The organism is Paenibacillus selenitireducens (assembly GCF_002021565.1).
GTDB lineage: Bacteria > Bacillota > Bacilli > Paenibacillales > Paenibacillaceae > Paenibacillus_K > Paenibacillus_K selenitireducens.
The window spans coordinates 115,343-225,655 of record NZ_MSZX01000012.1; the positions used below are offsets into that span (position 1 = coordinate 115,343).

Annotated in this window: 88 protein-coding genes, 3 pseudogenes, 2 riboswitches and 2 other annotated features (1 of these 95 running past the window's edge); of the genes and pseudogenes, 19 read left to right on the forward strand and 72 right to left on the reverse strand. The window is 45.2% G+C overall.

The annotated features are described in order from the left end of the window. From BVG16_RS25350 to BVG16_RS25390, 9 genes are all read right to left on the reverse strand, one after another. A protein-coding gene (locus BVG16_RS25350) for a radical SAM/SPASM domain-containing protein (RefSeq protein ID WP_078501992.1) crosses the window boundary here: on the reverse strand, positions 1-1,146 show its 5' portion. The gene continues 171 nt to the left of window position 1, outside the view; 1,146 of the gene's 1,317 nt are visible here — the first part of the coding sequence; the start codon lies at positions 1,144-1,146; the stop codon falls past the left edge of the window. A gap of 518 nt (positions 1,147-1,664) precedes the next feature. Then, entirely contained in the window at positions 1,665-1,904 is a 240-nt protein-coding gene (locus tag BVG16_RS33480) for a hypothetical protein (protein WP_233147168.1), read from the reverse strand. Between the two features lie 317 nt (positions 1,905-2,221). Then, complete coding sequence (groL, locus tag BVG16_RS25360) at positions 2,222-3,850, reverse strand: chaperonin GroEL (RefSeq protein ID WP_078501993.1); 1,629 nt, start codon at positions 3,848-3,850, stop codon at positions 2,222-2,224. 51 nt (positions 3,851-3,901) lie between these two features. Continuing rightward, on the reverse strand, positions 3,902-4,183 hold the full coding sequence (groES, locus tag BVG16_RS25365; RefSeq protein WP_078501994.1) for a co-chaperone GroES: 282 nt from the start codon (positions 4,181-4,183) through the stop codon (positions 3,902-3,904). 245 nt (positions 4,184-4,428) lie between these two features. After that, positions 4,429-5,214: a twin-arginine translocase subunit TatC gene (gene tatC, locus BVG16_RS25370; protein WP_078501995.1), complete on the reverse strand. Its 786-nt coding sequence runs from the start codon at positions 5,212-5,214 to the stop codon at positions 4,429-4,431. A 19-nt stretch (positions 5,215-5,233) separates the two neighbouring features. Continuing rightward, positions 5,234-5,497, reverse strand: coding sequence for a twin-arginine translocase TatA/TatE family subunit (locus tag BVG16_RS25375; protein WP_078501996.1), 264 nt, complete (start codon positions 5,495-5,497; stop codon positions 5,234-5,236). A 48-nt stretch (positions 5,498-5,545) separates the two neighbouring features. Further along, a complete protein-coding gene (locus BVG16_RS25380; protein ID WP_078501997.1) occupies positions 5,546-6,577 on the reverse strand; it encodes a molybdopterin-binding protein in 1,032 nt (343 codons plus the stop codon). Further along, on the reverse strand, positions 6,570-7,064 hold the full coding sequence (locus BVG16_RS25385; protein WP_078501998.1) for a MogA/MoaB family molybdenum cofactor biosynthesis protein: 495 nt from the start codon (positions 7,062-7,064) through the stop codon (positions 6,570-6,572). Before BVG16_RS25385 ends, BVG16_RS25380 begins: the two co-directional genes overlap by 8 nt. Positions 7,065-7,172: 108 nt before the next feature. Further along, the gene (locus BVG16_RS25390; protein ID WP_078501999.1) at positions 7,173-7,796 is read right to left on the reverse strand and encodes a 5-formyltetrahydrofolate cyclo-ligase; all 624 of its coding nucleotides are present in this window, start codon (positions 7,794-7,796) and stop codon (positions 7,173-7,175) included. Between the two features lie 145 nt (positions 7,797-7,941). Between BVG16_RS25390 and BVG16_RS25395 the strand changes: the two genes are divergently transcribed. Next, a complete protein-coding gene (locus tag BVG16_RS25395; protein ID WP_078502000.1) occupies positions 7,942-9,879 on the forward strand; it encodes an ABC-F family ATP-binding cassette domain-containing protein in 1,938 nt (645 codons plus the stop codon). Between the two features lie 623 nt (positions 9,880-10,502). Here BVG16_RS25395 and BVG16_RS25405 read toward each other — a convergent pair. After that, entirely contained in the window at positions 10,503-12,101 is a 1,599-nt protein-coding gene (locus BVG16_RS25405) for a 2-isopropylmalate synthase (protein ID WP_078502002.1), read from the reverse strand. A 59-nt stretch (positions 12,102-12,160) separates the two neighbouring features. Beyond that, positions 12,161-12,443: a binding site (T-box leader), on the reverse strand. Positions 12,444-12,495: 52 nt separating this feature from the next. Beyond that, positions 12,496-12,773, reverse strand: a binding site (T-box leader). Between the two features lie 150 nt (positions 12,774-12,923). Between BVG16_RS25405 and BVG16_RS25415 the strand changes: the two genes are divergently transcribed. Further along, positions 12,924-13,409: a CcdC family protein gene (locus tag BVG16_RS25415; protein ID WP_198957535.1), complete on the forward strand. Its 486-nt coding sequence runs from the start codon at positions 12,924-12,926 to the stop codon at positions 13,407-13,409. A 53-nt stretch (positions 13,410-13,462) separates the two neighbouring features. On the opposite strand, the gene BVG16_RS25420 is transcribed toward BVG16_RS25415, so the two are convergent. The 10 genes from BVG16_RS25420 to cls all read right to left on the reverse strand — a co-directional run bounded on the left by BVG16_RS25420 (position 13,463) and on the right by cls (position 21,882). Further along, entirely contained in the window at positions 13,463-14,068 is a 606-nt protein-coding gene (locus BVG16_RS25420) for a response regulator transcription factor (RefSeq protein ID WP_078502004.1), read from the reverse strand. Further along, complete coding sequence (locus BVG16_RS25425; protein WP_078502005.1) at positions 14,065-15,243, reverse strand: sensor histidine kinase; 1,179 nt, start codon at positions 15,241-15,243, stop codon at positions 14,065-14,067. The genes BVG16_RS25420 and BVG16_RS25425 overlap by 4 nt, the downstream gene beginning before the upstream one ends. Continuing rightward, on the reverse strand, positions 15,244-15,987 hold the full coding sequence (locus BVG16_RS25430; RefSeq protein ID WP_078502006.1) for an ABC transporter permease: 744 nt from the start codon (positions 15,985-15,987) through the stop codon (positions 15,244-15,246). Between the two features lie 13 nt (positions 15,988-16,000). After that, positions 16,001-16,918 (reverse strand): ABC transporter ATP-binding protein, encoded by a 918-nt coding sequence (locus BVG16_RS25435; protein ID WP_078502007.1) that lies wholly within the window; start codon positions 16,916-16,918, stop codon positions 16,001-16,003. A gap of 203 nt (positions 16,919-17,121) precedes the next feature. Further along, the gene (gene tsaD / locus BVG16_RS25440) at positions 17,122-18,165 is read right to left on the reverse strand and encodes a tRNA (adenosine(37)-N6)-threonylcarbamoyltransferase complex transferase subunit TsaD (RefSeq protein WP_078502008.1); all 1,044 of its coding nucleotides are present in this window, start codon (positions 18,163-18,165) and stop codon (positions 17,122-17,124) included. Then, positions 18,158-18,679: a ribosomal protein S18-alanine N-acetyltransferase gene (rimI, locus tag BVG16_RS25445; protein WP_078502009.1), complete on the reverse strand. Its 522-nt coding sequence runs from the start codon at positions 18,677-18,679 to the stop codon at positions 18,158-18,160. Before rimI ends, tsaD begins: the two co-directional genes overlap by 8 nt. A gap of 16 nt (positions 18,680-18,695) precedes the next feature. Next, entirely contained in the window at positions 18,696-19,520 is an 825-nt protein-coding gene (gene tsaB, locus BVG16_RS25450) for a tRNA (adenosine(37)-N6)-threonylcarbamoyltransferase complex dimerization subunit type 1 TsaB (protein ID WP_078502010.1), read from the reverse strand. 6 nt (positions 19,521-19,526) lie between these two features. Continuing rightward, on the reverse strand, positions 19,527-19,991 hold the full coding sequence (tsaE, locus tag BVG16_RS25455; RefSeq protein WP_078502011.1) for a tRNA (adenosine(37)-N6)-threonylcarbamoyltransferase complex ATPase subunit type 1 TsaE: 465 nt from the start codon (positions 19,989-19,991) through the stop codon (positions 19,527-19,529). A 173-nt stretch (positions 19,992-20,164) separates the two neighbouring features. Further along, positions 20,165-20,356 carry an H-type small acid-soluble spore protein gene (locus BVG16_RS25460; protein ID WP_078502012.1) on the reverse strand — a complete coding sequence of 64 codons (192 nt, stop codon included), beginning with the start codon at positions 20,354-20,356 and terminating at the stop codon, positions 20,165-20,167. 95 nt (positions 20,357-20,451) lie between these two features. Next, entirely contained in the window at positions 20,452-21,882 is a 1,431-nt protein-coding gene (cls, locus tag BVG16_RS25465) for a cardiolipin synthase (RefSeq protein ID WP_078502013.1), read from the reverse strand. Between the two features lie 195 nt (positions 21,883-22,077). Here cls and BVG16_RS25470 point away from each other — a divergent pair, with 195 nt between their 5' ends. Together BVG16_RS25470 and BVG16_RS25475 are read left to right on the forward strand one after the other, a co-directional pair. Further along, positions 22,078-23,058: a M23 family metallopeptidase gene (locus BVG16_RS25470; protein WP_233147169.1), complete on the forward strand. Its 981-nt coding sequence runs from the start codon at positions 22,078-22,080 to the stop codon at positions 23,056-23,058. Between the two features lie 3 nt (positions 23,059-23,061). Beyond that, positions 23,062-23,472, forward strand: coding sequence for a bactofilin family protein (locus BVG16_RS25475; protein WP_078502015.1), 411 nt, complete (start codon positions 23,062-23,064; stop codon positions 23,470-23,472). An 890-nt stretch (positions 23,473-24,362) separates the two neighbouring features. On the opposite strand, the gene rfbD is transcribed toward BVG16_RS25475, so the two are convergent. From rfbD to BVG16_RS34085, 22 genes are all read right to left on the reverse strand, one after another. After that, complete coding sequence (rfbD, locus tag BVG16_RS25480; protein WP_158081790.1) at positions 24,363-25,226, reverse strand: dTDP-4-dehydrorhamnose reductase; 864 nt, start codon at positions 25,224-25,226, stop codon at positions 24,363-24,365. Between the two features lie 4 nt (positions 25,227-25,230). Then, complete coding sequence (rfbC, locus tag BVG16_RS25485) at positions 25,231-25,788, reverse strand: dTDP-4-dehydrorhamnose 3,5-epimerase (protein WP_078502017.1); 558 nt, start codon at positions 25,786-25,788, stop codon at positions 25,231-25,233. A 24-nt stretch (positions 25,789-25,812) separates the two neighbouring features. Then, the gene (tdh, locus tag BVG16_RS25490; RefSeq protein ID WP_078502018.1) at positions 25,813-26,913 is read right to left on the reverse strand and encodes an L-threonine 3-dehydrogenase; all 1,101 of its coding nucleotides are present in this window, start codon (positions 26,911-26,913) and stop codon (positions 25,813-25,815) included. Between the two features lie 26 nt (positions 26,914-26,939). After that, entirely contained in the window at positions 26,940-28,148 is a 1,209-nt protein-coding gene (gene cps2T, locus BVG16_RS25495) for a beta 1-4 rhamnosyltransferase Cps2T (protein WP_078502019.1), read from the reverse strand. Positions 28,149-28,164: 16 nt separating this feature from the next. Further along, positions 28,165-29,268 (reverse strand): right-handed parallel beta-helix repeat-containing protein, encoded by a 1,104-nt coding sequence (locus tag BVG16_RS25500; RefSeq protein WP_078502020.1) that lies wholly within the window; start codon positions 29,266-29,268, stop codon positions 28,165-28,167. A 100-nt stretch (positions 29,269-29,368) separates the two neighbouring features. Continuing rightward, positions 29,369-30,796 carry a glycosyltransferase gene (locus BVG16_RS25505; protein ID WP_078502021.1) on the reverse strand — a complete coding sequence of 476 codons (1,428 nt, stop codon included), beginning with the start codon at positions 30,794-30,796 and terminating at the stop codon, positions 29,369-29,371. Next, positions 30,793-32,142 carry an O-antigen ligase family protein gene (locus tag BVG16_RS25510; protein WP_078502022.1) on the reverse strand — a complete coding sequence of 450 codons (1,350 nt, stop codon included), beginning with the start codon at positions 32,140-32,142 and terminating at the stop codon, positions 30,793-30,795. The genes BVG16_RS25505 and BVG16_RS25510 overlap by 4 nt, the downstream gene beginning before the upstream one ends. Before the next feature lie 4 nt (positions 32,143-32,146). Beyond that, positions 32,147-33,394: a glycosyltransferase family protein gene (locus BVG16_RS25515; RefSeq protein WP_078502023.1), complete on the reverse strand. Its 1,248-nt coding sequence runs from the start codon at positions 33,392-33,394 to the stop codon at positions 32,147-32,149. A 12-nt stretch (positions 33,395-33,406) separates the two neighbouring features. Further along, positions 33,407-34,606 carry a polysaccharide deacetylase family protein gene (locus BVG16_RS25520; protein WP_078502024.1) on the reverse strand — a complete coding sequence of 400 codons (1,200 nt, stop codon included), beginning with the start codon at positions 34,604-34,606 and terminating at the stop codon, positions 33,407-33,409. A gap of 66 nt (positions 34,607-34,672) precedes the next feature. After that, positions 34,673-35,788 carry a GNAT family N-acetyltransferase gene (locus BVG16_RS25525; RefSeq protein WP_078502025.1) on the reverse strand — a complete coding sequence of 372 codons (1,116 nt, stop codon included), beginning with the start codon at positions 35,786-35,788 and terminating at the stop codon, positions 34,673-34,675. Positions 35,789-35,833: 45 nt separating this feature from the next. Beyond that, positions 35,834-36,970 (reverse strand): GNAT family N-acetyltransferase, encoded by a 1,137-nt coding sequence (locus BVG16_RS25530; RefSeq protein WP_078502026.1) that lies wholly within the window; start codon positions 36,968-36,970, stop codon positions 35,834-35,836. Further along, positions 36,967-38,451 carry a lipopolysaccharide biosynthesis protein gene (locus BVG16_RS25535; protein WP_158081791.1) on the reverse strand — a complete coding sequence of 495 codons (1,485 nt, stop codon included), beginning with the start codon at positions 38,449-38,451 and terminating at the stop codon, positions 36,967-36,969. The genes BVG16_RS25530 and BVG16_RS25535 overlap by 4 nt, the downstream gene beginning before the upstream one ends. Further along, a complete protein-coding gene (locus BVG16_RS25540) occupies positions 38,444-39,559 on the reverse strand; it encodes a glycosyltransferase (protein WP_078502028.1) in 1,116 nt (371 codons plus the stop codon). Before BVG16_RS25540 ends, BVG16_RS25535 begins: the two co-directional genes overlap by 8 nt. Beyond that, on the reverse strand, positions 39,556-40,908 hold the full coding sequence (locus BVG16_RS25545) for a hypothetical protein (RefSeq protein ID WP_078502029.1): 1,353 nt from the start codon (positions 40,906-40,908) through the stop codon (positions 39,556-39,558). Before BVG16_RS25545 ends, BVG16_RS25540 begins: the two co-directional genes overlap by 4 nt. A gap of 17 nt (positions 40,909-40,925) precedes the next feature. Beyond that, positions 40,926-42,908, reverse strand: a complete 1,983-nt coding sequence (locus BVG16_RS25550; RefSeq protein WP_233147170.1) for an alginate lyase family protein — start codon at positions 42,906-42,908, stop codon at positions 40,926-40,928. A gap of 14 nt (positions 42,909-42,922) precedes the next feature. Continuing rightward, entirely contained in the window at positions 42,923-44,191 is a 1,269-nt protein-coding gene (gene wecC / locus BVG16_RS25555) for a UDP-N-acetyl-D-mannosamine dehydrogenase (protein WP_078502031.1), read from the reverse strand. 25 nt (positions 44,192-44,216) lie between these two features. Then, positions 44,217-44,855: a sugar transferase gene (locus BVG16_RS25560; RefSeq protein ID WP_233147176.1), complete on the reverse strand. Its 639-nt coding sequence runs from the start codon at positions 44,853-44,855 to the stop codon at positions 44,217-44,219. Between the two features lie 48 nt (positions 44,856-44,903). After that, complete coding sequence (gene galU, locus BVG16_RS25565; RefSeq protein ID WP_078502032.1) at positions 44,904-45,800, reverse strand: UTP--glucose-1-phosphate uridylyltransferase GalU; 897 nt, start codon at positions 45,798-45,800, stop codon at positions 44,904-44,906. Between the two features lie 237 nt (positions 45,801-46,037). Continuing rightward, the gene (locus tag BVG16_RS25570) at positions 46,038-46,727 is read right to left on the reverse strand and encodes a CpsD/CapB family tyrosine-protein kinase (RefSeq protein WP_078502033.1); all 690 of its coding nucleotides are present in this window, start codon (positions 46,725-46,727) and stop codon (positions 46,038-46,040) included. Next, the gene (locus tag BVG16_RS25575; RefSeq protein ID WP_078502034.1) at positions 46,708-47,460 is read right to left on the reverse strand and encodes a YveK family protein; all 753 of its coding nucleotides are present in this window, start codon (positions 47,458-47,460) and stop codon (positions 46,708-46,710) included. Before BVG16_RS25575 ends, BVG16_RS25570 begins: the two co-directional genes overlap by 20 nt. 23 nt (positions 47,461-47,483) lie before the next feature. Then, complete coding sequence (locus tag BVG16_RS25580) at positions 47,484-48,242, reverse strand: tyrosine-protein phosphatase (RefSeq protein WP_144027490.1); 759 nt, start codon at positions 48,240-48,242, stop codon at positions 47,484-47,486. A gap of 78 nt (positions 48,243-48,320) precedes the next feature. Further along, positions 48,321-48,755, reverse strand: a complete 435-nt coding sequence (locus BVG16_RS34085; RefSeq protein WP_078502035.1) for a PilZ domain-containing protein — start codon at positions 48,753-48,755, stop codon at positions 48,321-48,323. Between the two features lie 208 nt (positions 48,756-48,963). Here BVG16_RS34085 and BVG16_RS25590 point away from each other — a divergent pair, with 208 nt between their 5' ends. Next, positions 48,964-49,335 (forward strand): helix-turn-helix domain-containing protein, encoded by a 372-nt coding sequence (locus BVG16_RS25590; RefSeq protein WP_078502036.1) that lies wholly within the window; start codon positions 48,964-48,966, stop codon positions 49,333-49,335. 65 nt (positions 49,336-49,400) lie between these two features. Here the strand turns inward: BVG16_RS25590 and BVG16_RS32950 are convergent, their stop codons facing one another. From BVG16_RS32950 to BVG16_RS25605, 4 genes are all read right to left on the reverse strand, one after another. Further along, complete coding sequence (locus tag BVG16_RS32950; RefSeq protein WP_158081792.1) at positions 49,401-49,559, reverse strand: hypothetical protein; 159 nt, start codon at positions 49,557-49,559, stop codon at positions 49,401-49,403. Positions 49,560-50,012: 453 nt separating this feature from the next. Beyond that, complete coding sequence (gltB, locus tag BVG16_RS25595; protein WP_078502037.1) at positions 50,013-54,614, reverse strand: glutamate synthase large subunit; 4,602 nt, start codon at positions 54,612-54,614, stop codon at positions 50,013-50,015. 252 nt (positions 54,615-54,866) lie between these two features. Next, entirely contained in the window at positions 54,867-56,864 is a 1,998-nt protein-coding gene (locus tag BVG16_RS25600) for a YhgE/Pip domain-containing protein (protein ID WP_078502038.1), read from the reverse strand. A 206-nt stretch (positions 56,865-57,070) separates the two neighbouring features. Next, positions 57,071-57,649, reverse strand: coding sequence for a TetR/AcrR family transcriptional regulator (locus BVG16_RS25605; protein WP_078502039.1), 579 nt, complete (start codon positions 57,647-57,649; stop codon positions 57,071-57,073). Between the two features lie 273 nt (positions 57,650-57,922). On the opposite strand from BVG16_RS25605, the gene BVG16_RS25610 reads away from it, so the two are divergent. After that, a complete protein-coding gene (locus tag BVG16_RS25610; RefSeq protein ID WP_078502040.1) occupies positions 57,923-59,047 on the forward strand; it encodes an MGDG synthase family glycosyltransferase in 1,125 nt (374 codons plus the stop codon). Between the two features lie 176 nt (positions 59,048-59,223). On the opposite strand, the gene BVG16_RS25615 is transcribed toward BVG16_RS25610, so the two are convergent. The 9 genes from BVG16_RS25615 to BVG16_RS25655 all read right to left on the reverse strand — a co-directional run bounded on the left by BVG16_RS25615 (position 59,224) and on the right by BVG16_RS25655 (position 71,409). Further along, the gene (locus BVG16_RS25615) at positions 59,224-59,973 is read right to left on the reverse strand and encodes a PIG-L deacetylase family protein (RefSeq protein ID WP_078502041.1); all 750 of its coding nucleotides are present in this window, start codon (positions 59,971-59,973) and stop codon (positions 59,224-59,226) included. Between the two features lie 39 nt (positions 59,974-60,012). Next, complete coding sequence (locus BVG16_RS25620; RefSeq protein WP_078502042.1) at positions 60,013-60,993, reverse strand: N-acetylglucosamine kinase; 981 nt, start codon at positions 60,991-60,993, stop codon at positions 60,013-60,015. Next, a complete protein-coding gene (gene argH, locus BVG16_RS25625; protein ID WP_078502043.1) occupies positions 60,993-62,501 on the reverse strand; it encodes an argininosuccinate lyase in 1,509 nt (502 codons plus the stop codon). The genes BVG16_RS25620 and argH overlap by 1 nt, the downstream gene beginning before the upstream one ends. 4 nt (positions 62,502-62,505) lie before the next feature. Beyond that, the gene (locus tag BVG16_RS25630; protein WP_078502044.1) at positions 62,506-63,270 is read right to left on the reverse strand and encodes a creatininase family protein; all 765 of its coding nucleotides are present in this window, start codon (positions 63,268-63,270) and stop codon (positions 62,506-62,508) included. A gap of 121 nt (positions 63,271-63,391) precedes the next feature. Further along, positions 63,392-65,932, reverse strand: coding sequence for an NEW3 domain-containing protein (locus BVG16_RS25635; protein ID WP_078502081.1), 2,541 nt, complete (start codon positions 65,930-65,932; stop codon positions 63,392-63,394). A 118-nt stretch (positions 65,933-66,050) separates the two neighbouring features. Then, on the reverse strand, positions 66,051-67,766 hold the full coding sequence (locus BVG16_RS25640; protein WP_144027492.1) for an ABC transporter permease: 1,716 nt from the start codon (positions 67,764-67,766) through the stop codon (positions 66,051-66,053). Between the two features lie 14 nt (positions 67,767-67,780). Further along, positions 67,781-68,860 carry an ABC transporter ATP-binding protein gene (locus BVG16_RS25645; protein WP_078502046.1) on the reverse strand — a complete coding sequence of 360 codons (1,080 nt, stop codon included), beginning with the start codon at positions 68,858-68,860 and terminating at the stop codon, positions 67,781-67,783. A gap of 57 nt (positions 68,861-68,917) precedes the next feature. After that, complete coding sequence (locus BVG16_RS25650; RefSeq protein ID WP_078502047.1) at positions 68,918-70,003, reverse strand: extracellular solute-binding protein; 1,086 nt, start codon at positions 70,001-70,003, stop codon at positions 68,918-68,920. Positions 70,004-70,230: 227 nt separating this feature from the next. Beyond that, complete coding sequence (locus tag BVG16_RS25655) at positions 70,231-71,409, reverse strand: ROK family transcriptional regulator (RefSeq protein ID WP_078502048.1); 1,179 nt, start codon at positions 71,407-71,409, stop codon at positions 70,231-70,233. Positions 71,410-72,034: 625 nt separating this feature from the next. On the opposite strand from BVG16_RS25655, the gene BVG16_RS25665 reads away from it, so the two are divergent. Then, positions 72,035-72,220, forward strand: a complete 186-nt coding sequence (locus BVG16_RS25665) for a hypothetical protein (protein ID WP_078502082.1) — start codon at positions 72,035-72,037, stop codon at positions 72,218-72,220. Between the two features lie 113 nt (positions 72,221-72,333). On the opposite strand, the gene BVG16_RS25670 is transcribed toward BVG16_RS25665, so the two are convergent. The 6 genes and pseudogenes from BVG16_RS25670 to BVG16_RS25695 form a co-directional block, all read right to left on the reverse strand. After that, a complete protein-coding gene (locus tag BVG16_RS25670; RefSeq protein ID WP_078502050.1) occupies positions 72,334-73,026 on the reverse strand; it encodes an ABC transporter permease in 693 nt (230 codons plus the stop codon). 27 nt (positions 73,027-73,053) lie between these two features. Beyond that, positions 73,054-73,968: a glycine betaine ABC transporter substrate-binding protein gene (locus tag BVG16_RS25675; protein WP_408635382.1), complete on the reverse strand. Its 915-nt coding sequence runs from the start codon at positions 73,966-73,968 to the stop codon at positions 73,054-73,056. Positions 73,969-73,990: 22 nt separating this feature from the next. Continuing rightward, positions 73,991-74,650 carry an ABC transporter permease gene (locus BVG16_RS25680; RefSeq protein WP_078502051.1) on the reverse strand — a complete coding sequence of 220 codons (660 nt, stop codon included), beginning with the start codon at positions 74,648-74,650 and terminating at the stop codon, positions 73,991-73,993. Positions 74,651-74,652: 2 nt separating this feature from the next. Further along, positions 74,653-75,831, reverse strand: coding sequence for a betaine/proline/choline family ABC transporter ATP-binding protein (locus BVG16_RS25685; protein ID WP_078502052.1), 1,179 nt, complete (start codon positions 75,829-75,831; stop codon positions 74,653-74,655). Positions 75,832-76,078: 247 nt separating this feature from the next. Next, positions 76,079-76,214, reverse strand: a riboswitch (cyclic di-AMP (ydaO/yuaA leader). A gap of 240 nt (positions 76,215-76,454) precedes the next feature. Continuing rightward, positions 76,455-76,751 (reverse strand): helix-turn-helix domain-containing protein, encoded by a 297-nt coding sequence (locus tag BVG16_RS25690; protein ID WP_078502053.1) that lies wholly within the window; start codon positions 76,749-76,751, stop codon positions 76,455-76,457. Next, positions 76,741-76,866 (reverse strand): annotated as a pseudogene (locus BVG16_RS25695) (YvrJ family protein); the annotation flags it as partial. The pseudogene BVG16_RS25695 and the gene BVG16_RS25690, both read right to left, overlap by 11 nt. A 264-nt stretch (positions 76,867-77,130) precedes the next feature. Here BVG16_RS25695 and BVG16_RS25700 point away from each other — a divergent pair. Next, positions 77,131-78,027: a copper amine oxidase N-terminal domain-containing protein gene (locus BVG16_RS25700; protein ID WP_158081793.1), complete on the forward strand. Its 897-nt coding sequence runs from the start codon at positions 77,131-77,133 to the stop codon at positions 78,025-78,027. 150 nt (positions 78,028-78,177) lie between these two features. After that, positions 78,178-78,880: pseudogene (locus BVG16_RS34215) on the forward strand (ISAzo13-like element transposase-related protein); the annotation flags it as partial. A gap of 693 nt (positions 78,881-79,573) precedes the next feature. Here BVG16_RS34215 and BVG16_RS25710 read toward each other — a convergent pair. The 3 genes and pseudogenes from BVG16_RS25710 to BVG16_RS25720 all read right to left on the reverse strand — a co-directional run bounded on the left by BVG16_RS25710 (position 79,574) and on the right by BVG16_RS25720 (position 82,527). Next, positions 79,574-80,728 carry a copper amine oxidase N-terminal domain-containing protein gene (locus BVG16_RS25710; RefSeq protein ID WP_078502057.1) on the reverse strand — a complete coding sequence of 385 codons (1,155 nt, stop codon included), beginning with the start codon at positions 80,726-80,728 and terminating at the stop codon, positions 79,574-79,576. 168 nt (positions 80,729-80,896) lie between these two features. Further along, positions 80,897-81,144 (reverse strand): annotated as a pseudogene (locus tag BVG16_RS25715) (suppressor of fused domain protein); the annotation flags it as partial. Positions 81,145-81,294: 150 nt separating this feature from the next. Continuing rightward, positions 81,295-82,527: a hypothetical protein gene (locus BVG16_RS25720; protein ID WP_078502058.1), complete on the reverse strand. Its 1,233-nt coding sequence runs from the start codon at positions 82,525-82,527 to the stop codon at positions 81,295-81,297. A 313-nt stretch (positions 82,528-82,840) separates the two neighbouring features. On the opposite strand from BVG16_RS25720, the gene BVG16_RS25725 reads away from it, so the two are divergent. After that, on the forward strand, positions 82,841-85,099 hold the full coding sequence (locus BVG16_RS25725) for an outer membrane protein assembly factor BamB family protein (RefSeq protein WP_408635383.1): 2,259 nt from the start codon (positions 82,841-82,843) through the stop codon (positions 85,097-85,099). 109 nt (positions 85,100-85,208) lie between these two features. Here BVG16_RS25725 and BVG16_RS25730 read toward each other — a convergent pair whose 3' ends face one another. The 4 genes from BVG16_RS25730 to BVG16_RS25745 all read right to left on the reverse strand — a co-directional run bounded on the left by BVG16_RS25730 (position 85,209) and on the right by BVG16_RS25745 (position 90,277). Then, positions 85,209-86,246, reverse strand: a complete 1,038-nt coding sequence (locus BVG16_RS25730; protein WP_078502059.1) for an S-layer homology domain-containing protein — start codon at positions 86,244-86,246, stop codon at positions 85,209-85,211. 205 nt (positions 86,247-86,451) lie between these two features. Further along, complete coding sequence (locus BVG16_RS25735) at positions 86,452-88,068, reverse strand: ABC-F family ATP-binding cassette domain-containing protein (protein ID WP_078502060.1); 1,617 nt, start codon at positions 88,066-88,068, stop codon at positions 86,452-86,454. 52 nt (positions 88,069-88,120) lie between these two features. Further along, positions 88,121-89,074 (reverse strand): MBL fold metallo-hydrolase, encoded by a 954-nt coding sequence (locus tag BVG16_RS25740; RefSeq protein ID WP_078502061.1) that lies wholly within the window; start codon positions 89,072-89,074, stop codon positions 88,121-88,123. Positions 89,075-89,146: 72 nt separating this feature from the next. Further along, the gene (locus BVG16_RS25745) at positions 89,147-90,277 is read right to left on the reverse strand and encodes an amidase domain-containing protein (RefSeq protein WP_078502062.1); all 1,131 of its coding nucleotides are present in this window, start codon (positions 90,275-90,277) and stop codon (positions 89,147-89,149) included. A gap of 117 nt (positions 90,278-90,394) precedes the next feature. On the opposite strand from BVG16_RS25745, the gene BVG16_RS25750 reads away from it, so the two are divergent. After that, positions 90,395-91,540: a conserved virulence factor C family protein gene (locus BVG16_RS25750; protein WP_078502063.1), complete on the forward strand. Its 1,146-nt coding sequence runs from the start codon at positions 90,395-90,397 to the stop codon at positions 91,538-91,540. Positions 91,541-92,759: 1,219 nt separating this feature from the next. Here BVG16_RS25750 and BVG16_RS25755 read toward each other — a convergent pair. Continuing rightward, entirely contained in the window at positions 92,760-94,688 is a 1,929-nt protein-coding gene (locus BVG16_RS25755; protein WP_408635384.1) for an ABC transporter ATP-binding protein, read from the reverse strand. 174 nt (positions 94,689-94,862) lie between these two features. After that, positions 94,863-95,054: riboswitch (Lysine riboswitch) on the forward strand. 97 nt (positions 95,055-95,151) lie between these two features. Here BVG16_RS25755 and BVG16_RS25760 point away from each other — a divergent pair. Together BVG16_RS25760 and BVG16_RS25765 are read left to right on the forward strand one after the other, a co-directional pair. Further along, positions 95,152-96,612, forward strand: a complete 1,461-nt coding sequence (locus tag BVG16_RS25760; RefSeq protein WP_078502064.1) for an amino acid permease — start codon at positions 95,152-95,154, stop codon at positions 96,610-96,612. Positions 96,613-96,762: 150 nt separating this feature from the next. Further along, positions 96,763-99,438, forward strand: a complete 2,676-nt coding sequence (locus tag BVG16_RS25765) for a calcium-translocating P-type ATPase, SERCA-type (RefSeq protein WP_078502065.1) — start codon at positions 96,763-96,765, stop codon at positions 99,436-99,438. Between the two features lie 130 nt (positions 99,439-99,568). Here the strand turns inward: BVG16_RS25765 and BVG16_RS25770 are convergent, their stop codons facing one another. Both BVG16_RS25770 and BVG16_RS25775 read right to left on the reverse strand, forming a co-directional pair. After that, a complete protein-coding gene (locus BVG16_RS25770) occupies positions 99,569-100,336 on the reverse strand; it encodes an isocitrate lyase/PEP mutase family protein (protein ID WP_078502066.1) in 768 nt (255 codons plus the stop codon). Positions 100,337-100,376: 40 nt separating this feature from the next. Next, positions 100,377-101,615, reverse strand: coding sequence for an MDR family MFS transporter (locus tag BVG16_RS25775; protein ID WP_078502067.1), 1,239 nt, complete (start codon positions 101,613-101,615; stop codon positions 100,377-100,379). Positions 101,616-101,755: 140 nt separating this feature from the next. Here BVG16_RS25775 and BVG16_RS25780 point away from each other — a divergent pair, with 140 nt between their 5' ends. The 3 genes from BVG16_RS25780 (at position 101,756) to BVG16_RS25790 (ending at position 105,696) form a co-directional block, all read left to right on the forward strand. Beyond that, complete coding sequence (locus BVG16_RS25780; RefSeq protein WP_078502068.1) at positions 101,756-103,612, forward strand: ABC transporter substrate-binding protein; 1,857 nt, start codon at positions 101,756-101,758, stop codon at positions 103,610-103,612. A 227-nt stretch (positions 103,613-103,839) separates the two neighbouring features. Beyond that, entirely contained in the window at positions 103,840-104,922 is a 1,083-nt protein-coding gene (locus tag BVG16_RS25785) for a DUF418 domain-containing protein (protein ID WP_078502069.1), read from the forward strand. Between the two features lie 207 nt (positions 104,923-105,129). Continuing rightward, positions 105,130-105,696 (forward strand): DUF4062 domain-containing protein, encoded by a 567-nt coding sequence (locus BVG16_RS25790; RefSeq protein WP_078502070.1) that lies wholly within the window; start codon positions 105,130-105,132, stop codon positions 105,694-105,696. Between the two features lie 317 nt (positions 105,697-106,013). On the opposite strand, the gene BVG16_RS25795 is transcribed toward BVG16_RS25790, so the two are convergent. After that, positions 106,014-106,463 (reverse strand): VOC family protein, encoded by a 450-nt coding sequence (locus BVG16_RS25795; protein ID WP_078502071.1) that lies wholly within the window; start codon positions 106,461-106,463, stop codon positions 106,014-106,016. 108 nt (positions 106,464-106,571) lie between these two features. Here BVG16_RS25795 and BVG16_RS25800 point away from each other — a divergent pair, with 108 nt between their 5' ends. The 3 genes from BVG16_RS25800 (at position 106,572) to BVG16_RS25810 (ending at position 110,191) form a co-directional block, all read left to right on the forward strand. Then, the gene (locus tag BVG16_RS25800; RefSeq protein ID WP_078502072.1) at positions 106,572-107,519 is read left to right on the forward strand and encodes a helix-turn-helix transcriptional regulator; all 948 of its coding nucleotides are present in this window, start codon (positions 106,572-106,574) and stop codon (positions 107,517-107,519) included. A gap of 222 nt (positions 107,520-107,741) precedes the next feature. Further along, the gene (cdaS, locus tag BVG16_RS25805) at positions 107,742-108,362 is read left to right on the forward strand and encodes a sporulation-specific diadenylate cyclase CdaS (protein ID WP_078502086.1); all 621 of its coding nucleotides are present in this window, start codon (positions 107,742-107,744) and stop codon (positions 108,360-108,362) included. 620 nt (positions 108,363-108,982) lie between these two features. Beyond that, a complete protein-coding gene (locus tag BVG16_RS25810; protein ID WP_078501439.1) occupies positions 108,983-110,191 on the forward strand; it encodes an IS110 family RNA-guided transposase in 1,209 nt (402 codons plus the stop codon). Positions 110,192-110,313 lie beyond the last annotated feature (122 nt).

Below are 110,313 nucleotides of genomic sequence, written 5' to 3' on the forward strand. Positions count from 1 at the left end.
CAAACATTTATCTGGAAAATCCCATTCAACCCATTTAACATATCTTTCTTTATTAATTATTCCATCAACTAAGGTTCCTACCTTCAAATTTGCTTTACCCACTTCATTCCAACATTTATAAAGATCTCCCTCTGAATCAATAACGAATGTATTATTCGTTACTGCAGTACAAACACTTCCTCCTAAATTAGTAGGATATAATTTACCCATGTTAAATCCTAAACTATCAGCATAATCTATTAATTCAGACTCCCATTTTGCAAATTGTTCAGTCAGCATACACGATTCAGACACAGACTGGCATGCTCCTTCATGAGCAGTAACCGGCGAAAAATAAATACTAACTTTATTATTCAATCCATTTGCCATTAATATTGGGAATATTCCGTACACATCTTTGACATTATTCTGTGATACATTAACTCTGATTCCGACATTAATTATGTCACAAATTTGCTTTATATTTTCTAAGATTTTATCAAAAGATCCATTCCCATTCCTTAATATTCTTGTTAAATTATGAGTTTCAGGACCGCCATCCAATGTTATTTGAACAAAACTTACCTTATTGTTATTCACTAGTGTTTCTGCAACATTTCTTGTTAGTAGGTATCCATTACTAACCATTGAAGCACTATAATCAATATTTCTTTCATCACACACTTTATTTATTTTTGTTGAAACTCTATCAATCATATCTTTTTGCAAAAGAGGCTCTCCACCATACCAAGTAATTGATAGGTGTTTCCTTCCTTCCAGATTATTTATAATAAAATTTAGTAGATCCTCTTCTTTTTTTTCATCAAAATAAGAATCAACATGTTCTTCATAGCAGTAAGGACATCTAAAATTGCATTGCAACGTTGTAGCGATAGTTAGTCCTAAATATTCATTTGAATATTTAGATTGGTTAGTCATATATTTATAGATTTTATATTCATCTGTTTTTTGATCAACGATAAACCCAGCTTCTTTTAACTTTTGAATATGTAATTCAGGAACCTGATGGCTTTTTGTTTCACGAATACTCTCCAAACTTCTTTGATAATCTTCATCTAAAATAACAAAACAACCTGTGTGGCTATTATATAGAAAGTTTTTTCCCTCCTGTTCAAAGCATAAATTAAATTTTGATACTTTATACATTCAAAATCCTCCCTAAATTATTATATTTTCAAACATTCTCTTACTTAAAAGTGAATGCAAAAATAATAAATAATATCAAAAAAAGAAATATATATTTATAAATACAAACAAATACAATTAACTACACAAAATTGATTATTTCCCATATATAATCAATTATTTGGAATTAACTGTATTTTTACTTTTTTCGTCATTAAAATCAGTGACAAATATCACACTTACGGAATTAATTGTTAGATTCTAGTAAATAAAGAATTGGGATAGTCGAAGGTAGTGGATGTGAACAATAGTTTTGATATGAAAAAAGAAAGATCGAAACTTGATATAATAGACGGATTAAACATTATGTCATTAAAACATCCAGTAGGAAGTCATTTTTTAAATATACCGTCTAAACTTAGTAGCATCGATCCAGCCCTTGGAGGAAGCCCTTAACGCATCGAATATATTCTTGTTCTGATTTATTGCATCACTAGAGAATTATTACCAATGAATTTCATGCTGAAGGAATAAGCAAACTAACTCTTCTCTCTACGTTTAATTCTGCGATAGAAATTTAACATCTGATTGATTTGCTCATCACTAAATACTTCAACCTTCACATCATCTTTCAATAACCTAACTTTCTTAGCTGGACTACTCTTTATTACCTCACACTCCACCATGTAGTTAAAGAAGGCTCTCATCCTCATTAGCTTTGTTTTTACGCTACCTGCTTTATTCTCTTTGTCCTGGCAATGAATCAAATAACTTTTCACATGCCTTTGTGTTATATTCTCTACATTGACTACTCCCTGCCAACACAGTAATTGATAAACTCACCGAGTAATGTTTGGTAATTTCTAATGTTCACCTTAGTCGTATTCTTAAACTTTCGGTCATCTAGAAAATCCTTAAATGCAAACTTTAACAACACAAAAAACCACTCCCTAATAAAATTATTAAGAAGTGGTCATTGCTTGATTTATTATTTATAACTGTGACTGCTTCTTAAATCAGGGTCAGAATAACCTCAATTTAAGGAGCAATTTGGTCAGACGTTTTAGAACAGAAAGGCTGGGAAGCCTTGTCAGTCCTACATCATGCCGCCCATTCCACCCATGCCGCCCATATCAGGCATAGCTGGTTTGTTCGGTTCTGGTTTGTCAGCGATAACCGCTTCTGTAGTCAAGAACATAGCTGCTACAGATGCTGCGTTTTGCAATGCATAACGTGTTACTTTCGCTGGGTCAACGATACCTGTCTCGATCATGTTTACCCATTCGCCAGTAGCTGCGTTATAACCGATGCCTACCGCTTCTTTTTTCAAACGCTCAACGATAACAGATCCTTCTTGACCTGCATTCGCTGCGATTGTGCGAACTGGCTCTTCCAATGCGCGCAAGATGATGTTCACGCCTGTTTTCTCATCGCCACTTGCTGCTACAGCTGCAACTGCGTTGTACACACTTACAAGCGCTGTACCACCACCTGCAACGATACCTTCTTCAACCGCTGCACGAGTCGCGTTCAATGCGTCTTCGATGCGCAATTTGCGTTCTTTCAATTCTGTTTCGGTTGCTGCACCAACTTTGATAACAGCTACGCCGCCAGCCAATTTAGCTAGACGCTCTTGCAATTTTTCTTTATCGAATTCGGAAGTTGTTTCATCCAATTGTGTACGGATTTGGTTCACACGAGCTTCGATATCTGATTTTTCACCATTACCATCAACGATGATTGTGTTGTCTTTGGTTACACGGATTTGACGTGCAGTACCCAATTGTTGGATCGTAGTAGTTTTCAAATCAAGACCCAATTCTTCTGTAATCACTTGACCGCCAGTCAATGCAGCGATATCCTGAAGCATTGCTTTACGACGGTCGCCAAAGCCAGGAGCTTTAACCGATACGCAAGTAAATGTTCCACGAAGCTTGTTCATGATCAATGTAGCTTGTGCTTCACCTTCAACATCTTCAGCGATGATTAGAAGTTGTTTGCCGGCTTGAACGACTTTCTCAAGTACTGGCAAGATTTCTTGGATGTTGGAGATTTTTTTGTCTGTGATCAAAATGTAGGCATTCTCAAGCACAGCTTCCATTTTGTCTGTATCTGTAATCATGTACGGGGAAGTGTATCCACGGTCAAATTGCATACCTTCAACCACTTCAAGCTCTGTTAAGAAGCCTTTGGATTCTTCAACCGTGATAACGCCGTCTTTGCCTACTTTTTCCATAGCTTCAGCGATCAATTCGCCCACTTCATCGTCCGCTGCAGAGATTGCCGCAACTTGTGCAATGGATTGTTTGCCTTCGATTGGTTTTGCAATTTTTTGCAATTCTTCAACCGCAGCACGAACCGCTTTGTCGATCCCTTTACGGATAACCATTGGGTTTGCACCCGCTGTTACGTTTTTCAAGCCTTCGCGAATCATCGCTTGTGCAAGAACCGTAGCTGTTGTTGTACCGTCACCGGCAACATCGTTTGTTTTGGTAGCTACTTCTTTAACCAATTGTGCACCCATGTTCTCGAATGCATCTTCTAATTCGATTTCTTTGGCAATCGTAACACCATCATTGGTGATCAATGGGCTGCCGAATTTTTTCTCAAGGACAACGTTGCGACCTTTGGGTCCTAATGTTACTTTTACTGCGTTTGCTAATGTATCTACACCACGAAGCATCGCACGGCGTGCTTCTTCGCTAAATTTAATTTCCTTTGCCATCGTAAAAAAACCTCCCTAATTTGTTGTTCATGATAACGCTGGTTGGTTCAATTAGCCGATAATCGCGTGGATATCGCTTTCTTTCATAATCAAATATTCTTTACCTTCAAACTTCACTTCTGTGCCAGCATATTTCGAGAAAATAATGCGGTCTCCTTCTTTCACTTCAAGAGGAACACGAACGCCGTCTTTCAATGCGCCGATGCCTACAGCAACTACTTTACCCTCTTGCGGTTTGTCCTTAGCGGAGTCTGGCAGTACGATTCCGAATGCCGTTGTTTCTTCTTTCTCGATTGCTTCAACTAATACGCGTTCACCTAAAGGTCTGATCATGAAAAATAGCCTCCTTTAAAATATGTTGTTATGCATTGTACGCTATGTGTAATGTATTAGCACTCGACATAGGATAGTGCTAATAACAAGTTTTATGATACCTATTTTACGGAAATATTTCAAGTCCTTTTAGCCAAATTTACACCAAATTTTCTCGAAATCCATCTTTATACACACCCTAGACATTCTATCCATCGAAATGCAAATTATGCCAGTTTACCAAAAAACGCCTAACGTGTCCAACGTTAAGCGTCTTGATTCTGTAGGTCTTCTTGTTCAAACTCCTCTTCCCATGCTTGTTCTCGTGCAAGCTGTTTCCTGTAGACGATCGAGGACATCCATACGCTGAACTCATATAATAAAATGAGCGGGATAGCCACGAGCGAATCGGATATCAGATCCGGCGGTGTAATGACCACACCAATGAAGATCAGAGCAAAATAAGCGACCCTGCGCATTTTGCGAAGTCTCTTCGGATTGACAATACGGATCTTCGTCAAGAACATAATCACGATCGGCAGCTCAAACAATAAGGATATCGGAATAATGATATTGAACAAAAACGAGAAATATTGCGTAACACCGTAGGTTTCTACAAGGCCCATATGCTTCGACATATCCGTCGTAAAGTTAAAGGCGAGCGGAAACACCACATAATAAGAAAAAGCGACTCCCGCTAAAAAAAGCAGAAGCACAAAAGGAATGTATTGCACCGTTCCTTTACGTTCAATTTCACGAAGGCCCGGACGAACAAATAACCAGACCTGATAGAACGTAAAAGGCAATCCGACGATCAGTCCGATTACAAAAGCAAATTTCATATATATGCCGATGGCGTCCCACATGGAGAAAGCATGAAAACTCATGTCTTTTACAGGGGCAATCGTAATCAAATAATTATAAATCGGATCCGTCACGATGAATCCAAGAATCATCCCAAGGACTAATACGATCAGGATATAGAAGATCCGTTTTCTTAGCTCACCGATATGTTCCCATACCGTCATATCATCTACTTGCTGCCCTGTCATACAACCACCACGCTAAACATTAGTCAGGTAAACGTTTGTTATTCACTTGCTGCGGATCTGCAGACGTTGACGCTGGAGCACTATCCACACTCCGAACTTCACGCTTCGCTGGCTTACGGTCCTCTTCATCATCCGTATCCGAGATAATGTCACGCGCACCTTCTTTGAACTCACGCAATGTCCGGCCTACAGCGCGACCTAATTGCGGAAGCTTGTTCGGTCCGAACAACAACAACGCTACAATAATAAGCAAAATAAAGCCTGTAACTCCGATGCCTCCCACTTGACACACTCCCCTTGTTCACTTCTTCAAGCTACTGTCCCTATTCCATTAACAACCGATTAACCCACCGTATCCCATGTCAATGATATCCTGTTCTTCAATTACATCTCCCGCCAAAATGCGCGGCAGCAGGACATCAAATGATGTGAACGGATCATGCATGACACAGCCCGGCAAGCCTAAAATCGGGATGCCCTCTAAATAGCCCATTAAGAGCATGGAGCCTGGCAACATAGGCGTTCCGTAGCGTATAATCTCTGCGCCTGCTTGCCGTATGGCTCCAGGAGTTCGATCATCCGGATCCACGGACATCCCACCTGTTAGCAGTATCATATCACACATTTGTTGCCTCAAATAGGAAATTTCCGTGACAATTTTCACCAAATCATCCGTCACAAAACGTTGTTCGACAATTTCCGATCCGAAGGCTTCCACCTTCGCACGAACAACGGGGCCGAACTTATCTTGAATCCTCCCGTGAAAGACCTCGCTCCCTGTCGTAATGAGACCTACACGGTGTTTGATGAAAGGACGCACTTGAATAACGGCTTGATCTGCCTGCGATTTCGGATTACGAAGCGCAGCACTCAGACGCTCGACTTCTTCCATTTTGGATTGCTTCGTAATTAAAGGAATGACACGTGTTGCCGCAAGCGATTGGCCGGGTTGTACGACGGTGTTCGTCTTGATTGTGGCTAATGCGATATCTCCCAGCCCATTGATGGCATCTACCGTCGGTTTATGTATTTGAGCTAACCCATGAATCTGGGATTTAATCGACACTTTTCCTTCATAAGGATCCGTGAGCACCGTGTTGTCACCTTGAAGCGCCCGTGCCATACGTAATGCCGCATCGTCCTCATGGATCTCATCCTCAGCCAGTTCAATGGCATAGATATGTGCCTTCCCGATATCTAATAGCTTCGGAATGTCTTCGTGCGTGATTCGGTGACCTTTACGAAACAGCCGGCCTTTGAACTGCCCCGGGATGATCTGCGTCAAATCATGCGCTAGCACCATCCCGATCGCCTCTTCGACAGGAACTTCACGTAAGGTTGAGGTCAGCCCGTGCTTAGTCATTGTGATCCTTGAAGCGCCCCGTAATAATATTGAGTGCATGCGGCAATTGATCCATCACAGCATCTAAATTCTCATGGACACCCTTTGGGCTGCCTGGTAAATTCATAATCAACGTTTTCCCGCGAATACCGCATACGCCGCGTGATAGCATGGCACGTCTCGTCTTCAGCATGGATGCCGCTCGCATCGCTTCTGCCATGCCAGGAACCTCGCGATCAATGATCTTCAAAGTCGCTTCCGGCGTCACGTCCCGTTCCGCAAGCCCAGTCCCGCCTGTCGTAATAATAAGATGAGTTTGGAAATAGTCCACCATTTCAATGAGCGCCGCCATAATCTCGTCCTTCTCATCCGGGACAATGCGGTACTCTACAATTTCGCCACCTAATTCTTCTTCGATGAGCTCTCGAATGACTTGCGCGCTCGTATCCTCGCGTTCACCTCTGGAGCCTTTATCACTTGCGGTTAGGATTCCTACTCTCCAGATCATGCCGTACCCCTCCCTCACATGGTTATTAAGCTATATATCTTACACTTGTCTTCCCAGTTGCCCTTACAGTTGCTTCTATAATAAGTGCATCTTCCTGGTGACTTAGGTTCATTTATGATCTATATAAAATGTCTGTTCTTCTGTAATGATATAGTCAACACGAAAATCATGGTCTTCCATGGGCACCGTATCTAATAATTGGAACTCAAACGCTAGTGCGACACGTCGGGGTTGGCGCTCTCCATTCTCTGAAGCCTGTTGTGCCATCCGCTCCATGAATCGATCATAGTACCCGCCGCCATAGCCCATTCTCCCCCCACCTTCATCAAATGCAAGTCCAGGAACAAGAATCCAATCCAAATTACACCATGATTCTACCGGAAAAAGCGGTAAAGTTAACTTAGGCTCACGTATTCCCCAGGTTCCGATCTCCAGATCAGCCTCGCTTCGAATGCGATAAAGCTCCAGTTGTTGTGTACTCTTGTCTACACGAGGTGCGTAGACTTCATATTTTCGATCCCAGCAGAAATGTATCAGTGGCATCAAATCGATTTCCGTTCGAAACGGGAGATAAATGAACACTTTACAGGGTCCATGATGATCCTGATTGCTATGGCTGAATAGCTGAGCCGTCGTGCGACATATTCGTTCCGATTTGGCTTTGTGTTCGCTTGGAAGTAGTGTCTTGCGAAGATGCTCCATACGTTTGCGAATGTCATGTTTTGTTCCCATCTTACAAATCACACCCTTAGTTTACCATTCTTCATTTACTTTCGCTAGTTTTCAGCGTTTTCCTTCCATTTCGTCGCACTTTCCCCAAATTTCATGTACAATATGAAGTATTGAAAACGTGAACATGTGTTGGAGGTATATCGAAATGCTGCTTCAAGCTTCAGGAATATCTAAAAATTATGGTGTAACTAATATTCTTTCTAATATTAACCTATTGGTCAATGAACGGGAACGCATCGGTCTAGTCGGTGTGAACGGCGCGGGTAAATCAACCCTTCTCAAAATTATTGCTGGTGAAATCCGGGCAGATCAAGGTCAAATTTTCAAAGCAAAAGAAACGCGCATCGGATATCTTGCCCAGAACAGCGGACTGCAATCGGAACGTTCCATCTGGGACGAGATGCTGCATGTCTTCGCTCATTTAATAGAGACGGAGAAGGAGCTTCGTTCCTTAGAAGAACAAATTGCCGATCCGGCACTCATGGCCGATGAGAAAAAATACGCGGATACGTTAAACCGTTACTCCACGCGTTCGGATTGGTTCCGTGAACAAGGCGGCTATGAGATGGAGACACGCATCCGTTCCATTTTGCATGGCATGGGGTTTGGAAGCTTCTCTTTTGACACCCCCATTCGCACACTAAGCGGCGGACAGAAAACACGCCTTGCCCTTGCTCGTATTCTGCTCCAAGCGCCAGATGTCCTCATGTTGGATGAGCCGACGAACTATCTGGATATTGAGACGTTAACCTGGCTAGAAGATTATTTACGCGGTTATTCCGGCGCCATCGTGGTGGTATCTCATGACCGTTACTTCTTGGATGCCCTGGTCACGACCATTGTCGAAATTGAGCGTCATCAATCGAAGCGATTCACAGGCAACTATAGCAAATACATCGAGCTCAAAGCAGCCGACTATGAAATTCAGAGTAAACATTATGAACGTCAACAGAATGAAATTGCGAAGATGGAAGATTTCATTCAGAAAAACATTGTTCGTGCGACCACGACCAAACGGGCACAGAGCCGACGCAAAGCCCTAGAGAAAATAGAACGACTCGATAAGCCGTTAGGCGATTTGAAGAAGGCATCCTTCACCTTCGAGGTGGAACAGACGACAGGAAAAGAAGTCCTTCAGGTGAATGACCTTTCCATGTCGTACCCGAATAAAGGCAGCTTATTCCAGCATGTCTCGCTTGATATGCGCCGGGGTGAGACGGTCGCACTGATCGGTCCGAACGGGATTGGCAAGTCCACCTTATTGAAAGCTCTGGTGGGTCAATTAGAACCTACGAACGGATCCATCTTCTGGGGAACGAATGTGAAGATCGGGTATTACGATCAGGAGCAGACAGGATTAAACCCGAATAACACGGTACTCGAGGAGCTCTGGTCGAACTATTCACACCTAGAAGAGGCTCGCATCCGTACGGTGCTCGGAAATTTCCTGTTCAGTGGCGAAGACGTATTGAAAAAAGTCATGGCGCTAAGCGGCGGGGAGAAAGCGCGAGTCTCTTTGGCGAAGCTCATGTTGAAGAAAGCCAACGTGCTCATCCTGGATGAGCCTACGAACCATTTGGACCTCTTTAGTAAAGAAGTCCTCGAATCGGCCTTAATGGACTATGACGGCACATTGCTATTCATCTCACATGACCGATACTTCCTTAATAAAATGGCAGAGCGTATCGTCGAACTGTCGCCCACAGGAACGCAACATTTCCTAGGAAATTACGATGACTATGTCGAAAAGAAACAAGAACTTGCCGAGATGCAAGCAGAAGCTTTATTAATCGCAAGCAAAGATAGTGCTGCCAATACTGCGACAGATAAGACAACAAGTGCATCATCCTTCGAAGATAATAAGCAAGCAAAACGCGAAGAACGCAGCAGACAACGTCGTCAAGAACAGCTTGAGGCGGAAATCGCGCAGCTCGAAGAGGAAATCACGGAACTTGAGCACCAATTAACGCTTCCTGAAGTTTATCAAGATTATGTGGTTGTACAGGAAACACAAGCGAAAATTGACGAGAAAAAAGCCCGTTTAACCCTAACTTATGAGCATTGGGAAGAGACCATGGCTTAGAAATCGAGTTGTGCACAGCATTATCCACAGAAAAAGTGAATAACTTTATCCACCTTGCGGCCTAATTGGCCGCATTTTTTATTGATTTATCGGGTTTAAAAGGCCTATTTCCAGAATTATTCACTTTTTTGTCCACATTATCCACAATATCAACATGAAAAAGGTGAAAAAGCTATCCCCCATTTGCAAAAATCTCGCACCACTGGGCGCCGTCGTATTGAATCACTTATTCACAGTTTTGATCTAATATGTGGATAACTTTGTCCACAAGGTCATAGGAGTAACTACTAATTCTAACTTTAACCCCTGTCTGTACATGAGAAAACCTCTATCGAGGCCTTTCAAAGATGAGCGACCGCGATTGGGTATAGGTCTTATCGCTAATAAGAAAGTCGTTTTCGAACGCCGAAAGCTAATACTTTCTTATGTAAGTCAAAAAAAGTCGAATCCTACGATTCGACTTTTCCCACTTTCAGCTCTTGAACCCATTCTCAATTCCAAGGAATTCTTCATAATACTCGCATGCCAAGATGCATTGAATGACGATGACGAACCTGTGACTCGAGTTCTAGACCGTTGTCGTTGGTATTTCACCTATTGAAGGTCATGATCATCATTGTACCCTACTCTTCACGAGCTGCGGCTGTCTCCTCCTCTTGATCCATACCAGGATGCATTTCATAAACCGCTTGATTGCAAGCTGAAATATAAGCTTGTGCGGAGGCTAACAGAATATCCTGATGCATGGAAGTACCTCGGTAGCTTTCCTCATTATGAATGATGGTCACGATCGCTTCACCATGAGCCCCTTCACCTGAGGAGAGCGAATGGATTTCCAAATCATCGAATTGTGCCGCAACAGGGATCGCTTGCTGGATACAATGGATGACCGCATCCAACGGCCCTGTGCCAATGCCGGAATAGGACTGCTCTGTGCCTTGATGTTCATCGCGAATCGTAACAGATGCCATATGCGCCCGTTGCGTTCCTGCTACCACCTGCAGATCAACTAACGTATATGCCTCAAGCGGCTGACCTTGACGGACGGACTGACCCACGATGCGAAGCAATTGATCATCCGTGACAATTTTCTGTGCATCTGCCACTTCTTTAAAGGCGTGGTATACCGTCTCCAGCTCTTGATCTTGCAGCGTGATACCAAATTGGGCAATCCGGTGCTTCAGTGCGTGGCGACCAGAATGTTTGCCTAGAATAATCATGCTGCGCGGGATCCCCAATTGCTCCGGATTCATGATTTCGTACGTGCTGCGATTCTTCAGCAATCCGTCTTGGTGGATTCCTGATTCATGCTGGAATGCATTACGTCCGACGACAGGCTTGTTATAGGCAATCGGGAAATGCATCGCACGACTTACCATTTTGGATGTCTCATAGATATGTGCGGGTTGAATATTTGTACTTGCAGACAATGCCGATTTACGCGTCTCGATCGCCATGACCAATTCCTCCAAGGAACAGTTCCCCGTCCGTTCGCCAACACCATTCACCGTCACTTCAATCTGCGACGCGCCTGCTTGAATGGCAGCCAAACTATTCGCCACAGCCAAGCCAAGGTCGTTATGGCAATGTGCGCTGTACTCCACCGTATCTCCGCCTCTAGCACCTTCACGAACCCGACGGAACATGTTGCCGTATTCCTCTGGAAGAGCGTATCCTACCGTATCCGGCAAGTTAATAATGGATGCCCCTTCGCCAATGGCTGTCTCCACCATCTCAATCAAGAAATCCATATCGCTTCGTGTGGCATCCATACACGTGAATTCGATACGATCCACAAATTGCTTCGCGTACGCGACGACCTCACGAGTCATCTGAATGACTTCTGCACGTGTCTTGCGTAGTTGATATTGTAAGTGAATATCTGAAGAGGACAAGAAGACATGGATACGTCGACGCGCCGCATCCTGCGTAGCACGAATGGCTGCATCAATGTCACCAAAGACTGCACGAGCAAAACCACAAATCTCAACTTCTTGGAACTGCTGTGAAATTTGCTTCACGGCTGTAAATTCACCAGGGCTCGAAATCGGAAAGCCAGGTTCAATCACGTCTACGCCTAGTTTCACCAATTGATTGGCAAGCACCATTTTCTGTTCCAGCGTTAATGTCGCACCAGGTGCTTGCTCGCCATCTCTTAGCGTCGTATCAAAAATGTGGATTCCCCGAAAAGCATTTGTATTGTTATTTGGGATGTGGATCATTATCATCATTCTCCTTATATTTTGAAATTGTGGATACAAAAAAAGCCTGCCATCTCTAATCAAGAGACGACAGGCCTAAACCGTCGCGGTACCACTCTCGTTGGCAAGGCGTCAACCCTACCCACTCCATGCTGTTGCCGCCAAAATAACGACTTCCAGCACATCCGTTCACGAGGATGAATCGTAACCGTGTAATGAATGCTGTTCTATAGCTTGTAGATACAGCTTCTTCCACCGTTCCGCTCCCGGACGAGTTCAGGCTCACGTTCGACTGCGTTGCACCCCCCCGCAGCTCTCTGATTTCCCGTGACAATCCTTACTACTTCCATTCATTGCGTTTATATTATTCAACTCACTTGCTTATGTCGGCATACAAAAAGCCTGCCATCTCTATATAAGAGACGACAGGCTGTAAAGTCCATCGCGGTACCACTCTTGTTGACGCCACTCGTAAATCTGACGTCCACCTCATGCCAACAAAATGATGTCCGGACAATCATTTCGCCGCCACCCGATCACGGAGGTTATCCGTAATGATGTACTGCCTAAGCCGCAGCCCAAGTTCCACCATTCCGCTTCCAGGCGAGCTTCCGTTATCCCTTCGACTGCGTTGCACCGACCCGCAGCTCTCTGAACCCAGCTTAACGTACTACTCCTGTTCATTGCGTTTACAAATATTAGTTGATAATTGATTGTTATTATATTCCCCTGATTTTGGAATGTCAATACATCTTTTTTGGAATTGGAGGTTTCTCATCATCCGTTGTGATATAATACACATTGCAACGAAAAAAACTACTTATCTACGATGAGGTGATTTCCTTGGCTGGTTCATGGTTATCTATGCATGGCCTTTCCATTTTCGCATCTATATTCGGCGGCTCAGCGGTCATCTTTCTCCGTCTGCGCGCCGCGAACAAACCAACTTCAATGAAAAAAATAATAATGCCGCCTGTTGGAATGGTCTCCGGGTTCCTGATGTTCGTCGTCCCTATATTCCGGGTTCCATGGAGTTGGGCACTATTATCGTTCCTAGTCGGGGCTGTTCTGTTCTCTTATCCCTTAATCAAAACATCACGATTCGAACATAAAGATAATCAAGTCTATCTGAAACGCTCGAATATGTTTATCGTTGTCATTGTCGGCCTTCTCGTGCTGCGTGTCATCCTTCATGACGTGCTCGAGCAATATATTACGGTTCCGCAAAGTGCCGGCCTGTTCTTCATCCTTGCCTTCGGCATGTTGCTGCCGTGGCGTCTAGCCATGCTCATGCAGTATCGCAAACTACAATCATCGCATTCGGAATGACTTTATCATACTGTATTATCTGAAGAAACCCTCGCCATCCGCGAGGGTTTCTCTTAATCCAGCCAACCTTTTTTACGTGCAATCTCTATCGCTTCGATTCGCGTATTTGCTCCAAGCTTACTGATCGCTTCCGACATATAATTACGTACGGTTCCATAGGACAGGAATAGCTGAGCACCGATTTCTTGAAGAGTTAATCCCTGAGAAGCTAGCTTCATAACATCGCGCTCTCTAGGGGACAATGGACAGGGATTCTCCCATACCGCGAGGGACAATTCCGCGTTGATCACACGTTTGCCATCATGAACCCGACGAATCGCATCCGATAATTCATCACTGTCTGTATCTTTGAGCATATAGCCATATACCCCAGCCTGCATCGCTCGCTGAAAATAGCCGGGGCGCGCAAACGTCGTCAGGATAATCACACGACAAGCTCCCCCGGAATGCTGAATCGCTTCGGCAACATCTAACCCTGTTTTTAACGGCATCTCAATGTCCAACACTGCGATATCGGGCTGAAATTGCTGAATTAATGATAACGCTTCTTCCCCATTTTCGGCCTCACCAACAACTTCAATATCATCTTCCAACGATAGCAAGGTTGCCAATGCTCCCCGTAATAATCGTTGATCTTCTCCCAGAATAATTCGAATCATCCCATGGCACCTACTTTCTCATTGCGTATTACTCGAGGAATATGTACAGATACTTCCGTCCCTTTGCCTGACGATGATGAAAGCGACATACGACCGTCTACCAGGACAAGACGCTGCCGTAATCCAGCCATACCATTGCTGCTGTTATAGGCTTGATCCGGGTCTAATCCAATGCCGTCATCACTTACGGTTACACGGACTTCCCCTTCTTGAATCTCCAAAAGGACCATACAGCTTATTGCCCGGCTATGCCGTACCACGTTCGTTATCATCTCGCGAAAGCACATCGCTAGCACCGTCTCCTGAAGCGGTGTTAACGGGAGCGGATTCTTCGCTAAAGCGTCTCCATCCAATCCATTGGAAGGCGAGCGATCCGAAACCGATTGGTATTCAAACTTAAGCTTAATTCCAGCAGTCGAGCATAAGGAAACGGCATGCTTATATTCGTCAGCAAAGTAGGCAACTTTCATCTCTGTAACTAGTTCACGCATTTGTTTCAGGGCGGCACGCGCCGTTTCGCGTATTTCACGAGCCTCTTGTATGGCTCTTTCAGGATTGCGTTCGACCAATTTCTCCACGACCTGCCCCTTTAATGCAATTAAAGATAACGTATGTCCCAAGGTATCATGTAGCTCACGTGCTATGCGCTGGCGTTCTTCCTGTTGCGCCGTTCGTTCTGCGGTTACTCCTCGCAGCCGCTCAGTCATCTGCTGAAATTGTATCGAAGCCCGAATGATATACGGCAGAACACAGACGCCGAATACAGGCGTCAGCAATCCGAACCATAATTGGGGACCCGCTTCACCTATATAAGGAACAACGATAGCCCCCATGCCTATGATGAACGCAATGGTCGTCGAGAGTAATATCGTCAACTTTTGTTTACTGAGCGGATGAGCGATCATAAACCCTGCAAAAGAATACATCGGGTGGAACACAGCCGCTAAAATCAAGAGTATACCCACCTGTGTCAATAGGATTTGTGGAGCCCATTTGGCATGATAGTAGAATTGGCGAAACAATATAACGAATAAGCCAAGCAGAACAAAACCAATCCACTGTGTTCGAGATGGCTCGTGAAGTAAAAAATACACTGGAATAAGTAGATTCGTGATCAAAAAATAGGGGGCGACTCCCTCTGATCTTGGAAACAGCCGCCATTTCTCTAGATTCAATTACACCGCTTCCCGTCGATTAAAAATATACACTGATAGTACCATACATCCGAGACCACAGCCTATCAATATCATGAAATCCATGCTAGCGGGCGTATTTCCAGCAACCATATTCCATGCGCCATTCGCGTATCGGTGTGAAGGAAGCCATTCTCCTATAGATTGCATCCATTGCGGCAGCGTGCTAAGCGGCATCCACAGCCCACCCATGATCGCAAGCCCCATTTGCAAGATATTCCCGATCGCAATGGCCGTATTGGCATTCTTAAGTGTTCCTAACAAAGCTCCTAGAGCCAGAAAAGGCAGGCTGCCCATCCATAACCACAATCCACAAGAAATCCACTGGCCCCCCGAAAGTTGTATATCATGTACAAGACCAGCGGATAGAAAAATAACAGAGATCACGATCAGTTGAATAACCATTTGTGCTACAAGCTTGCTTCCAAGCCAGACGGCTGGAGTTAGCGGAGTTAATCGCAGCAAACGTACCCATCCGTCTTGATGTTCGAAGGATAGACGTATACCGAATTGACTCACTGCGGTACCGATCAAACTGAATGCAGTCATGGACATCAGCGAGAATACGCCCCATGTCGTGGATTGAATGGACTTATCCGCTCCGTTTAAGCTCGTAAATAAGAAGTAGAATCCCAGCGGCATCGCGATTGAGAATAATAAGAAGAACGGGCTGCGTATGATTCGAAGGCTTTCCGCCTTGGTTTGGGCAATGAACATCTGTAACATGATGAGATTCCTCCTAGGATAGACTATTTTTCGTCAGGGTAGATCGGTTCGTGTCCGTAAGACTACGAAAGGCATCTTCTAAGCTGGCTGACTGTACATCAATATCTGTAACTCCCCAATTGGACTGCATGAGGGTGAATAGCAATTGATCGGTCTCATGTGCGTGGAGACGAATTCGATCTCCATAACATTCTGCCTTCTCGACACCGGGCAGCTGGAGCCATTCATGTTCTTTCGGGGCATTCGCAGATCGAAAAGAAACCGTTCGAAGCGCTGCCTGTGCTTTTAACCTTTCAGGCGCCCCTTCTGCGACGACACATCCATTCGCAATTACCGCGATGTGATCCGCGACCGCATCTGCTTCCTCCAAGTAATGCGTGGTTAAGAGCACCGTACGACCATCGCTTGCGAGCGCTCGAATCGTCTCCCAGAAGCGTCCGCGCGCCTCGACATCCATCCCTACCGTAGGCTCATCAAGCACGATAAGCTCCGGATTCCCTGCCAAGCTCTGCGCGAAAGCCAATCTGCGGCGCTGTCCTCCTGACAACGCCGAAGCTCTACGCTTCGCATCGGCATGAAGGCCTGATATATCGAACAATCGCTCAAGCGACATCGGATTCCGATAATAACTGCGGAACAGTTGAAGCACTTCTCTGACCGTGAGCCCATCCGCTGCCCGCACATCTTGCATAAGCGCTCCGACACGTTGACGTAATTCTTTCGTACCAGAAGGTAATCCTAATACCCGAACTTCACCTGACGTCGGTCTCATCATCCCGAGCATCATGGATATCGTCGTGGTCTTGCCAGCGCCATTCGGTCCGAGTAATGCGGATATTCGACCTTGTTCGAATTGGAGGTTTATTTGATCAACGGCGCGGAAATCGCCGAATTGCTTCACGAGATTTATACATTCAATGGCTTTTGTCATCTTTTATCATCCTTCGCTATCGTGATCTTCGTTACTTGATGTCCTTATTGTAGCGAAGAAGCCGTATCCACAATTAGTGTAGGTTGTCATGAAGTGCATATGACATTTGTCAGAAAGAGTCACAGGGCACAAAAAAAGAAGGACCCTGAGGCCCTTCTCTTCTTCAAACAACATATATCATTTTGAACTTGGTATGATTCAGATTAGCTTTGAACAGACCATGCCTCTAGAGACAATGTTGGTTCCCCTTTAATCTCTTGCGTCGTAATTTCGCCGCGCTTCCACTTCAAATAGGCAGCCGCCCCAATCATTGCTGCATTGTCGCTGCACAGGGAGAATGGCGGGATCAAGAGCGGCAATCCTTCCTTATCACAACGCGCGGTTAGCGCTTCTCGCAATCCCCGATTGGCAGCCACCCCGCCACATAGAACCAATTGCTTCACACCGTACTCTTTTGCCGCACGGATGGATTTCTCGGTTAATACATCAATGACAGATTCCTGGAAACCCCGCGCCACTTTCGAGAAGTCCAGATTCTCATTCCGCATTTTTGTCTGATTAATGACATTCAATACTGCGGACTTCAATCCACTGAAGCTAAAGTCATACGATCCAGGTTCTAGCCAAGCACGAGGCAATTCCACCGCGCCTTCCGCTTCCTGCGCAAGGCGATCCACGTGAGGTCCTCCGGGATACGGAAATTGGAGCGCACGTGCTACTTTATCATAAGCTTCACCAACAGCGTCATCGCGTGTTCGCCCAATCACTTGGAAGACACCTTCCCGCTCCATCAGCACGAGCTCCGTATGCCCACCCGACACAACCAGCGCCAGACACGGATATTCCATCTCATGCACGAGCTGATTCGCGTAGATATGTCCCGCAATATGATGCGTTCCGATCAATGGCAAGTCCAATGCTAAGGCTAAGGATTTCGCCGCTACGACGCCGACCAGGAGTGCACCGACCAAGCCGGGCCCCATGGTTACCGCGATGGCGGATAGATCTGTTAGCGCAATGCCTGATTCCTCCACCGCTTCTTCAATCGTCACCGTAATGGTCTCCACATGCTTGCGCGAGGCCACTTCCGGAACAACTCCACCGAACCGTTTATGCGTCTCAATCTGACTTGCGACAATATTTGATAAGATCTCTTTGCCGTTTTTGATGACAGCAACGGAGGTTTCATCGCAACTCGTTTCTATCGCAAGAATATAACTCGGGTTATCATTACGCTCGTTACTCATGGTTGTCACCCGCTTCCTCCATTCCAATCGCTCCCCATTCCGCAGGGATGTCTGCCCACATAATCATCGCATCTTCATTGTTATCCGAATAATAACGCGGACGTATCCCGGCGGATGTAAACCCAAATTTCTTATATAAATTCTGCGCAACCGTATTGGATACGCGGACTTCCAGCGTCATTTTACGCATGCCCACATAACTTGCAGTTCGCATCATTTCGGATAGCAATCTTGCCCCAAGTTTCTGTCCCCGATAGTCCTGATGAACCGCAATATTCGTCACATGGGCTTCATCCATAATCGTCCACATGCCGCCATAACCGATAATCTTCCCGTCCAATTCCATCGCCATATAGCGGGCAAAATGATTCCGTTTCAATTCATTGCGGAACGCTTCGGCGGTCCATGGTAGCGTAAAAGCTTGTTTCTCTAACTCCACGATGGTCGGAATATCTTCCAGACGCATCAATCGAAAACAGAGACCGTTATCCGTCCGTTTTTCCTGCTCTTCCATGATTCGAATCCTCCTTTTACTGCTTCTTAAGCAGGTTCGCTTCCGCTTCTGCCAGCTGCGTATAATTCGGTTCCAGGCGGTGCGCATCATCTGACTCCCCTTGTAACAATCGCTTGCCTCCAGTAAGTCCCAACCAACGCGCTTCCATGGTATTCGGCACAATGCTTACGGGACAGCCGATACTCGATTGTAATCGTTCAGCCTCTGTTCGATGCAGTTCCACGTCACCGACAACCCAAATATGGGACGGAATACCTTCCGTGACGGTTCGTTCTATTAATTGGTCTACCCAATCCTTCATCAGACGAACCCGATCCTCCTGAACCCCTTGCCATCCAATCTTCTCACCATTCAATTGTCCTTGCCATAGCGACGTATAGACTTGTCCGCGACGCGCATCCATCATAGGGATCACCCAATGTACATCAGCTTGTCCTTCAACCCATTCACCCAAAGGAAGCATGACCTCACGCGGTGAATCCTGGAGCATCTCCGTTCCTTGCTGCCACCCGGCTAACGCCAAACCTTCCAGACTGGATACGCCGACAATAGGCTTTTTAGAGACCCATGCGAGTGTTTTCCCCACCGTAACACCAATGCGGACACCTGTGTAAGAACCAGGTCCGCGACCTACGATAATCCCATCTATATCTTGTACTTGCAGAGCCAGCGCATCCAGCGCTTCTTTAATCGTCGGCGTCAAATATAAAGAGTGATTCCGTTCTGCCGAAGAGCAAATTTCCTTCAATACCTTCGTTCCCTCTACCACTGCGACAGTCAGCATATGGGTAGAAGTATCTATGGCCAAGTACCGTTTCTGCGACATCTGTTGTTCCGTCATGATTGACTATACTCCATTCTCGTTCAGTTTCTCGCACCATGATGCATAGGGCACCCCTTGCGCTTTACAATGAAACAGGCGTTCTGTCTCTCCAGCATATTCAATGTAAATATGAAGATGCGCGGGCGGGAGAAGCTCTGTAATCAGGCTAGACCACTCGACAACCGTTAAGCCTTCGCCGTAAAAATATTCATCAAGCCCCAGCTCGTCCGCTTCTTCCATCGAAATCCGATATACATCCATATGGTAAAAAGGAAGCTTCGCTCCTTCATACTCTTTAATAATCGTAAACGTCGGGCTGTTTACCACATCCTTCACCCCGATCGCTCGTGCGAGCGCTTGTGAAAAGCGCGTCTTCCCAGCTCCTAAATCGCCGTCCAATGCAATAACAGCGCCCGGTTCTATCCAGTAGGCCAGCCGTTTGGCCAGTTGCTCCGTATCCGCTTCAGACGCAGATCGAAATGTAAACATGTGCGACAACACCTTCAACTCCAATTCTAGGGGGGTTCATGTCCTTTATTATATCATCCTTGCCTCTGCCTGCAATATTGCATACCCTGCACAAAAAAAGCCCGATCCCTGGCAGCACGTCTTACGCACTGAGGGCTCGGGCTTCTCAAATTCACATCCGATTTCATCACTTTCTACTGGAACTTCTGCTCCTGCAGCCGATCAACAGATACCGTCATTGTATCCGTTGGACTTGTACCTACTTGCACGGTAGCCATTTTATTCGCGATATCTACATTTTCGATCCATACAGAATTGCCATCATCCAGATGTACTGGAATCGTGTCTTTACTCTCATAGATTTGCTGTGCGCGTTGCACATCCATTCGTTATTCCTCCTCAAGTTGCGGTTACGCGTGCGATGATCTTTTACAATATACCCGATCCCTTGATGTACCATTCACCAAAAATTGCAATTCATCTATAACAGCGGAGAGAGCATACGAGCCAGCATCTCCTTGATCTTTTGCATTCTGGAACGCTGCTCGAATTCTTTGAGTATAATCTCCTTGCTGTCCTTCAAATCTTGCTCGAAATCCACATATAACCGCTCGATCGTACTTCGTTCGAATAATACGGCATTCAGTTCGAAATTACTAAATAAACTCCGCATATCCATATTCGCCGTACCTACGGATGCCAGCATATGATCCACAATTACGATCTTGGCATGCATAAACCCCTTCTGATATTGATAAAATCGTACACCCGCTTGCATCAGCTCCTCGACATAGGATAATGAAGCGAGGTTCACCAGCTTCGAATCGTTCACCCCTGGAATAATGACGCGCACATCTACTTTACTGACCGCTGCCGTTTTCAGTGCCGTAAAAATGCTCAGGTCCGGAATAAAATAGGGGGTCTGAATATAGATACGCTGCTTCCCTACAGAGATCGCTCCGAAGAACATCTCCTGAATCGCATCCCATCGGGAATCGGGACCGCTCGCGATCATCTGCACTTGTTCTGAACCCTGGCAATGATGACTTGGATAGAGTTCAGGATCGTCTAGTTCTCTATTCGATACGACAAACCAGTCGTTAATGAATGTATTCTGTAGAAAATACACGGCATCGCCTTTCAGCTGAATCTGCGTATCCCGCCAAAATCCGAGCTTCTTATCGTTGCCTAAATATTCATCGCCAATATTAATGCCGCCGACAAATCCTACTTTTCCATCGACCACTAAAATTTTACGGTGGTTCCGAAAGTTCACTTTGCGATGATACAAAGCAAATAATGGCGGTAAAAAGCTAAAAAACTCAATTCCGCTATCCCGTAACGGCTTAACGAATCTCGCATTCAACCCGTAACTCCCGAGCCCATCGACAATAATACGCACCTTCACGCCCTCACGCGCTTTCTTCAATAGCAGCTGCTGAAATCGGGTTCCAATGCGATCTCCTCGAAAAATATAAAATTCCAAATGAATATGATGCTCCGCCTTCTCCATCGCCTTGAACATGGCCTCATAGGTGGCTTCTCCGTTCGTTAAGACCTCCGTATCATTGCAGCCGCTGATCGGACTTTCCGACAAATGGGACAACAATCGGAACAATCGGCTTTCTCTGCGAAGTTCAAAGTTATTGCTCTGAAATGGACGTGTAATGATAGACGAGTTCTGCCAGATCGCCTTTTTCCTTTTGCGAAACAAATGGGTGCCTTTCTTACGAACTTTCCGCCGATTTTTATAATCTTGAGCGACGAAATAATAGACCGCGAACCCGATGACGGGAAAGCAAAACAAGATAAGCAGCCATGCCACAGCCTTCGATGGATGCCGATATTCTACAATGAGAATGGTCGCAATTTGGAAAATAAATATGATTAATGCAAGCGCCAACCATGCCATAGCTTCTCTCCCCCCTAACGAACACTGTATCTCTTAGTTTTCACATGAATATCAATTACCTATACCCTTACACCAAACTTCATAATCGCCATACGTCGATTTTTTTAGCATGTTTCCATGGACAACGGAATACAATCGCATCTATAGTAGTCTATTCTAAGAACGGTTATGCCTTCCACGTGGAAAGGAGAACCTATGAAAAAAAGATGGTTAACAAAAAAATGGTCCCTTCTTGTCATTCGAGATGCCACGCAAGGGGTCAAACAGGTCGATGTGCCCATGATGTTGCTTGTATCTGTCCCTTTGCTCACCGCGGTATCCGTCTCAAGCTATATCGTAGGGCTAAAAATGAACGCGGCTTCTCAGATTGAAGGTTTACAGCATACGATCCATGCTAATGCAACCGCATCGAAGCTGGAAGTTCAGGCGAGTGAACAGACCATTGATGAGCTGCAGAATGAAATCATTCGTCTCTCCTCTGATGCCCAATCGATGAAAGCGCGCATGGAACATATCAATACCATGGAGAGCACCCTTCAATCCCTCATCCAGAAGTATGCCAAAACCGATCAACCCAAAGAGACGATCGTCACCTCACTCCCCTGGGATGCGATGGAGGATATCGGAGGCGATTACTTCCCGGTGGACCAAGATGAGATTATGCGTCTTGCACAAGAGACAACCCAGGAGTATGACCAGATGGAAGCCATCCTGGATGTCATGAGACAGAATGTATCCAACACCGTGCAGCACGTAAAGGATGTGTTCCAGAATACGCCCACGGGATGGCCTACTTCATCCAGACGTCTGACCTCCAGCTTCGGCTATCGTCGTGATCCCATGACGAGGCGTGCTGCTTTTCATGCCGGAGTTGACATCGCAGGATCCGTAGGAGACCCGGTATTTGCTGCTGCAGATGGGAAAGTGATCACGACAGGATCCGATGGTTCGCGTGGAAAGTACATTGTCATTGAGCATTCGAAGGGGTACCAAACCTGGTACATGCATCTGCACCGCATTGATGTCCGCGAGGACGAGCGAATTGTGAAGGGCGAACGAATAGGTCGACTTGGAAATACGGGGCGCAGTACGGGTCCGCACCTTCATTTTCAAATTGTGAAAGAAGACCAACCGATTGATCCATTGCCTTTTATTATGCCAACGGAGGAGGAATGACTTATGCTGGGACGCAACAAAAAGCTTCGTCAAATCGATACGTTGATCGGTCAAGGGACGACCATTGAGGGTCAGATTAAATGTCAAAGCTCTTTACGTATTGACGGGAAATTTCAAGGCGAAATTGAAGCCACTGGGAATGTTGTGATTGGCGAGCACGGCATTGCAGAATCGAACATTCATGCAAGAGAAGTCATTATAGCAGGCAAGGTGCTTGGCGATGTGACGACCAAGGGGCATCTGATGATTATGAGCAGCGGGCAGCTGCACGGGAATTACACAGGGCCCTCCATTATCATTCATGAGGGTGCGGTCTTCAATGGCGAGAGCAGAATCGAAAAGATAGAACCTCTGTCCATGATGCAAGAGTCTGAATCCTCCACATCCCATAAGAATAACAAGCAGGCAGGTTAGCTGCTCCTCTAAAAACGCTGAATCCTTCTTCGGACACCATCCACCAACCACAGCAGCAATGGAATCAATAATCCGATTACGAGCATATAGAGTGACAAAATTATTCTGAGCCAGCTCATAACTGGGGTAGGGCAGTGCAGATACATAGTTCAGACCTAGCACGAGCATGCAGGCTAAGGTCACCAATAACAACAGGATGCTCCCTATGAGATTGCCCACCCATAGAGCTGGGAAAGACCTCTCTGGACGTTCGATTTCAGCGGGACAGATTATTAACAAAAATAGATTGGGTAATCCGGTAAACCCGACAAATAGAAGCATGGACCTGAACAATGAAATGCCGTTCTTTAAATAACAGGATGCTAAACATCGAACGACAAAAAAAACCGCCCCTCATTAGAGGAGCGGTCTGTTCTTTGTAATTAGTCATGATGAATCGACTGGAAACGAACTTTACAGCGGCTGCCAAAACCAAAAATGCGCCTCATCGATATTCATGGATGCGGGACTTTACTTCGCGGAAGAAGGTTCTGGCATAGCAATGGCCATGAACTGTTCTTGCATGGGGGACAGAGAATAGCATGATTCACAGCAACCGAGTGGCACCCCAACGCGGTAATATCCTGTAGTAAAAACAATGCGTCTCAGATGTGTTGGCTGTGTCGTATTGCATGCCAAACAATAGATGAATTCCGTATGGATTGCTCTCAATTTACTCAACCTCCATTGAAGCCGAATTGAACCTAGCACGATGTATGTAAATGTAATAATGTTACAATATGTATCATCATCTACGTTACACCATTTCTCGTAAATTGTCAATTTTAACTATACATATGTATATGTGCTTAATCTTTAAAAATGACAAATTTCCTCGATAAAGCTCGCTTCTACGAATCTTTCACCCATGACGTAAGAGCTTCGCGCCAATCGCGGAGGGGAGCTAATCCAATTCGCTTCAATGCTGTCGACGCAAGAACAAGGTGTGACGGCTGTCTAGCATACCTCGACGGCTCCGCTCGAAAATCATCCTTGCTATGTTCCATGTATACAGGTCTAGCGATCTGAGATTCGATCGCTTGCATAAAATCAGTTTTCGACCCATATCCGCTATTCGTCATATGATAGAGTCCGTAATGGGTTGTCTCCATCAGCATCATCATGTAAGAGACTAGATCCGGGATATAGGTGGGACATGCTATCGTATCATATTGAAGATTCCATAAAGATGACGGCGAAGCGGATGAATATCGGTCGATCTCGATCTCCACGGCATCGGCTCCGAACAACCATGCTGTGCGAATAATGAAATGCTCCTCATGAATGGCTTGAATAAACCGTTCACCGGCTAATTTAGAGGCTCCATAGACATTCACCGGCAAAGCGTAATCCATCTCCTTATAGGGTTGTTCTGATGTCCCCTGAAAGACCTGATCCGTACTGAGATGAACAAGCTTCGCGCCAATGGTCTTTGCAGCAAGCGCCATATGACGAGCTCCATAAGCATTCACACGATAGGCTTCCTCTGGCTCCACTTCCGCCCTATCCACATCCGTGAAAGCCGCTGTATGAATGATGATGTGCGGCTGATGGGCGAGACAAGCCTCTATCACTTGAGACTCGTCTTTGATATCCACGTCTTTCTTATGGCATGCAATGACATGGTAATCCAGCGACGACAGCATCTCACAGCATACCTTGCCTAGGTGGCCGTCAGCGCCTGTAATCAGTACTTTTGGAGACTGAGTTGCCATGCCTTCATCCCTCCGCATCAAGAGATAATTGCGCCTTAGCTAGCACGGGATGCTTCTGATCTTTATCAGACAAATGCGGATGTTCTGTTGGCCATGGAATCGACAATGCCGGATCATTCCACAAGATCCCGCGATCATGGGCAGACGCATAGAATTGATCCACTTTATAGCTGACTTCGGTATTCGGAACAATCGTACAGAATCCATGGGCAAATCCTTGCGGTACCAAGAGCTGACGCTTATTCTCGGCGCTTAAGATGACGCCGTACCATTGACCAAATGTGCTCGATTCCGGTCGAATATCCACGGCCACATCGTAAATCGCTCCGACCAATACGCGCACCAGCTTCGTCTGCGCTTTTGGAGCAAGCTGGTAATGGAGCCCGCGAAGCGTCCCCGCCTGTTCGGACAAGGAATGATTATCTTGTACGAAGTTCATGTGAATGCCTGCCGCAGCGAATTTCTCGGCATGATAACTTTCCATAAAGAATCCTCTGGCATCACCGAATACGTCTGGTTCAACCAATACGACGCCGTCTAAAGGTGTTGAAATTACACGCACATGTACACATCCTTTTTCCGAAATCTATGAAATCACCTGAAATGAATGCTCTCTATTGTTATATGCGGACGCGGTATGATTTGATAACTCATGCAAGAAAACGACTTTCCCGCATAATCCTTGGCGCATCAAGTCAAAGGCTTCCTCATAACGGTCCAACGTAAAGGTATGCGTTATTAACCCTTCCAGGTTCAACACGTTTCGCGCCAGAAGCCCCTTCATTTGATACCATGTTTCATACATCTTGCGCCCGGTAATCCCTTCGACACGAATCCCTTTAAAAATAATCTGCCCCATATCTAATGCAACATCTGCTGTTGGTATGCCCAGTAAAGATACGCGTGCAGCATGTGCAGCCCCTTCGAACCCTTCACGCATCGCCTCAGGATGTCCCGACATTTCTAATACGACTTCTGCGCCTTCCCCATTTGTATGCTCAAGAATGGCTTGAGAGAGCTTCTTCTTCGTGCTATCGATCAGTACGTCGGCCCCCATCTGATGCGCCATATCCAAACGGTAAGGATTAATATCGGCAGCGATAATTCGGCCCGCACCGCAAGCTTTCGCAACAGCAATGGACATGAGCCCAATTAAACCCGCTCCGATGATCACTACAGATTTACCCACAATGTCGCCTGACAATACCGTCTGTACCGCATTGCCTAACGGATCTTGCAAACATGCTAACGAAAAGGGCATATCCGGATCGTTAAGGATGATATTGCTCGCCTTCACAACGGCATATTCTGCAAAGCATCCCGGTGCTGTAATCCCAAAGCTGCGCGTGTTCAAGCAGACATGTGCATTCCCTGTGCGACAGGGTTTGCAATGCCCGCATACCATATGGCCTTCGGCAGACACATGATCGCCAAGGCGTACATTTGCCACCCGACTGCCGATCTCCTCGACAATCCCCGCAAACTCATGTCCGAACACGTTCCCCGTAACCACCGACTTTTCCGCCCATGCATCCCAGTTATAAATATGTACGTCCGTTCCGCAGATGGAACTCGCTTTGACGCGTACCAATACTTCATCTGGACCAATTGTCGGTACAGGTACTTCCTTAAGCACTGCACCTGGTCCTCTATTTTCTTTGACTAAGCCGATCATGGTTTTTTCCATGGGTTTCTCCACCTTTGGTTGTAAATTCACGAATTCACATGAACTAGCGTGATATCATTTTCAACTGAAATAGCTTTCTCGGTTATAAATAATTCCTCATATTGATGAACTATGGTGTCCCATGAGAAATGCAGGTTAATCCGTTCCTTCGCGGCATTCCCATAGGATTCGACCTCTTCAATGGTAAGTTGATCCGCTGCATCCAATAGCGAAGATAAAGAACCCTCTACTCTTGTAAAATAGATGGCACTCTCCTCCGCAACCTCACGATTAAAGATCACATCATACAGTAGATTGAGCTTCGTAGAAGCCAACGCTTCCAACAGAGATGGATTGGTACCTCCCACCTCATGTCCATGCAAATATCCGTAAGCCTGCTCTCTGATTTTTTTAAGGAGTTGTTGATTGTATACCGTTCCAACAAATTGAATCCTGGGGTCTTGATCGAACCTCGTCTTCTCGAGAAGTTCTTGATAGAATGCATTTTTCTCAATACCTGTAATAATAATGAGTTGCTTCCTCGTCGTGGATTTCATAAATTCTTTGATAATGAGCTCATAATTATTTTCCGGAACAAAACGCCCGATCATTAAGTAATATTGATGACTTTGAATTTCAAACTGACTTTTCCAGTTTACAAAAATGTCCTGATGATCTTCAAGACTCGATTTCTTCAAATCAGCTCCATAGGCAATATAGGTCGTCTTTGGCGTATATTTCGCATAATCATGCTGAATATATTGTTCTATCCCTTTGGAATCGCAGACTAGTAAGTCCGCATGTTTGACCATAAGACGCTCTGATAATTTCCAATACCTCTTAATAAGTGCATTCCATTTACCTCTTTTCCATTCATGACCGTCCGGATTTACAAATACTTGAACACCCATTTTAGCTAATATTCTTTTGTAGAAATAAAAAAAAGGCCCAATTCGACAGGCCAGAATGTAGACAATGCTATGTTCTATTCGATTCTTTCGGATATACGCAATACAAGACCGTAAACTTAGTACATCATATAAAACAGCTCTTGCACTACCCATCTGAGGTACTTTCACTTGAAAACATCTCGCTTCATGATGCCTAAACTCACCCGTCTGATCTGAAAGACATGAGACATGATATTGTATATCTTCCGTTGATCTACGTTGCGTCAATTGATCTACAAAAGTCTCAAAACCGCCGTACTTCGCCGGAATTCCCTTCGAACCAATGATAAACACATGTCTCGTCATATTCATATCCCTCAACTTAAGCTTTGAAATTAGTGAACTGATTGTTAGCTTGTGTCACCATAATACTTGTTGTTGCGGTGTCCACCTGTACCGCCTGACTCTTTCCATATTGAGCGCGACCAACGTTCCCTTGAATATTTATATAAGAGCTGTCTTTTATTTGAATTGCGCATATACCAGGGAAAAATATATTATTATTCGAAATATTCCCAATGAAATAGGGGCTCTTCTCCAAATAAACACCAACGGATTGGATATCTTCGCCTGACTTCCATGTCAGATTATTTCCGTTAATGACGCCTGAGATGATATTAGAAAGGTAAACCCCATATTTCAGTGCCCAAGCAACATTATTATTCGTAACAATCAAATTGCTGCCATTCTTACAAATCACGGCACTATCCTGCGCTTCAAACAAATGATTTCCCTCGATAATGACCCAGTTAAAATTGTTAATATAAATATTAGATTGCTCGACGCCGGTATGCCCAAAGAAAAAGGTATTTCCCTTACAAATCAGTCCGTCCAATCCTTCGGCATAAATATGATACATATTACCAAACGCACCTGCATATCCCGCTCTAGACTCATACATGTTATTCGAGAAATGGACATCCCCCACAACAAAAGATCCGCCATCCGTGGGTTGAATGTAGTCCACATAAAGCCCATAATTACAATCTATGAGTTGGTTGTTGGAAATGATAAATCGAGAGCAATGTTGTGTTTTGTCTACTTTTTCGAAGTATACAGCTTTCAAACAATTGATGAATCGAACATTCGTGATTTTAACACCTACATACCACTTGCAGTTAATCCCATTCCGCGTTTTATCGCCTTGAATGGTTATATTCTCAATTCTTACATTACTGGTGCCGCCATTGTACCGATCGGTTGTAGTTACCTGCCCATAAAGATTAATACTCCCCTTTATCGTGCCTGTTCCTGTTACGGTAATGTTTGATGAGCTGATCGTAAAATTCGCTTTATATACTCCATCAGGAAATAAAATGCTGCCGCCCGTATTCTTTATACTATTTATTGCTTGTTGTATCGCATTCGAATCATCCGTCACGCCATTGCCTTTAGCTCCGAAATCTTTTACATTAATATCTGGCATCTTTATCACTCCCCTTCAACTATCATCTCCGTTTCTCTAGTAATATATTGATCAAATCTTTTATTGGATACGGATAGTTTACCGGGACCTTATAACTAAATTAATGCATGACCCCTAGAGTTAAGTGATCCTTGTAAAGCTTTGAATTCTTCATAGAACAATAAAAATCGGTCATGACCTTCGCATGTTGATCCATCGTGAAATGAATGTCCATCGTACAAATGTTACGGTTTAATTGGCTTAAGTATTCTCGATCCTCCATAACTATTAACAGTTTATCGATAAGGTCATGGGAATTAGGCTGAAATAACATGCCATTCTGTCCATCTTGAATTAAATCTGTAAATCCGACATAGTCAGATACTAAGCTTGGAACCCCGTGCGCTAACGCCTCTAATCCAATAAAGCCAAACGTTTCTTTCCATAAGCTAGGTATGATTAATAAATCCGTTTCATTGAATATTTCTTCTAGTTGCTCATAACCATATCTCCCTTTGTAAGAATATCGGCTCTGATCTTCTTTGGTTTGCTCTACATAACCTCCGCCATATACCTTTAAATGCCAAAGGTGATTCGTTGTTTGCGATATATGATCCAAACATTCTTTCAATAAAAAAAAACCTTTATACGTATCAACCGGTCCTAGGTAGGTTAATCGTAAAGGCATATCTTTTGTATGAAACTCCCTTATTTTCCTTTGATCCACGATATCTCGATGCGATATAGAAATGACTTCTCCTTTCACATCCAAATACTGCGAATATATCATTTTTGATACCGTACTATTAAAATGAAAATAGTCAACACATCTCATCATATCTATATAATAAGAACGCAACATGCCGTATTCTCGTGCCAATTTAGGGTTAACAGGTACAATCGTTGTCTTAGGCACAACCTTTTTCTTCATTTCTTTGTCTGTTATTGTCTTTTTCATACGCGCACGTAACGCCTTAATTAGGTTACTATTCTTCCATTTACGATAGTATTTCGTTTGCATCAGAAACAGGGTCATCGAACGGTAGCTTTGACGATTACAATCGATACATTTAGCACCATCTCCATAATCATTGCAAAATCCACCTTCGCTATCGAGCAAACTCACTTTCGGACATATTCCAAAATAGTCATGCGTCGTAAAAACAATAGGAATTTGCATGCTTTTCGCAGCTTCCAAAAAAGAACGATGAATCCCCATAAATGTGTGGAGATGAACGCGATCTGGATTAATTTCTTGAAGAAATGTAACATAATGATCCATGTGGGATGTCTTCATAAACTTCTTAGGCTTTCGAATTCCCCCCATCAGGGACACTGGAAGAGGATTCACAATCTCATATACCTGGATGCCCTGCTCCACTCTATCTTTACGAATATAGCTTCTAGACCCAGGCTGGTGATGTCCAGGATACAGCAAAACAACTTCATTCATTTGTTCAATCTGCGTTAGCATGAGATCCATACAATATTTAGTCAGACCGCCAGTACGATAAGGGGGCAAGCCCAGTGAAACATGTAAGATTTTCATTTCAGTTCAACATTCCTACCTCTCGTGGATAACATATCTGTATAGCCGTGCGTTCTTTTAAGAAAAACAAGCCCGTAAATTAATATAAAAAAGGTATAGATACAAATGCTGTAATACTGATTAGGATTAAAATTAACAACAATAAGATTACCTATCGCCAAAGAAATCGGCAACCATCGCTCTTCCTTGTATATCTTTAAACACCAAACAAATAAAGAAATATAAATAACGATAAAAAACAGGATACTAATCAAACCTTGTTCCACCATAATATTCATAAATTGCGAGTGAAGAGCAATATCATTCACGCCAAAATTAGACTGCATAAAGGGAATATATTGCCCAGCACCAATTCCAAACCAGATATGCTCTTTAAATAACTCGAATGCTGTATTAAATTGGGTAAAACGATGCGATTCCGTATCCCCTCGACTCACCACTAATACTTGATAAATGTCATGATAGAACAGACGGTAGGCAATCAATACTGCAAATACACTGCAAATCCCTACCAGAATTCTTTTTATCCAGTGATTATAATCCTGTATCTTTGAGAAAAGAATATATACTAGCAGCTGAGCAATAATAGACATATATCCAATTCTGGTGAACGTTAAGATCACAAATATCACATTGGATAATAGAATGAACAATGAAACATAACTTCTTCTCTTCAAATGATAATACAGTAATACAGAAAACAGAATCGCTCCCAGATTACCCGCACCGTTACTAGCACCTACAAAGCCGAATACCCGTTTGGTTATCGTAACGCCTTCATAGTAATCTATAGTATCCTGGGCGCTGAATGGTAGAAACGACTTATTAAAAATATATTGCATAACACCTAATAATGAATTGGCTAATGCATAGACTGAGATAATCATAAAAAAGGTTGTCGCATTAAAATTCATGAATGACAAACAATAGAACATAACTGCTAACAATGCCACATTTATAAATACATTCAGATGATAGGTGTATAAACTTGTATCATAGATATTTAACACATACCCTTGCAAGAATAAAATTAAAATGATTCCTGCCAACAACAATAATAATAAAAGGAGTTTATTTTTAAACGCTTGATCAACCGATATGACAGCCATTTTATTTTTTAACATCAAATGTGTAATTAAAGAAAAATTTATTATAAACAAGACAACAACGGGTAGGTCTACATAAATGTTTTGATAACCAATGTTAAATCGAATACCGCTAATAATACTTAGAATAAGAAAACCTAATATAGCGTAATGTACATAGTTTCCCTTAAATCCATTCACAATAAAAAGAAATCCCGCTAATAATACAGGGACGCATAGAATCAATATAATTAAGTACATAAAGTCATGCCCTCTTAGACATTATTTTCTGATCAATGATTTGCATAATTTGTAGCGCCTGAAATTCTCTAGAATATTGCAATCGATCTGAAAAATCATATTCGTGCGCCATGATTCGGTGTAATCCATTAGCGATATCTATAGCATCATGCCTGCAGCATTCGCCGTATTTCTGATGAATAAGCGTGTATAATTCTGGATCTTCGGTTACAGCTAATATAGGTTTACAAGCCCCAATATATTCGAAAGTTTTACCTGGAATGGCATATTCGCTTCCTTTCTTATGGGTGAGAATAACTGCGATATCTGTCTCTTTCAGATAAGAAGCCGCCACCGTATGAGCAACACTTCCAATGACACGAATGTTCACTCCAGCATCTCTGATATCCACACTTTTCAGTTCATCCTGCGCTTGTTGGTCTAACACGCCTACGATATTAAATGTAATGCAAACCCCGGTATGCTGATAAAATAGTAAAAGACCTTCAATGAAGGCACCTATACTTCTTCCTTTATAGATCGAACCGATATGACTCACAATCATATGTTTTTTCTTTGTATCCATGCTTTGATATGTACAATTCCGAAATATTTGTTCATCATACCCGTTCTTAATCAAATGGATATTCCGGTTCGTATTTTGTTGTTCATAATGCTGATAGATTCCTCGCGTGACTGCCACGATCTCATCTGCTAATCTGGAAATCATGTGCTCAGCCCTTCTGAACGCAAACTTCGGATTTCCTTCACCAATGTTGTGGTTAATAATATCTCGAATTTCAATGATTTTGGGGATATGTGGTGCAATACGATGTATGTAATCCATGACAAATAAACCGTAAATGTCCGGTACGGTAACAAAAACAGCATGTATATCCTCCGTTCTTAATAACCGATTCATTTGTGTAAATAAGTCTGGATTCAATCGCTTAAACGTAAAGCCGCTGTATTTGTAATTTCTCCATATCGATATTACCCATTTCGTGCGGAGAATCTGCTCGAACCACCCTCTTCTTGAATCTAAACCCAATTTCGTCCCCGCCTGAATAGACTGTGTAAATCGGCTGTCTGGCGTTTTATATTTATAATTTTCCGTCGCATATTGACTAGGTGCTGAACCGTATTTTATATCATTGAATGTATAGACCGTATAATTCTCTGCAATGTACTTCATAAGCCCTGAATATCGAATGGATGCTGCTACCGGTTGACCTTCAATATAGTCTGTCACAACAATTATTTTCGGCTTCATCAGATTTCTCCTTTAGATTACGATCGTGTACTCGCCCTTCATCACGGGCAGGCTCGCCACCCCATCCGTAACATCAATGATAGAATGGTTCGGGAGAATTATCTTGAAGGGGTTCAATTCACTAAAACTTAAAGTGATGTTGTGATTACTATATTTCAGATCATCATTAAACTTGAATGTATCTTCACTCTTTTGAGTTATGCTTAAATAGTCCCTCACATTTACATAGTCAGCGAGCTCGGATCCTGTACAATACCATACGTTTTTTCCTCTTAAATATTCAAATATACCTAGCAAACTATCTGTATCGTCAAAAATATTCGGGCTTTGCCTTTTTCCATCATCTCGTGAAGGGGCAATATGCTCTTGTATACTAATAACAAGCTTATGTTCCAATAAAAAATCAATTTCACGTAGCTTCCAACGTACTAAAGATTTTTTCAAAAAGCGCTTCATCGTTTTTGCAACTGGATAATTATTTTGGCTTGCACCTCTTAACAACCCACCATCTAATGTAGACGGAATATCAATGACCGCACTTTCACCAAATCGCTTAATATCATAATTCATGAGTGGGTCTTCATCCGGACCTGCAATGGTCTTATCACCACCTCGTCCATGGCCACGGTTCCAATATCTACACCACCACGAAAAGCCAGCAAGGTCAATGCTATCATCAGAGTATTCATTCCCCTTATAACCACAATATTTGCCGCCTCGGGGTTTTTGACCAATAGCATCGTAATAGATATCCACCCCTTTGCCCATCTGGGAAAGAGCCTCATCAACGCTTTGAAATGTCTCCCATTCTTGAATAAAGTCTGCAGCATGAGGACCTACTATGCCGTGTGTCGTGCCATGATAAGCAAGTTCATAGTTTGGATGATCATGAATTTGTTTAAAAAACCGCTTACTTTCTTTATCCGCATTGATGCACTTGGATACAGTCCTAATTAACGCATTTTTGATCATGCCTGCCCGCATGCCCACAGGTACAAAGAAAGTCACTTTAAGATGAGGGAAATGTTGCAGAATTCTTTCTGTTAAATAACGAAATGAAGAGTTATCTCGATCCTTGAAATACCCCCAATCTTCCCCTAAATCTAAAACACCATTTCGATTTGTATCCACCCACGTATTAGCTAGATCATCGATCATAAACATAACGGGCGAATCGGCATTTCCATACCACTTACAGGGCTTTATAATCATTTATTTTTCCCCTTACCATCTGAAGCAGTCTTCTCAAGATGGCTATTTTGACTATTTAGACTTGCTCTATTTTGCTAACGATTGATTACGAAGCAATTTCATGACGAGCTTATATCTACTCATTTTTTGATACCATTTGGCATTCTTTTTCGTACTGTTCCACATCAATAATGAATATAGAGCCCTGCATTGACTGGTCCATCTAAATTTCCAGGAATAACTTCCTGCACCTAAATCGAGCTCATCCACATGCTCCCACGATTTTATATGACGAATCGATTCCTGCATGAGCACATCAAACACGCCGTACTTCGCATAGTTCGGATCGTAACCCGTATTCCATCCATAAAGTTTATTTTTATACCGATAGCAAATTTGATAAGCGATTATTTCCTTAGCCTGCGTCTCTAGGAACAAAATCAAGACACAGTTGTTGTTTCGAAATAACTGCTTAAAAAATATCTCATTTTGATGATCATCAAAGATGCTCCGCCGGTCTATTCTCCCCTTTACCTGCTGCAAATACTGCTTTTCTTTTTTATGGACCAATGCTATTCGATCATAAAGGTCATCATCCTGAGCGCAATTCACTGCATGGAATTGATAACCGATTTCCTTCTGGAGTTTCTCTAGCTTTTTTATCGATTTTGAATTGAGGTGGGATGTATCACTGGAGTCGCCCGTAGGAATCATTCGCAAGTTGATTTTGGGGCAAGCGGTTAAATATTGTACACCCGGATTGTATTTATCATGTCTTAACAAAAAATGGAGCAATGGGATGTCCGTTGGAAGATGCGTCAACTCTAATTTATCCCACGACTGCTCATACTCTTCAATAACACCGAATATCTCTTTAATAATAGCTAACGCTGTATATTTCGTTGTATCCGTAAGAAAGTTGAAATAATCACCTTTCCCTAAAAAGCAGAGCGTATCACATGTGAGAAACATTCTATCGACTTTGCGAATCATTAGCGGTGCAATCCCCACCAGCCGTTGATCGCGATAGCAGCAAATAATAAATAACTCCCTGCTGGGCTCATTACCGTAGGAGAGCCACCAAGCAAAATTATATTGAAACGTACTATAATATGCGATATCCGGATCTTGTTCTTCTAGTCGCTCCCAGTCTGCCTGAATACTTCGAAATCCCTCTGTATCTTTTACGATGGTTGTACTCATCGGCAAGTTAAACCCCTTTAATAGAAATATAAAGACGTGGTTTTATCAAAAAGTTGGCACTATAAACTCTTCTATAACTAATAAACCAGAGTGACCGAGAGTATATAGTCCTGCCACAAGACGAAATAGCCTTGACTTAAACTTAGACATGTTCCACATTTTTAACGAATAATTGATTTTAAATTGATCTGTCCACTTAAACTTCCAGGCATAGCTGCCTGCCCCACAGTCAATTTTTTTCCCAATGGAATGTTGGTACAAATATTGAGCTGTCTCGATGAATAGTATATTTGACAATCCATGAAAAGCTGCATATTGAGGAGCATATCCTGAATTCCAATCATACAAAATACCATTATGCACATAACTGATGCTATAAATAATGATATCCCCTTCAGCATCCTCCATCAGGAACGTAACGACCTGCTCATTATCTTTGAACAGTTTCTTTAGAAAATCCTCATTCAATTTGTTCTCGAATAGGCTTCGCCTCTCCGTCCTACCTTTATGCTGTTGCATATAATCCTTTTGTGCACGATGTACCTTAGACACACGTTCATAGATTTCATCCGTTTCCGTTCCAACGATCACCTTAAATCGGTAATTTACAGACTTTGTGAATTTATCCCTCGACTTTTTAGCTTTTGTGTATTCCTTCGAGCGAATAAACGCATCGAATGAGTGATATTTTTCGAGATCAATCGTTGGACAGGATGTCAGATATTTAACATGTTCATTATACTGATCCTGCCTCCACAAATAATGCAATAGCCGCGTATTCTGCTCCAAATGAGTAAGCTCTATTTTATCCCAGCTGTTTTTATTCCGTTGTATTTCACCAAACATCTCTGCTAGAATATCTGCCGCGGCTTGGTCTCCTTGGTAATCAATGAGAAAGTTGAAGTAATCCCCTTTTCCCAAAAAACATAATGTATGACATGAAAATACAAGTTTGTCTGCACGTCTAATCATCAAAGGAGCAATGCCTGTGATTTTGCCCTCGTGATAGCAACAAATAATAAACAAGGTAAGCTGCCCATGCTGGCGGTACGTTTCCCACCAAGTGTAATTGTATTGAAAAGTACTATAAAAAGTCGCATCTTGATCCAATTGCTCCAATCTCTCCCAATCGGCTTGAATGCTTCGAAATTCTTCTGAATCTTTGATAATCCTTGTATTCATGATTCCGAATTAACTCCTTTTGCTACAAGTTTAGTCGTGCGTCTTTTCAAGACTTGATTCCATACGCTTTGCAGTTCCTCTCTCGTAATAAAATTAAATAAAAGACTAAGGAATACAAAGCCTACACATAATACGGCATTTAACAGCACTTCAATCATGATGGAGTGAATCCACTGCATACAAACGAGATAAATCCCGTACAATGGTAAGATTACAGTCAAATACTTGTACGGATTCAAAAGCCCTAGACCTAACGGATAATATTTCGAGCCGAAATGATAAAACCCATAATTCGTAATCGCATATGCAATCACCGTAGAAATCGCTGAACCGTAGATTCCTAACGACGGTATCAGTATCAAATTACAAATCACATTAATAATTGCTGAACATAGAGTAATGCTAGAATTCAGCTTCATTTTATTGGCTATATGTAAACCCAAGGAGTAAAAAGCAACTGCCCCTGATAAGAAATAAGATAATGAAATAATTGGAACCAAATACATTGCGTCACGATATTCATCCGTTGCAACTAAACTAACAGCAATATTCGCAAAAATGGACAAGCTCAAAACGCCAAACCACCCTGCAAAATTATATAACTTGAACATCTTATTAATTCGGGCTACGCCGTCTGCCTCCTTATACACCTTGAATTTAAATGGCGTAAATACCGAAACGAACGGATTAATGAATACAGGATTAATTAACATGCCTATCTTGTATCCAATGGAATAGATTGCTACAGAGGATAAATTCATGAAGCCATTGATTAAGTACCTGTCACTTAGTGCTAATACCCACGCAGATATATCTCCGAGAATAAGCCCCGTTCCAAAACTAAGCATTTTTTTGAGTTTATTCATTTTCAGGGTAAACCGAAAATTTGTAATATCTGTAAGGAAAAGCACAACAAATACCGTTAAATTACCAAACAACTGCGCCTGTAATATTCCAATGATGCCCATGTCTAATTTCAGAAAAAAGATAACAACGAATAGCGTTGTAGAAACGATAGAGGAAACCTGCACTGCACTCGATTTCATTGCTTTGAACTGCATCGAATAAAAACTCGAATACGTTAAGTTTAAGCACATCAGAACTGAACTCATCACTACATACGGAAGATATAAATACGAGTTCGGAGCTGAATCGAATAGGTATGGAAATAATATTGGATTCAGTAGCCACACCAGTGCAATGCATCCCCCTCCCCATAGCATGGAGAACGATAAGGATGTATTCTTTAATTCATGACGGTCATCAAATTCATTAAAAAATCGAATCATCCCCGAATACACGCCTAACGTGATACCCAGTGCGAGCAACTGCTGAATGCCCATAATTAGATCAAATTGCCCAAACTGTTCCTGTGATAAATTCCGTGTATACAGTGGAATAAGAATCAAATTAACTAATTGGGTCATGATCGAGGAACAAAAGTATATTATCCCATTGGTTAGCATTTTTTTATTATCCATGTGCATCCATAACTGACGATCTATCAGCAGTTCCCTTTCCAGTAACTCGATAGTATACGTCAATTAATTTCTTGGAATAATCATTGACCTTCGTACGAGAAATCTTATCTTTGTGATTTGAATAATTCGTGATAACTTCATGAACTTGGTAGATCAAGGATTCTATATTCCGAGATTCAAACAAAAGTGTTCCTTCCGGTCTCTTACACACATCACTGGCTATTGAAGGGATACGATAATGCAGTGCTTCCGCAATTGACACGCCGTATCCGTCCGTATTGGTCGGTCGAATAAACAAGTGGCTCTTACGTACGATAGGATAGAATTCGGTTTGATTTACCTCATAAAAATAAAAATGCCCCTCCAGGCTGTATAATGCAATTTGCTCCTTCAAATATTTATAATAGATTTGTTCCTCGAAGCTTTGTTCGTGTACTCCCATAAGAGCAAAAATAAGGCGAGCAGGAATTTCCTGCTTCTTCAGTTCTTCCATTACTTGAATTAAAAGGTCTATGCCGTAAAGATCCTGATTTTCATAAAAACGAACATAACCATTCGCACTAATGATAAATTCAGCGTTATTCATAAATCGATATACATCGTTAGGGATTGCTTCTATATCCTCAGGGTTTTCCATTGGGTTGATGTAAGCAGGAATCGTAGTTACGCGTTCACGTCTAAGACCATTCTGAAGAAGATATGCTGTTGTAGCCTCATTAACGCAAATCACGGAATCTAATCTTTTCAAACTTGATAATAACAATCGACGAGTCATTCCATTAGATGATTGAAGCTGATTGACCAAACTGTCTCCATGTACTGTAAGAATGATTTTTTTTCCTAGCCATACGTAACAACCAAGCAACATACGAAGTCTTTTATCAATGGTGTGGAAATGAAAAAGATCCCCTTCAATAAAGGGGACCTTTAGCATGAACTGTGTATAGCTACGAATGGAATATATATTTTTGCTCGTATCTTCTGTTTTCACTTCATTGTAAATTTCATGGTTAATCTTTTGCGCAGCAAGCGTTTGCGACAACCTCCGAAGATGTATTGAAATACCACCGATGGGCGGTGGAATTGGACCGATAATAATGATCTTCATGTAGGATTCCTCTCTTTTCCTATAAGCACTTCTATAAACTTTAACTTTCCCGATGCTGTCCTAGGAATATGATCCACAATGGAGAAGGTCAATTTCATCGATTCCGTAAAAATCATTTGGAGGTTGCGAGATAGACCCTCCATTTCTTTCATAACCGTATGCTGAGGCAAAGATGACTCCAGGAATACTTCAATCTCGTCATACTGCCGTTGTATAAATTTACATGCTGTCACGCTATTCAATCCGCGAACAGTAATGGCCATTAATGCCGATGACACCATATCTCCATTAGGCTTATACATAATCTCGGAGACTCTGCCGTCAATGTTTGCGGCAGAAGGAAATAAATACGACTCCCCTGCATCAGGCGACTCACTAAAATCTGTTACCGTATCCGCTATTTCATATCGAATCAAAGGCATGACATCGTTAATAAACGATGTTCCAATAAGCGCATGGGTATTTGAATTGCACTCTGCGTACCCATATAAAGGAATGAACCGATACGGAGCGTCCTCAACTCTTCCTGCCATAATTACTTTCTCGGATTGTCCATAGTGCACATGTATTTTTGTCTGTGGGAAAACGTTTCGTATCACTGCCTCTTGATATGCATGAAGCGTCTCTGAAGCAAGTAATATTGCACCGGGTTGATAGCGGAACTCTAACTTCCTTTCTTGTATTAATCTGGCGACTAGGCTTAAGGCTGATGGATACCCGTGAAAGAACTTGTAGCCGGTTTTCTGAATAACTTCAAAAATCTTATCGATATTATCAACAGTCAGCTTTGCTACATTAATTCGAAGAATCCGGTGATAACGATCCAATTGATAAGCCCGATCCTCTGTGAATAGTCCCCGAAACTCAACCCTGCCATCTCCCGGTTGGTATCCTACTTCAGACCAGAGAAAACAAGTAGCCGCCCATTCACGTTGAAGAACTTTTCGATTCGTGTATAAGGTTAACGATGTTCCCGTCGTTCCGCTTGTCGCACCTACAATCAAATTATTCATAGGGAATGGCCTTGGTAGAATACTCACGCCAGCTTCACGTACCATATTTTTATTAATGACAGGAATACGGGAGACATCTGTCCAATCTTTAAACTTTTCAGGATGGAAACCATGCTCTTGATACAGTTTTTGATAGAATGGCGTGTGCATGTATACGAACGCCACTTTTTCTTGGAAGGCTTTTAACTGCAAATCTTTTAACTGCTCATTCGTCATGGTTCTCATTTGTTGAAACCGGTCCAGCCATGTATAAAATTCTTTGCCAACATTAACATATTGGTAAGGGATGTAGGATAGTAATTGCTTGGCAATACTTTTAACCAAAACTTTGTTCATTGCACGACTACCTCACTTTATACCCATCGAATGAATGTCCTAAGTCTCATTGTATTTGACTTCGCACGAATGTACTGACTCGACGTACAAACCCCATATTGCGAAGATAGCCAGCTATCCTGTATTTGTACGCTGGCTACATCCTCGATCCAACATTCTGCTCGTGCTCCCCGATAATGAAATGCAATACATTGATTATCTTGGGTGGCAGCCACTATAGGTCCTAGAATGAAGGAAGCATACATCTCCGTACTTTTAACAGATCCAATCCCTTCGTTCATAAACCAGTCGTTTATTTCCAGTTCACACTCACGCAGGATTACCTCACGCTTATGAATAACCCCGCATTTATGAACAAAACCTTTATGGCTCCCGATAAATTGATCCTGCGAGAATTTCTCGCACAGCGCAAAAGTCTCTTCTCTCATCTTAAAAAGATTCTTCTCCTCGAACTCATTCTGCTCAAATCCCCCTGCTTGAACGGTACTATGCATAGCCGTACTCCGAAATTGATTACGCATCCGGTAATCAGCCGAATAGACATAAGAGCCCGGATCCACGATAAGGTCTACCCCGTCAATCTGCAGTTCAAAGCTCAACTGATCGTTATGGCTATGCGCACCCTGCCCATGGAAGGACAACTCCCCGCAGCGAATCAGACAATAGGCCCGCGAGTTTCGCAACACATAATAACCTCCATCTGGATAGGCCACAGAACCTAGGGCGTTTACCGGTTCCTGTGCGAGGGACGCATCTACAAATTTGCCTGCAAGCCACAGTGCATCTTCACTCGCCACAACGCACGCAGCCCGAAAATCATCCCGATCAAAAAACTCCCCGGCCACGGCCAATAGATGTCGAAAATCATTCCGTACCCAGGAACCATAATTTGATACAATCAGATACCGACCGTCATCGGCATCACCAATGATGGGCGTTAGTCCATCTGGTTTCATCATCTGCATCATGAATACATGCATCTTCTCCAAGCGTTCCATGTAAGCTTCCGAGAAAGAAATCCCATTCCGTTCGCACCAGATTGTCGAGACCAGGAATAGTTCCGCAACAAGTCGATGATACGAAGTCGATGCCTCATAGTTCGATCCGTCTTCATTCACCTGCACGAACATTTCCCGTTCCATTTCTTGCAATCCGTACGCAAGCCATGCTGCAGGATCGTTGCCATCGCTAGTTTTCGCATCGATCTTAAAATCACCAAAGTATAGGCCCAATCCTATCAAACCCGCCAAATTCGAAAGGTAGTGATTTCCCGTATGTTCTCCGGTGTTCTCCAAATTGTTCATAATAAACTGTCCATGCAAATATAATGATGTATGAAAACGGTCCCAGAATGCAGCTTCTAATGAAGGGCTTTCGCGGAAAAAATATACTGCTGAAATCCAATTGACCGCTCGGATCGCGACATCCATCGTACATGCCCAATTCACAGACATTTCAACGGGATTATGTTGCAGCCAGTCATCTACCTGCGCTTGAAACTCACGAGCATATTTCTCATCGCCAGTCAGCCAATAGGCTTTTCCTAATGTGAAAAAATGCTGGCATCGCGAAAGCTCCCAAGGAACCTTCACGTCTGCAGCATTCTCTAAATCAACAATTTTAATATACTTATAGAACTTCGGTTCCCACCGGAAATTCGTCTTAAAATCTTCATGCCAAGGCAATGAGCGGCCAAGCTGCGTTTCGCCAGACCCCAACAAGTTAAAGCGATGGGAACAGATTCGCTCCGCATCTTCAATAATCGATTGGTCAAGCTGTGCTTCCTTAAGGAATGCATTTATTTGTCCCTGATCCTGCGGGTCGAACAGAAAGCGGCTCGAACTTCGAAATCCATGGAACAACAGTGGATTTAATTGTATGGGTGCATATCGAATCCGATAATTACGATACACGAACTTTGTCTCCTGTGCCGCTTTCCCCGCAATCTTTCTCACGGCTTTATGAAGCGGCATACCCTTGAGCCGTTTTACTTTCGTCATCAAAGATCTCATGGTTACACTCCAACCCGTACCCGTGAAAGCTCACTAAAAAATCCCCGTGTATCGATAACGATTTTCTCCTGCAGCGCATCCCGATCGATCGTATAAAAAACATCATGATTGACGAGCAATACCACGAGATCCGCCTTGCGTATCGCTTCTTCTGTTGTTTTCAATTGAACATGCTCAAGCTGGAGCCGCTCAGGGAGTGCTTGGATATGCGGTTCAACGACAAGAATGCTGCCCACCTCTAGCTTCGCTAAATGCTCCACGATTTCTAAGGCCGGGCTTTCCCGTAGGTCATCCACATTTGCTTTGAACGCTAACCCTAAGCAGGCGATGACTGGCGAAGTGATTCGCTTCGCTCGATCTACAATCTTTTCGACGATATACCCGGGTTTATAATCATTCACCACACGCGCTGTATGAATTAATCTCGCTTGCTCGGGAGCCGCGTCAACCAGAAACCACGGATCTACCGCAATACAATGTCCCCCGACCCCAGGTCCCGGCTGCAAAATATTCACGCGCGGATGGTGATTTGCCAGTCGAATTAACTCCCACACATTAATATCCAGCTGATCACAAATAAGCGATAACTCGTTCGCGAAGGCGATATTCACGTCACGGAATGAATTCTCCGTTAATTTGGCCATTTCCGCCGTACGGGCATGGGTCTCCAGAATACGACCGCTCACGAATTGTTTATAAAATTCCACCGTACGTTGCGTTGAAGGACCATCGATCCCCCCAATGATGCGGTCATTCTCTACTAACTCTCGCAGAATCTGGCCTGGCATGACACGTTCTGGACAATGAGCGACATAGATGCGATGATTCACTGCAGTTACGGCTTCAGAGATATTCAGATCTGTTCTTGCCTCAAGAATCCAATCCGTTATTTTCTCCGTCGTCCCGACAGGGCTTGTTGATTCCAAGATCACAATATTCCCTGGACGAACGTAAGGAGCAATGGCTAACGTTGCTTGTTGCACATAGGATAAATCCGGCTTTTGATGCGCTTGAAAGGGGGTAGGAACAGCGATGATAAATAAATCCGCTTCCTTTGGCTCCGTAGATACCTTCAATTGGCCGCTCTGTACCGCCGCTTTCACCATAATATCCAAGTCAGGTTCGTAGATATGCACCTGCCCTTGATTGATTAACTCTACGGTATGGAGATTCACGTCAACGCCATGGACATCGAACCCTTTGATCGCCAGGAGAGAAGCCGTTGGAAGTCCAATGTATCCAAGGCCGACAACACACACTTTTTTCACCATAACCTGCCCCTGCCTTATCTCTAAATTAGTAAGCATCTTTACTGCCTATCAGTACGCGAAAGGTTCTAAGCAATATGAAAATATCCAAAAGAATGGAGCGCTTCTCAATATACCGGAGATCTAACTCCACCATTTCTTTGAAACCTAGCCGATTCCGCCCGCTGACTTGCCAAAGCCCCGTACATCCCGGGATGACGGTTAATCGCTGCATATCATACGATGTATATTCGTGAACCTCTCTTGGCAAAGGAGGCCTTGGTCCGACCAGGCTCATCTCGCCTTTCAAGACATTCACAAGCTGCGGAAGTTCATCCATACTTGTCTTTCGGATAAAACGCCCCACACTTGTCACGCGCGGATCATTTTTCATTTTGAACATGGCGCCCTGAATTTCATTCCGATGTAAAAGCTCCTGCTGCTTCTCCTCGGCATTTCGAATCATGGACCGCAGCTTATACATTTCAAAAGGACGGCCGTCTTTCCCAATTCGAATTTGCTTATAGATAATAGGCGCATGCCAATCCTCCAACTTAATCAAGACACACAGAGCTATAAGAATTGGCGAGATAATCACCATCGCTATGATCGATCCGCATAGATCCATCGAGCGCTTCACGATATTAAAGATAGGATGTTCCAACCGCTTATGTACTTGAAATTGAATATCTAAATCACCCTGGTGTTGCGGAATGCTCACCGTTTTTCACCTCTCCTACAACGATCGTACCTGTTTTTCAGCTTGTAATATCCGGTCCAATGCTGTGAGTAACGGCAATCGTAACTCTTCTTGATGCAGTGCAAAATCAAGGGTGGTCAGTATAAATCCTAACTTTTCTCCCACATCAAAGCGGTCACCCTCAAACTCATACGCGACCGTACCTTGTTTGGCATTTAATTGTTGAATGGCATCCGTTAATTGAATTTCCCCGCCATAACCCGCTTCTTGTTTTTCTAAAAAACCGAAGATCTCGGGCGTGAGCACATAACGGCCCATAATCGCTAAATTGGAAGGTGCATCACCAGGCAAAGGCTTCTCGACCACCTTTTTCAAGGAATAGGTTCGACCGCTTGCATCCAAGACGTGCAAAGGATCAATGATCCCATACTTATGGGTCTGGTCCTCCGGTACAGGGCCTACGCCAAGAACGGAACGCCCATACATATCGAATTGCTTCATTAATTGTAGAGTGCATGGTACTTGGGATCGGACAATATCGTCCCCGAGCAACACCGCGAAAGGTTCGTTGCCAATGAAATTCCGCGCGCACCATACCGCATGTCCAAGTCCCTTCGCTTCCTTCTGTCGGATGAAATGAATCTCCACTTTTGAAGAACGCTGCACCTCTTCCAGAAGATCTAACTTGCCTTTGGCTAACAGATTGTTCTCCAGCTCATAGGCATAATCGAAATGATCTTCAATGGCACGTTTTCCCTTCCCCGTTACAATAATAATGTCTTGAATGCCGGATTGAATGGCCTCCTCCACAATGTACTGAATCGTCGGTTTATCCACGATCGGAAGCATTTCCTTCGGCATCGCTTTGGTCGCCGGCAAGAATCGTGTCCCCAGCCCGGCTGCAGGTATAATCGCTTTTTTCACTTTGACCAACTGTTTTCCCCCCACTACCATATGCATAAATTCTGTTTCTCAGATAGAAACATCAGCTATAGGGTCCGCAACCCCATAACTCATACCTCCATCAGGAAGTATGAAAAGGGCATTTAACCCAACCTCATCACCACGCCATCGACGATCCACGTCTAAGGTACACTACATACCCACAGCATGACCGAGTACCTACCCTGATAGAGGTGTAGTAGGCATAACCTTTAGGCGATAAAACTCTTACTCTTGGATGCCATAATAAGAATAGTGCTCCGCCTCGGACTTATAGAATTTCTTGTTATTCAGTACAACGCCAAGAATTTGAGCCTGAACATGTGCTAACTTCTCTTTGGATTTCAAAATGTACTCGCGCTTCGTTTTCCCTGCCATCACCACAAGAATGACGCCGTCGCTTATCGCCGCTACAACAAGACCGTCCGATACTGCCATGATGGGAGCTGTATCTATGAGAATGAGATCGTATTCTTCCTTTAGACTTTCAAGTAGTTCATTGAATGTACTATTCGCCAATAGTTCCGTCGGATTAGGGGGGATCGGGCCAGATGGAATAACCGATAGATTATCAATGGTCGTGCTGCGGACGGATTCCGCATAGGGACACTGATTAGCTAAGACATTGGACAGCCCTATTTTATTGGAGATATCAAAAACCACTTGCAATGAAGGGTGTCTCAAGTCCGCATCAATTAATATCACTTTTTTCCCTTCTTGCGCGTAGGCCACAGCCAGATTACTGATGGTCGTTGTTTTCCCCTCACTAGCGAGTGTCGAGGCGACGCAGATCACCCGCAATTCATGATTCCAACTTGAAAATTGAATATTGGTTCTTAGATTACGATATCCCTCTGCAATGGGAGATCTGCGGTTAATATTCATAATTAACTTCGATTCATCGGCTAATCGACGCATATTGTTGCTCTCCTACTTGTTTTTTGGATCGTGCTCTGGCTCTTATTCGTAAGTCACGTTTGCTCATTCTTCCAATCGTGCCCAGCGTGGAAAGCTCCAAATATCGTTCAATATCATAGTCCGATTTAATCGTGTCATCGAAATATTCAATGAGAAGAACGATCCCCACGGCCACCATAAGCGAAGCAACAAAAGCAAGGACAAGATTTAATTTGATTAACGGGCTGACAGGCATGGCGTTCGGATTCGGCTGCGCGGTATCCAAGATGGATATATTATCGATTTTCATGATTTTAGGAATTTCTTCTTTGAAAACTTGTGAGATTGCATTGACGATATTCATCGCTTGGGTGTAAGAGGCATCGCGAATTTTCAAAGCGATAATTTGGGAGTTTTGTGTGGTAACAACTTTAAGGCGTTCTCTTAAGTCTTGCGCGGTGACTTGAAGTTCTGGGTGCTTTGACACGACTTGATCCATGATTTTCCCCGAACCTAATATTTCTTTATAGGAGTTAATGAGCATAATATTCGAATTAATCTCGTTAATGTCGAGGGATGGTTTCCCTTGCCCGTCCAGATTTGATTTATTGACGATGAGCGTACTTGTCGCTTCATACACTGGCTTCATGACATACATGCTGTATACGCCAGCTACTGCCGTACATAACACGACAGCAAGAAGAATAAACCACATTCTCTTTCGTAACATGCGCAGCAATAATTTCAATTCCATAACTAACCCTCCACAAACATGTGTTAGATTTCTTCCGTCCGCTCGCGAACCGAATCATCATATAGACTTACGATTTCCTCCCCTCGTATTAATCGAGAGGCATTTGCTTGCAAGGCTGCCGTATAAGAAGAATGCCTTAATTCCTCAACCATCTTATATCCCTCTCGAAAGTAAAATTTGCGTTGTATCACGTCATGGGCATCCGATGCTATAAGGTGAGCATATTGCCGACGGCAGATCCATTTGGCCGTCTCTTGCACTTTTCGTCCAAAATAACCTATTAATGATTGTGTCGTGACCTGTAAGAGAATACCGTGCTCCAACCAACCCCTAAGGATTTCAGGTTGCTGGATGACCCCTACATTGCGCTCGGGGTGAGCAATAAGGATACGAAGTTGATGACGTGCCATATAAGATACAAATTCGAACAGATAAGACGGTATCGCTTTGGATGGAAGTTCAACTAATATGTAAGGGGAACCTGCTAACGTCTGGATTCTACCTTTGCGATGCTCTGTTCGATATTCATTGGTTAGACGAAATTCTTGCCCTGGTAATACTGTTAACGGGATACCTTGTTTTTTCAATTTTTCATTGAATTTATGGACAGACCGTTGAATGGTTGAAGCCGGCGTACTATACCGCTTGGTGGCATGGTGCGGCGTTGCAATCATCGTATGAATTCCTTGCTTCACAGCAGCTTCAGCCATCCTTATAGCTCCCTCCATCGTTCGAGGGCCATCATCCACATCAGGCAAAATATGACAATGTGTATCAATCATCCATTCCCACCCTAATTCCTGTGTTTTCTGCGACTAAATCACTAATGCATGGACAAGCGAAATATAGTAGAATAAATTTTAATGATAGAATGTGACAGTTCGTAACAATTCATTGTACAAGCGGTGGATTCTTTGTTGCCGAGGTAGGATCGTTCGAAGATAATCATGAAGTAGTTTGCTTAGAAGGATTCTTTCCGCGTCGCTTTGTATCAATTGAATGCCATATTCGTACAAATTCTCTTCTTCGGTTCTCCACATGACACAGCCCCTTAGTTCCAGCTGGACCTGCAATAGCTGTAGCTCAATACCTAATATATAGTGGGAAGCAACCGGAAATTTCAGATGTGTTAGCATCCTTAGTCCGGAAGGACTTAGATTAATCACTAACACAGGATGCTCTTTACTAGGGGCAGGCTTGCCATTTGTCGTTTCAATTCGTAAATGCCCTAATATAGGCGGTATCAATCGAAGTCTGACGTGTGTTCTGCCAAAAGATCTGTTATTTGGACGCATACACCAATTCCTTCTTCATTAAGATCCAACATCTTGGTTTAGCCAAGTTGATTCAGGGAATAATGCTACTAATCGTTTCTTTTTCATATAATTGATACAATATGTATCACTGTTGACACTATTAATTTACGATACATTTTGTAACATGTCAAGGTTTTTTTACGATGTCCATCATTACATTTGCAAGCACCTTTGGGGAGGAAAATAAATGAAATACGGGAATCGAATAGCAGATTTGCGGGAGCGGAAAGGGTGGACGCAGGAGGAGCTGGCAACAACCATCGGCATCAGCCGTGCTGCCCTGTCACACTACGAGAAGAATCGAAGAAAACCCGACTTTGAGACACTGACACAGTTAGCCGACTTATTCCAGGTATCTATCGACTATCTTATAGGAAGAACGAGTCAATCCCAGCATCCGATGGATGGGGATGTTCATCAATTTACGGAGCAGCTCGAACTCTCCGACTCTGAACTATTGGAGAAATTTAGTCTAACGATCGACGGCCATAAATTAACCGATGAAGAAGCACGCCGGTTTATCGCTTTTGTACGTGCCGAACGGATGATGAATTCCTAAATATAACAATCCTCAAGCAAACGAATGAATCGTATCCATTCGGTTTGATTGAGGATTATTTATTGTTAAGGGGTGGAGAGTTGCGTCCTCATTTGGGCCAGCTCGGCAAGCCACTTCTCTTCGCTTATTCCAAGCTGCTGCAATACCTTCAGCACATCGATTTCTAATTTACCTTCAGGTTCTGGTATCCCTTGAATGGACTCAACGTTATATTCTTCGCTCATGGTATGTACCCTCGCTTCACGAAATATTCAATGGTCATTGCTTTTCCCTGTATGACACAAGCCTTATTATAAATTAAGCTCGCTCGATATGTTGTCGTTATCTGAATGCAATTCCCAAAAGTTCCCCTGTTTTTTTGTCGAATCGATTAACGTTTAGTATAAAATAAGGACAAACCTCATACATCTGTGGTCGGATAAGATTTGTCGGTCCTATAATTCACAGCTACTATCGAATGCCTTAACTCTTTCACGTCAGTTCAATGCATTAAACCCATACGTTTCCCGCATGGGGGAGGGATGGGTATGGGGTTCCAACCGCTGTTGAAATCGTGTTGTTTGAATTTATTTACCCTACTCCGGAAATTTATAAATTCTATAATATCCAAAAAAACCTCCATTTGTCCGTCGACAAATGAAGGTTTTCTATCCAGAAGAGTTACATAAACAACAATCTTAGGCCTTAACCAATTCACGCATGCTTGACTCGAATGCAGCCATTAGCGCGCGCTCACCTTGCAAGCCTTGATCCTCAGCTTTTGCAATGTATTCCATCATTTTCTTGTAATCTTTAGGAATCACGCGAACGAACTGCGGAAGTGTTGCTGCCCAATTCGATAGAATGCGTTGACCTAGCGGACTTCCAGTATACTTCACATGCTCCTCGATCAGGGTACGAAGCTCTTGCTCTTCTTGCGCATCTTCCACGCGCTCAAGCAATACCATCTCCAGGTTGGCACGATGGACGAAAGATTGATCCGTATCGAGTACGTAGGCGATCCCGCCCGACATCCCTGCTGCGAAGTTACGACCTGTCTTCCCAAGGACAACGACGCGTCCACCGGTCATATATTCACAACCATGGTCACCCGTACCTTCAACGACAACCTGTGCACCAGAGTTCCGAACGGCGAACCGTTCACCAGCCATCCCGTTAATATAAGCTTTACCTGCCGTAGCTCCGTAGAACGCGGTGTTCCCAATAATCACATTCTCTTCCGCTGCGAAAGATGCTTTCTCAGACGGCTTCACAATAATCTTACCGCCCGACAAGCCTTTACCGACATAGTCATTCGAATCGCCTTCAACGTGAAGGGTAATGCCTTTCGGTATGAACGCACCTAGACTTTGACCCGCTGTTCCGACAAAGTTAAAGCGAATCGTATCTTCAGGCAACCCTGCTGCCCCATAACGACGCGTCACTTCACTGCCAAGGATCGTCCCCGTTGCACGGTTCACGTTACAGATCGGCAGCGTCGCTTCCACTGGCATTTGTTGCTCTAACGCTTGTTCCGCAAGCGGAATCAGCTTTTCCATATCGAGCGTCAATTCCAAGCCATGGTTCTGCGATTGTACGCAATAACGCTCGCTATCTTCCGGCATTTCCGGTTGATACAGCATGGAGGATAAATCCACGCCTTTGGATTTCCAATGATCGATCGCTTTCTTCGCGTCAAGACGTTCTGTACGGCCGACCATTTCGTTCACAGTCCGGAAGCCAAGCTCTGCCATAATCTCACGGAACTCTTGGGCGATAAAGCGCATATAGTTCGCTACATGCTCAGGGTCGCCCTTAAAGTTCTTACGTAGTTCAGGATTTTGTGTCGCGACCCCAACCGGACAGGTATCCAATTGGCAGACACGCATCATGATACATCCCAGAACAATCAATGGCGATGTCGAGAAGCCGTATTCCTCTGCTCCAAGCAGCGCCGCGATCGCAACGTCACGACCATTCATCATTTTACCATCGGTTTCGACGACAACCCGATCGCGAAGGTTATTGATGATCAAGGTTTGATGCGTCTCCGCAAGCCCGAGTTCCCAAGGCATCCCCGCATGACGGATCGATGCTTGCGGAGAAGCGCCTGTACCGCCGTCATAACCGCTCACGAGAATGACATCTGCACGGCCTTTGGCTACCCCGGCCGCGATGGTGCCTACGCCCACTTCAGATACAAGCTTCACGTTAATCCGCGCCCGAGGGTTTGCATTCTTAAGATCATAGATTAATTCCGCTAAATCCTCAATCGAATAAATATCATGATGCGGCGGCGGTGAAATCAGACCTACACCCGGTGTAGATCCGCGTACTTCCGCAACCCATGGATATACTTTACGGCCTGGAAGCTGTCCGCCTTCACCCGGCTTTGCGCCCTGCGCCATCTTGATTTGAATTTCATCTGCATTCACAAGGTAGTTCGATGTAACACCGAAACGTCCCGATGCGACTTGTTTAATGGCACTGCGGCGTGAATCGCCGTTCGCATCCGGGATGAAGCGCGCAGGATCCTCCCCGCCTTCCCCTGTATTACTCTTCCCGCCTATACGATTCATCGCAATCGCAAGGCTCTCATGTGCTTCCTTACTAATGGAACCGAAGGACATCGCTCCTGTTTTGAAACGTCGCATAATGGATTCCACCGACTCGACTTCCTCAATCGGAACGGATCCGCCCGTATGCGTGAAGTCAAGTAAGGAACGAAGCGTTAAATGCTTCTCGTTCTCCCCTTGTACCAGATGAGAGAACTTCTTATATAATTTGTAATCATTCGTGCGGCACGCATGCTGCAGCGTATGAATCGTCTGTGGACTGAATAGGTGATCTTCACCATCTTTACGCCATTGATATTCCCCGCCGGAATCCAATGTCATATCATTCACCATATCTTCCGTGAATGCGCGACGATGTGGCTTCAATGTTTCTTCTGTAATCTCTTCCAGACCAATACCGCCAATACGCGACGGCGTCCAAGTGAAATATGCATCAACAAATTGTTCTTTCAACCCAACCGCTTCGAAAATTTGAGCTCCGCGATACGATTGAATCGTCGAAATCCCCATTTTCGATAAAATTTTCACAACGCCCTTTGTTGCTGCTTTAATGAAGTTCTTCACAGCTTTGTCATGCGACACGCCGCGAATCATGCCCTGACGAATCATATCATCTAGGGTCTCGAAAGCCAGGTAAGGGTTGACTGCACTAACACCATACCCAAGCAAAAGAGCAAAATGGTGAACTTCACGCGGTTCGCCGGATTCTAATAAAATACTAACTTTCGTTCTTGTACCTTGGCGAATCAAATGATGATGTAATGTAGAAACCGCGAGAAGGGCTGGAATGGCCGCATTCTCTTGATCGTTCCCACGGTCGGATAGAATAATGATATTGTGACCTTTCGCGATCACGCGATCCGCCGCTTCACACATCACCTGCAAGGCATTGCGTAACCCTTCGGCACCTTCATGCGCGAAGAAGAACATTGGAATCGTAATCGACTTGAAGCCTGGACGATGCAGATGGCGAAGCTTCGCAAACTCTTCGTTCGAAAGCACCGGTGTGCTGAGATGAATTTGACGGGCGCTTTCGGGCTCGGGATTCAGCAAATTACGTTCAGGACCAATGGTCGTACCTGTCGATGTCACAATCTCTTCACGAATCGCATCGATCGGCGGGTTCGTTACCTGTGCGAACATCTGCTTGAAGTAGTTATACAGCCGCTGCGGGTGATCCGATAGAATCGCTAATGGCGCATCATAACCCATCGATCCGATCGCTTCGGCTCCCGTTGTTGCCATCGGCTCCAGAACTTTGCGAAGCTCTTCATAGGTATAGCCGAACGCTTGCTGGCGGCGATGCACGGTAGCACGATCCGGTTCTGGCAATTCTTTGGCATCCGGCAGATCATTTAGATCTACCAAATGCTCCTCCAGCCATTCTTGATAAGGATGCTCGGAAGCAATCTGTGCTTTCACTTCTTCATCCGAAATGATACGGCCTTGAGCCGTATCGACGAGCAGCATCCGCCCTGGGCGAAGACGATCTTTATATAAAATGTTATCTTGATCGATCTCTAGAACTCCCGCCTCGGAAGCCAAAACGATCAAATCATCCTTTGTGACCACATAACGCGCCGGACGTAACCCGTTCCGATCCAGAATCGCACCGATCTGCACACCATCCGTAAACGCCATGGCAGCAGGTCCGTCCCACGGTTCCATTAAGGAACTGTGATATTGATAGAATGCGCGTTTCGCAGGATCCATACCCTCATGATTCGACCAGGGTTCCGGAACCATCATCATCGCGACATGGGGTAAAGAACGTCCTGCCAAGTATAGAAACTCTAATGTATTATCAAACATCGCCGTATCCGAGCCATCCTGATTGATGATCGGCATAATTTTGGATGTATCTTCACCAAACACATCGGAATCACATAACGTTTGGCGTGCATGCATCCAGTTCACATTGCCGCGCAAGGTGTTAATCTCTCCGTTATGAATAAGATAACGGTATGGATGCGCGCGCTCCCAACTCGGGAACGTATTCGTACTGAAACGGGAATGCACTAAAGCAATCGCGGATTCTAGTGCATCATCTTGCAAATCCACATAGAAATCGCCAACTTGCTCTGTCGTCAACATTCCTTTATAGACTACTTTGCGGCAAGAAAAGCTGGATACGTAGAAGCTATCCGCTCCTTCACCGCCTGCATAACGAATCGCCTGCTCCGCACGTTTACGAATGACATATAATTTACGTTCAAATGCTAGATCATCCGCAGATGACAACGCTTCTGAACGACCGATCAATACCTGACGAACATATGGCTTTACCGCTTTGGCGGACTTGCCTAATTTCTCGTCATGCGTCGGAACCGTTCTCCAACCAAGCAAATGTTGTCCTTCTTCTCTCACAATCGCTTCGAGTGCTGCTTCATGCTTCGCACGCAAGGCTTCGTCTTGCGACATGAATAACATCCCTACCCCGTATTGTCCGGCTGCAGGTAAGGCAACGCCAACGGACTCCATCTCTTTCACCAAAAACCGGTGAGGAATTTGCAGCATAATCCCTGCGCCATCCCCTGTATTCGGTTCACTGCCTTGCCCGCCACGGTGCTCCATGTTCACCAAGACGGTTAGCGCTTGTCGTACAATTTCGTGCGACTTCTGACCTTTAATGTGCGCAACAAACCCCATACCACAGGCGTCTTTTTCAAATTGCGGATCGTATAAGCCCTGTTTAGGAGGCAGGCCATTCCCGTTAAGCTTCATCGTAGCATCGCAACCTTTCTAAGTGATCTATAGATAAAAATGAGTACTTGACAAATTATTATTGAATAATTGTATCACCCTGAAAAAGGTCAAGGCAATTTAAACATTTTTATGATCGCGATAAGAAAGATTGACTGATTTTCGTCAAAAAAATATAAAGTTTGTGCCTAAATGTACATGGTCAATAGGTACAAAAAATGCTCTAGAACTGCATAACCATGCAACCTAGAGCATTTCGAATTTATCTATACCTTATGCTACCGCATTATCTTGTTTTTTTCCATACACAGATTTGAAGAAAATTCCAGTTAAAGCTAAGAATACCACAGCGAAGATCGCAAGGATACCGGAATTATGCCACATCATCGCATTGTCGCCAATCGAGATAATTGCTTTGTATCCATTAACAGTATACGTCATTGGCAGCCATGCGCCAAGATTTTGGAAGAATTTTGGTGTTAATTCTACAGGGAACGTACCGCCGCAAGTTGTTAATTGCAAGATCAAGAGTACGATTGCTGCGAATCGACCTGGATTTCCGAAGGCTGTTACAAGCCCTTGAATAATGAACATATACGTTAAGCTAGTAAAGATACTGAAGAGCACGAACATCGGAACACTGCTTACTTCTAATCCTAATCCATAAAGAAGGATTGCGTCAGCTAATAACGCTTGAATGATACCAACGCCAGCAAAAATGAGCGTCTTACTGATGAATCGACCCCATGCCGATGCATTCAGAACTGGGGTTTCACGCAATGGAATCACGATGGTCGAAATCAATGCCCCAACGAATAATCCCAAGGACAAGAAATAAGGAGCAAATCCTGTACCGTAGTTCGGTACTTTATTGATGCTTTTCTCGACTAAGTCTACTGGAGATGCGAACATATCCACACGAGCATCTGTTGCTTTGATATCAGATGTTTTACCTGCGGCTTCATTTAACTTCGTCGCAAGCTCACCCGATCCGTCCGTTAACTTCACTAACCCGTCTTTCAATTGACCCGCACCATCATTTAATTTGGAAGAACCGTCGACAAGACCATTCATTCCTTGACCCGCTTGAGCCAATCCAGTTGTAAGCTGTCCTGTTCCTGCAGCTAATTTTCCAGCACCGTCAGCAAGTGTTTTACCGCCTGCCGCGGCTTCAGATAATTTCGAACCGAACTGCGTCATACCGCCTTGAAGTTGACCTTGACCTGCTTTTAATTGCGTTGCGCCTTGATTTAACTTCACAGCGCCTTGATGTAATTCTTCGTTCCCTGCCGCAACTTGTTTACTTGCTGCCAACAATTGTTGTAATGCAGGGTTTTCTTCATTATTCGTTGCTTTCATATATTGCTCAAGGCCTTGAGCCAATGCTTTGGATCCTTCAGAAAGCTTCGCGCTTCCTTCAACCGATGAAGAGATTCCCGCAGCCAACTGCGTTGTACCTTGATTCGATTGTACTACCCCTTGCATTAATTGTTTCTGAGCGGCATTCAATTGAGACAGACCGCTGGATAACGATGAGGAACCAGCTTTCAACCCTTGAGCCCCTGTGTCTACACTTTTCGCGCCTTGCTGCAATTTACCAAGACCTGATTTCAATTCTTCGGTTCCCGATACGAGCAAACCTAAGTTTTTCTTCAACGTTTCCGCGCCTGTCGTAGCGTCGCTTGCGCCGTCGTTTAATTTCGTTGCACCATCACTTGCAGTCACGAATCCGTCCGAAATCTCGGTTAATTGCTCGAACACAGTCTCCGTATAAGCTTTGGTTACCTCAGCAGATACTTCTGATTTCAACGTCTGCATGCCTGTTCCGCCGATTTGAGCGGCTAAGAAGTTATGCCCTTCATTTGACTCTACAATAATTTCCGCTTGCTTCGGTTTATCTTCCATTAACGTTGTAGCGTCTTTGGAGAAATCTTCCGGAATGGTAATCATCAGATAGTACCGGTCATTCTTCAACCCGTCTTCCGCCTCTTCCGCACTTACGAAATTCCACTTGAACTCGGGATTCTCTTTTAACTTATCGACAAGATCAGCTCCGACTTGCAACGACTTGCCTTCATAATCGGCACCCTTATCCTGATTGACGACCGCAACAGGCAAATCACTTAGCTTGCTGTATGGATCCCAGAACGTTCCTAAGAAAATCCCGCTATACATCAACGGGATGAACAAGACTGCAATAATAGGAATAATGACTTTGGGGCTGCGTACAATGCTGCCCAGTTCTTTTGAAAAAACCGACAAACCTTTCATATGTTTCTCTCCTCTATATGTGATAAATATTATGGACAAGACGTAATGACTATAATTGTCATTCGGTCAATGAACTTGAAAATAAAAACGTCATCCCATCATGACGTTATATGGACCTCACGAATGTATACGCTACAAGATTAGCGTTCTGTTGTAACCACGATGTCGCTCTATTATAGAAGGAATACGTTTTTTTAGATTATTTTTTATTTATGAAATGCTAAACCTTCTATTAAATATAATCGGAAGTTCTGCTTAATCGCTTCCTTATCGAGCGGCTCATTCAACTTACGCCAATCCGCAGTCAGCGCCACATATAACTTCAACATGATGAACGCGGTAACCTGTGGATCACATCGTTTGAGCTCCTGCCTCTCAATGCCTATTTGCACTTGTTGTTCGATGTAATTCAACAACATCGATTCAATCTTGTTCAAACCTTCCTTCGCCATCTGAGTTCCGAAATCCCGAACCTCATGAGACAATTGAATGACCAGCTCATGCTGACTGCGATAATCCAGCACACCGTCCAATACACGATACAAATTATCGAAAAAAGGCTTATCCTCTTGAATCGCACCATCTGCAATTCGCTTCATCTCCAGCATGACTTGCTGTAGAATCTCATCGAACAACTCTTCTTTATTCGCAAAAAACGTATAAATGGTGCCTTTGCCGACATTCGCAATTTTTGCTATCTGATCCATCGTCGTGGCTTTGTATCCGAATAGCGCAAAAGATTTCGCAGCCGCCTCAACAACCTGTTTCCTACGATCAATGATCAACGTACAAACACTCCCTTCTTTCGTGTATAATATAAATCAACGAGCATTCTTTCTGACCGGAATTTGAATCTGGTCAGTTGGTCATTGATTACTTTATCACGTTTCCCATCGAATGGCAAGGTTTATTCGCCCTGTCATGAAACTTTTTCAAGGATTTTCACGATCAGGAACGCCTAAATTGACATTTTTTTATAATTCATACTGTTTTTAATAGATTGCTCTATTCATCGAAGCCATCCTTCGATACAATGGAGTTTAGAAGTAGGTGAAAACATGCGAAAAAAACAAGTCCTTCTCCTGTCCGAAGCATTTGGTACAGGCCATACCCAAGCTGCATACGCTTTGGCGGTGGGCATGAAGCAATTGTCACCCCAAGTGCAGACTCGGGTCATAGAACTCGGTAAATTTCTAAATCCAACGGTTGGCCCACTAATCATTTCCGCCTATCGGAAAACCGTGAGTACAAAGCCTGAATTGGTCGGTAGACTCTACCGTAATAAATATAAAAAACCATTAAATCGGATTACGCAGCTTGCATTGCATCGTATCTTTTATGCGCAGGCGGCGAATGTGATCCGACAATTAAAACCCGATATGATCGTATGTACGCATCCATTCCCGAGCATCGTCATTTCTCGGCTAAAGCGTCTTGGACTGGACATCCCTTTGTTCACCCTAATTACGGATTATGATGCCCACGGGACTTGGATTAATCCGGAAGTGAACAAATTTCTCGTCTCTACCCCGCGAGTGAAAGAGCTGCTGCTCTCGCGCGGCATTCATGAGAGCCGAATCGAGGTCACAGGCATTCCGGTGCATCCGAATTTCTGGATTCCACATCAACGTGATGAGCTGCGCGTAGAATTTGGTCTCAAGCCCCTGCCAACCGTCATGGTGATGGGTGGCGGCTGGGGGCTTGTTTTTGATGAAGATCTTCTAACCTATATGACAACCTGGCGTGATCAAGTCCAATTCATCTTCTGTATGGGCAGCAATCAGAAAATGATCCAGAAAATGAAGGCAAATCCTAAGTATCAGCATCCGAATATCCACATCCTCGGGTACACGCATGAAATACACAAACTAATGGATGTATCGGATCTCTTAATCTCGAAGCCCGGCGGCATGACTTGCACCGAGGGTCTCGTCAAAAGGATCCCGATGCTGTTCTACGATCCGATTCCTGGGCAAGAGGAAGAGAACTGCGAATACTTCGTTCAACACGGACATGCCGAAATGCTGGAATCGCATGCGACGCTTGAGAAATGGTTCAATCGATTAGTCGTTGATTATGAGACGGTAACGAGTCGACGCATTCAACAAATGAATCAAGTATCCGCATCGTCTTACGAGCATCCAGCACACTGTTCCCACGCTGTATTGGATCTATTACGTTAAAACCCCCGACCTTAGGTCAGGGGTTTTATTCTCTTATTCTATTTATTTTGGAGTCCTACAGGTTACAGAAAAAAGCGCAAAAAAAATGACGAAACCTTCATCATCCAAACTGGATTTCCAGTATGAAAAATAAAGACTTTGTCACGCCTGTTGATTATCCAATAAAATACAACTGATTACATCAAATCCAACATCGGCAGCTCGTTCAAAGCCAGCGCCGTCTCCTCTTGCATCTGCTGACCATTGGCACGAACCAATGTGTAAAATTCGTAGTCACAGATGACTGTATAGTCATCGTCCATGACCCCGGGATAGGCGCGGTTTACCGAGTAAACCTGGCTCCGGTAGGCCTGTAAAGCCTTCCCCTTGTGCTGACGAAAGTCACGGATATCGACTCTTGCCGAAATCGGGCACGTATGTTTCGGCCCCGAATCCTGGCAATGGTCGTAGTAATGGGGAATCGAGGTAAAATATAATGATGGCTGCTGCCCCTCCGGATAATGCGCTTCTGCCAGTACGACCGCCTTAACCACAGCTGCGGAAATCGCAATGTGATCGGGATGTCCGGTAACTCCGTCCGGTGGAAACGTAAGGATGACATCCGGCTTCAGCTCCAAAATGGTCGATTGAATTCGATGGGCCAGCGTTTCCAAATCGAGTGAATTTAGTTCGCCATCCGGATAACGGTATAGAATGAGATCGGCAATACCAAGTACGGAGCATGCGCCCCGCAGCTCCTGCTCCCGAAATCGGGCCAATTCTTCGCGGGTAGCGAATTGAAATTCGCCTGACTTCCCCCTGCATCCCGATGTGGCGCACGCTAGAAAAACCTCGTGCCCCGCGCTGCTGAGCTTCGCGATCGTGCCCCCGGCTGCAAAGGATTCGTCGTCGGGATGGGCGAACACGAATAACCATCTTTTCTTCATTTCCCTTCAGCCCCCCTGCTGTTCGTATCATACTAAACTTTAGTAGATTCCTTCCAAATAAGATAGTCCCAGTACCGTTACACCATAAATCGGCTCCTTCCGAGCCTTGTCCCATTGAACCTGCGGAGTGTACGCTTTAATCTTGTGCATTAACATATCCCGAATGTATGCTTCGTGCTGCAGAACGCCGCCCTGTAGTATCATTGTAAATGGTTTATTATGGAAAGACAAGCAGCGTATAACCGCTGTGACAGCAATAAATAGCTCGTGAGCGGCCCCCTCCAGAATTTGCTGTGCTTCCTTGTCTCCGTCAGAGGCTGCTTGGCCAACCACACGGGAGAGCGCACTTACTTTCTCGACGGAATACTCGGGGCCATACACCCAGTTGAACAAATCCTCTTCATTTTCCATGCCCAAATGCGGGAGCACCCATTCACCGAGCCGGGTACCCTCATTCCGCCCGTCATAGGCCTTGAGAATTGCCATCACCGCCTGCTTGCCGATCCAATGGCCGCTGCCTTCGTCTCCGACCCGATGGCCCCAGCCTCCGGCTCTGGCCGTCTTCCCCTGATCGTTGATCCCGAATATGATCGAACCTGTTCCAGCGATGGCCAGAATCCCCGGCTGGCCGCATGTTGCGCCAAGCAATGCAGCGTAGCCGTCATTTTCCACGATTAGATGGTTAACTTGGATCGGCAGTTGCTTCAGTACTTCTTGTACCAATCCGGTAATAATGCGACGATCGAATTCTGTATCCAATCCCGCAAGGGCGAACACGGCGCATTCTACCTCGATTTCTACAGGCGGCACGCCGCCCCCGTCCCTTGGATACAAGTTCGCGATCGCTTCTTCAATCCCTAACACCAATTCGTGGATTACTCCATCTTTCCCAATACTTTGATAATTGGACGAACCGCCTTTTCCTTGTCCGAGTATATTCCCCTGCCTGTCTGCAAAGACGGCAAGGCACTTGGTCCCCCCGCCGTCGATAGCAAGCAGAGGGATGGTGCGCTTATCCATCAGGAAACACTCCACTCTATGATGACCTGATCCAAATGCTGCAGTGCCTGCTCAATTTTACTTTGCGCTTGCCCTAGCCAATGAACATGTGTGTGATACTGGTTCATCCGAATATCGATCATACGATTTATTTCCTTCGGGCTCGGCCCTCCCGGCAATGAGCGGATCTCTACAAAATGCACGGGGTCGAGTGCCTCACGCAGCGTCTCCTCGCTAAGAGAGGTATCCCGTCCGATGTGGCGCCGTGCGCTTTCGTTGACGATAGACAGCGTAATCTCGTTGGCCGCTAGACCTTGCGCCAAGGACAACGTCACCACATCGCTAACGATATGATGGGCTTTTCTAAACGACAAGCCGTCCGTTCGGACAAGCGTGTCCGCCAGCTCGGTCACCGTGGCGAAGCTTCCTTTCGTTCGCTCGCGAAGCACCTCTTTATTCACTTCCATCGTACCGATGATAGCGGCGAACAAACGGTACATTTTGTCCATAATGTCAAGGCTTCTCCACGCATAAGGCTGCATATCGTCCTCGGTGTCTACGATGTCCCCGAACGGCGTATTGTGAATCATCGACAGCACCGTGTTCGTATTGCCTACGCAGCTCGATAACAAAGCTCGCATATGCTCGAACGAGACGGGATTGCGTTTTTGCGGCATGATCGAACTGATCTGCACATACGGGGCTGCCACCTTTAACGCTCCGAATTCCTGTGTGCACCACAGCAGCATATCTTGAACGACCCGGCCCAAATTGATCGCTGCCAGCTGTACGGACGTTGCCACTTCGCCCAAATAATCGGCCCCACCGATCGCATCATACGAATTGTCGATAAGCTCGTCGAAGGCGAGCAGCTCCATCATTTGTTCTCGGCTGATCGCAAAACCCGATGTCGTGAGTGCAGCTGCTCCCATACTGCTCCGGTTGCAGTTCGTGAAGGATGCCATAATCCGGCGAATATCCCGGTTGAGCGAATCGACAACGGCCATAAAATAATGCGCAAGCGTCGTCGGCTGAGCCTGCTGCGTATGGGTGTAGCCGATCATGAGCGTATCCGTGTGGTCTTTGGCGAACAGCAGCAGCTGCTCATTGAGCTTTAGCGCAGAATTCAGTGTCACCATCAGCTTATCCCGCAGAACCATCCGGTAAATGGAAATGCCCATGTCGTTGCGGCTCCGCGCCAGATGCAAATTGCCGGCGATATCGCCCGCATGCTCCAGCATTTGATGCTCTACCTGAAAAAACAAGTCCTCGAATTGCCCTGTATAGCTGGCTTGACGGAGCTCTTCTGGGTCGATCGAGCGGATCGCTTTAGCGATCTGCTTCGCTTCATCGGTTGAAACCAATTGCTGCTTCTCCAGCATGATCAGATGAGCCTTGTTGATCGCCATCATGGGACCCAGCAATTGGGTCTTGGCTTCGTTAAATGCTGGTTCCAACACAACCTCTGTATAAGTTTTGCCGGGAAATGCGGCTCCTTCGGTCTCCAACCATTGTTCACGATATCCCATAGCGTTATTTAGCCTCCCTGTTCGTTTTTGTTCTCATATAGAGCCATTCTTTGATCAACAAGTTCATATTGCGGCTTGCTTCTTCTACGATTCTCTCGCCCGCTTCCAAGGAGCACTGCTGAATATGTCCTGTGTAGCCGTCCCAGCCTTGAGGGGTTCCTTCCACCAATACATAAGGCAAAGAAGATAAAGGAGGACATGAATCTAATTCCAAGTCCGATTCCTGTACAGTTACCATTTCCGGGCGAAACGCCTTCACGGCGGACATTTCATACGGACCGCCATGTCCTCTTCCTGCCGTCCCATGGAACAGTCCTAACCGCTGCGTAAAATCGACGCTCGCCATCTGCCACCAGTTGATGAGAAGAAAGCTGGCATCGGGATAGGTGCCGGTCACCGACTCGGCGACGGTTCGGGAAGGACCCATATTGGCGTCATGGGCGTTCAGCAGCACGATATTGCGGATGCCGAGCCGACAGATACCTTCGACAACATCGGTGAGATAGTCGATAAAAATCGAGGGACGTACCGAAATTGTTCCAGGATAATGTTGGGTTTTGCCCGGGCAAGCCGAGAACGGAACCGTTGGATAGATCAAAGGATGCAGAGCATCGTCAATCCGCCTAGCGAAGCCCTCCGCTAAGATCGTATCGGTTCCGAGTGGGGAATGCGGACCATGGTATTCCACCGAGCCCAAAGGGACGACGGCGAACTGCGCGCACTCCGTCACTTGACCGATCTCCCGTCCGTGAACTCCGATTACATTCATATACTCCTTGTACCTCCGCTTCTCCCTTCGTATAGGGGGGCTCTCGAAGGAGCCCCCACTACCGATGTTGTGTTGCTAAGCTATCTTACATAACAAAAAGGTCGGTTTTCACAAGCGGACTTTACTGATGTTGACTGATCATATTGACAAACATGCGTATGGAGCCCGGAACCAAGGACGGAATCTCGCGATACCAGACCAAAGAACTGTAAGTATATACCCCTTTGCCATAATGCGCCGTCAGGAATGTACCCGTAAATTCCTTCTCGCCCGGGTCACCGTTCGAGATGAGCTCCGTATACTCCTTGCCCCATTCCGACGGATTGTAAGCAGAGCGGTCTTGAATCCAATTGTTCCAATCCTGATCCGTAATCTTGTTCGGAGCATTGAACATCGGATGATCCGGAGCCAACATCGTCACCTTGGAATTCTCGTCCGTTACGCGCCACTCAATGAGCGGTGATCCGATTGTGATCGGGTACGGAGCAAGCTCTGGCGACCATTTGTCTTCCGGCTTATGATATTGAACGACGAGGTTGCCGCCATCCTTAACATAGTTCAATAAACGTTGATTGCTCGGAATCAATTCTGGACGGAACGCATACGCACGAATTCCAAGCACGATTGTGTCATATTGAGAAAGATCCCCGTATTGGATGTCCTTCGCTTCCAGCTTTACGACATCGACGCCTACTTGACTCAAATATTGATCGATGTTGTCAAAGCCGCTGGATACATAGCCTACCTTCAATTTGTCCGGAACCTTCAGGTCGAAGGCTTGGATTTTGAGCTCAGCCGGTTGTACCATGTACGTCTTTCCGATATGCGGATATTCGATGATTTGCGCACCCTGTGTGCTTTGGATATTACCGTTTTTCGCGACAGCCGTTACGGTAAATTTACCAGGTACAACGTTCGAAGCAGCTTTGACCGTGAACGCGACGGACTTCGTTTCGCCTTTAGCGGCAAAGTTCAATTCTTCCACTGTCGGCTCGGCCGTCCAGCCTTCCGGCACGTTCAGCGACACCGAAGCTTTGGAAGCGCCCGGTGTATAGTTGCGCACCGTAACCTTCACTGGAATCGGATCTCCCGGCTTGAGCGTATTCAAAATCGTTGCGCTCGGGCTAAGCGACATCGAGTATGGTGGCAGCACCGCCACGGCATTTTGCGGAATAACGTTCAGTGTGGTTGCCGTATTGAACGCCTGGTATTCAACCTTCGCGTTGAATACCGAAGGATCGTAAGGCTTAAACAGTGACGCATCCGCAGGAACCGTCACCTCGAAGGTAGCCGATGCCGTCTCGTTGTAGCCGATTTGATCGAACGTGTTCGCTCCGGCTGGTGTTGCCGTCCAGCCTGCAGGCACGTTCAAGCTCAGCTTGATTTTGTTCAACTTCGTGGAACCGCCATTGAAGGCCGATACGACGACCTTCGTCGTCTGACCAGCGACGAGCTCGCTTGCAGCCGGCTTGACCTTTGCCACAACAGACGCCGATTCCATGCTTGCTTTGTTCAACTGCTCTTCTTTGACATGAAGTCGGTGAAGCAGATCCTCCTTGGTCGCCGCCTCCAAGCTGGATGCTTTGACGTCGGCCACCGCCGTTTGTACATCTGCTTTCATTTCATGAACTTTCTTTAACACTTTGGCAAAGCTCGGGTAAGCAACAACAACTTCGTCCGCATCCTTTTGCAAGGAGCGCAGGTCTTTGACAACCTTGTTGTCTTTGCCCTTCGCATCGATATCTTTAGCCAAATCCTCGAAGGTGAAGGCGATTCCGTCGAAGAAGTCGTTCTCTTTCTCCTTCGATTTCACCGTGCTCAAATCAAGCTTGTAGTAATTGTCCCCTTGTACAGGGCCCTCGTCATACACCTTCCCCATACCCTGGCTCTTGTGCATGAATCGGGATTCTTCCCCGAGCTGAAGATAAGACGCCCCATAGATTTCATTGTATTCCCCTGTCGGCGCGCTCACGGTATAATCCTTGGAATTCGCAGGCAAATACAGCTTCTTGATCTGCCAAGGCTGGAGTCCTTTTTGGAGATGCTCCGGGAAAATATCCGGATTCGCTGCATCTTTAAACGCCCGAACGGTAAGCACATTGATCGTCCGGTGATGTCCGTGGGTGGATTTTTCATTCAAGAACGAAGGAATGATTACATCCGGACGTAGTTCGCGAATTTTCCGAATCAAACGTTCGTAAGCGACGGAGTCACCCCATTTCTCCAGCGTCTCCTCTACGCTCTTGGAAAACCCAAAATCGTAGATCGGATCGTCCAGCTGCTCGCCAAGCATTCCCAACGTCACATTCGTGATTTTGGACGCTTCCTGCAGCTCACGGGTACGAATAATGCCAAGGGCTTGCCCTAGCTCACTTCCGATTTCATTCTGTCCCCCTTCCCCTCGAACAGCGATTACGCTGGAGGTGTTCACCCCTTTTCCCAAGGAAAGATACGCCAAGGTTGCGCTGTGTTCATCGTCCGGGTGAGCCCCCGTGTTCATCACACTGGCAATCGTCGTCAGCGGCTTAATTGATTTCCACAGATCGACGACTCCCCGATCCGCATACGCAGGTTGAGCTTGCGTCGACAGCAGTACACTGCTTGCCAGAACTGTGCTCATGACAATGGAACAAAACTTTAAGGTCGACTTACCTTTGATCATCATCAAACCCCTCCTATATTGGTGGTGGAATGTTCCTTCAGCCGGAAATGGCCATTTTCCCGCTGTATATCATAACGTGGTCGTGAACCCCTAGGTGTTCCCACGTAATGACCATGGATTACACAGCTGTGCTGTCGCCCGTTATTTTCCGTGAAATGAAAAGCACAATGATGATCAGGGTAATTTGCAGCACACCGTACGCACACGCCGTTCCGAACTCGAACGAATACATCCGTTGGAAAATCTCAACGGAGAGCGGCGTGCTTTTTGCAGTGAAGAGCAGGATGGAAGATACGAACTCCCCAATTCCCTGCACGAACGCGAGCAGCGTTCCCGCTAGAATTCCGCTTAGCGCCATCGGAAACACGACCCGCCTGAAGCTGTACCACCAAGAAGCGCCCAAGTTGCGTGCTGCCTCTTCCACCGATGCGTCCATCTGAATCAATGTCGCCGAAGTGGATCGGAACACCAACGGCAAATGGCGGACAAAATACGCCAAAGGAAGAATCCAGAAGCTGCCGATCAGCACTTGGTTGAAGCTGAATACGGTAGGCTCGCTGAAGGCGGCAATCAAGTTAACCGCAACGACCGTTCCGGGCAGCGCCCATGGAAGCATAATCAACACATCCAGCAGCGTTTTTCCTTTGAATTTCAAGCGGACCATGGCATAAGCGGCAGCTACGCCGAAGATGACATTCCCGATTGTAGCCACGAAGCTCATCTTGAAGCTGTTTGCAATTGGCCTCCATGTTTTGCTGTCGGTAAACAGCTTCACGTAATGCTTAAGCGTATATTCAGGAGGAAGAATTTGCGTCGTCCACGTGCCGTCCGTTGATAACGAAATCAAAAGTAGCACGAAAATAGGAAGAAGCAAAACGATCACGCCAATGATAGACAGGAACATCGCTACGTACTTGCCTAAGGCGCTTTTCACTTCCGTGCGATGAACACTGATCCCCTTACTCATGTTCTGGTAATTGCGAAGTCCTTGATACCAGCGCATCACGAGCAGGAACAAAATAGAAACGACGGACAAGATCGTGGACTGTACCGCAGCCATATCCAGGTTGCCGTTCGTCCGAGACAAATAAATCTGCATCGTCATGGTCCGCTCGATGCCGAAGATGAGCGGAGCGGTATAAGACGCCATCGCAATCATGAAAACAAGCAGTGAAGAAGCGACTAGGGCCGGTGTCAGCATTGGCAAAATGATACGTCGCCATATATAGAGCCGTCCTGCGCCGAGACTCGCTGCCGCCTCCTCCAGAGACGGGTCAAGACCACGAATGGCAGAGGAAGCCGTCATATAAAAGTACGTGTACATCGTGAAGGTATGTACCACGAGCACACCCCAAATTCCCTTCAAGGAAAACGGCACCTGATCGAGATGAAGCAGTTCTTTAAGCGCCCTCGGGATAATGCCGCTTTCGCCGTACAAAAACGTAAACGACAGTACACCGACAAGTGGCGGCAAGGCCATCGGAACGAGGACGAGAACGGCCAGTATTTTCCGGCCAGGGAACTCGTAGCGTTCCAACAGGAAGGCCATTGCGACGCCGACGATCGCGCACGTAATTACGCTTAAGATGGAAATATAAATGCTGGTCCACAGCGCTTCTAGATTGGCCGTATGCTCCAAGCTAAAAAAGCGAGAATAGTTTTGCAGCGATACATGATCCTCTACCTGGATACTTTGAATAAACGTTTGGAATAACGGATATACGACATATGCCAAGAGCACCAGAAACAGGGGGGCTATCAATACATAGACAAAATAAGGCGAATGTATGATGGAGCCCCGCTTGGATATACTTGTTCTCGGTTTAGATATCATCATTCATCCCCTCTCTATCCCAAGAAATAGATGCTTTCTTTTGGAATAAACAGGGAGATTTCTTCCCCGCGCCCACGCACCCGATGACCTTGATTGACGAACATCGCTTTCAGCTGCTGTCCTGCCACCTGCGATACATAGTTCACGCTCACGCCCGTAAATTCGGAAATCACTACGTTACCGTTGACCACATTGTCCTTGGGCTCTCCTGGCAATGCCTCACGAACTGATTCCGGACGTATGGACACGGACACGTTCTTGCCCGCTTCAAGCTTACAATCCGGCGAAGCATTCGCAATCAAACCTCTCAGACTAAGACCCGGAGCGAAGCGAACAATCGCTTCGTTACCCTCAATTCGTTCTACGGTTCCTTCCCATAGATTGGACTCCCCGATAAAGGAAGCGACAAACGGATTGACCGGACGATTATATATTTCTTCTGGACTTCCAATCTGTTGGACAACTCCACCCTGCATGACCATGATTCGATCAGACATCGCCATCGCTTCGGCCTGATCATGGGTCACATAGATTGTGGTAATTCCCAGTTCCAGTTGAAGTCTCTTAATTTCAATTCTCGTTTCTTCTCTAAGCTTCGCATCCAAGTTCGATAACGGTTCATCCAAGAGTAAAATTTGCGGTTCGATAACAAGCGCGCGAGCCAAGGCAACCCGCTGCTGCTGGCCGCCGGACAACTGATCAATTCGGCGGCTGCCGTAGCCTTCCAAATGAACTTGCTTCTGTGCACGTTCGACACGCTGAACAATTTCAGATTTAGGGACTTTTCTTACCTGTAGACCGAATGCGATATTTTCAAATACGGTCATGTGCGGAAATAAAGCATAGTTTTGAAATACCATTCCCGTATTTCGTTTGTTCGGGGGAAGCGTGGTGACATCCTGATTACCGAACACAATACGACCTTCGCTTGGATAGTAGAATCCTGCGATCATCCGCAATGTCGTTGTTTTGCCGCAGCCGCTCGGACCAAGAAAGGTGAAGAACTCCCCCGGTTGAATCCGTATATTAACGTCTGTAACTCCTTTGACGTCTCCGAATTGTTTACTTACATGATCCAGCATGACCTCTATCAAGTAGGCTTCCTCCTTAGGTAAAATGATCAGGCGGAGTGGCTCCTCCGCCCGAATGTATTATTTCGAACCCTTTCCTTTGATGTTCTCATCCCAATGTTGCATCCATTCTTTCTCTTTCTCCGCCATAACAGCCCAGTCGATCGTAAGCGGTTTCAGTTCAAGCCCTTGCAACCATGCCGGAAGCGTATCTTTGCTGATGTCCGTACGCGTTGGGATTTGGAACAGCTTCTCCGCAAGATCTACACGCAGCTTGGAGTCAAAGAGGAACTCGTAAAATTTCTTCGCTGCATCCATGTTTTTCGCGCCTTTGACCACACCGACGCCATCAACCAAAATAGGCGCACCGCTGGCAGGGTAGATGAAATCAAACGGCTGCTTCTGTATTTCCTTCTGGAGCATAATATCCTGCAGGTTCCACAGCGACAGCGAGCCCTCCTCTCGCGCTAACTTCAGATACAGATTGGTCGGGTCTTGCGCATATTCCTTCGTATTCGCGTCCAGCTTTTTCAGCCAGTCGTATCCTTTTGCAGGATCACTTGCGTCTTGACGGAAAATCATAGAGGAGTAAATCGTTCTCATCGTTCCGGAAGCGAGTACACCGCGAATAATAATTTTGTCCTTATATTTAGGATCCAGCAGTTCATCCCAATCTTTAGGCGCATCTTCTTTCTTCAACACGTTGGAGTTGTACATGATCACTTCCGGCAGCAGCATTTCTCCATACCAGCGATCCTGTCCATCTTTGTACATCGCAGGAATGCTATCGGCGAAGCTTGGTTTTACGCTTTCAAGCAGCCCTTCATCTGCAGCTGTCATCAGCGATGATTGTGTACCGCCCCACCAGAAATCCGCCTGCGGGTTCGCCTTCTCCCCACGAACACGCTCCAATATTTGCTGCGCCCCCATGGTAAGAACTTCGACTTCCATTCCCGGATTTTGCGCTTCGAACTTAGGGATAATTTCTTCCACGACGTTCTTATCTCTGGCCGTATAAATGACCAGCTTCTGCTTGTCGGATCCCTTATCTCCCGATTTTTGGCCACCTTCAGAAGCGCTTCCACCGCAGGCCGTGACCGTCAGCATCGTAATGCTGAGAACTGTCCCCATCAACCACTTTTTTGCTTTTCCCTTTGAACTTCTCATGTCTTGCCCCCTCAATTAAAATGTTCTTCGTTTTTCTTGCTTTATCGCATGAATTCATCTTCGATAGATGAAATGATGCAGATTGACCAAAAATCGCCTGAATGCGTGTTCTTATTTGCGAGGGTGACTAATCGGCGAGTGAGATGTAGGCAGTCCAGAAAGTTCGTTCCTTGAACCCTTGTGAAGGAGAGACTCCAATAAACATGAAGTTAATGTGGATGTTTAGCTTACCTTTGGAATCTAGGCGTAGATGGAAAGGCCTCCAGTGTGCAATGAATGGCCCCAATGAGTCCTGCTTGATCGCCTAGCGAGGCCATCTTAATCTGAGGAACGGAAGGAACCCAGTCGTTTAACCATTGTTGTATTTTATAAATCCCTTCGTCCCCGATATGCAGCATTTCTCCGCTGAGAATCAAAAGCGCCGGATCCATCACACTTGTTAGATTGGCAATGCCATAGGTCCAGTGCCGGCAGATGTCGTCGAGCAGTGTCTGAGCTTCTTCACTCCCTCGACCTGCTTGGTCAACGATTTGCTTGACAATGCTCAATCCCTCGTCAATCGAAGGAAGGACGTCCTTAGCCTTGTCGTGTATGGCACGTACGGAATAGTTTCGCTCGAATACGCCATATTCTCCCTTGGTCTGATTCCCGACTGGCCCGACCATCATATAACCGATCTCACCGCTTGCTTCTTTGGCACCGCGGTATAACTGTCCGTCGATCATAATTCCGGCACCGATCCCAGTACCCGCATACATATACACCAGATTGGAATGCCCGACGCCAATGCCCTTATGAAATTCACCGAGTGTCATCAGGTTCACGTCATTGTCAATGACTACGGGCAGTCCCAAGATTTCTTCGATCTCCTGTTGCACCGGCAGCCCCATCCACCCCGTACTAGGGGCGTAGCTAACTGTTCCAGCGCTTCGTTGGGTAATACCTGGCAAGCCCAGTCCCATGCCAAGGAGCCATTCTTTCTTGAATCCGCTTTCATTGAGCAGGGCCGCAATCCCTTGCTTGATACTCTGGATCGCCGTCTCACCAGTCATCGGATGCGGTAAACAAGTCGTGCGTTGAATCAACAGCTCCCCTTTCAAATTGGCTATGCCCAGTTGCAGCGTGCTGCCTTCGAATACCGCGCCAATAACACCGTAAGCTTGAAAGTTATATTCCAGGAGGATGGGCTTCCTGCCGCCCTTTGATTCTCCCATACCGACTTCGCTAATTAAGCCTTGCGTAATCATCTCGTCAACTAGAGCTGATACGCACGGACGGCTTAATTCCGTTAACTTCGCCAAATCAGCTCTTGATACCCGGGGGTTTTCTTTTAACTGATGAAGAATTCCTTCTCGGTTAATATGCTTCACCAGCTTGGCGTTTCCTGTTTGGCCTTTGTCAATCAATCCGTAGTCCCCCCTTTTGTTAAGTTAAGTAAAATTAGGTTAGTTAAATTTTTGTTAGTTAAAATTATTAACAAAGTCTTATTGGAAATAGTTTATTGTATGCGCTTCCAATTTGTCAACAATAATTTTTCCACATATTTCTATCTCTTTAAATTGTCTCGGAAAACCATTTCGTCCGTTCCAAAAACTTGCATGATCTAGCACAAATAACAAAAAAAGCTGGAGCTTCTCATTGTGAGAGGAACCAGCTTGTTGGGTTATGCTATAGATTGGACATCCTATTCGACGGGATATGCAATTTTTTGGTTCATCCGTTCTCCGAGTTACATATGGCTTCAAGCGAAGCCTCCACTCATTCATCCCTTGTTCGATCAGCGAATGGAACGTATCCACCTTCACACTTGTTCCGTCCTTCAGCTGAATCGTACATTTCGCATATCTCCCTCGTAACACGAAATCAATCACCTCCATCCTTTCCTCTCATCCTTTTCATTCCTTAGGGTTAACTGTATGGATTCATGATGAAGTCCCTTGAAGATAGGCTCAAAAACGTTTACAATGAGGAGGAATCGACCAGTACACGATCGAAGTTATGCTTCGACACACTGAAGGCAGGTGGAACCAAATGACTGAAAATCAAGAACCGAAAAAAATAAACTTAGCCGATGCCATCAAACAAAAGCTTGCTCAAAAAAAGGAGCAGCAATCCCAACAAAAAAATCAATTTAATGGTGGCGGCGGAGCTAAAAAGCTTGTCTCACAGAACAACAAGAAGCCCAATAATCAGAGACGCCGGACTGGCGGATCTTAGAGGAGAAAAGACCGTCTAACGGTCTTTTTTTCATTGAAAAAGGTCCAAGCTAGCCCTCTTAGAGGACTAGTCTGGACCTTTTCACTATGCTTCACAAATGCGAATGCTCCATTTTAGGATGTAGTTGCTTTTTTCGCTGCAGCTGAACGCTTCGATTTCCGTCCTTCGAATTTCAGCTTTCGTTGGAAGTAACCCAAGATAAGGTCTGCTGCGATCGCAAGGAGTGCGGCAGGAATAGCACCTGCATAAATTCGCATCGGATTCTGATTGTTAATCCCTGCGTATATTTCTCTGCCTAGACCATCTCCACCGACAAGTGGAGCAATCGTAACCACACCAATCGCGATAACAGCAGCAATTCTCAATCCTGTCATGATATACGTGAGAGAAAGCGGGAATCTGACCTTGATCAGCAGCTGCAGCGGGCTCATCCCAATCCCCCGTCCAGCTTCAATATAGCTTGGATTGACCTGTTTCAATCCCACATACGTATTCCGAATAATCGGATTCAACGAATAGAATAGAAGCCCGACAATGACCGTCTTCGATCCTAATCCAATCCATAACATTAATAAGACAAGCAGCGCCAAGCTCGGAATCACCTGGAGCACACCGGCAACAGCTAGTATTACCTTAGCAAGCTTTTCATTGCGCGAACACAGAATCCCTAGCGGAATCCCTAGTATAATCGCTAGTCCAACACCGCTTCCGACCATAATCAAATGCGATACAAAATACTCCCACAAGAGCCCAGAATTCCGGCTCATATACGACAATAAATCTCCGATCGTCCATTGATAATCCATATGTTCCTCCTTTCCAGCAACAAAATACTAGTTTTCTTTCAGATAACCTTGATCTTTCAAATATTGAATAGCGACTTCACGTTCACTTTTCTTTTCGATATCGACCTTATAGTTAAGATCAATCATGGTCTGCGCATCAATCTTACCTATAATTTCGCTAATGACCGCTTCGATCTCTGGATGCTTCGTTAATGCATCATTGCGAATCACCGGCGAAGCGTCGAAAGGAGGAAAGAAATGTTGATCATCCTCTAAAGTTACCAAATCATAAGCCTTCAATCGTGGATCCGTGGAATATGCCAATACGATATCGACTTGATTGTTCGCTACCGCTTGATAGACCAAGCTCTGCTCCATTGGATACTCCTTGCTGAATTTGAAGCCGTAGGCTTTCTGGAACGCAGGATAACCATCGCTAGGCCGTTCCATCCATGTCGTATCCACACCCAGACGCAAATTACCCGCATCTTTCATGACATCTGAAATTTTCTTATATCCCTTCTCTTCCGCTAACTCTCGACGAACGGTAAAGGCATACGTATTCTCAAAACCTAAGGAATCCATCCAACGAAAATCAAACGTCTTCTTAAATCCTGCTTGGGCTTGTTGAAGGACTTTATCCCGATCTTTCGTGTCTTCAACCGGGAAATACCCATTAAAAATCTCCCCGCTATACAGGGTTCCCATATCAATATCACCGCGTTTTAACGAGGTTAACACCAGCGGACTTGCAGCAAGATCTGGAATTACCTTCACCTTAAGCTCGGTCCGATCTTCGATCAGACCTTTATACATCTCAGCCAGTATTTTCGTTTCGGTGAACGTCTGCGTACCTATGATAATTTGATTCGCTGGACCGCAACTCGTCAGCAGCACCGTCATCGCAAGGAACAGACCGACGATACCGGCGGCTAATTTCCTACGCTGTATGAACATAAACATATCCGATACCTCCCCATCCTGTTTACGCTGTTTCCGAACGCGTGCGACCGTATTTTTTGGTGAGCACACGCTCCATCCAACCTAATAAAACATCCGCAACCAATGCTAATAGAATCGCACCGACAGCTCCTGTGATGATCAATTCCAACTTATTCACACCCAAGCCGGAGACAATCAATTGTCCTAACCCGCCTGCACCGATCAACGTAGCCAACGTGGCCCAACTGATAATATATACGGTTGTAATCCGTATCCCCGACATAATATACGGTAGGGATAATGGCAATTGAATTCGCAAAATACGCTGCAGCGTGCCATACCCCATCCCACGCGCCGATTCGAGCACATTAGCATCTACAGACATGAATCCATCATACGTGTTCCGCAGAATGGGCATAATCGAATATAAAAATAAGGCAAAGATGGCCGGCTTCATCCCAATACCCAACAGTGGAATCAGGATAGCTAGCAACGCTAAGCTAGGCACGGTCTGAAGTAGATTCGCGAAGAAAAATACGATACTGTTAATCCACTTCATACGGTTATATACGAGCAGGATTCCTAAAGGAATCGATACGATACATCCCAACACGACCGACGTTGCGGTAATCACAAGATGTTCCTGCAAAGCCGCAGCCATATCGCCTCCACGCTCTTGAAAAAATGTAATCAACCACGCCATGCTTACGCCTCCTCTCCGAGACCCGAAGCGAGTTGCTCCACAATTGTCGGATAGACTTCATTCAAATGCTGGACGATACTACCGCGTGTCAGCAGTCCCACTAAACGTCCATCCCCATCGACAACAGCCAGATTGGTTAAGCGATGATTGCTCATCATCTCAATGGCTTCAGGAAGCGACGTACCTGGTGCAACTTGATATCCGATAGGCCGCATCACATCCTTCACCGTCTTGTTCTCTTCTCCAAATTGATTCAGAATACGGTATATCGAGACAATCCCTAACAGCTTGCGATGACGATCCACAACGAATAGGGAGTCTACCTTGCGTCCTGACATGATCTTCACGGCTTCAGCAAGTCCGCGATTCGGCGGAGTCGTAGCCGGTTGTGTAACCATCACGTCATCGACCGTAGTGACACGGATCGACTCTTCTATTTCAGGTGTCTCCGCCTCCAGTCGTTTCTGACCAATGAATGCCCGCACGAAATCGTTGGCTGGATAACGAAGAATCGATTCCGGCGACCCTGTCTGAACCACGCTGCCATCCTTCATCATCACGATCGTATCCGCAATCTTAATGGCTTCATCCATATCATGCGTAACGAACACGATGGTCTTATTCAGTTCTTCCTGCAAGCGGATCAATTCATCCTGTAACTGCTCCCGACTAATCGGGTCTAATGCACTGAAGGGCTCATCCATCAAGATAATATCGGGGTCGGCAGCAAGCGCGCGAATGACACCGATACGCTGTTGTTGGCCTCCGCTTAATTCCGAAGGATACCGATCGCGGTAGACTTCGGGGTCGAGGTTGACCATTTTCATTAATTCTTCAACACGTGACTCAATTTTGGATTCTTCCCATTTCTTCAAATGCGGAACAACAGCGACATTTTTCCCAATGGTCATATGCGGAAACAGACCTACGTTCTGAATGACATAACCAATATTCCGTCGAAGCTCCACTGGATTTTTTTTCGTAATATCTTCGCCGTTAATGAGCACCTTCCCTGACGTAGGCGTGATCAATCGGTTAATTAACTTCATCGTCGTCGACTTTCCGCAACCACTTGGACCAATAAATGCGGTAAGTTCCCCTTTTTTAAGGGTTAAGTTGATATCTTTCAACGCGTGAAAGCCATCATCGTATACTTTGTTTACTTGTTGAAATTCAATCATTTACCATTCCCCCATCATTGTAATTTGATCTGCACAACATGAAACCGTTTTAAGCTTCTTGAAACATGTAAAGATAAAATGTAAATAAATGTTAGGAATCCCCCCTTCTTTCCCATGATCTAAAAAAATAAAACCCTAACAAAGCGGCATGCCGTTACGAAGACGGTCATCCCGATGTCAGGGTCTGTGGAAAAATAAAAAAACCTGAAATAATCAGGTCTAATCATGTGATAAATTACATTCATTTATGACGACCCATCTCATGCTGACGAGGTTAGCTGACGGACTCGGTAAAGATGGTTTCCTACGCAGCCATGCGCTGCGATTCGCCCCAATAGGTGGTTCCCCCGTATTTCTATTCGAAAATTTAGCATGTATTAAGCATAGCGAACATTCTTTGATACGTCAACCATCATATCCGATCATTCCCGTCGGAAAATGAGAAAACCTATACTTTCTTTTGTGATCAAAAAATGGGAAAAGAGAGCTTGTGACAGATCTTTCAACCTCGAATGGGCTATGATTGACGAAAAAAAAGTGTACCTAGCAAGACACCACATACCCACAAGGTGAAATGTCGCGCCATATTAGCTGCACTTTTACAGATTATAAGCGAGATTATATTATTTGCCCCCTTTTTCTTGGCTTATTCTATGTAACTGTGTTTGGTTACTGGGATCATGTTGTTGGTTTATTTGTCGGCAATAAGTGGAGAAGTCTGGTGTCTGTGTCAAGTCGTAGGACATTATCTTCTTGATGATGGTTTCAACAATGTTTTGCTCAAGGTCATCCTGACGGTCTTTCTTAATTTTTTGTCGAGCGCAACGGATCGTAGGCAAAAATGCTGTGATGATTTTGGAGAGAGCTTCGTTGTCGCCACCCTGAGCTCGCTGGACTAGATCGAATAGTTCATCTTCCATGGCTTTCCTCGCTCATTGTCTTATGAATGACATCAGTGAGTCGCAAAATGCTCTCTGTTAAAACCTCCAGCTTTTTTTCAAATCGTATAAGCAAGTACCCTGTAAGTACGATTGGAAATCCAACTTGTTTGCTTTGATTTCAATAATCGCATGGCCGATGTGAACGACAAAAGAGGATGTCGCGGGCGGAGCAGCTGATGTAACAGAAAGAGGCAGCCATTGGGGTATACCAAATATTAATACTTATGATAATCTAATTCTTTTGTACTATATTATAGAGAAGCCGTCGATCATCAATCCATTTTTCCGAAGAAGTTTAAGCAACTTTTTCTTATTATTTACGTCGGTTATAGAAAATAGAAAAAGGTGGTAAATGATTATGAGGAGAACTTTTGTACTATTCATATTAGTTTCAAGTTTATTATTAATGATGGGTATGTCAAAACCAAGTACACCAAAAATGAATATTAATGGTCAAATAGTAACAGATCTCAAGCCGCTTATTATCAACAATACAACGATGGTTCCAATTCGCGTCCTTGATTATTTAGGAAAGTATCAGATCAAGTGGGAGACAAAGTCTAAAAAAGTAACAATCAGTAACGAACAGACTAGTATTCTACTGAAAATAGGTAGTAAGAACGCTCAAAAGAATGGTGATGAATTACAATTAATGCAGGCGCCAAAAACCTATAATAATTTGACTTATGTTCCTTTAAGATTTATTGGTGAAGCATTTGGATACTCAGTAGACTGGAATGTTCAAAATAATGCAGTAATTATTGTGAATACTGATCCGAATATCACTAAGGAGTATAAAAGTGTCGATTTAGCTACTTCTCGTAAAGGGGCAATTCAATTACCTCAAATTACTTTATTTGATCCTTCCTTTTTACCAGAAGGTAAAAATAGTTCTTATATTTTTCCCGAGAATGATTCTTCTCAATTTTTTTATGTAAAATCCAATTATATTTATTTTTACGAAATAAAAGAGAGTTATGCACTATTAAAATGGCAAGCCAAAATAAATCTTGAACAAAAAACTACATCAAATGATACCCTTTCAAAGTATTTTGGTTTTGCATTTACTTCTCAAGTTGGAGAGATGCCTAAATTGAATCAAAGACTTACATTTTTTAATGATGAAATATCTGTTTACGATCGTGGGAAGTACGGAATCATTGATAAAAACGGAAAGACAGTAGTTACTCATGAAGTAAATGCTAAAAGCCTCGATGATATCCTAGTAACAATACCTGAAGAAATTACAGAATAAATTAATTCTCTGAATAATTAATAAGCCCCTCAGTACGAGGGGCATTTTCATATAGAGTAATTCGAATTTGTTTAGATCGATGCAGTAATAATACCATTTGAGAAGGAACTAGCACATGTGTAGTTATCTGGATCTGGCATATTAGCACTGGAGATAAGAAACCAGTTGGTGAAGGAAAAAGGATACTCCGAAGAAGAGTTGCCGACCAACCAAACGTTAAACACCAAAGTCAATTCACTTGGATATAAGCCTAAGAAGGTAAGAAAAGTAAAGCCGCTCAAGAAAATCAAGGAAACCGACGCCATTTGGGATTTTAAATGTAACAACGGATAAACTCGCCTTATTGTTTACCAAGTCGAAGGTGAGGCAGATTTTATGGTGGATGCAATCGAGAAGTTTTGGATAGAAAGCGGCTATGATGGGACGAAGGATACCCTCATCATCTATGCCGACAACGGTCCAGAGAACAACAGTCGCAGGACGCAGTTTATGAAGAGAGTGATCGAATTTTCGGCACGTTACAGTGTGAAGATCATCATGGCATACTATCCGCCTTATCATAGCAAGTACAATCCGATTGAGCGTGTGTGGGGAAAATTAGAACAGCACTGGAACGGTGATTTACTCAGCAGCGAAGAAATCGTTTACGCCTTTGCAGAATCTATGACCTGGAAAGGCGTAAATCCAGTCGTAACCGTAATTGATCAAACGTACGAAAGTGGAAAGAAGTTAAGTAAGAAGGAAATGGATGTGTACGAAACGATGATCGAGCGAGATGAGAAGATTGGAAAATGGTTTATCAATACTCCCCGAGCAATGTAAGGAAGCTTTAAATATGGAAATATGCACATAGGAAACCATCCTTGGGGTAAGGGGGATTATGTCCATTTCGGGTAAAATCCGAAAATGAGTTACCATTCCTGTAATTTCCTTCTGGATGAAGCCTCCGGATTTATTGAAAATGGATTTCCAGTTACTAAGAGTGTCGAATTGATCTATTATTTTTTTGGATGTGCCTAATGTGTTTCGTAATATGTTTATTAATACCGTTTTGGGAAATGGTTTGTAAATTGTTAGAAGTATTCGAATAGACGAGGGATAAATCCTAACGTGTCAGTGAACTCCTCGAGAAGCAGAAGGAGTTATATATTAGCCTGGGTGTCGCCCCGCCAAACTCGTTATGAGTTGGCGGGAATCTAGGATTACAAATGAAAAGCTCGCACTGGCAGGGTATTATGACTTCCCTGCGCAGTACGAGCGACTACGTCAATTGCACTTAAACGGTTGAACCGCCGTATACTGAACGGTACGTACGGTGGTGTGAAAGGTCGGCTACTCAACTAATGGGTAGCCTCCTATTCGATTTTGGTCCAGCTATTTCAGTTGTTAAAAATAACACTTCGAAACGTAGAACAGGCAATCGTTGGAGTCATTATTCTAATTTTTAGTAGTGAATTACTATGAAGTAACTTAAAACAAATAATTTTTTTAAAAACAATGGCTAGTTAAAGTTCTAAACAATAAGAACTTCAACTAGCCATTTACTTTATGGCGTTACAAGCTCATGGTTATGGTTATGCCCCTTCAGCTCGATTCTATAATGTCCAAAGGTTTTTTTTCGATCATCAGAGCTTGGATCGCCAAAGCGTTGATAGCCAAATGTAGAGATACCGTTAACATTAATTGGCCAATCATGGACCTTACCTTCTGTGTCAAATCCATAATAAAATCCAGGCTTACCTAAATAATCAGAAGACCATTGTCCATTGTTAAACGTTGCAGATTTTAAATTGCTTGTTTCATGAGGATCGGGTATACCACGCTCATATCTCGTCAAATAATAGACATCGTTTAGATATGTTTTTACCGCCTTTATCGGTGCTTTTTCAATCGCTACCCTTGTAATCACTTCTCCATCCACACGGTATAAAATATATTCCTGCGTTGTGTTCCAGGCATAATTCAAATAAAAATGGCCCATATCTGTATTAAACCATATATCCCCCTGTCGAACCGGGTTTTTATCCTCAATCAATTCCTGATAAACAAAAGGCTCGAAAGTATAGAAATCATTGCTAAATAATAATTGACCGTTTTCTTTGATGACTACCATAAAACGGTCACTATAGACAATGGATTTTCCTTGGTATAGCAATTCATAAACTTTGATAAGATTAAGGTTTTCGATCGCCGTGGCGTTAACATCCCTAATTATAATCAAACTATATGGTTGAATCGCTGCATTTTTTAAATAGACTACTTTTTTATTAAATGCCTCGCCAATATACCTTAAAGGAATATACGTTGAATTGTTGTAAATGCTTGCGGCCACATCCATTTCGCTCGATTTACCGTTTATAGAAATATTTTTCTTTCCTATTTTCGAGAAAATGGTTTTATTAGCATATTTAATAGTAATGGACTGATTTTTTGTATTAAAATCTACCTTTGCACCAAAGCCTTCAGAAATAAAACGAAGGGGGACTAATGTTCTTCCATCTTTAACAATCGGCTGAACGGCTGATACCTTCTGCCCATTAATAAATGCCATGGAGCTTTCAGGAGAAAGAACCATACTATTTTTCAAGTCATTTTCTGTTACATCTTCATAATAGTCATGAATATTTTCCGCGTGTGCCGTATAACCAAAAGCTAGGAACAATGTAAAAGTGAATAATGTGAGGATAACTTTTACTTTCATTACTACACCTCTCAATGATGAATTTTTTATTTTGAAGATACATATATGTCTTATTACATTCGACATGAAAGGTGAAATTACTGCAAAAGAAGTTGGTCCCCCAAAAAAACTTTGGGGGACCAATAATGAATTTTTTATTTTAAAGATGCATATACCTCAGCGTTACCAAAAAGTCAACTCAAATCCGTAGACGCTATATTCCGCTTCTTTAGATTCTGTGTCGTATAACTCGGAGAATCCATAGGTTATGAAATGCCAGTCCGTTGATATATGCTAATGCAATCTAAGGGGTCGTTTCCCCCTGACGAATATGGTATCAATGTACCATAATGCTTCGGCTCCAAGTTGCCGTATAGCTTTGCTATCGCGTGATCGATCGCATCCCAGCCCGATGAGCTTGTTTCTTCAACGAGCATTATTCTTCCTTCCATTTAATATTAAATCTATGTAAGTATCGTGCAATTGCTGAATGGATATTAGCGGCAATAAGCCTAGTGTAATCTTTAAAAAATAAAAGAGCTATCCGATGGATAGCCCTGCATACGTATACTTCTTAGCTCTTCCCGCTACTTGCCTTTCGGCAGTACTTCAACCGCAATCTCCGCCCATTTCTCCGAGCTGTACGGCGATGACTCTCCCCCTACGAACATCTCCGGGCTAAGTATATTAATCAAATAAGAGCCTGGCTCATTGATCGCGATCGACCCACTAAACTCTCTATTCTCGTTCATCTGAACGTCTATTTTTTTGCCGCTTATTTGATAGTCTCCATTCTGAAACTTCATCAATTGAAATCCAAGAACCTGACTCTGAATATATTCCGTAATGACAGATCCGCTAATCTCTATGGCTTCTCCAGCCTGTACCCGCAGGTAGCCTTGTGTTGGCTTATTGAACACGATATTATTCGCATACGTATCATGGGTATATCGGACAGGAATCAAGGATGGATCCTTAACGATCCGATTGACGATGATGTCTGCAGATGGATTGTCACTGGAATAAATCTGCAGCGGATTCGGTCCTGGACGGAGATCAACGGAAAACTCAACCCGACTAAATTCACGATTTCCAATTTTGATCGACTTGTCGATGGTTTTCTTTGTCCCTTTTAACGATATCTCAGCGTTGACCATTCCGCCAGTTCCCTGGCGTTCCATTAAATAAACGTCTCCGTACCCTTTTTGAACCAATGCACTGAACGTGATACGACCCGCCTCTGTCGTATAGGCAGGGTGCAGGACCTTCGCTGACATCTCATTCCACGTCAACTGCAAAGTCCCCTGGCTCCAGTTATAGTTGATCCCCATCCGCGGCAACATTGAAACTGGAACATACAGCGTATTGCTTTTCATAAACGGTGGCAGAATCTTCTGCGCGTCATCGAGCACTGTAAGTTTGCCGTTCGATTCATTATATAGTTTGGGGCTGTCAGGCTTGAAATGAATGGTCGAAAAGTAAGTCGGATGATCTGGGCTAAACTCGACCCAATAACTATTCGTTTTTGTGCTTTTCATGATCTTTCCAACATGCGCTAGCTCCAGCCACTTGATCGGTAAGTAGAGGCTCCCGTTCTTCATAAGCAGCGGAGAAGCTTTCAAGGACTTCGAATCCAACGTGATGGTTGACTTGTTCAATTTTGCAGATATTTTGTGCGGTATCATTTGAAACACGGCCGCGTCATTTTCAATGATCGGCAGCTCAGATATCGATGCCTGAGCATAGCCAACCTGTAACGGAAGGACAACAGAAGCAAGCAACCCGACACAAATCAATAATTTTGTAATCATTCGTAGCACGACGTGAACACCACTTTTCATTTTTTTATATAGACGAATAATGTTGCAAAATGTTGCGGTGCAACTCAAATATAATAGAGCGATCAAAATAATTAAATGCGACTCCGCGTTAATGTGTTATATTGAAGTATTCTTCTTCATTTGATTCGCCACGTAGAAACAACTCCAATCTATCAAGCAGGATATCCGATTTACGGCACCGTGATGATACTTCTATGTAAAAGTCCCGGAGTACTCCTTTTTTATTCCAATTCATGGAACATCCGAGCCGGAAGAGACGTTTAAACAGTAAGCAGCTATTCTATCAGAAAGGATGGTTCTATTGAACAAATATTCCTTCACCAAAATGCTGACTTATGGAATGATGACCGTGGTAAGCGTCTCATTATTTTTTAGTCCGATCGCACCTCCAAAGCAGGTAACAGCGGATTCCGTTAGTAGTTCAACTGCTGGTTCTTCGCAAATGTTCAAGGTGGGCGACAAAGTTACACTGCAGATGAATACAGCTTATTTTCCGACCCAACTAACTGGGAACAGCAATCCACGAAATCTTCAGATTGAGTATTATGGCAAAAAGGGCGAGTCATTGAAAGTAGAATTGGTAGCTGGAGAGATGGTTGGTGTGGAGGATGACAGCCGCGGTACCTTGTGGATTCCCGCCTGGTACGTTACGAAGGAATCTGTAATAACCAAGAGCATCTCGCCTATGACAGTAACTTTGAAATCAAAGCGGAGTTTGTCCATGACACCGGGCAGTAATCTGAAGATGTGGGATACGAAAAGCAACATCTCGTATACCGCGGTTGCCCAGTGGAAGGATTGGTATGGGGTTCTTGTGAGCCCATCCGAATGGCAGCAGGATTCTAAGATTTTCCGTCCAGCTTTGATGTGGGTACAAGCGAAGGATATCGAATCCAAGAAGACACTTCCTGAAGGGTTATGGAACGAGAACTCGAACATTTCGAGCGGTATCATCCGGGAATTGGTAACCTACATGCTTAAGGACGGGGATGATTCAGCATCCATACTCAAGCTGCTTGGCACACCGCAAGTGAAAGAAAAATCGGAAAATTTGCAGATGGATGCAGAGGCGCCGATACAGCTCGGCGAGGCTTGGAGATACGAGCGTGAGGATGCACAGTTTATTGCTACATTTTCCAAGTCAGGTAAGCTGAAGCGCACTAAGTGGATACTGCCCAGTGACACTTATCGAAGATCCGGACGCACCTCTGGAGACGACTATCATTTCACCTACGATTTCGTAACCACGCCGATCGCACGTACGCTAAAAGCCGATCCAATATGGAGAAATCAAGGGGATTTGAACTTTTCGTATTTGATCGGGGGAAATAAAGATGTTCTGCTGCTTAAAGGGGATGACGGAGGATTCAGCGGCATGCATTATAACTCTTCGCTTTATGCTTTGAACCGGAAGACCAGCAAAAAGCTATGGCAGCAAAATGCGGGATTTGGCGGGTTTACGGCCACAATGGATTCGGAGCATAAATATGTAACGATGTATTCCGCTATTAATCCTGATATACCAGATTACGAGGATCGTGTCCGTCACATTCGTGTGGCGGATGGCAAAATCGTGTGGGAGGTAAAGTTAAAGAAGAATGGCGGTTATAGTATGACAGCTGCCGATCGAGCCATCATTGTGTATGACAATTGGGAACCTGATTTAAAAAACAGTACGGTGACCGTATTGGACACCAAAACAGGGGTTGTACGCTGGAAAAAGGCGCTTTCAGGAAAATACCGTATTTTGAATCAAGGGGTGGATGATCCGTACGTACTCATTCAACAGGATCAAGAGCTTAAAGCGTATCATTCGATCACGGGAAAAACGACCTGGAGCTTGACAGTGAAGGGAAAACAATTAGATGATCCGACTAGAAACCCTTATTACACGGGGGGAAAACGGATTGAACCGTTGGCACAAGCAGATTCCACCACAAGATGGATTTTACTTGGAGATGAGTGGCTGCTGCTTAACATCAAAACCGGTAAGGCTGAGGCTGTATATCCAGCAAAACCTGATGAATTATTTGAAGTGCTGGATCAGCGTTATCTTCTTGTGCAGCGCGGACTGGACAATCGTGCGGAAGATATTGTGAGTATACTCTATGACGCTGTGGATCAGCGGGAATTGTGGACGTTGAAGGGTAAGGCTACTAAAGGAGTAATCGAAGGCAGCACGATCTATCTAACGCTAAATGGCATACCTGCCGCAGTTCATAAAGAAACCGGCGAGGTACTGTGGAAGATGAGGATGACATCTACCAACAATGAGGATCTATCACATCTAGTCTACAGCAGTTATGCGGTGTTGGATCGTTATTTGCTCATTCAGTATGCTTCCGATCTATTCGTATTGAATAAAGAGGATGGTAGTCTGCTTGGAAGATTGCAAGATGTTCGTGCAGGAAGTGCCGAGCTTCGCGAGCAGGATGCTAGAAACGGTGCGCTGAATGCGACTGAAGCGGAGGTTTATGTCGGTACGGCCAATGGCGCATTTGTGCGATATGATGCGAAGGCATTGGAGCGATTGCTGGATCAAGTGGACTGAATGAGTGGGATCAAGAAAGTAGCAAAAATAAAGAAATGGCAGTGTAGGAATAACCTTCTACACCGCCATTTTTTTATTTTTCGTATTTTTTTATGTAGCACCTGTCCCCTTATTTCCACCACTTATAATAAACGGTTGCATTCCCCGCCGGGCTTGTGATTTGCGGGTCAATGACCAAAGTCTTATTACTCACCGTAACGGAGATTTCCTTCTTATTCTTCTCCGCCTCATCCACTTTCTTCAAGAAGGCTGCATCCACCTTGAACCCATATAAATTCAAGATATCCAGCATCATATTTCTTTGCGTAATATCCGCGGCATTAGATAGCGATACCCCGCTGAAAGACATGATTTGCTGTTCAAATTGAACGGCTACCGCAGTGTCGGTATCTGCCTGTTGAAGCGTTTTCGATAAAATAATCTTCGAATTCCCATCATCATAGATTCGATATCCCGTATATTTCGGGAATACTTGCTTGCGTATCGTTATGTACATTTGATCTCGATAGCTATCCCAAGCTGTTGGCAGCTTCGGCAGCTTTGCTTCAGCGGACGCCTCCTGAGGACGATCATACAATTCCTGCATCCCGTGATCCATCAAATTTCGGATGAGCTGCAGCGCTTCGGCACGGGTGATTGTATATCCGCCCATAAATCCCTGAATCGTATTTTCGCCTTTCACACGTCCCGTGGCATACTTTTTACCTAGTAGATATTGAATCGCCTGATTTCCTGAGTAGTTGACCCCATCCGCACTCGAGACTAATTCTGCGATATGCGCGCGTGTCGCATAGGTGCTCCGTTGCTTCACATCCGCATACCCGTTTAATGGATAATTTTTGAAATAAAGGTGATTGTAGTACTTGTCCGACCAATGATCAGAGATGAACTGATCCTCCAAATCCTTGCCGGTAATCCCTACATACAGCATTCGGATAAATTCAGCCTCGGTTACATTCTGATTCGGCATGAACATGCCGTTCGCGTACCCTTTAACAATACCTTTTTCTACGCCCCACTCAATCGTTGTTTTTGCCCAATGATTTTCCGTATCTTTGAAAATGACGCCTTCCGCCGCTTGAACTTGTGTCACAAACAAGGTTGCAGATACAAGTAACGCCGCGCCTAGGACTAAAAGCCTTTTCATCTGATGACCTCCATCTGGTTGTTAGTTACCAAGAAAACATTCTAACGGTGTCGATTTCTGTCGGTCAAGCGCAGAAATTGTCAATTGCCAAAGTTGATCGAAACAGCCTATCTAAGCGCGCGAACATGGAGACTTATGAACTAATTACTGAATATAAAAATAGAGCGCAAAGCCACTGGCGGCTTCACGCTCTGTTTCTTCTTGCTTAGTTGTACAATTTATCGCGCAATTGCTTAATTTCTTCGCTTTCAAGGTATTCATCGTACGACATGGAGCGATCGATGATGCCGTTCGGCGTAATTTCAATGATACGGTTCGCAACCGTTTGAATGAACTGATGGTCATGGGAAACGAATAGCATCGTTTCTTTGTAATCGATCATACCATTATTGAGCGCTGTAATGGATTCCAAATCCAAGTGATTCGTTGGCTCATCCAAAAGCAATACGTTTGCGCCATGCAACATCATTTTGGATAACATACAACGCACTTTCTCGCCCCCGGATAAGACGGATGCCTTTTTCAACGCCTCTTCACCAGAGAAGAGCATACGTCCCAAGAATCCACGAAGGAATGTCTCATCAGGATCTTTAGAATACTGACGAAGCCAATCTACGAGGTTCATTTCCACGCCATCGAAGTATTCCGAGTTGTCTTTCGGGAAATAAGCTTGTGATGTCGTGATACCCCATGAGAATTCGCCGGCGTCGGCTTGAACTTCACCCATAAGAATTTGGAACAACGTCGATTTGGCAAGGCCATTCGGTCCTACAAGAGCGATTTTGTCGCCTTTGTTCACGATCAAGTTCAGATTCTCGAACACTTTTTCGCCTTCGATACTCTTCGTCAAGCCTTCAATCGTAAGGATTTGCTTCCCGCCTTCACGATCCGCTTTGAAGTTAATGAACGGATATTTACGGTTCGATGGACGAAGGTCATCCAGCGTAATTTTGTCCAATTGCTTCTTACGGGATGTCGCTTGCTTGGACTTGGAAGCATTCGCGCTAAAGCGTTGAATAAACGCTTGAAGTTCTTTGATTTTTTCTTCTTTCTTCTTGTTCGCGTCACGCACCAATGTTAAGGCCAATTGGCTGGACTCATACCAGAAATCATAGTTGCCGACGTACATTTGGATTTTACCAAAGTCGATATCCGCAATGTGCGTACATACTTTATTCAGGAAGTGACGGTCATGGGATACCACAATAACGGTGCCTTCATAATCCATCAAGAAGTTCTCTAACCAGCTAATCGATTCGATGTCCAAATGGTTGGTAGGCTCATCGAGCAGCAAGTTATGCGGTTGACCGAACAACGCTTGCGCCAAGAGAACGCGGACTTTCTCATTACCGGAGAGCTCTGCCATTTTCTTGTCATGCAGATCGCGACCGATACCTAAACCGATTAAGAGCGCTGCTGCATCCGACTCTGCATCCCAGCCGTTCATTTCGGCGAAATCGCCTTCTAATTCACCCGCACGCAAGCCGTCTTCTTCCGTAAAATCAGCTTTTGCGTAGAGTGCGTCTTTTTCTTTCATGATGCTATATAGTTTCTGGTGACCCATAATTACGGTTTCTAATACTGCGAACTCATCGTATTCGAAATGGTTCTGCTTCAGTACAGCCATCCGCTCGCCCGGCGTCATGCTCACATCACCGGTGTTCGCTTCAATCTCGCCGGACATAATTTTTAGAAATGTAGATTTACCCGCGCCGTTCGCTCCGATCAAGCCGTAGCAATTGCCAGGCGTGAACTTTATATTGACATCTTCAAATAGCGGGCGCTTGCCATAACGCAAACTAACGCCTGTTACTGTTATCATGAAATAATCCGTCCTCTCTTCATTTCAACCTTATATACTTACCAAATCCCTATTATAACATAAAATACTTCGATAAACGTACTGTTTCCCCGTGAGATGGGAGGATTATTCGATCTTTCTCGATATTTTTACGTTTACGTTCCGCTTCGAGCCGATCGAGCGCCTCCTTCGGCGTGTCATCCGCTAACCGGAAGGCCCCATAATGCATCGGAATCATTACTTTCGCGCGGGATTCAATAAAACATTGCAATGCCTCTTCCGGTGTCACATGCTGCGTCTTCATAAACCACTCCGGCTCATAGGCCCCAATGGGCATTAAGGACACATCGATGCTGAATCGTTCACCAATGTCTTTAAAACCGTGAAAATATCCGGTATCGCCCACAAAATGGATGGTCGGGTACGGCGCGGTGGAGGAAGGAATCGGTTCAATCATATATCCCCCCCAATGAGACTTATTCGTATCGATCAAGGTTCGTCTTGTCCAATGCTGTGTCGGCACGAACGTGAATTGAACTTCCCGAAGCGACAGACTTTCCCACCAATGCAATTCCACAACGCGGCGGAAGCCTTTGCGCTGCATTTTATCTTTCAGTCCCGCGGGCACGACCAAGGTCGTCTGTTCGCTATATAATTTTCGCACGGAGGCGACGTGTAAATGATCATAATGAGAATGCGAAATGAGAATCACATCGATGGTCGGCATCGCCTGAATCGGCACGCCCGGCTTCGCGAGTCGACGCTGAAGCGCCATGCGATTAGCCCAGACCGGATCGGTTACAATATTCAACCCTGCATACTGAATAAAAAAAGTCGAATGTCCAATCCACGTGACGGTCGGCTCGACCCGATTCTCCTGTAAGTAAGCAACATCGGGATCGACGTGAGGCACAACGTAGGAATAATCTTTCTGCTTCTCACGCCGTTCTTTTCGCCATTGTCTTAAGCTTTTGAGGTCATTATTCATCTTGATGAAGTCTAAATTATGAAACCGTTCTTTAGCCATAATCCTTCCGCTCCTTTCTTTGTTCTATTTTAGCAAAAAATAACCCCAAAACAAAAACCTTGACTGGGGAGGTCAAGGTTTCTCCTGGATATGGAACAGCAGATAGTGCGTTCTTCGCGTCCAACCTAAATCAAAAGGCATATGGTATCGGTCCGAGGTATGGGAATTCACAAGCGGATAACCATTCTGATCCCGGCCTACGACGACGGCGAAATGGTCTACATCGTTATTGAAAGCATATGCGATCAAATCACCTGGTTGCAGCCGGGCAATCGCTCCTTCCGGATGTTCTGAAGTGGACTGTACCACTTCACGAAATGTACCCTGTGCAATAAGCTTGCCATGGCGGCTCGTTATCAGAAACTTCTTGAACAGATCCGTGTAAATCCATGCGGAGCTTCCCCCTTTTCCTGGCTCATAATGCCATTGATCCGTCGTTGGCAAGCGGCCTCCCTCCGCGGCATCTCCCCACACTTGCGAGATAAAATTCGTACAATCTCCACCAGCGTCCGTGTAATCCTGATATTTACGGTTATATTGTCCCTCATTGCCTGCTCCCCAAGCGGCTCCTGCATAACGGTTCGCATAAGCAACAGCTTTCTCTCGATACGTCGTCGCGGATGAACTGCGAGGGGGGGATAAGGGCTCGGACGGATTCTGCACGGTGGGTTGGGAAGGAAATCCGGGTACGCCTTCCGCTGGAATGAGGTCTGGATTCACGTACAATGGGTCCAAATAATCATCCTGCAACAACCTCCATTGCCCGTTCATTCGTTGCAAAATAAGCCGATGCCGAGTACCAATCCCAAAGGACTGCGCCGGAATTTGCGGGTGAAGCGGATATGTATAGGATAATTTCACGGATTGTACTAGTTGAACCCGAGCAAGCGAGCCATTCTGGCGAATCCGTTCGATGGTTATCTTGCCTTGCGATTTCGTGAGCTGGATGCTCCGTTTCTCCGCCCACACGCGAATATATTGACTGCGCCGCAGTTCATGCTCTAGCGTCATGCGTCCCGCCTCATTGGATATCACATAATAAGCGGAGAGCTGATCTTTATTTTCTTGTAGAAGTACCTCGTGACGAGCCTGATACAACTGGGTAAGAAATTGAGTAATGCTCTGCTCCTCTCCCGTCGGCTCTTCTGTCCATCCGAGTCCCAGTAATGTGATAAGTAGTGTCAGTAAAACCTTTGTCGCCATCTTTCAACCTCTTCTTATGCTTCCTGAATTGCTGTTATATCGTTACCGTTTTTCGTGCTTGTTATGTGATAACCGAGTATAATATAGTTACTTGCTATATAATTGGAGGGAAATCTCATGAAAATCATTTCGATTGAACCGACGCCAAGTCCGAACTCCATGAAGCTTCATTTGGACGAGAGTCTTGCAGCCGGCGTTCGAAAAACATATACATCGGAGAATGAGCGATCAGCACCCGGTTTTATTCAAAAAATGCTTGCCATACCTGGCGTGAAAAGCGTATTCCATACCGCCGACTTCGTGGCTATAGATCGTCATCCGCGCGGCGATTGGGCGCAAATTCTCGGCGAAGTACGCGACCTCTTCGGTGCTTCCGAAGGGGATGCTCCTTTAGCCGAATGGGACCCGAATGCTGCGAACAGCTTCGGTGAAGCCCAAGTACTCGTGCAGTACTTCCGCAGCATCCCGATGCAAATCCGGGTCAAGGCTGGGCTGGAAGAAGCACGAGTGGGATTATCCGACCGCTTCACGCAAGCGGTCTCCGATGTTGCGAGCGCATCGCTCATCAAGGAGCGGAAGCTCGTCGAATTTGGCGTCCGCTACGGGGAGCTAGCGGACATCGCCAAGGAAGTGGAGCAGGAGCTCGAGGCCGCCTACGGCAAAGAGCGTCTGCAGAAGCTTGTGCAGCAGGCGATTGCGATGGGCGCAAGCGCTGAGCCGTTGATTGAGGAGCGCGGCGAGCTGTCGGACAGCGAGATCGCAGCGCTCCTGCGCGACGCGGACTGGCGCGTGCGGTACGCCGCGCTAGACCGCATGCAGCCGACGCCTGCGCGGCTGCCGCTGCTCGCGGAAGCTTTGCGCGATGCGCAAAGCTCGATCCGCCGCCTCGCCGTGGTATACCTCGGCGAGCTGCGTGTGCCTGACGTGATGCCGCTCCTATTCGCGGCATTGCGCGATACGTCCGCAGCCGTGCGGCGGACGGCCGGGGACACCTTGTCCGATATCGGCGACGCCGTCGCGATCGGACCAATGATTGAAGCGCTTAGCGACTCGAACAAGCTCGTTCGCTGGCGCGCCGCCCGCTTCTTGTATGAAGCCGGCGACGAAACCGCGCTGGACGCGCTGCGCACAGCGACCGCTGACCAGGAGTTCGAGGTCAGCTTGCAAGCCAAGATGGCTGTCGAACGCATCGAAGCCGGCGAGGCAGCCGCAGGTACCGTCTGGCAGCAGATGGCGCGCCGCAACGATAGCGACCCGGCCTAACCTAGCCGCAGCGTCCCCGTTGTTTCGAAGCTCCAGGTTCATAACCAACAACCAACATATCAAAAGCGCACCCTACGGTTCTCTATTGTGTAAACTTATACGTTGGTCGATAGGAGAGGTGTGCTGGTGTTTCAAATCAACTGTCGTAGCAATCCGGGAGCAAAAGCGGACTTGAGAGACCTTATTCTTTGCTATACTCACATATTAGCCGCTTTTGCGGACTCAGATGCCCTTATTCTGTGCTATTAATGAGTATATACCCTATTTATAGGAGAATAAGGGCTCCTGTGTCCGTTCAACCAGCATTTTGAGTACTTTTTGCATAATAAGGGCTCCTGTGTCCGTTCATTTCTCGCGCCGTTCCCTGCACCCTTTTTTGATTTCAGTAAACACTCGGAAATATATAAATTCTATAATCTTAACAAAAGCGCACCCTAGCACTCTAACTGATAAGAGTGCGTAAGGTGCGCTTTAATTGTCTTGCTACTTCTATGCTCGTTCGCTGCGCTTTATTTGTTTTGCTACTTCTACGCTTCGTTCCCCGTGCTTTATTTGTCTTACTGCTTCTATGCTCCGTTGCCTGTGCTTTGTTTGTCTTGCTGGTCTATGCTCCGTTGCCTGCGCTTTGTTTGTCTTGCTACTTCTATGCTCGTTCGCTGCGCTTTATTTGTCTTCCTGCTTCTATGCTCGTTGCCCGTGCCTCATTGGTCTTGCTACTTCTACGCTTCGTTCCCCGCGCTTTATTTGTCTTGCTGCTTCTATGCTCGTTGCCCGCGCTTCATTGGTCTTGCTGCTTCTATGCTCGTTGCCCGCGCTTCATTGGTCTTGCTACTTCTACACTTCGTTCCCCGCGCTTATTTGTCTTGCTACTTCTATGCTCGTTCGCTGCGCTTTATTTGTTTTGCTACTTCTACGCTTCGTTGCTCGCGCTTCATTTGTCTTACTGCTTCTATGCTCGTTGCCCGCGCTTCATTGGTCTTGCTACTTCTACACTTCGTTCCCCGCGCTTTATTTGTTTTGCTACTCCTACGCTCCGTTGCTTGCGCTTTGTTTTCTTACTGCCTTTACGCTTCGTTGCTTGCGCTTTGTTTGTCTTGCAACTTCTATGCTCCGTCTCCTGCGCTCTGTTTGTCTTGCTGCTTCTATGCTCGTTGCTCGCGCTTTGTTTGTTTTGCTGCTTCTATGCTCCGTTGCCCGCGCTTTGTTTGTCTTGCTACTCCTACACTCCGCTGCCTGTCTTTTCGAATTGCGTCTCATAGAGCATGGCATACATCCCGTGTTGTTGTAACAGTTCCTCGTGGCGCCCATGTTCGACGATGCGGCCATCCTGCACGACAAGAATTTGATCTGCGGCAAGGATCGTCGATAATCGATGGGCAATCACAAGCGTCGTACGCCCCTGCATCAACGTATGCAATGCTGCTTGAACATACATTTCAGATTCGGAGTCCAAATGGGAAGTGGCTTCGTCCAAGAGCAGGATCGTCGGATTCTTCAGAATCGCCCGAGCGATGGAGATCCGCTGCCGCTCCCCGCCGGACAATCGATGGCCCCGCTCGCCCACCATCGTATCATACCCCTGCGGTAAAGATACGATGAAATCGTGAATATAGGCTTTCCGACAAGCATCTTCGAGTTCTTCCTGTGTTGCGTCCTCTTTGGCAAACCGTAAATTATCTGCGATAGTCGCATGGAATAAAAAAGATTCTTGGGTGACATACCCAATATGATGACGTAAATCTTGAAGCTTAATATCCCGTAAATCTGTATCATCTACCGTGATCTTTCCGGCAATAGGATCGTATAAACGCGCGATCAAGCTAATTAATGTGGATTTGCCCGCTCCGCTTGGTCCGACGAGAGCGACCACTTCATTCGGCAGCGCTTCGAACGTAATTCCTTGCAATACCGGGCCTGCTTCTTTCATGACGACGCCTTCCGTCGTTTTCAGTTCCACTTCCTGTATCCCAGCTACGCCTCTTCCTTGTTGGTCCACGGTCGTGACGCTTTCCGCTGCTGCTTCATTTCCCCGGGAATATGCGAAGTCCACCGCATGAAAAGCAACGCGTCCATGAGGGCTATGCAATGCCTTGGCGTTCGGTTTATCGTCCATATCCGGTTCCATATCCATGTATTCGAAGATGCGCTGGAAGACGCCAAGTGCCGTAACCACCTCGACATGGAGGTTCAATAAGGTGCCGAATGGCGAATACAACCTTGCTAAATAAGCGGCAAATGCAACAATCGCCCCGATTGTCATCGTCCCTTGAATCACTGCATAACCGCCATACAGATAGATCATTGCCGTTCCTATAGGTCCGAGTACCCCAACAAACATCATGAACCAGCGACCCATGAGGTTCAGCTTAAGCTCCATATCCATCACGTGCTTGTTGGTCCTATTAAATTGCTGTTCTTGACTCTCTTCCCTGCCAAAAATCCGTGTCAACATGGCGCCGGAGATGCCGAATACTTCGCCGAGCTGCGAGGACATTTGTGCGCGCACCTTTTGGGTTTCTTGACGCATCTGCTTACGCAGTCTCGACACTTTACGAACCGGGATCATCGAAATAGGTAAGAGGAGCACAGATAACAGTGCAAGCTTCCAATCCATCGCGAAGAGAATGACGACCGTCGTGATGACGATAACCCCTTGTGTGATCGTATTTACGACCAAATTCGTAACAACACCCTGCACCGCCTGAACATCTTCGGTCACCCGCTGAATCACTTCACCGGAGCGTGAGGTCGTAAAGAATCCAATGGATTGGCGCTGCAAATTGCTGAATAGACCTTGCCGCAAATCACGCATCACGCCTTGCGCCACTTTGAAATTCATATAATTCTGCCACACCCCAAGCATCCCGCTTGAGATAGGCAAGACCGCCATCAGTACAACCATCCAGACCAATTGCTTCATATTGCCGTCCGGAATCGCTTCGTCAATGATGACCTTCATCACCAGCGGAGGTAATAAACCGATTACGGCGCTGACTAACGCCAGCATAATAATGAGAAAGAGCAAACTTCGATACTCCCGGAATAATGTCCAGACTCTCCGGAGCGATACTTCTTTCACGCGTTGTTTTAGCGGTTTTTGTTCGATTTCGCGCATCGAACTTTCCAGACCGCGCCATGCTTGTTTCACCGTGTCCCACCTCATTTCTCTCTCATATATTATAGGGCGAACACCCGTGATTTTCACCTATTTTTCAAATCCAATGACATACCTTGGTAACATCTAACATTGCTTTCTAGGCGGATTTTCCTTTATACTTAGACCCGAATTTACTAATTAAATAAGCGAAACCCTCATCCAATACGATGAGGTAGAGGTCGCGGTTGTTAAGAGTAGGAAGTGGAGAGCCAGAGAATTGCTCATGGAAACTTACCGAAAGGAACCACCGCCGAAGCTCCACAGATGCTCTGTCTGTGTGGGCTGGGGCTGTTGCTGAATAAGCGCAGAACTGTCACGTGTATGCGAACCGGCATGGCGTGTTGTGCTATCTTTTCTATTAGGTATGATGGGGTTCATAGGAGAACCGCCGTACATAGCTACGGCGGTTTTTTGGTCATAATAAAATTCTGTATTCGCACGAAGGAGTGTTCACATGTCAGAAAGATCAACCCAAGCTGCTCCGGAATTACAGCGCTCGCTCAAAGCACGGCATCTTACGATGATCGCGCTCGGGGGTTCCATTGGAACAGGCTTGTTCTTAGCCAGCGGCGGAGCGATTGCCCAAGCAGGACCCGGAGGTGCATTACTTGCCTATGCAGCTGTAGGCATCATGGTATATTTCCTTATGACAAGTCTTGGGGAACTGGCAACGTATATGCCGGAATCCGGCTCGTTCAGCACCTATGCAGGGCGGTTCGTCGATCCATCCCTTGGCTTCGCATTAGGCTGGAACTTCTGGTATAACTGGGCGATAACGATCGCCGCCGAGCTTGCAGCAGCGACGCTCATTATTAAATACTGGTTCCCGGACAGTTCCTCCTTTCTATGGAGTTTCTTGTTCCTCGCGATTATCTTTGCACTCAACGCCCTGTCGGTCAAAGGCTACGGGGAGTCGGAATACTGGTTCGCACTCATTAAAATTACGGTCGTTATTATCTTCCTTGTTATCGGCGTACTCATGATTTTCGGTATTTTGGGCGGTCACAAAGTTGGTTTTAGTAACTTCACCCTTGGAGATGCTCCCTTTCACGGGGGATTTCTAACGATACTCGGCGTCTTTATGGCTGCCGGCTTCTCCTTCCAAGGAACCGAACTGATTGGGGTCGCAGCAGGAGAAAGCGAAAATCCGCGGGAGAATGTCCCTCGTGCGATTCGCCAGATCTTCTGGCGTATTCTCATCTTCTATATTCTAGCGATCTTCGTGATTGCGATGTTAATTCCGTATACGAATCCCAATTTGGTTCGCGGCGGGCTTGAGGATATTGCCATTAGTCCCTTTACGATTGTCTTCGAAAATGCAGGGCTCGCCTTCGCTGCTGCCGTAATGAACGCAGTCATTTTAACATCCGTTCTATCCGCTGGGAACTCCGGCATGTATGCATCGACCCGTGTTCTCTGGGTGCTTGCAAAAGAAGGAAAAGCACCGAAATTTCTCGGTAAGCTGAATAAACGCGGTGTACCGATGAACGCCTTGATCGTCACGGCAGCCGTAGGGATGTTAGCCTTTTTCGCGTCCTTCTTCGGAGACGGCGTCGTGTACATGTGGCTCCTGAATGCATCCGGAATGTCCGGATTTATCGCTTGGATCGGGATTGCGATCAGCCATTATCGCTTCCGTCGCGCTTTCGTGGCCCAAGGCCGCAGCCTGGATGAACTGCCTTACCGAGCGAAATGGTTCCCATTCGGGCCTATCTTCGCCTTTATCCTTTGTATCATCGTCATCTTCGGTCAGAATTTCCAGGGGTTCATGAGCGATCCAATCGATTGGAACAGTATCGTCGTCTCCTATATTGGACTTCCTTTGTTCCTGATTGTATGGCTGAGCTATAAATTTATTAAAAAAACAAAAGTGATTCCGCTGCAGGAATGTAAGCTGGATCCTCCAACGAAATAAATCATAACAAGGCTGGGCCGTCCTTCATCAGGGCGGCCCAGCCTATTTTTATCTCCAGATCCAGATACATATCCTTAATTGACCAAATTGCTCAGATACATATTCTCTAGCCATTTATTTCACATTAAGTACGATAGGAGTTGATACTGTTTGAACCATGAGCACAGTACCCAAGTACCAAATGAAACCTTCTATACGTTATCTATTGATGAATCTCTGGCACGTTTACATACCCATCCATCAGGGATATCTTCCTCTGAAGCAGCAACCCGTCTAGAGCGTTACGGCAAGAACGCACTCCAAGAAGCTGCAGGCAAAACCTTAATGCAAAAGCTGCTTGCCCAATTTAAAGATGTCATGATCATTATCCTGCTCATTGCTGCGCTAATCTCCGGGGTGCTTGGCGAATGGACGGATTCCGTTATCATTTTATTCGTCGTTGTACTCAATGCCGTATTAGGGATCATGCAAGAGAACAAAGCCGAGCAAGCACTTGATGCGTTGAAGCAGATGTCTTCCCCGAATGCTCAAGTAATTCGGGATGGGGAGACCCGCACCATTAAAGCAGAAGATTTAGTTCCGGGCGACATCGTGCTGCTCGAAGCCGGAAGCGTTGTACCTGCCGATCTGCGCTTGATTGAATCGGCATCCTTGAAGATAGAAGAAGCTGCGCTCACGGGAGAATCCGTCCCTGTGGAGAAGCACATCGCACCGCTCGAACTAGCCGACGTCGTGATCGGCGACCGCGTGAACATGGCTTATATGAGCAGCAATGTTACCTATGGACGTGGCGTTGGCGTTGTGTCAGCCACGGGTTCAGCGACGGAAGTTGGCAAAATTGCGGGCTTCATCTCGCAAGAAGATGATGATGTCACACCGCTTCAACGTAAATTAAATGAACTCGGGAAGTATTTTACAATCATTATTGTCGTCGTCGCTGTGATCATGTTCGTGATTGGTTTCTTGCAAGGCCGCGAATGGTTAGACATGCTGCTCACTTCGATCTCTCTTGCGGTAGCTGCCATCCCTGAAGGGCTCCCGGCTATCGTCACTATTATTCTTGCACTCGGCGTACAAAAGATGGCGAAACGCAAAGCGATCATTCGCAAACTTCCGGCTGTCGAGACCCTCGGAAGTACCGAGATTATCTGCTCGGATAAGACGGGCACGCTCACGCAGAACAAGATGACGGTGCAGCAAGCGTATATCGGTGACGTGCTTCACCCCGCCGAGCAAGAGGTACAATCTGTCGTCGGGCATGAGGTGTTCTTGCAGATTATGACCTTGTGTAATGACACAAAAATAACAACTTCGGAGGGTCAAATCGAGTTGATCGGTGACCCGACGGAAACCGCGCTTGTGGACTATGCTTTGAAACAAGGATGGAATAAACGAGATGCGGAAGCCCGCTATCCAAGACGCGCGGAGTTACCTTTTGACTCGGACCGTAAGCTGATGACAACCGTTCATGACATCCGTACCGAAGAAGGTACGCTTTTCCGAAGCATGACGAAAGGTGCGCCTGATATCCTCTTGGAACGTTGTTCCCATATACTCATCGGGGGACAGAAAGTCGAGATGAGTCCCGCCCATCGTGAAGCGGTGGCAGCGACGAATAAATCGATGGCAGACCGTGCCTTACGCGTGCTTGCTGCTGCCTGTCAAGACTTGACGGGCATGCCCGAGCCGCTGAACTCGGATACGCTGGAACAGAACCTCATTTTCGTCGGTCTGGTCGGTATGATCGACCCGCCGCGCGAAGAGGTGAAAGAAGCTGTACGGATCTGTAGAGAAGCCGGCATACGGCCGATTATGATTACCGGTGACCATCGGGATACGGCCGCAGCCATCGCCAAAGAGCTTCATATCATTGAAGATGATCAAGGCGTACTTACTGGAAGTGAACTCAATTTGATTGATGAAGCAGACTTTGAGGAAAAGGTGACCCATTATTCCGTCTATGCACGGGTGTCGCCGGAACATAAAGTACGGATTGTACAAGCCTGGAGAAACCGAGGCAAAGTGGTTGCGATGACCGGAGATGGCGTGAATGATGCCCCTGCACTCAAGACCTCAGACATTGGGATTGGGATGGGGATTACCGGTACCGATGTGTCGAAGGGCGTGTCCGACATGGTGCTTGCGGATGATAATTTCTCCACGATTGTCGTAGCTGTCGAAGAAGGGCGTAAAATTTACAGCAATATTCGCAAGACAATTCAGTTCTTGTTATCCGCGAATCTCGGCGAGGTGCTCACGTTATTCATCGCGACGATGGTGGGCTGGAAAATCCTCTTTCCGATTCATATCTTATGGATTAACTTGGTGACCGATACGCTCCCTGCACTAGCGCTGGGTCTCGAAAAGGCGGAATCGGATATCATGAAGCAAGCGCCAAGGAAGTCCTCGGAGAGTGTGTTCGCTGATCGCGTCGGTATCGGGATCATCTATCAAGGCATTCTAGAAGCTGCGATTACACTGTTCGCCTACTGGTGGGGACATACGCATTATGCTGAAGATATTGCGGTGACGATGGCCTTTGCCACCTTGGGTCTCATTCAGCTTACCCATGCGTTCAATGTTCGGTCGAACCATCAATCGCTTTTCGCGATAGGCCCGTTCTCCAATAAATATTTGAATGGAGCTGCCGTTCTATCCGGCTTACTGGTCATACTGGTTATTCTGTTACCTTTCATGAATGACCTGTTCCGTGTCGTACCGCTGAACGGCAAGCAATGGCTGATCGTCGCCATCAGTGCGCTGATCATCATTCCGCTCGTCGAGATCGTGAAACTCATCAGCCGTTCGAAGCATAAGCGCACATAGGCAAGGATGCCAAAACGCCTGCCCGCCTCGTCCATCTTAGGACTTGGCGGGTAGGCGTTTTTCTGTGCTATTACCCAAGCGCAGGCTTTTGCTTTTGCTTTTGCTTTTGCTTTCGTCTCCGTCTACACCCTCACGTATACAGAAAGGCTGTATCTCTTAACTCCAATAATTGAGCTGCACACTGATCCATGTATGCCGTAACATGATCCGAGAAGGCATTGCCAATACTATATCGTTTGACCCCCAGCTCTTTCAGCTTATCCACTTGCGTGAGTCCAGGTATGGAGAGAATATTCAGTGGTGCATCGATCGCTTGAGAAATCTTAAGGATTTCTTCCTCATTACGAATACCGGGGACGAAGATGCCGCTCGCCCCGCTTTGCACATATGCTTTTGCTCGAAGAATTGTCTCCTCGAAGGGAACCTCCATACGGAAATAGGTGTCGATTCTCGCATTGATATAGAAGTCTTTGAACCCATTCCGATCTAAAGCATTCCTGATATCTGACAAAAGATTCGCGTGCTGATCTATAGGGTTAAGTCCCTTCTTCCTTTTCGGAGAATCTTCAATATTGATACCCGCAACACCTACATCTGCGGTTCGCAGCACGTTATTCACAATCGTCTCCCGATCTTCGCCATAACCTGCCTCGATATCTGCAGATACGGGGATACTCACATGATGAGCGATCATCTTGATCATACCCAAATGCGTCTCAAAATCGATATGTTCCCCGTCGGCAAAGCCGTAGGTACTTGCGATCCCCCAGCTCGTGGTTCCAATCGCTTGAAATCCCGCCTTTTCCAAGGCTAAGGCAGACAGCAGATCCCAGGCATTCCCAAGGAATAAGATATCCTCCGTATGATGAAGCGCATGGAATTGTTGCAATTTGTTCATTTAACCACCCTTTTCTCCCATGAATTGTATGGCATAGCCGCTATGCCGCTGTATGACGCGTAGGCTTGTTCTTTTCTGATCGTTCTCGTGTCCGTTGACCTTGATAGAAGAAAGGAAATGCGAGAAACGTAAATACCATCAGAATGCCAAATAGGATAGGACCTTGCTCATATCCCAGCGCGTGCAACAAGAACCCGCCGAACCAGGCACAGAAGCTTTGACCTAGCGCCGCAAATCCACTGGCCCCATAATAAGCGCCACGGGCATGTTCTGGAGCAATCTCCCCGATCAACACATCTCCAATGACAAAACACAAAACTTCGCCCATCGTGAAGATCACCATCGATAACGACAACAACAGTACATTTTGAAATAGACCAAAGCCAAATAATCCTAACCCGAACAGCAAACAACCTGCTTTTAACGAGGTGAGCGAAGTGTAGCGCTTCATGAATTTTGCCAACGGATATTGAAATACCAATACAGATACCGTATTGACGACAAACAGGAACGTGTACAACTCCACCTGCCGCTGCCCCATAAATTGGGACAATGTCGTATCCAAATGTGAGTAGGCACCTGCAACGAATACATTCCCACATAGGAAATAAAGAAATACTTTGTCTGTAAACACGATGTGTATCATCTGCTTCACAGAGACGGTCTCGGATTTCTCGTGATGTTGTTCGGCGAACCTCATTCGTAGACCGATGAGCAATATCGCGTATATCATGAATATCGCCGTGCTCACAATGAAGGGCAAGAAAGACGAAGTACCTCCCATGCCGAGCTTGAGTCCGATCAAAGGCCCTAAAGCTCCCCCTAGATTAATGGCAAAATATCGAGCATGAAAGACACTCGATCGACGCTCTGCTGGTGTAACATCCGCAAGCAGCGCCCTGGCTGTCGGTTCGAATACACTTCGACATAGACCATTGCACGCACTTAATAGGAAGAACTGCCACGTAGCGTCAGCGAAGGCAAATCCAGCGAAGACCAAGCTCCACACGATCATCGAGGTAATCATCACGGGATAACGCCCAAGCCGGTCCGAGAGCATCCCGCCGATGAAGCTGCTTAAAGTCCCGACGAATAAACTAACCGCTAGAATAGCCCCGACGATGGCCGCGTCCATCCCCTTCTCCTTCCCGAGGTAAATCCCCAGAAACGGAATGGTCATGAAAAACCCTGTACGTGAGAGAAAAGTTCCCGTAATGACACCCCATGCAATGGGATGGAAATGAGGTCTCTGGATGCGTTTCTTCAAGATCATGTTCATAGAAGCTATCATCTTCTTTCCTAGATAGGTGACGTTCGTCTCGATGAGAGAATAGCTTTATTATACGTATCTCAAAAGGGACAAAAAGTGTATAATTCGGTTAGAATTGTTCACCTTTTAGCGTAGAAATGAGGTTAATTATGCAGACGATCCTGCATTTCTTAGAGCTTCGATTATATTTTCAAGACCAGTCTGTACATCAGTCATTTCCGGTGACCGTGGAGAAGCTTACCCTCGTATGGTACTGTACGCCGCGTTATGCGAAGCAGATTGTTCGCAAGCTGAGTGATCAGGGCTGGATTCATTGGCAACCCGGTCAAGGTCGGGGGCATTCCTCGGTCCTCACGTTCTTAACCGATTCGAGCGACATCCTGTTGGATGAAGTCAAGCAGAAGATGGAGCAAGGCCAGGTCAAGGAGGCCATGGATTGGATGAATCGGTTCGGAAACACACACGCCAAAGAACAGTTCATGGATTGGATGTCGGAGGGGATGGGCTTTTCGACGCAGACGGTCTCAAACGTACCGCAGGATATCCTGCGTTTCCCTGTCTATCGCACCCTGTTCACGCTGGATCCAGGCCTTGTCTATTATGCCTTTGATTCACATATGGCGGCCCAGTTGTTCAATACACTTGTGGAATATGACCACGTCAGCCGTACGATCCTCCCCTGCATCGCACACTCTTGGGAGCATACGCCGGATGGCCGGGAATGGACCTTTCATTTGAAAAAGAACGTCTTGTTTCACCACGGACGGGAGCTAACCGCACAGGATGTCGTGTACTCTATCGACCGATTACGCAGAAATCCGAAAACGTATCCATCCAACTGGATGTATCAGGACATCGAGCACATTGAGGCCATCGACGCTAAAACTGTACGGTTTCGCTTGATGTATCCCAATTATTTGTTCCTACGTTTCCTATGTACCATTTCCTCGAGTATCGTACCAGAGGATATCGTCAGCCAGAAAGGGGCGGATTTCGCGAAACATCCGGTTGGGACGGGCCCTTTTCGCATCGAACGTTTCGATGAAGGGGTCTGTATACTGGAGGCCTTCCCCGGACACTTCCGGGGCCGCCCCCACTTGGATCGTGTCGAAGTATTTATCTTGTCGAACATGGAGGCGGGACGAATTCGAGAGCCTGATTGGACTTCTGTCATGTCTTCGGACGGGGATGCATCGCATGCTCAACGTGATCAGATATTGCAGACTAAGGAGGAGTGGAATGACCTAGAGACGTTATTTTCGTGCTGCAGTATTCTGGTATTTAACCAGCTAAAGGCTGGCCCGCAAAACCATCCGTCGTTCCGGCGAGCACTGCATCACATCTTGGATCGGAAGCAGATGATCCTTGATCTTGGGGACCACCTCATCCATCCGGCTGAAGGATTCCGTCCGACCTTCTCTCATGCCAGTTCGAGCATTGACGGTGATCATGCACTTCATCCACCCGAGATCATAGACTTATTACATGATAGTAAGTATCGCGGGGAACGTCTTCATTTTGTGACGAGCACCTACCACGAAACCGAAGCACGCTGGATTCAACAACGCTGTCAATCTTACGGAATACACATGGACATTACGATTCGGAATGAAGCTCCGGAGACGGCTGATTCGCCTCCGTCCCCGCCGTACGACTGCCGTTTGTTCGGGTTTGTCCTCACGAATAATGAGGTGTCGGAATTAGAGCTGTATGCGCAGCAGAATTATTTCTTACCTGCTTTTGACGAAGAGATGGCCCGAAGCGTACAGGATGGCATGCAGTCCATTCTTCGCGAACCTGATCCAACCGAACGCCAACGAAAGTTTACGAAATTGGAAGGTTTTCTGCGTGACACGCATGCAGTCCTGTTCCTTGTTCATAAAAAGAATAATACCGTGTACCATAAGTCCGTCCGTGGCATTCATATCAACACCTACGGCTGGCTCGACTTTTATAGAATATGGTTTCCGCCGCAGATGGAAGCCGTTAAGTCGTGGGGGCAGTAATAGCTACTTTTCTAGAACAATTCCCTGAATAAGCTTACAGATAGGTCGGTATATCAGATACCGGCCTTTTCATTCGTCCATCGGAACCCGCTTCATGCTGCCTAAGGTCCCCTCCCATCCATAAATAATTACGTATTGCCAAAATACTTGTGATGTTATATATTTTACTTACCTACCGGTAAGTAAAATGATGTGAGACTGGAACTACTTTTAAGGAGGAAGCAAACATGAATCCATCAACACAACGAATAACGGCTCTCGATTATGCGAGGGCTTGGGCGATCTTCGGGATGATTATCGTTAACTATACACTCGCCATGCAGGCAGAGCAGGAAGGAACAACATGGTTGCGTGTCGTCTCGGGGATGCTGCAGGGAAGAGCTTCTGCTTTATTCGTTATCCTAGCAGGCATCGGCGTGTCTCTTATGACAGCCAAGGCAAGGAAGAGCATGGATCGAGCCATGCTACGACAACAACGTATGAGCTTATATCGTCGCTCTGTTTTTCTGTTCGGAGCTGGCCTGCTGTTATTGCTTATGGGCTGGAACGCCGATATTTTACACTATTATGCCGTATTCATGCTTGTCGCTGCGGCTCTTTTTCACATCTCGGATCGCAAATTACTTGGGCTTGCTGCGGTTATCCTCCTCGTATCACAATGGGGATTGATTCAATTCGATTACAGCGAAGGTTGGGATTCAAGTTTTCATGTGTATAACGGATTTTGGACCGTGGAGGGGTTTATTCGAAATCTCGTATTCAATGGATTCCATCCGATCTTTCCGTGGGTATGCTTTTTCCTGATCGGGATGTGGATGGGTAGAAAACGGGGGCTGCTTGCTAAGGAAAATCGTCAAAAACTACTATTCTATTCGTTATTAGGAACGGTGGTCTTGGAAACCCTGTCCTATTACCTCATCCAATTCTCTTCGTCTGTACTGGATACGGATTCTGCCCATTATCTGTTTTCGACGAAACCCATGCCTCCAACCCTCTTATATGTTCTCTCTGCCACCAGTTCGGCTGTCGCGATCATTGCGATTAGCCTGTACATCGTCCATGCCTTGGGGAATGCCGCCCTCACACAGGCCATGATCCATACCGGGCAATTGTCATTATCCCATTATATCGGCCATATCGTGATTGGATTAGGTATACTTGAGATGGTGGATTATTTAGAGAACGGTAGTCTAGCCTTCGCCGTTGCTTATGGCTGTGCATACTTTATGCTAGCTATCCTCTTTTCCTATGTTTGGAGAAAAATAATGCCAAGAGGTCCGATCGAACTGATCATGCGGAAGGTTTGCTAAGTCCGCGAATCTGGTTCAGAGTTAAATCAGACACCGATTTCTCTAGAAAATAACGTCCGCATATAGAATCATATTCGAGTATGCGAATAAACCTCCTATTTGCCGTCTGGTGCAAGCTTGCCGCATGAAAACCCCAGTCAATTTTGACAAATAAAGTGAGGGAGTGGTAAATTCTTTTTATACTAATTCTTTAATTTGGGTGGGCCTATGAGAAAAAAATTACAAATTTACATATCGTCTACTTTCAACGATCTTATTGAGGAAAGACATACCGCTGTTGAAGCCGTACTTCAAGCCGGTCATATCCCTGCTGGAATCGAGCAATTTTTCAAGGAAAGTCCAATGAAAATTAGGAAGAGATGGATCGACGAGTCCGATGTATTTATCCTGATTCTCGGAGGATTCTATGGTTTAACGCTTCCTGATGAATCCAAGAGCTATACGCATTGGGAGTATGAGTATGCCGGAGAAGCGGGCAAACCTAGATTTGCTTTTGTTGTCACAGATGAAGCATTAAGACAAAAGCCATACGACTTCGCAGCAATTGAATACTATCAGAAGTTTCAAGAGTTTAAGCAATCGGTCATGGAACAAATCCCTACTTATTATGTTGAAGATGTACGGCACATTAAAATGGTACTTCGTGATCAATTGCCGGAGTATGCAGCAAGAGACGATTTGTATGGCTGGGTTTCCGGCAAGGATGTCCCGGACGTTCAAAAGCTGTTGGAAGAGAATGCAAGATTAAAGGCGGAGTTGGAGAAAAAGAATTGAAAGAGGGGCTGGCACAACCAGCCTCTTTCTTCCGTCTTCCTTTAATATTCTCCTTTAATGGCCCCGAATGGTGCCCGCCAAGCGTTACAACCCACGTTACCCGTTTCATTAATTGCTGATGGTTCGCCCCTTTGGCGGCTACCATCGATTTGGTAGATGAAATCAACTTCTTTACCGCTTTTTACACGTCATTTGAGTAAGCCCTATATTCCGGCGAATCCGCCTGTTCGGCCGATGAAAAAAAGCAGTGGCGGACCAGGCACCCGGGAGACCTGGGACGGCAACTGCTTTTTATTACAATCATCGTTCTTGTTTTCTCATTGCAACCGATCATCATACATAAGCTGGATTTGAATACCGAACGGGTCTTCAATAATTCCATATGCTTTGCTAAACACATTGCTGGATAAAGGTACAATGACCCTTACTCTATCATCCGTAATCAAACTCTTGTAAAAATGTTCAATTTCCTCTAGGTCTGCACTTTGAATGCACAATGAGACGTTATTTCCAGCTGCATATTTTTCTTTGACATCCATCGTATCTTCCGCCAGCATTACCTTGGTTTTTCCGATGGAAAAAACGGAGTGGGAAATATAATGCTTATTTTCATCCGTAAGCTGCAAAGTGCTGTCGCGTTTTGCCATGTCTTCATAGGTAACAAGCAGTAATTCCTCTGCGTTAAAATGCTTTTTGTAAAAATCGACAGCTTCTTTCGCTCTTCCATTCATAGATAAGAAAATCGCTACTTCTAGTGTTGCACTCATGGGATTCGTCTCCTTATGCGTCATTATGTCAGGTAACTTGATATCTACCTTGAGTTTATTATAATATATAAAGGTATCAATTAATGACACCTTTATGAGGACGTTACGATGAACAAATCAGAACGATTAAATGACATGATCCGGTACTTAAACGGCCGAGAATTTTTTAATTTGAATGACCTGAAGGAGAAATATAAGATTTCAAAAAGTACGGCTCTGCGGGACATTGATTCATTAGAACAATTGGGTATGCCTATTTTTGCGGAACATGGCAGACATGGGCGGTACGGGATCTTAAAAAACCGGTTGTTATCCCCTATTACGTTTACGATGGATGAAGTGTACGCGCTGTACTTTGCCATGTTGACATTGGAATCGTATCAATCCACACCATTTCATTTAAGCGTGAATCGACTCAATGAAAAGTTTGAAAGCTGTCTTTCTCAAAAGCAAATCGAGCAAATTCGCAAAATGAAAAAAGTGCTGCAATTTGAAATGTACACGCATCGTCATGCCAGCCGATTTTTGGATCTAATCTTAAAAAGCATTCTGAACGAGAGCAGCTGCACGATTCAATATTCGAAAAATAATAAGAAAAAAAGCCACCGTGTTCAATTTTTCAAAATTTCTGCCAAGTTTGGTCAATGGTATGCTGCCGGGATAGAGCTCCATACGAATCAATACAGAGTTTTCAGATGCGATCGAATAACCGCTATAGCGGAAGAAAACATGAAATCCCCATTTTCTGTCGATGAGCTCATTAGTCGTGCATTAGAAATTTATCGTTCCAAGTCTAGTATTGACTTTGAAGTAGAAATTTTAGAACAAGCGAAGGATATTTTTTATAAAGAACACTATCCTTCGATGAAAATCGAAAATGGTAATCGAACCGTCATTTCAGGATTTTATAATCCGGGAGAAGAGTCGTTCATAGCTGACTATTTTATGAAGTATGGCAATCATGTTATATCAGTGAAGCCTGAATCGTTAAAACAACTGATCCAGGAAAGAATAGAGCAGCTTTTGCATCACTATCGAACGTTAGAAAATGAATAGACGCTTAGGAAAGATTGATCTTTACCAATATATATTTTTTATGTCAACATGCCACACGTCATACTCCGTGAATCGCCATCACCCTCCTTCTTCCTTTGGTATATTCTCTAAGAATGTTGATTTTCATCTGAGGCGCCATCTGCGAGCTTGGAATTGGATAATTGTTGGTCTATTGGGAAACGATAGAACATGACTTTCATCTTCTCGAATCGAGGTTATGACATGAGTGACCCTAATACTTGCAACACCTCCCCATTGAAGCAGCAATTGGAGCAACAATTGAAAGAAATTTCAACACTGGCCGAGCAAAATATGATGCGGCTAAGCAATGAAGACATGTGCCTCATTCAAGAATTCGAAACGATGCGCAAGGTGATGACTGATATCGTAACGACGGCGGCTTCGTTTTATTTAAAATGCTATTTATCCCCTTATACATCCAAATACGAAGATTTGACGACTTGTGTGCGGCATTTATCCGAACGCAAGCATGGTGCGTTAATTGTCGTGGAGCGCAAAGATCTGCTTGAAGCGCTCATTCGCCCCAATGTACCTATCGGAGGGATGATATCGCATGCCTTAATCGAATCGATATTTTATCCGGGAAATCCGCTGCATGACGGCGCTGTCTTGATTCGCTCCGACGTTGTTATATCGGCTGCAAATGTCCTGCCTTTGTCCAATATTCAAGCAACAGATCAGAAACTGGGCACAAGGCATCGAGCGGCGATTGGCCTGACCGAACGTTGCGATGCCATCGTCATTGTCGTGTCTGAGGAGACCGGTCAGGCTTCATTTGCCATCAACGGAGCACTCCATCCGATCAATATGGGAAACGCGTGATATCCATCGATAGGTTTTCTTCACTTCTGTCGGGCAATACGTATAGATCGAAACAACTCTAGCAAAAAAGGGACGAACGGCATTCGCCATGGTCCCTTTTTCTACATCTTAATTATTGCTGACTCATTTTATTTACAGCGCTGAACCCCAATGAACCGTATCTTTCCGATTATTGATTCCATTTATGTATCTCCTGTATCTTTATTATTTTTATTTTGCTGAATTTCAGTTAACGTTCTTGTATTCACGAACCCGAGAGCCTTAAGTGACCGAAGGGAACGGGTCGCCAGACTTAGGCTCGCAGTGGTTGTCCGGCTGAAATCACCCTCGGCACTTATTACTTCGGTCCGGATCAAGGGCGTAAGCCCGCAGCGTGAATACGGTGTTGGTATATTAAGCTCATCCCAGTTCATCGGGGATGAGCTTTTCTTTTATACTTAAAAGATTAGCACTGGGTTAAGAACGAATGTGGTGTTGGGACTTAGATCTCGTCACATAAAGTGTTTCAGCCCTAGCAATGTTCATACCCCGATTTAGCTGGTTGGGCCTAGAGCCCGTATCACCGTGCCAACCTGTGGAGAGCATTTGTTTTGGGTCCTAGTGTCATCCAAGGAGGTCATATGAATCAACCTGTTTTAAGTATCGATATTGCGAAGGGGAAGAGCGTTGCCGCTGCCTTCACTTCCTATGGCGTACAAGTGAAAAAGCCCTTCTCTTTCTCCCATTCACCTGATCATGTTTCGTCATTGCTTTCAGTTCTTGTTCAGCTTGAAGAATCTACAACGCTGCGACCAACTGTCGTTATGGAGGCGACTGGTAATTATTCGAAGCCTATTGCTTCTTTCTTTTTCTCGCACGGGTATCCCGTTTTCTTGTTAAACCCCTTAACGACTCATGAGCTCAAAAAGCGCTCTACTCGTAAGGTAAAGACCGATCCTATTGATGCAATTCGAATTGCTAATGCATTCTATTTAGGGGAAGGTACGCCAATCATGCCAATGGATGAAAAGGTCACTGAACTACGGTTTCTCTGTCGCCAACATGCCCAATGGAAAGCTCTTCTTGGTGAAGTTCAGCTGCAATTCCGTTCCATTCTGGATTTGGCTTTTCCGGGCTATGACAAGGCTTTTCAGAACATTTTCAACCCTTCATCCATTCAGCTTCTCACTAAATTCCCTTCCCCCTCAGCTTTACTGACTGCGGACAAAGAGGACGTATTAACCATTCTTATGCTGAATCGAAGAGGTCGTACTTGGAATGAAGATAAATACGCGCAGCTTCTGGGAATTGCGCGGAGTAGCCTTCCTGATCCGTGTGGATCTCAGGCGCATATATTTGCAATGCAGAATTTCATAGGGTTATTCAAGGCTTACCAAGAAGGAATTACAGCACTCGAAAAACAAATGGAATCCTTAGTTCAAGAATCTTCTGCCTACCACCTACTACGATCGATCCCTGGGGTGGGGCCGATTACTGCGGCAATGATTCACGCTGAAATTGGGGACATAAAAAGGTTCCCTTCCGTGAAACAGTTGACCGCTTTTGCAGGGCTGGATTCATCTGTTTACGAGTCAGGAACCTTTAAAGCAAACCAGAATCGTATCTCAAAACGGGGCTCTGCATATCTCCGTACAGCGCTCTACCAAGCAACAGTTGGGGGTATCTCAAAGCAAATCCACGGCCCTCGAAATCCGATTCTATGGCAATATTACCAGCAAAAACGACTTGAAGGCAAACCTGCCAAAGTTGCCATTGTGGCGACTTCAAACAAGCTTTTGCGCATGATTTACGGAATTTTGAGTAACGACGCGCCCTTTCAGAGCAAATAACGGATATTAATAGTTATATTTTACCATTAACTCGCTTCTTGCAGTAGGCTTATTTGAGTCTGCATTCTTTGGAGTTCTGAAATCTTAAATCTGTTGAATCTTGACTTTGATTAGCTGGTTTA

Excerpts from the sequence above, each read along its gene's own strand:
- BVG16_RS25520 (WP_078502024.1), bottom strand. The coding sequence starts at position 34,606 with ATGATTATAAAGCCCTGTAAGTGGTATGGAAATGCCGATTCGCCCGTT.
- BVG16_RS25685 (WP_078502052.1), bottom strand. The coding sequence starts at position 75,831 with ATGATTGAATTTCAACAAGTAAACAAAGTATACGATGATGGCTTTCAC.
- BVG16_RS25540 (WP_078502028.1), bottom strand. The coding sequence starts at position 39,559 with ATGAAGATCATTATTATCGGTCCAATTCCACCGCCCATCGGTGGTATT.
- cps2T (WP_078502019.1), bottom strand. The coding sequence starts at position 28,148 with ATGACGAGACATGTGTTTATCATTGGTTCGAAGGGAATTCCGGCGAAG.
- BVG16_RS25745 (WP_078502062.1), bottom strand. The coding sequence starts at position 90,277 with ATGGCGACAAAGGTTTTACTGACACTACTTATCACATTACTGGGACTC.
- wecC (WP_078502031.1), bottom strand. The coding sequence starts at position 44,191 with ATGGTGAAAAAAGTGTGTGTTGTCGGCCTTGGATACATTGGACTTCCA.
- BVG16_RS25735 (WP_078502060.1), bottom strand. The coding sequence starts at position 88,068 with ATGATAACAGTAACAGGCGTTAGTTTGCGTTATGGCAAGCGCCCGCTA.
- BVG16_RS25395 (WP_078502000.1), top strand. The coding sequence starts at position 7,942 with ATGCTGCTTCAAGCTTCAGGAATATCTAAAAATTATGGTGTAACTAAT.
- BVG16_RS25610 (WP_078502040.1), top strand. The coding sequence starts at position 57,923 with ATGCGAAAAAAACAAGTCCTTCTCCTGTCCGAAGCATTTGGTACAGGC.
- BVG16_RS25420 (WP_078502004.1), bottom strand. The coding sequence starts at position 14,068 with ATGATTCGAATTATTCTGGGAGAAGATCAACGATTATTACGGGGAGCA.
- BVG16_RS25680 (WP_078502051.1), bottom strand. The coding sequence starts at position 74,650 with ATGGCGTGGTTGATTACATTTTTTCAAGAGCGTGGAGGCGATATGGCT.
- BVG16_RS25615 (WP_078502041.1), bottom strand. The coding sequence starts at position 59,973 with ATGAAGAAAAGATGGTTATTCGTGTTCGCCCATCCCGACGACGAATCC.
- BVG16_RS25405 (WP_078502002.1), bottom strand. The coding sequence starts at position 12,101 with ATGATCCACATCCCAAATAACAATACAAATGCTTTTCGGGGAATCCAC.
- BVG16_RS25790 (WP_078502070.1), top strand. The coding sequence starts at position 105,130 with ATGAGAAAAAAATTACAAATTTACATATCGTCTACTTTCAACGATCTT.
- BVG16_RS25620 (WP_078502042.1), bottom strand. The coding sequence starts at position 60,993 with ATGGATAAGCGCACCATCCCTCTGCTTGCTATCGACGGCGGGGGGACC.
- BVG16_RS25775 (WP_078502067.1), bottom strand. The coding sequence starts at position 101,615 with ATGAACATGATCTTGAAGAAACGCATCCAGAGACCTCATTTCCATCCC.
- BVG16_RS25750 (WP_078502063.1), top strand. The coding sequence starts at position 90,395 with ATGAAAATCATTTCGATTGAACCGACGCCAAGTCCGAACTCCATGAAG.
- BVG16_RS25690 (WP_078502053.1), bottom strand. The coding sequence starts at position 76,751 with ATGGAAGATGAACTATTCGATCTAGTCCAGCGAGCTCAGGGTGGCGAC.
- BVG16_RS25635 (WP_078502081.1), bottom strand. The coding sequence starts at position 65,932 with ATGATCAAAGGTAAGTCGACCTTAAAGTTTTGTTCCATTGTCATGAGC.
- tsaD (WP_078502008.1), bottom strand. The coding sequence starts at position 18,165 with ATGAGTAACGAGCGTAATGATAACCCGAGTTATATTCTTGCGATAGAA.
- BVG16_RS25545 (WP_078502029.1), bottom strand. The coding sequence starts at position 40,908 with ATGAACAAAGTTTTGGTTAAAAGTATTGCCAAGCAATTACTATCCTAC.
- BVG16_RS25770 (WP_078502066.1), bottom strand. The coding sequence starts at position 100,336 with ATGAACAAATTGCAACAATTCCATGCGCTTCATCATACGGAGGATATC.
- BVG16_RS25470 (WP_233147169.1), top strand. The coding sequence starts at position 22,078 with ATGAAAAAAAGATGGTTAACAAAAAAATGGTCCCTTCTTGTCATTCGA.
- rfbD (WP_158081790.1), bottom strand. The coding sequence starts at position 25,226 with ATGGCAACTCAGTCTCCAAAAGTACTGATTACAGGCGCTGACGGCCAC.
- BVG16_RS25515 (WP_078502023.1), bottom strand. The coding sequence starts at position 33,394 with ATGAAGCCGAAAATAATTGTTGTGACAGACTATATTGAAGGTCAACCG.
- BVG16_RS25430 (WP_078502006.1), bottom strand. The coding sequence starts at position 15,987 with ATGTTACAGATGTTCATTGCCCAAACCAAGGCGGAAAGCCTTCGAATC.
- BVG16_RS25675 (WP_408635382.1), bottom strand. The coding sequence starts at position 73,968 with ATGTTTATGTTCATACAGCGTAGGAAATTAGCCGCCGGTATCGTCGGT.
- BVG16_RS25760 (WP_078502064.1), top strand. The coding sequence starts at position 95,152 with ATGTCAGAAAGATCAACCCAAGCTGCTCCGGAATTACAGCGCTCGCTC.
- BVG16_RS25630 (WP_078502044.1), bottom strand. The coding sequence starts at position 63,270 with ATGAATGTAATCGGAGTTCACGGACGGGAGATCGGTCAAGTGACGGAG.
- BVG16_RS32950 (WP_158081792.1), bottom strand. The coding sequence starts at position 49,559 with ATGAGCGAAGAATATAACGTTGAGTCCATTCAAGGGATACCAGAACCT.
- BVG16_RS25530 (WP_078502026.1), bottom strand. The coding sequence starts at position 36,970 with ATGAATACAAGGATTATCAAAGATTCAGAAGAATTTCGAAGCATTCAA.
- rimI (WP_078502009.1), bottom strand. The coding sequence starts at position 18,679 with ATGGAAGAGCAGGAAAAACGGACGGATAACGGTCTCTGTTTTCGATTG.
- tdh (WP_078502018.1), bottom strand. The coding sequence starts at position 26,913 with ATGGAAAAAACCATGATCGGCTTAGTCAAAGAAAATAGAGGACCAGGT.
- BVG16_RS25535 (WP_158081791.1), bottom strand. The coding sequence starts at position 38,451 with ATGGATAATAAAAAAATGCTAACCAATGGGATAATATACTTTTGTTCC.
- BVG16_RS25740 (WP_078502061.1), bottom strand. The coding sequence starts at position 89,074 with ATGGCTAAAGAACGGTTTCATAATTTAGACTTCATCAAGATGAATAAT.
- BVG16_RS25390 (WP_078501999.1), bottom strand. The coding sequence starts at position 7,796 with ATGGGAACAAAACATGACATTCGCAAACGTATGGAGCATCTTCGCAAG.
- BVG16_RS25510 (WP_078502022.1), bottom strand. The coding sequence starts at position 32,142 with ATGTACTTAATTATATTGATTCTATGCGTCCCTGTATTATTAGCGGGA.
- BVG16_RS34085 (WP_078502035.1), bottom strand. The coding sequence starts at position 48,755 with ATGCGTCCAAATAACAGATCTTTTGGCAGAACACACGTCAGACTTCGA.
- BVG16_RS25590 (WP_078502036.1), top strand. The coding sequence starts at position 48,964 with ATGAAATACGGGAATCGAATAGCAGATTTGCGGGAGCGGAAAGGGTGG.
- BVG16_RS25550 (WP_233147170.1), bottom strand. The coding sequence starts at position 42,908 with ATGACGAAAGTAAAACGGCTCAAGGGTATGCCGCTTCATAAAGCCGTG.
- BVG16_RS25730 (WP_078502059.1), bottom strand. The coding sequence starts at position 86,246 with ATGAAAAGGCTTTTAGTCCTAGGCGCGGCGTTACTTGTATCTGCAACC.
- BVG16_RS25710 (WP_078502057.1), bottom strand. The coding sequence starts at position 80,728 with ATGAAAGTAAAAGTTATCCTCACATTATTCACTTTTACATTGTTCCTA.
- BVG16_RS25785 (WP_078502069.1), top strand. The coding sequence starts at position 103,840 with ATGAATCCATCAACACAACGAATAACGGCTCTCGATTATGCGAGGGCT.
- cdaS (WP_078502086.1), top strand. The coding sequence starts at position 107,742 with ATGAGTGACCCTAATACTTGCAACACCTCCCCATTGAAGCAGCAATTG.
- BVG16_RS25380 (WP_078501997.1), bottom strand. The coding sequence starts at position 6,577 with ATGACTAAGCACGGGCTGACCTCAACCTTACGTGAAGTTCCTGTCGAA.
- BVG16_RS25800 (WP_078502072.1), top strand. The coding sequence starts at position 106,572 with ATGAACAAATCAGAACGATTAAATGACATGATCCGGTACTTAAACGGC.
- gltB (WP_078502037.1), bottom strand. The coding sequence starts at position 54,614 with ATGAAGCTTAACGGGAATGGCCTGCCTCCTAAACAGGGCTTATACGAT.
- BVG16_RS25580 (WP_144027490.1), bottom strand. The coding sequence starts at position 48,242 with ATGATTGATACACATTGTCATATTTTGCCTGATGTGGATGATGGCCCT.
- BVG16_RS25640 (WP_144027492.1), bottom strand. The coding sequence starts at position 67,766 with ATGATATCTAAACCGAGAACAAGTATATCCAAGCGGGGCTCCATCATA.
- BVG16_RS25500 (WP_078502020.1), bottom strand. The coding sequence starts at position 29,268 with ATGCCAGATATTAATGTAAAAGATTTCGGAGCTAAAGGCAATGGCGTG.
- BVG16_RS25505 (WP_078502021.1), bottom strand. The coding sequence starts at position 30,796 with ATGAAAATCTTACATGTTTCACTGGGCTTGCCCCCTTATCGTACTGGC.
- BVG16_RS25525 (WP_078502025.1), bottom strand. The coding sequence starts at position 35,788 with ATGAGTACAACCATCGTAAAAGATACAGAGGGATTTCGAAGTATTCAG.
- argH (WP_078502043.1), bottom strand. The coding sequence starts at position 62,501 with ATGGGATATCGTGAACAATGGTTGGAGACCGAAGGAGCCGCATTTCCC.
- BVG16_RS25435 (WP_078502007.1), bottom strand. The coding sequence starts at position 16,918 with ATGACAAAAGCCATTGAATGTATAAATCTCGTGAAGCAATTCGGCGAT.
- BVG16_RS25600 (WP_078502038.1), bottom strand. The coding sequence starts at position 56,864 with ATGAAAGGTTTGTCGGTTTTTTCAAAAGAACTGGGCAGCATTGTACGC.
- tatC (WP_078501995.1), bottom strand. The coding sequence starts at position 5,214 with ATGACAGGGCAGCAAGTAGATGATATGACGGTATGGGAACATATCGGT.
- BVG16_RS25650 (WP_078502047.1), bottom strand. The coding sequence starts at position 70,003 with ATGAGAAGTTCAAAGGGAAAAGCAAAAAAGTGGTTGATGGGGACAGTT.
- cls (WP_078502013.1), bottom strand. The coding sequence starts at position 21,882 with ATGGCATGGTTGGCGCTTGCATTAATCATATTTATTTTCCAAATTGCG.
- BVG16_RS25665 (WP_078502082.1), top strand. The coding sequence starts at position 72,035 with ATGACTGAAAATCAAGAACCGAAAAAAATAAACTTAGCCGATGCCATC.
- BVG16_RS25385 (WP_078501998.1), bottom strand. The coding sequence starts at position 7,064 with ATGATCTGGAGAGTAGGAATCCTAACCGCAAGTGATAAAGGCTCCAGA.
- tsaE (WP_078502011.1), bottom strand. The coding sequence starts at position 19,991 with ATGTTTACATTTCGATCTGCGTCTGAAGCGGATACGGAGCAACTGGCC.
- BVG16_RS25460 (WP_078502012.1), bottom strand. The coding sequence starts at position 20,356 with ATGGATGTGCAACGCGCACAGCAAATCTATGAGAGTAAAGACACGATT.
- BVG16_RS25795 (WP_078502071.1), bottom strand. The coding sequence starts at position 106,463 with ATGAGTGCAACACTAGAAGTAGCGATTTTCTTATCTATGAATGGAAGA.
- BVG16_RS25780 (WP_078502068.1), top strand. The coding sequence starts at position 101,756 with ATGCAGACGATCCTGCATTTCTTAGAGCTTCGATTATATTTTCAAGAC.
- BVG16_RS25475 (WP_078502015.1), top strand. The coding sequence starts at position 23,062 with ATGCTGGGACGCAACAAAAAGCTTCGTCAAATCGATACGTTGATCGGT.
- BVG16_RS25570 (WP_078502033.1), bottom strand. The coding sequence starts at position 46,727 with ATGCGTCGATTAGCCGATGAATCGAAGTTAATTATGAATATTAACCGC.
- BVG16_RS25810 (WP_078501439.1), top strand. The coding sequence starts at position 108,983 with ATGAATCAACCTGTTTTAAGTATCGATATTGCGAAGGGGAAGAGCGTT.
- groES (WP_078501994.1), bottom strand. The coding sequence starts at position 4,183 with ATGATCAGACCTTTAGGTGAACGCGTATTAGTTGAAGCAATCGAGAAA.
- BVG16_RS25725 (WP_408635383.1), top strand. The coding sequence starts at position 82,841 with ATGGTTCTATTGAACAAATATTCCTTCACCAAAATGCTGACTTATGGA.
- tsaB (WP_078502010.1), bottom strand. The coding sequence starts at position 19,520 with ATGACGGAACAACAGATGTCGCAGAAACGGTACTTGGCCATAGATACT.
- BVG16_RS25670 (WP_078502050.1), bottom strand. The coding sequence starts at position 73,026 with ATGGATTATCAATGGACGATCGGAGATTTATTGTCGTATATGAGCCGG.
- groL (WP_078501993.1), bottom strand. The coding sequence starts at position 3,850 with ATGGCAAAGGAAATTAAATTTAGCGAAGAAGCACGCCGTGCGATGCTT.
- BVG16_RS25575 (WP_078502034.1), bottom strand. The coding sequence starts at position 47,460 with ATGGAATTGAAATTATTGCTGCGCATGTTACGAAAGAGAATGTGGTTT.
- BVG16_RS25700 (WP_158081793.1), top strand. The coding sequence starts at position 77,131 with ATGAGGAGAACTTTTGTACTATTCATATTAGTTTCAAGTTTATTATTA.